Origin of the sequence: Hymenobacter sediminis (genome assembly GCF_003231285.1) — a bacterium.
Taxonomy (GTDB): Bacteria; Bacteroidota; Bacteroidia; order Cytophagales; family Hymenobacteraceae; genus Hymenobacter; species Hymenobacter sediminis.
Genome location: NZ_QKNS01000003.1, coordinates 1 through 113634 on the forward strand (window position 1 = coordinate 1; position 113634 = coordinate 113634).

Consider the following 113634-nt stretch of genomic DNA (forward strand, 5'->3'; position numbering starts at 1 on the left):
TATGGTACTGCCTTCACCGGCGGGAGAGTCGGTCGCCGCCAACCTTATCATTTCCTGACGCCCCCCTGCGACTTCGTGCTGCAGGGGGGCGTTCTGCATTTATACCCCCCCCTGCTCCCCCCGGCCCTCCCTTAGAGCTTAGCTCGGAGACGTACATATGACATCTGGCACAGTAAGCACCAGTATTAACTGCAGGTTTAAGACGCTTACCTAGGCTGGACTTGACTACAGAGCCCAATACGTGGCTATGTGCACTTACTTTTAAAGGAGGTAAGAATAGCTTGTGTCTGTTAATATATGACACAAAGCGACCCTCAGATGAGTTATGTGATTAAAGTGGGCTAGTTGTTAGCAAAGGACACTTTGTGTTTATCTTCACGGATACACCTTTCTCATGGCATTTACCTATCCCTGGTTCTTAGCGGCTCTCTTAGCCATTAGTATTCCTATTGCTGTACACTTGTTTGAATTACGACGACCACAGAGGCTGTTGTTTTCCAATGTGGAGTTTATCAAGGAAGTCAAGCTAGTTACGGCTCGCCAGCGGCGCTTAAAGCACTGGCTGATTCTTGCTGTAAGAATAGGGTTGATTAGTTTCTTGGTCTTGCTATTTGCCCAGCCTTTTATTCCGGCACCTGAGGGCGCAGATAAGGCTGATAGCGTAGTTAGTGTGCTCGTAGATTCGTCTCCGAGTATGCAGCAGCTAGGAGGTGAGGATGCAGCTCTATTGGAACAGGCAATTCAGGAAGCGCAAGAGCTCCCGTTGGCCTTTCCGGCTGCAACCCGTTACGCCCTATTGCCTCATAGTCGTAATAAAGCGCTTAACGCTGCTGAGTACCGCGCTGAAATAGAGCAGATCCAGGTAAGTGGACAAAGCAGCAAGCTAATTCAGGAGCCAGCGAGTAATAATCAGCAGAGTGAAGGCCCATTGTTTGTCTTTTCAGATTATCAGCGCAATGTCTTCTCAAAGAAGACACTGGCTGAGCTTGATACATCTCGGCAAACCTTTCTGGTGCCTTTGGAAGCTCAGAGAAAACCAAATGTATTTATAGATAGCATATGGTTAGATGATGCTTTTATTCGTCAGGGAGTAGATGTGCAGGCTCACATTCGGCTGCGGAATGGTGGGCAAGAAGCGGCTGAAAATTGCCAGGCTAAACTATTCGTGGGCGAACGTCAGGTAGCATCATTCCAAACAGCTGTACCTGCGCAACAAGCTGTAACTACGCAGGTAAGAGTCCGGTTGACAGTCCCAGGGGTGCAACAGTGCCGTATTGTAGTAGAAGATTTTCCGGTGGGTTTTGATAATACCTATTATTTCACATTGCGTCCCGCTACCCAAATTTCAATTGTAGAAGTAGCAGATAGTAAGCAACTGGACCAACTCTATAGTAATGAGCCTCTGTTCACATATCATTATGCCACTCCACGATCAGTAGATTATAAAGTAATAACTAAAGCCAACTTAGTAATAGTACGAGAGGCAACGGCTTTATCAGCAGGATTGCAGGACGCATTGCGAGAGGCCACAGAGCACGGGGCTACGGTAGTAATAATACCATCTGGTACCGCGAGTAGCCGGGAAACATACGCTAGGCTTTTTCGAGGATTGGGTCTAGGACCTATTCAATGGAATGCACAACAGAGTGTTGCCCCGCCCTTGCAGGAAGTGGCTATGCCTAGTACGCAAAATCCTTTCTTTAAAGAAGTTTTTGCTGGAGTCAACCAACGGGTAGCTATGCCAAAAGCAGCGCCAGTGCTTCGGTGGTCTCGTTCAGGTGCGGAAATACTTCAATTGCGCGATGGAGAGGGGTACTTAGGTGGTTTCCCAAGTGGGAAGGGCATGGTGTATGTTTTTGCGGCACCACTAAGTCTTCCTTACTCTGATTTTGGTCAGCATGCTTTGTTCGTGCCAGTAATGTACCGGCTAGCTATGTTAAGCTATCAGCAAGAACAACAACCTGCATATCGGCTGAACCAACAGTCGGTTACTTTGCAGCTACCTGATGAGGTAGGCCCAGCCAAAGGAAAGGAAGCAATTTATCGCTTAGTGCAGGATAGCTTGGCTTATATACCCACTCAACGCCAGCAGGGGAGCATACTACACTTGGATCTGCCATCTGGCATGCAGAAGCCGGGGTTTTATTCACTGCAGCGCGATGGTCAAACCGTTGCTACGCTTGCCTTTAATTTCGATAAGCGTGAGTCGGATCTGCGGAGCTATTCAACCGCAGAACTGAGAGAACTCATAGGTCCTGACAGGCCCAACGTACATGTATATGATTTAGAGCAGGGGCAAACCGTTGCGGCTCGCTATAAGGCTACGCGCGTAGGTGTACCCTTGTGGCGCTATTGCCTGTTAGGAGCCTTGCTATGTTTGTTTCTAGAAGGGCTTCTCATACGGCTGAATCGGGGAACAGCGGCTGCTCCGTTGGCTGAGGCTGCCTAGATTGCAACGGTACCTAGTATCTTGCGGCCCGTATCAGATTTTTACTTTTAAAATTGGCTGCTTCTCCCCATCCGGTGCTGCGCACTGCCGTGCTACATGGTGCTATCACCGGTGCCCTTTGCATAGCTTGGGTACTATTTCTGTACCTCACCGACAATAATCCCTACGGGCCTAAACGCACGTTGTCGGATTTCTTTCCGCCTATTGCAGCTGTGGTCAGCCAAATACTACTGCGGCGCTATTATGCGAACGGACCGGGATTATGGAAATCTGTAGGGGTAGGGTTGCTGACTACCTTGATAGGGGCTGGTGTGGCTGCTGTGGGGTTGTATACGTTTGCGCGCTTAGCTGATCCGGGACTGATAGAGCAGCATCTGGTAGAAGCTCGTCAGTTATTGGCAAATGCGAAGGCTCTGTACCTCAAGCAGCCCAATGGAGCTCAACAATATGCGGCTACTCTGAAAGGGCTAGCGCATACGCCGGCTGCTTTTGCCCAAGATGAATTTGCTAAAAAGATCATATTCGGGTTGTTAATCAGTATTCCTGGGGGCGTGTTTTTGCGGAAATAATATACCTTTCCAGCCAAACTTTACATCCTTTCTGCTATGGAAAACACGATTACACCTACCGCATCACCAACCGTCGTTGGCATTCGTTACGGAATCCTCTTTGGGTTTATCGGTATAGTAGTTGATCTTGTTCTGAAGGTAACGGGTTTATCCTTTAGCTACCTAGCAACATTCCTGATATCCACTACAGTGTGGGTTGTCGGCATCACATTGGCTCATAAGTATTACAAAAAGCAGAACGCCGGTTTTATGACGTATGGGCAGGGATTGGTTATTGCCATGGTTATGGGCGTCATAAGCGGCTTGTTCACGGGAATTTTTAATTACATCTACGTCAATTTTATTGATATAAACTATGTAGATGCGATGCGTGCTGACATGGAAGCCTGGCTAGTCAGCAAAAATGTTCCCGAAGAGCAACTAGAAAAATCCTTAGCAGATATCAGCATGGAAAAGCTAGGTTCGCCGCTAAATATTGCTAAAACAGCCTTTGGAGGCATTCTTTTCGGGCTAGTATTCGCCCTTATTATTTCCGCCTTCACTAAAAACACCCGTCCAGAGTTTGAGTAAGCGTCTTTCGCAGCATTTTCCCGTTGAGCTATCTATTGTCATTCCGCTGCTCAACGAAGCTGAATCCTTGCCAGAGCTTACGCGCTGGATTAATCGGGTACTGAGCCAGCACGGGCTTACCTACGAGGTTATTTTGATCGACGATGGCTCGACGGATAACTCGTGGGAAGTAATAGAGGAGCTGGCGGCTGATGACCTGCACCTGCGTGGCATCCGCTTTAACCGGAACTATGGCAAATCGGCGGCCCTGAATGTGGGCTTCCGGGAAACCACGGGCCGGGTGGTGTGCACGATGGATGCCGATTTACAGGACTCGCCGGAAGAGCTGCCTGATCTGTACCGCATGATTACCCAGGAGGGGTTTGATCTGGTAAGCGGCTGGAAGAAGAAGCGCTTCGACCCGTTAAGCAAAACCATCCCGACTAAGCTCTTTAATGGTGTCACCCGCTGGATTTCCGGCATTAAGCTGCACGACTTTAACTGCGGTTTGAAAGCCTACGACAGCCGGGTGGTAAAGAGCGTAGAAGTGTACGGAGAAATGCACCGCTACATTCCGGTAATTGCCAAATGGGCGGGTTTCCGCAAGATTGGCGAGAAGGTGGTGCAGCACCAGGAGCGTAAGTACGGCACGACCAAATTCGGCCTGGAGCGCTTCGTGTACGGCTTCCTGGATTTGATGAGTATCACGTTCGTGAGCCGGTTTCGGCGCCGACCCATGCACTTCTTCGGAACACTAGGTACGCTGTCGTTTCTGGTGGGTATGCTGATTACGCTGTGGCTGGTAGCGGAAAAGGTGTGGCTGGCGGCGCACAATCTGCGCGCCCGCGACGTTACCGCGCAGCCTCTGTTCTTTCTGGCTTTGGTGGCCGTAATAGTGGGGGTGCAGTTGTTTTTGGCGGGTTTCCTGGCCGAAATGGTGCAGCTAAGCGGAGCCCACCGGAACGATTACCTGGTGCGGGAAAAGCTAAACCTGAAGTAGCAGTTAAGACAGCCGCCGAGCTAGAAATTAGCCCGGCGGTTTTATTTTCTACCGAATGAAAGTCGTCATTATTGGGCCGGCCTACCCCCTGCGGGGAGGGCTAGCCACCTACAATGAGCGGTTGGCCCGGGCGTTCCGTGAAGTCGGCGACGAGGTACGCTTGGTTACTTTTTCCCTGCAGTACCCCAATTTTTTGTTTCCTGGTCAGACGCAGTTCAGCACTGAGGCGGGCCCCGACGACCTGGAGATAGAAGTTAGCCTGAACTCAGTAAACCCGCTGAGCTGGTACCGGGTAGGGAACAAGCTGCGCCGGGAGCGGCCGGACCTAGTGATTTTTCGGTTCTGGCTGCCATTTATGGGGCCAGCCCTCGGGACGGTAGCGCGTTTGGTGCGCCGCAACCGTCACACCCGTGTAGTAGCCATAACCGACAATGTAATTCCGCACGAAAAGCGCCCCGGCGACCGGCCACTGACGCGCTATTTCCTGGCTTCCTGCCACGGGTTTGTGACCATGAGTAGGGCGGTGCTGGCGGATCTGCGACGTTTGCATTTCAAGCAGCCCGCCCTATACCGGCCTCATCCGCTTTACGATAATTTTGGGCCATTAAAGCCGAAAGCGCAGGCATTAGAAGCACTGCAACTCGACCCCCAATTTGGCTACCTACTGTTCTTTGGGTTTATCCGGGCATATAAAGGGCTGGATATCCTGCTGGAGGCCTTTGCGGATGAGCGCCTGGCCCGGCTGCCGGTGAAGCTGATTATTGCCGGTGAATTCTATGAAGATGCCGCGCCCTATGAAGAGCTGATTCGGCAACATAAGCTAGAAGACCGCCTGGTACGCGCCACCGACTTCATTCCCAACGAGAGGGTAGTAGATTACTTCTGCGCAGCCGATATGGTGGTGCAGCCTTACAAAAACGCTACCCAAAGCGGCGTTTCTCAGATTGCCTACCACTTCAGCCGGCCCATGCTGGTAACGGACGTAGGCGGACTGGCTGAGCTGATTCCGAATGGGGAGGTAGGCTACGTGGTGCCGCCTACCCCCAAGGCCATTGCCGATGCGCTGGTAGACTTTTATGAGCAGCAGCGGGAGCAGGAATTCACGGCGGGCGTGTGGGCCAAAAAGAAGGAATTCTCTTGGACCGAGATGATCAAGGCTTTAAAGGAGGTAGCGGGGTAGGGACTGGAATAAGCTAAAAGGAAAGGCTCCTGATAACAGACCAGTTATCAGGAGCCTTTCCTTTTATACTGTATGACTACAGCGGAACGCTACTCTGGACGGCCGCGAAAACCTTCTCGGCCGGCAGCTCCTCCATGCAACTGGTACCTAGCTTGCAGGAGCCCCGGTAGAAGCAGACGCATTCCCGGTCGGGCTGCACGAGCTGGCCGCGGCCGTAGAGGTCAAATTCGTAGGGGTTGAAGATGTTGTTCATCAGGATGGTGGGCTTACGCAGGGCAATGCTGATGTGCATGGCCATGGTCACCTGCGTCACGATGCCGTCCATCTGGTGCATCAGGTTGATGAACTGCTGCAGCGGAAACGTGCCTAGATAAGCTGCGCCGGTAGTGGCGTGCAGGCGGCGGTTGCGTTCATCTTCTGCCTCGCCGCCCAGCAGTACGGGGGCGTAGCCAGCAGCTTGTAATTGATTAATCAGGGCTGTCCATTTATCATCGGACCACAGGCGCGTTGTCCACCGGTCGCCGCAGCCGGTGTTCAGGCCGATTCGGGGGCGACCCTGGGGTAGGGCGCTCCAATCGTAGCCTTTGTCCTCGTGGGTGTCGAAAACATATTCTTCACCCTGAAACTCAAAACCGCTCAGCTCAAATATTTCCTGCACATAAGGCTTCTGGTTCTGCAGGCTGAGCTCATCAAATACACCCGTAAGGTACTTGTGTTCGGCCAGGGCGTTGCCGGGCCATGCTACCCCATACTGCTGGTGCAACGTGTAGCCGAACTTGTGGGTGGCCCGGATAGAGTCGTGGAGGGCACAGGCTTCTTTGTCTTTATCGAGGTTGAAAAGCAGATCAAATTCCCGTTGCTGCAGGTGGAGCACGGCAGGTAAATCTAGTTTTAGAACCTCGTCTATTTCACCCTGGGGTAGAATAGCGGGCGTGAGGGTTAGCCAGGTGATTTTGCTGGCCGGGTACTCCTGCCGCAACCGCCGCAGCAAGGGAGTAGTGCGGATAACGTCGCCGATGGCCCCGAGCTTGATGATAAGAATACGCTGTTGCACGGGGGCATACACGGGGCAGCCAGCGCACTGATAGCCGTGTTCTTTATTGGGACGGCAGGGAATATCACCGCGGAAATGGCGGCAGTCGGGATGAACGGTGATGCCGTGGAGAGAGGCCATGCAGGGAAATAGTAAGCGGCAAAAATAGGAAGTAGCACCCACAAAAAGGCCTTCGCACCAAGTGCGAAGGCCTCCTAGTATCCTGTATTGGGGGTAGGGCTTAGTGGTAAGTGTGGGTAGCCGCTGCGTTAAGCCAGATAAACAGAAGCTGCAGCTGCTTACAGCGGTACACCACCGAGCTTTATGCCAGCTTTGCTTTGTTCCTTCAGCTGCATGGCCCGCAGCTTCTTGCTGGAAATAAAAATAGTTGCGTCGTTGCTACCCGCGTTTTCATCGTAGCTCATGGTTACTTCCTTGCCGTTCCAGGCGAAGCGCTGCTGATAGGGGTTGTTCTGAGCACCAGGACCATATTGAGCAACCAACGCGGCCAGCACAGCCCGACTGTTGGTGAGCCCCTTGGTTTCCAGAATCACCATAGCCAGTTTGCCTTTATAGAACCCGTAGCGAATAGATGACAACTCGCCTTCACCCATGGTTTTCACATCGGTAGGGCGCCGGTAGAAACGCGTGTCGCCTCCCTTTTCTGCGAGGGCCAGGCCTTTGTAAGAATTCACAGAAGATTCAAAGCGGGCCCCGTGGAAGCCATACTGTTCATCGAGAGCCTGAATGCTGCTGGTTTGCTGCTCTTGGGCCGAAGCTGATACTGCTGACAGGCTGAGAAAGCAGAATAAAGTAAGAAGTTTCTTCATACTCAAAAGAGGGAAAGCTGAGCCGTAAAGTTGCGGCGAAATGCCTGAAAAATGCTTTTTCATTCAAGCGCCTGTTCCAACAATGAGGCCAGCTATAAGTAAACAAAGAGAGGTAGTGACCAGCACTACCTCTCCTTGCTCGGCTATATCCATCAAAATCAAATCACTATATCCTTTCCGCTGAATTTGATATAGCCTGAAAATTTACATGCCGGTATAGTTCGCCGGTGAAATAGCACGTAATTCTCCCTTCACTTGGTCATTTACTTCCAAGGCATCGATGAACTCACTGATGGTTTGCGCCGTGATGGGACCGTGCGTGCGGGTCAGGGCCTTGAGAGCATTGTACGGATCTGGGTAGTTTTCGCGACGCAGAATGGTTTGGAGAGCCTCAGCTACAACCGGCCAGTTATCGTCTAGGTCGCGGCGGAGGGCTGCTTCATCAAGCGCTAGTTTATCGAGGCCACGCTGTAGAGCCGTAAGGGCAATGAGGGTGTGGCCCAGCGGCACGCCTAGGTTGCGCAGCACGGTGGAGTCGGTAAGGTCGCGCTGGAGGCGGGAAATGGGCAGCTTAGCCGATAAGTGCTCCAGCACAGCATTGGCAATACCCAGGTTGCCCTCGGCATTTTCAAAGTCGATGGGATTTACCTTGTGCGGCATGGCGGATGAGCCCACTTCGCCTTCCTTAATGGTCTGGCGGAAATAGCCCAGGGAGATATACTGCCAAACGTCGCGGGCCAGGTCCGTGAGAATGGTATTGAGGCGCTTCAGTCCGTCGCAGAGAGCTGCTAAGTGGTCGTAGTGCTCAATTTGGGTGGTAGGGTAGCTACGCTTCAGGCCCAACCGGCCTTCCACAAACTGCTTGGCAAAGCTATGCCAGTTGACTTCGGGGTAGGCGACGTGGTGGGCGTTGAAGTTGCCGGTAGCGCCACCAAACTTCGCCCCAAAGGGCACCTGCCCCAGCAATTCCACCTGGGCATCGAGGCGGGCCACAAACACTTGTATTTCCTTGCCCAGGCGGGTAGGAGAGGCCGGCTGCCCGTGGGTGCGGGCCAGCATGGGTACCGTTGCCCACTCGGTGGCGCGCGTGGCCAGCTTGTTGCGTACTTTCGCGTAGGCGGGCAGCAGCGTATGAATCAGGGCGTGCTGGAGGCTAAGCGGAATAGCGGTATTGTTGATGTCCTGCGAAGTCAGGCCGAAGTGAATAAACTCCAGGTACTGACCAAGGCCTCGCGCCGTGAACTGGTCGCGCAGGAAATATTCCACTGCTTTCACGTCGTGGTTAGTTACCTTCTCATGGGCTTTTACCGCCTCCGCATCTTGGTCAGAGAACTGGGTGTAGATGCTGCGCAGGCCCTCCAAAGTGCTGGGCTCAATGGTTTGCAGCTGCGGAAGGGGTAGCTCACAGAGAGCAATAAAATACTCCACTTCCACCAGCACGCGGTAACGAATAAGAGCCAGCTCCGAAAAATACGGGGAAAGCGGCGCCACCTGACGGCGGTAGCGCCCATCGAGAGGCGAAACGGCGGTGAGGGGCGTAAGCGAGGCGTAGTCGACAGTAGCGGACATGCGTAGAAGAGAAAATTGGCCAGAACAGGCCAAAGGTAGCGGAAGCCAAGGCGTAGGCCAATCGGGGCGCGGGCCTTTTTCGCTACCTTTGTTGTTCGAGCGGCGGTGGGTTCGGCACGAATCTGGCAGGCCCGACCGCGACTTCCTTTCTCCCGATCTGTTCGCGTGACTCCAGCAACCAAGAAAAAAATCGGCATCGGCCTGGGCATCCTGGCGGCGCTTCTGCTCCTGGGCCTCAGTATCTTCCTGTTCAAGCGCCAGCAGCTTCTGGATTTCGCGTTGCAAAAGGTGAAGGCCAAAGTAGAAGCCAAATACCCTGTGGTACTCACCCTGGGGCCGGCCCGCTTCACTGACCTCAACACCGTGCAGCTCGACGGGGTGAGCATGGTACCCACCGCTACCCCCGATACGCTGTTGAAAGCCCAGGTAGTGCGGGCCTCCCTGAGCGTGCGCAGCCTGTTTGCGGGCCGTCCGGTGTTTAGTAACATGGAAATCAGCAATGCTCGCCTCACGGCGCGGCAAACGCGCTCCGGCAAAGACAACTATTCTTTTCTCTACCGGAAAAAGAAAAACCAGCCAGCCGTACCGCGCGACACAGCCAACGGCATTAACTACGGTCTGCTAGCCAACCAGCTGCTGGAGGCTACCTTCGACAACATCCCCGAGGAGGCAGACTTCCAAAACTTCCTAGTTACTTACCGCAGCCCACGTCATGAGGCTACCCTGACCATGCCCCGCTTGGCCATTGAGGATGGCGACATCACCGGGCAGCTCACGGCCATTATCGACTCGGTAGAAAACCGGGTGGGCGTGCAGGGACGCATTGATGCCAGTGACTATGAAGTAGATGCGCACATCTTTGGGCTCGACCGCCGTCCGGTGGTGTTGCCTTACGTGCAGAGCCGCTACGGGGCCCGGGTGCAGTTTGACTCCGTGCGCGTGAGCCTGAGTGAGAAAGACCTGAATGGCGAGGACGAACTCACGCTGAAAGGCACCGCCTCGGCCGCCAACTTCATTGTTAACCACCCCAAGCTTTCCGACACGGACGTGCGTTTCCCACGCGGTGGCATTGATTTCGTGATGAAACTGGGGCAGGCCTCGTTTGCGCTGGAGAAGGGCACGCGGGTGCTGCTGAACAAGATGGAGCTGTTTCCGGAGCTGAGCATGCGCCGCTTGCCGGTGCCCCAGCGCGTTATCGGGAAGGAAATCAACGGCCTCACCAGTCGTGGCCAGCTGCTGGCCGGTATACAGGTGAAGCTGAACGTAGAATCAGCAGAAACCAAGGCCAACGACTTCTTCGCCTCCCTACCCGAAGGAATGTTCGAAACTCTGGAAGGAACTCAGGCCGAAGGCACGCTGAAGTATCACCTGATGGCCGATCTGGACATGAATAAGCTGGACAGCCTCAAGTTCGACTCGGGCTTGCAGGCTACCAAATTCCGCGTAACGCGCTTTGGCCGCGAAAACCTGAACAAGCTGAATCAGGAGTTTCCCTACACCGCTTACAACGACAAAGGCGACTCGGTGAAAACCTTTATGGTAGGCGCCTCCAATCCGGAGTTTACGCCCTACAATGAGGTGCCTGACTACTTGAAATATGCCATCATGACGGCTGAAGATCCGCGGTTTATGACCCACCGCGGCTTCATGGAAAAAGCCTTGGTAAAGTCGGCCATTCACGACATCAAAGAGCGGCGCTTCGCCCGGGGTGGTAGCACCATCAGCATGCAGCTGGTGAAAAACGTGTTTCTAACCCGTAAGAAAACTCTGGTGCGCAAGGCAGAGGAGGCCCTGATAGTGTGGATTATTGAAAACACACGCCTGACCAGCAAGGAACGGATGCTGGAAGTATACCTGAATATCATTGAGTGGGGCCCGAAGATTTACGGCGTCCACGAAGCCGCAGAGTTCTACTTCGACAAGCACCCCTCCAATCTCAACTTGTCGGAAAGCCTGTTTCTGGCCAGTATTATTCCGCGGCCTAAGTCCTACCGAGCAGGCTTCAACCAGTATGGCGAGATGCGCGGTTCGGCCCGCTACTTCCACCGCCTGATTGCGCAGTTGATGGCCCGCAAAGGCTACATCTCGCAAAATGAGTACGAGAGCTTAGGTAACTCCGTGAATTTCCAAGGTCCGGCCCGCCAGTTCATTGTGCGTGCTACCCGCGACACCGTCCGTACGGTAGTAGCCGCCGATTCTTCGCAGTACGAGCCCCTCAACCTGATAGATTTGCTTGGCGGCGACACAGCGCCCGATGCAGGCGTGAATACTGGTCAGCAAGCTCCGCCCACCAACCAACCGGCTACCCCACCTACCAAGCCGTAGCCCCTGGCGCAGATAAACAAGTAGACAAACAAAAAGCCCGCAGCTACTACAGTTGCGGGCTTTTTCGCATCCATTCAGGTACACATTTCACCTCGGCTGGAGGGGGTTACGGCAGTTTCTCCGGAGGAATAGGGTCTTGCTTCGGAAACAGCAGCGACAACCCAACGGAGCCGGCCAAAATAAACCCGACTATCCCTAGAGAAATCCCCATAGGAATGTGAACCAGATTGGCCAGGAGCAGCTTGCCACCGATAAAGATCAGGATCAGTGAGAGGCCGTAGTGCAAGTAGTGAAACAGGCGCATCAAGCCTTCGAGGGCAAAGTATAGCGCCCGCAGTCCCAGCAAGGCAAACACGTTGCTAGTGTATACAATGAACGTATCGCGCGAAATAGCCAGGATGGCTGGAATTGAGTCGGCGGCAAATACTACGTCGGTCGTTTCCACCATCACCAGCACTACCAGCAGGGGGGTAGCGAAGAGCGTTCCGTTCTGGCGCACAAAGAATTTGCCCTCGTGCAGGCGGTTGGTAATTGGGAAGTGGCGGCTCAGAAACTTTACCAGCGGGTTGTTGTCGGGGTCGATTTCCGGCTCGCTGCCGCTAGTGGCCATCTTCACGCCTGTGTACACGAGGAAAGCACCCAGCACATACATCAGGAAGTGAAACTTAGCCAGCAACGCCGCACCGGCCAATATAAATATGGCACGTAGCACTAAGGCTCCGATAATTCCCCAGAACAGGATTTTGTGCTGATACTGCTGCGGTACTTTGAAATAGCTGAAAATGAGCAGGAAGACAAACAGGTTGTCAACACTCAGCGACTTTTCAATGAGGTAGCCCGTCAGAAACTCCATGGCCGCCTGTTTGCCCATCCAGTGGTACACCAGGTAGTTGAAGCTGAGGGATAGCAGAATCCAGAAGGCGCTCCAGCCCAAGGCTTCCCGCATGCGCACTACGTGGGCTTTGCGGTTGAACACAAGCAGATCGAGCAGCAGCAGAACCAGCACGAAGGCATTGAAGCCAACCCAGAAGAGCGGGGTGTTTTCCATAGGCGGTAAGATACACGACCTGCGTCATTTGCCGCCGTCGGGCACGCTGGCCGTGCCCGGTTTTCTTACCGGCTTTCCGAGGCCGAGGTTGCGGGTACGCCCGCCAGGGTAGTTTCCTCGCGTTGGGACGCTACCTGCTCAAAACGCCGAAACCAGCTACTGATCTTCATCTGCACCACGCCAAACAGAGCTTCCTTGAAGATGCCCTTGCTCATTTTGGAAGCGCCACGGGTGCGGTCCGTGAAAATAATAGGCACCTCCTTGATGCGGAATCCATATTTGTAAGCCAGCCACTTCATCTCAATCTGGAAGGCATAGCCCACAAACTTGATTTGATTGAGCGGAATGGTGCGCAACACCCGTGCTGTATAGCATTTAAAGCCAGCCGTAGCATCCATAATGGGCATGCGGGTAATCAGGCGTACGTAGGCGGAGGCAAAGTACGACATCAGCACCCGGTCCATGGGCCAGTTCACCACATTCACGCCCTGAATGTAGCGTGAGCCGATAGCCAGGTCGTAGCCCTGGTAGGCGCAGGCGTCGTAGAGGCGGATAAGGTCCTCCGGGTTGTGTGAGAAGTCGGCATCCATCTCAAACACAAACTCATAGCCGCGGGCCAGGGCCCAGCGGAAGCCGTGAATATAAGCCGTGCCGAGGCCCAGCTTGCCCTTCCGCTCCTCCAGAAACAGCCGGCCCTCAAACTCGGGCATGAGGCCGCGCACAATGTCGGCTGTGCCATCCGGCGAGCCGTCGTCGATGATAAGCACATCGAAAGCCTGAGGCAATGAAAAGACCTTACGGATAATCAAATCCGCATTTTCACGCTCATTATAGGTCGGTATCAGGACAAGCCCGTTATTCATTGCCGTAAAGGTAGAAGTTTGTTTTGGGTGCCGTAGCAGATGAACAGGCCGCGGCGCGCAAACTTCGGGTGGTAGCTACAGATGCAAAATAATAGCCTCAGGTTGCCTGCCAGCTACTATCCTTCAGCTAACAGACAAGATGAAAGCATAAGTTCTTGCCCTGGTAAAGAGTATGGGTAACTGCTAAAAGCGTGTGCGGAAGTCGTGGATTTTAGCTGGCGGCAAGGGTAGCAGCCAAGGTGCGCGCGTGACGCACACAATCGGGTACGCCAACTCCTGCCCGCCAGTTGGCGGTAACGTGCATGCCCTGCAAAGCCAGAGTATCGGCGGCGGCGTGGGCCGGCACAATACGGGCATCGAACTGCGGAATAGCCCGCTCCCAATAGTAGCGGTATTGCCACAGCGGCTGCGCGCCGGGGGCTACCCCATACAACCGGCTTAACTCCTGGTGTACGGCGGCTTTCTGCTCTGCTTCGGGCTGGCGGGCCTGGGCTTCGTACTGGCTACCCCCCACGAAGGTGGTAAACAGCACCTGCCCAGCCGGTGCCCGCTCCGGAAAAATAGAGCTGGTCCAGATGCTGCCAGCGGCGTAAGGTTGCTCTACTTGGGGGTGCAGGGCTCCAAAGCCATCTAAGGGATGCTGTACATCGGCGCGCTGGTAGGCGGTATACACGGCCGTCATGGGTGGGTAGTGCACCTGGGCGAGGGCTGCGGCCGCTTCGGGAAACTGTGTTTCCAGCAACGAGGCTGCCGTGTAAGCCGGCAGCGCCAGCACTACCTGCTGGTAGAGGCGTGGTGCGGGGCCGGCGGTAGTTTCCAGCTCCCACAAGCCATCATCTTCGCGGCGGTGGAGCAGGGTAGCCGCCTGCCCGAAATGAGCCCGCCGCAGCTTACGCGCCAGCGTGTCAGTGAGCGTTTGCAGGCCTTCGCGTAGGGTAAAGATGCGCCGCCGGCCCCCAGGAGCCCCCTTACTTTTCATGAGACCCCGCACCACCGAGCCGTGCTGCTGCTCTAGGGCCGCCAGCTGCGGGAAGGTTTTGTGCAGCAGCAGTTGCTCCGGGTCGCCGGCGTAAATGCCTGAGATGAACGGATTCAAAGCATAGTCCACCACTTCAGGCCCGAAGCGACGGCGGAAGAAGTGGGCCAGGGTTTCCTGGCTATCGGGGGGTAGGGCCGGGCGGGTTAGCTCACGCAGAAAATTAAACCGGGCTTTCAGGCTGAAGAAGGAGCTGGTAAGCAAGGCTGGGGGCGAGGCAGGCAGCTTCTGGTAGCGGCCCTCCCGGAGCACGTAGCGGTTCTGGCTCACGGCCGCCGCATCCTGAATCTGGGAAGTTAGGCCCAGGCCATCGAGCAGCTCCCGCAGCTCGTCGGAGAGCTGCAGCGAGTTAGGGCCGGTTTCAAGCAGGTAGGGGCCGTGCTGCTCTGAGCGAATGGTACCACCGGGGCGCGGCGCGGCTTCAAACAAATCATAGTCGAGGCCGGCGCGCTGCAGGTACCAGGCCAAAGTAAGGCCCGAAATGCCGCCGCCCAGAATTGCAATGGCCATGTGGTGTTTTAGGTGAGGAGTTGGTGGAGCAGTAAAGTGAATAGTAAATCGTGACGGGTAATGATGAGAATAGCAGTAAGGAAACGCAAAGATAACAGGTTGGGGTAGGGCGTTACCTTTGCCGGGTTGAGGTTATTTCAGGTAATCATTCATCATATCACCGCTTGCTCCATTCCCATTCACCTGTCACGATTCACCGCCTCACCCAAAACATCAATGAACAAAGCTGTATTCCTGGACCGCGACGGGGTATTGAATGAAGAAATCGGGCACTACGTTTGGAAGCTGGAGGAATTCGTAGTGCTGCCGGACGTGGCCGATAGTCTGGCTCGGCTAAAACAAGCCGGTTACTACCTTATTGTCGTCACCAACCAGGCGGGCATTGCCAAGGGACTGTATTCGGCTGCCGAGGTGCAGGCCTGCCACCAGAAGCTGCAGCAGGCAACGGGAAACCTTCTGGATGCTCTTTACTTCGCTCCGGCTCACCCGAGCGTATCGGAATCGTTGGCGCGCAAGCCCGGTTCGCTTATGCTGGAAAAGGCTATAGCCCGCTTCCGCCTCGACCCGGCCCAGTGCTGGATGGTAGGCGACCGGCTGCGCGATATGCAGGCGGGGCAGGGGGTAGGAATACGGGGCATTCTGATTGGTGCGGCTGAACCGGCCGACTACCAGCCCCGAGTGGTAAACCTGCAAGCCGCCACGGATATTATTCTGGCAAATTCCAGAACGCTTATTTAACGCTTAAAGCCTCAGGAGCCGCCTTCTACCTAAGAAAACGGCTCCTGAAGCTTTAAGCCAAGATGCCAGCGTTGCTACTGACGCTCAGTAGCTTCGGCGGCCGATGCCATAGCTGGAGCAGCTACCCGGGTATCGGGCTTGGTAGCTGAATAAGCAGGACACTTTGTGCGGCATGAGGCAGTGCCCAGTAGTGCAGCTACACTGAATAGGAGTAGTTTCTTCATGAGAAAATGCAAAATTTTGATTCCTGAAAGCCCAACTAATCAGCTCAACAGCAGTGCTTTCCGGTAGTTAACGATTCGCTAACAGCAAAATTGTCTAGTTCGTTCTAAATAATAAGTTGGTTGATAAGTACAAAAAAAAGCCTTCCCCTAATGGAGAAGGCTTTGCGCAAAAACAGAGGTAGTGAGCGTAACTCAGGTAACCTACTGACGCTCAACGGCCGGCCCATGTTGAGCCGTTATAGTAGAAGAAATGCGGGAGGCATCTTTCGTGCTGCTATACGCCGGGCACTGAGATTTTTTGTTGCAGGAACCCAGGCCAAGGCCAGCCAGGCAAACAAGGAGTAATGCTTTTTTCATAGGAAGATGATGTAATGGGCTGCGCCCGCGTGTGCATGTCAGACGGTAAAGGTAGGAGAACCCGCCGCCGTGTGCAACCAACTAGCTGCCTGGTTCGGCCGGTGGTACCCCAACGTCGATAAAAAAAGCGGGAGCCCCGGTGAGGAGGCTCCCGCTGTCGGTTACTGCTGGTAACCCAGGATGCGCATCATCGAATCGGCCGTCTGCTCTTCAGCAAACACCCGGTCGGTAAGGTTGCCAGCCTCGTCGCGGTCCAGAATCACCATTTTCGGGGCCGGGATCAGGCAGTGCTTCACGCCGCCGTAGCCCGAGAGGCTTTCCTGATAGGCGCCGGTGTGGAAGAAGCCCACGTACAGCGGCTCCGTGTCAGTGGCGGGCTTGCGCTCCGGCAGGAACACCTGGTAAATATGCTTCTCGGCGTTGTAGTAATCCTGCGAGTCGCAGGTGAGGCCGCCTAGCTGAATTTTTTTGTACGAGCGGTTCCAGCCGTTGAGCGCCAGCATGATAAAGCGCTGGTTCAAGGCCCAGGTATCGGGCAGGTTCGTGATAAACGAGCCGTCAATCATGTACCACAGCTCCTTGTCGTTCTGCAGCTTTTCGTCCAGAATGCTATAGATGGTAGCGCCCGACTCGCCCACGGTGAAGATGCCGAACTCAGTGAAGATGTCCGGCTCCGGCACGTTTTCCTCTTCGCAGATGCGCTTGATGGTACGCAGCACTTCGGCAATCATGTAGGGGTAGTCGTACTCCTTCTGAATGCTGGTCTGGATGGGCAGGCCGCCCCCGATGTCGATGGTGGTGAGGGTAGGGCACACCTTACGCAGCTCGCAGTACTTGTGCACGAAGCGGCTTAGCTCCGACCAGTAGTAGGAGGTATCCTTAATGCCCGTGTTAATGAAGTAGTGCAGCATGGTCAACTCAAAGCGTGGGTCGTCCTTGATCTTCTGCTGATAGAGGGGTAGGGCGTCGGCGTAGCGGATGCCCAGGCGCGAGGTGTAGAACTGGAAGCGAGGCTCTTCGTCGGAGGCCAAGCGCATGCCCACGTTGCACTTCTCGCGCACGTTGTTGTGGTAGTAATCTACCTCGTTCGGCGAGTCGAGAATGGGCATGCAGTTCACGAAGCCGTCGTTGATGAGGCGCGTGATTTCGTACTTGTACTCTTCGGTTTTAAAGCCGTTGCAGATGATGAACGTATCCTTCGTGACCTTGCCTTTGGCGTGCATGGCCCGAATGATGTTGGTGTCAAACCAGCTGGAGGTTTCAATGTGGACCCCATTTTTGAGCGCCTCTTCTACCACAAAGCTGAAGTGCGAGGCCTTGGTGCAGTAGGCATAAGAGTACTTGCCCTGGTAGCCCGTTTGCTCAATGCCCAGGCGGAACCACTCTTTGGCTCGCTGAATCTGGGAAGAAATTTTGGGGAGGTAAGCGATGCGCAGCGGAGTGCCGTGCTTTTCTACCAGCGCCATCAGGTCAATATCATGAAAGCGCAGCTCGTTGTCTTCAACGTGAAATTCGTCGGTAGGGAAGTCGAACGTCTGGGAAATCAGGGAGTGGTAGGTATCCATTAAAGGAGTTTCTGGGAATGAACAGTGAAGGGGAGGCCTAGCAGGCAGGGGAGCACAAAGGGCTTTCTACAAGTGGATTTTTTAGCGCCGGTAGGCGTTGTAACCAGAGAATGTCCTGCGGGCTACGCAGAATGATAGACGGGAGCAGTTCAGCTTCACTATTTCTTAACGCGAAGCTTTTTCCGAACTTAGGACCCGCAAAGATACCCCCTCGCGGGGGTTTTGGTTGTGCCTTGTTCGTTGGTTGCGCCGGAAGGTCCGCGCGCGTCAAGCCTGAGTGAATGTGAATTCGCTCAATCGGCAAGCATTAAAACCACCTAACCCATTTTCTGCCAATGTAATATGCGACGAATTAAGCTTCTGGAAGTTCGCTCCGAACTAGGGGCCGGAACCCGCGGTGCCAGCCTGGGCGTAGACGCCCTACGGGTGGCCTGCCTCAACAAAGGGTCCGACTACTTCCGCCGGTTCAACTCGGTCAGCGTTCCTGACCAGAACCAAGTGCTCTTCGACCGGAATCACTTTCCGAAGGCCAAGCACATCGATTCCGTTTATACGGTGCTGAAAGGCATTGCCGGCGCCGTAGAACAAACCTTGCGCTTTGGGGAGTTCCCGCTGGTACTGGCCGGCGACCATAGCAACGCCGCCGGAACTATTGCGGGCATTAAAGCGGCCTACCCCTACAAAACGCTGGGAGTGGTTTGGGTAGATGCCCACGCCGATATTCACTCGCCCTACACTACCCCCTCGGGCAACATGCACGGCATGCCGCTGGCCATCAGCCTGGGCGATGACAACCGCGAATGCCAACGCAACCACGTAGAGCCCGAAACCGAATTCTTCTGGCAGAAGCTGAAGAACCTGGGCGAGCCCGGCCCTAAAGTAACCGGCGACCACTTGGTGTATGTGGTAGTGCGCGACACGGAGCACGAGGAAGATGCCATCATTGACCGCCTGGGCATCAAAAACTATAAGCTGGACGAGGTGAAGGCCAAGGGCACCCGCCAAGTGGCCCGCGAGATTTACGAGCGGCTGCGCTTCTGCGACATAGTGTACATTTCGTTTGACGTAGACTCGCTGGATTCGCGCTTTAGCAAGGGCACCGGCACACCCGTAGAGCAAGGCCTGAACGTGGAGGAAGCCATCAGCCTGTGCCGCGCCCTGCTGGACAATGAACGGGTCGTGTGCTTCGAGATGGTAGAAATCAACCCGACTCTCGACAACATGAACACCATGGCCACCAACGCCTTCGATATTCTGGAAGCCGCCACCGATGCCATCCAGAACCGCCTGCGCATGGAGGAGGTAGTAAGCCGGTAAGGCACGATCCGCCTACCCCCTCGCACGGCCCCAAACCTCAGCGCACACCCAAAAACAAAAGCCCTACCTCGCTTCGGCGGGGTAGGGCTTTGAGCTTGCTAAGGGGCAAGGGCTACCCCCTGCCTTGGCGGTAAGGCACCCCAAACAGCCAGGACGTGAGCAGCGGCACGGCAAACACGGCCACCGTGAGAATGGTCAGGCCTACGTCGGCGGTTTCGCTGGCGAGGAAATGGCTAAAGGGGTGCTGGGGCAGAAAATGCTCGAACAAAGACAGCAAGAGCTTCAGGCCCAAAATACCGATGACCACGAAGGCCGCCGTTTCCAGGAAAGGGTACTTGCCCATGAGCAGCACAAAAGCCTGCGCCACCAGCCGCATGGCCAGAATTCCGATAAATACGCCGGCGCAAACCAGAATGAGGTTGTCGGTAAAGGCCACCACGGCAAACACATTGTCGATAGAAAAAGCCAGGTCCATGAGCTCAATCAGGGCCACCGTTGCCCAAAAGGGACCAATCAGGCCCAGGGTATGGCGGTAAAACCAGCTTTTCTCCTTGTCCACGTCTTCTTCCTCCGAGCGGTTCTTGCTCGCAAATTGGCTATACGCCAGATACAAAAGGTAAAGGCCTCCTAGGGGCTTCAGGTACCAGAATTGAATCAGGTAGGACGCGAACAGCAGGCAGAGCCCCCGAAACACGTAGGCCCCGATGATGCCGTAGCGCAGGGCCTTGTGGCGCTGCTCCTTTGGCAGGTCGGAAACCATAGTGGCCAGTACCGCCGCGTTATCTACGGAGAGCAGGCTTTCAATAATGATGAGGTTGCCCACAATGGCCAGAGCGGCAAGCGGGTTGTCGAGGATTTGCTGGAGATGAACGTTCATGCGTAGGGCGCAAGATACTGGGTGCAGCACATACACGCAGGCTTGAGGGGTTTGGTTGGGTAGGAAAGAAAAGCAGGGGTAGGGAGCAATGCCGTCAGGAGTGAAAGGGCCCTGATCTGGTGTGCTGGGGCCTTAACCAGCAGGCGCTGCATTTTTTTCAGATGGCATCCGACCTGGCTTTCTACCTTTGCACCAGCAGCGGCCCCGAGCGGCCGCTCCGTCAACTCCTTATGAAGCCGATTCTTTGGGTACGAATTCCGCGACGACTCTAGCGTAAGCTGGGGCTGGGTCAGGGGCCAGATGCCGGGTACACCCGGATGCAGGTTCCGGGGCCGGGCCCGCGGTTTACGCAACATTCGTGGTTTCGCCTCCCATTATTCATCTTCCGGAAGCTTCGGCTGAGGCTTCCATTCAAGCGTTTCGCTTTCTGTGTTACTACTCGAACAAACCCTCAAAGCGGCCCTCGGGGCTGCCATCAAGAACGTATTCGACGCCGAGGTAGCGTCGCCCCAGCTCACGTTGCAGCCCACGCGCAAAGAGTTTGCCGGCTCGTTTACCCTAGTCACGTTTCCCTTCACCAAGCAGCTGGGCAAAGGCCCCGAGCAAATCGGGCAGGGCATCGGCGACTGGCTGGTGCAGAATGAGCCCCTGGTAACCGGCTACAACGTGGTAAAAGGCTTCCTGAACCTGGAAATTGCCGATGCTGCCTGGCTAGACGTGTTCCAGCAGCTGCGTCAGCAGCCGGCCGGCACGCCCGTGGAAACCGGCGGCCCCCAGCGCGTAGTAGTCGAGTATTCCTCGCCCAACACCAACAAGCCCCTGCACCTGGGCCACCTGCGCAACAACTTTCTGGGCTACTCAGTGGCCGAGATTCTGAAAGCTACCGGCGCCACGGTAAACAAGGTGAACCTCGTCAACGACCGGGGCATTCACATCTGTAAGTCGATGCTGGCCTACCAGCAATACGGCAACGACGAAACCCCGCAGAGCGCTGGCATCAAAGGCGACCATCTGGCGGGCAAATATTACGTGCTGTTCGAGAAGCACTACCGCGAGCAGGTAAAGCAGCTGGAGGCAGAGGGGGTAGCCCCGGATGTAGCCAAGCGCCAGGCTCCCATGATGCTGCAGGCCCAGGACATGCTGCGCGCCTGGGAAGCTGGCGACGAACAAGTAGTAAGCCTCTGGAAGCAGATGAACGGCTGGGTGTACGAGGGCTTCAATGAAACCTACCAGACCATCGGCGTCGATTTCGACAAGTATTACTACGAGTCGGGCACCTACTTGCTGGGCAAGGAGCGGGTAGAGGAAGGCCTGCAGAAAGGTGTGTTTTTCCGCAAGGATGATGGCTCGGTGTGGGTAGACCTGCAAGCCGAGGGCCTCGATGAGAAGCTCCTGCTCCGTTCCGATGGTACCTCCGTGTACATCACCCAGGACCTGGGCACGGCCGAGCTGAAGTACCAGGATTACGAGTACGACCTTTCGGTGTATGTTATTGCCGACGAGCAGAACTACCACATGCAGGTGCTACGCGCCGTGCTGCAAAAGCTGGGCAAGCCCTACGCCGAGGCCATTTACCACCTCAGCTACGGCATGGTGGACCTCCCCTCCGGCAAAATGAAAAGCCGCGAAGGCACCGTAGTGGACGCCGATGAGCTGGTGCGCGAAGTAGTGGAAGCCGCTAAAGCCGCTACCCTCGAAAAAGGCAAAACCGAAGGCCTGACCGAGGAGCAAGCCGCCGAGCTTTACCACATGCTTGGCCTGGGCGCCCTCAAGTACTACCTGCTGAAAGTGGACCCCAAGAAGCGGATGCTCTTCAACCCCGAAGAATCCGTAAGCCTGGAAGGTCACACGGGTCCTTTCATCCAATACTCGCACGCCCGTATCAGCAGCATCCTGCGCAAAGCCGCCGAGCAAGGCGTATCTGCCGATACCAGCCTGACTGGCCTCACCGAAATTCATGCTACCGAGCGGGAGATGATTCAGGAACTGGGCCGCTACCCCGCCGTAGTGTCCGAAGCCGCCCGCACTCAGTCGCCGGCGGTGGTAGCGCAGTATGCTTATGATATTGCCAAAGCCTACAACCGCTTCTACACCGAAGTGCCTATCTTCATTGAACCCGATGCCGCCAAGAAGGCCTTCCGCGTGGCGTTGTCGGCCCAAACGGCGCAGGCCATCAAAACCAGCATGAACCTGCTCGGCATTCAGGTGCCCGAGCGGATGTAAGTTTTTTCAAAACCCGTTTGGCCAATCATCCTGCCAGACGCGAGTACTTCCTTTTTCCAGCAGCACCGCCCGCACTAGGCGGTGCTGCTGTTTTTCTTTCTTCATTAAATAGGCGCGAAGCCGGAGTGTCGCGCCGCCCTAGCTTATGAAAAGCGTAGCAGTGTATTGCGGTTCCAGTGCCGGGACCAACGAATTGTATACCCAACAAGCCCAGGAAATGGGCCGGGTGATGGCCGAGCGTGGCATGACGCTGGTATACGGCGGGGGCCGCGTGGGGCTCATGGGCGCCGTAGCCGACAGCGTACTGGCTCATGGTGGTCAGGTTATCGGGGTAATTCCTGATTTTCTGGTGGCCAAGGAGGTAGAGCACCGCGGCGTGACGGAGCTGCACATTGTGAAAAGCATGCACGAGCGGAAGCTCATGATGGCCGACTTGGCCGAAGGCTTCGTGGCCATGCCCGGCGGCTTCGGAACCCTGGAAGAGCTGTTTGAGGTGCTGACGTGGGGGCAGCTGGGCCTGCACAAAAAGCCGGTTGCCCTGCTCAACGTAGCTGGCTTCTACGACCACCTGCTCCGCGCCCTCGACCACATGTCGGATGAAGGCTTACTGCGCCGCGAAAACCGCAACCAACTCCTCAGCAACCCCGACCCCAACGGCCTGATCGAAGAAATGCTGACCTACCAGCCCGTAGCCCTGGAAAAGTGGCTAACGCCCCGCACTACCTAGGTTAAAAACACCGCTTGGTGCTACCCCCAGGAACACAGAAAAGCCCGTTCGGTATGTAGGTCGAACGGGCTTTTCTGTGTTCTTCGAAGGCTTATTCCGGCATTCGGTAGATGACAGCGTTGCAGTTCATGCCGGCTCCTACGGAAGCAAACACGATTGTCTGGTTCGGCTCGATACCCTTGCCTTCTAGCTTATTTTTCAGCAGCAGGTCGAAGAGGGTAGGGAGGGTAGCCACCGAGGAGTTGCCTAGCCAGGAAATGGTCATAGGCATAACGTGCTCCGGAATTTCCGACTGCCCATAGAGGCTGTAAAGGCGCTTCAGGATGGCGTCATCCATCTTGCCATTGGCTTGGTGTAGCAGCAGCCGGTGCATGTCCGAGAGTGGAACGCCGGCTTTATCCAGGCAATCTTTGATGGCCTGGGGCACAGTTTTCAGGGCGTACTCGTAGAGCTTGCGGCCTTCCATTTTCAGGAAGAGTTCCTCGCCTACATAGGCTGGGTTATAGGACGCGCCCATGCGCAGCAAATGTGCCGCCTGAATGGTATCGGAGCGGGTAGCGTGGGCCAGAATGCCTACCGGCACGTCGCTTTCACGGGCTTCCAGCAGCACGGCCCCGGCCCCGTCGGCGTAGAGCATGCTGTCTCGGTCGTGAGGGTCACAGACGCGCGAAAGCACCTCAGCCCCAATCACCAGCACGCGCTTGGCATCACCGGAGCGCAGGTAGTAATCGGCCTGAATGAGGACCTGCAGCCAGCCAGGGCAACCGAAAGGCAAATCGTAGGCAATGGTGTGGGGGTTTTCAATGCCAAGCTTGTGCTTGACCCGGGCTGCCAGGCTAGGTACAAACTCCGAGCGCTTGTTGTCGGCTTGCACATCGCCGAAGTTGTGAGCTACCAGAATATAATCGAGCTGCTCTGGGTCGGCACCGCAGGAGCTGAGAGCATCCTGAGCGGCCAGAAAAGCAAGGTCGGAGGTTACCTGATCATCGGCGGCATAGCGCCGCTCCTGAATGTCCGTAATCTGGGCAAACCGCTCTACAATCTCGGCGCCCGACTTGGTAAGCAGCGTGCCAGCAGCATCGTAGAAAGCTGCGGTGGTGAATTCTTCGTTTTTAACAACGCGAGAAGGCAGGTAGCTGCCGGTTCCGGTAATAACCGAATAGAGCGTCTTGCGCATAAGCTTAAGAGCCGCGGAATGATGACGCGCCAATAGTCAAATGTACAGATTTTTGGCATTGCCCTATTTCCCCGCGCCGTAAACCTGCCCAGTAGCTGTACCTTTCCTACCCAACCCGGCTGGCCCGAACATTGCGTATATCCGCCGGTTTCACTGACGATTCCCCTCAATCTATTCTCCATGAAAACCCTGCTGCTGTTGGGTGCGCTGGCCGCCACTGGCTTTGCTACCCTCTCTTCTAACTCAAACCCCGCGGTACCCATGACCACCGAACCTGCTGCCACTGGCACCGTGTACGACTTCACCGTGAAAAGCATTGATGGCAAAGACGTGAAGCTGAGCCAGTACAAAGGCAAGAAGCTGCTCATTGTGAATACGGCCTCGGAGTGCGGCTACACCCCGCAGTACAAGGAGTTGGAAGAGCTCTACAAGAAGCACGGCGACAAAGTGACGGTGCTGGGCTTCCCGGCCAACAATTTCGGGGGGCAGGAGCCCGGCACGGAGGCTCAGATTGCTGCCTTCTGCGAGAAAAACTACGGTGTGACTTTCCCGCTGTTCAGCAAGGTTTCGGTGAAAGGTGCCGATACGGCCCCGCTGTATAAATTCCTGGCTGATAAGTCGAAGAACGGGGCTGTAGCTGACGCGCCCACCTGGAATTTCTGCAAGTACCTAGTAGATGAAACCGGCCACGTGGTGGCGTTCTACCCCTCTAAGGTGAAGCCCATGAGCGACGAGCTGGTAGCGGCTATTCTGAAGTAAAGCCCTGCCTAGCGGCTAGCCCGGCCTGGGCTTTGCGTGCCATAGCCGGCCCGCGAAGCCCAGGCTTCTTTTTGCGCCCAGGAGCAGCGGGTTCTCTACCTTCGCGCCCGAAACCTTGATTTGCCTGTATGATACGCACCGTAATTTTTGACATGGATGGGGTAATTGTGGACACTGAGCCTGTGCATCGGTATGCCTTTTACCGGCACTTCGAGGAACTGGGCATCCACGTTTCCGATGAGGAATACGCCACATTCACGGGGTGTTCTACCAAAAACGTATATCAGCAGCTCAAGGACAAGCACGGCCTGGCGCCCGATGTGGATGCTTTGATGGCCAGCAAGCGCGAGTTCTTCAACCGGGCCTTCGATGAAAAAGCCGACCTCGACCTATTAGACGGCGTGCGCACGCTCATTGAGGATCTGCACCAGCACGGCATTCAGCTTATTCTGGCTTCCTCGGCGTCAAAAGCCACCATTGACCGGGTGATGCGCCGCTTTGCCCTGGGGCCTTACTTTACCCATCTGATCAGCGGCGAGGATTTCCCGCGTTCCAAGCCTGATCCGGCCATTTTCGAGCATGCCGCTTCCCTTTCCGCTGCGCCCAAGCAGGAGTGCATTGTGATTGAAGACTCGGCCAATGGAGTAGCGGCTGCCAAAGCGGCGGGCATCTACTGCATCGGCTATAACAGTGAGCATTCCAAGCTGCAGGACCTAAGCCTGGCCGATCAGGTCATCAATCATTTTTCGGAGCTGACGGCCGAGAAAATTGTGGCCATCAACCCTGCTGCTGCGAAGTAAAATTGTTTTTGCCGAAGGCTTGGCGTGTAAGGAGGGGGTAGGGATTTTCTGCTTCCTGAGTACCCAGCAAGGCCAAGCCGGAAAAGTTACCCTCAGATTCATCAGTTTACCGCGTTATGGCTTCTTCTGCCACTCCTGCTACCCCCATCAGCCCGGCCAAAGCCTGGGTTTCGGCTTTTCGGCCCCGTACGCTGCCGCTGGCCCTGGCCAGCATCATGGCCGGAGGCTTTCTGGCTGCCAGTCACGGACAGTTCCGGGGGAGCGTGGTGGGGCTAGCAGCCCTGACCACCATTCTGCTGCAGATCCTGAGCAACCTAGCCAATGACTACGGCGATTCCCAGAACGGCGCCGACAGCGTGCACCGCGAAGGGCCGCAGCGGGCCGTGCAGAGCGGAGCCATTAGTCCGCAGCAGATGAAAAAAGGCATGGGCGTATTCGGGTTGCTGTCCTTGCTGAGCGGCTTGCTGCTGCTGTGGGTAGCTCTGGGCACGGCCGGCGCCTGGATTTTCATGGCCTTTTTCGTGTTGGGCCTCTCGGCTATCTGGGCCGCCGTAAACTACACGGCCGGTTCCAAACCCTACGGCTACGCCGGCCTTGGCGACTTATCGGTATTCATCTTCTTCGGGCTGGTAGGCGTGTGCGGCACGTACTTCCTGCAGGCCTATAGCCAGGTAGAGGCCTGGACGCAGGCCCTGCCGTTGCCGGTGCTGCTGCCCGCCGCCGCGCTGGGCTGCTTTGCTACCGCCGTGCTCAACGTAAACAACATCCGCGACATCCGCTCCGACGAGCTGGCTGGCAAAATTACAATTCCGGTACGGCTGGGGCCGGTGCGCGCCCGCCGCTACCATTGGCTGCTGTTGGTGCTGGGCTTTGGTTGCGCCGTGGTGTACGTGGCTCTCACCTACCACTCGCCCTGGCAGTGGCTGTTTCTGCTGGCCGCCCCGCTGCTGCTGCGCAATGCTACCCAGGTGTGGCAGCGCCAGGAAAGCATGCAACTCGACCCATTGCTGAAGCAAATGGCCCTCACCACGCTGGTGTTTACGCTACTGTTCGGGGTAGGGCAGGTGTTGTAGCATGAATGCCGATGAACTAACCGTGCTTCGGCAGGAGGCTTTATCCACCGATTGGGAAAAAGCAAAAACGGCATGTGCTCGTTTGTGTGAGATGCCCAACGACGAGGCGCTGAATGTACTAATAGATCTGCTGGAACAGCCGACACCCCGCACCCGCAACCTAGCTGCGTTGGCCTTGCGCGAACGAGCCGATAGTCGAGCTGTAGCTCCATTGCTGATGGCTATCCGAAACCCCGGCAACCACAGCTACAACGGCACTATGGTGTATGCGCTGCAAACGCTGGACTGTCGGCATCATCTGAAAGATCTATTTGAAATCCTGTTCTATGAAAGCTATGAAGCCAAGCTAATGGCTATGACGGTGCTGGAAGAGCAGGAATTTGAGTTTACAGTAGATGATCTAACTAGCATTAAACACCAGTGGGACAATTGCAAAGCCCACCCAACGCTGTGTCATGGCTTTGATGAGAATCATGAGAACATCGAATATTTTGTGGACGGCTTTATGAGCTACCTTGAAGAGTGAGCTCTGACAAGTACTAGGATATCAAAGACTGTTATGCTCTCCGAAAAAGAAACTACCCGCCTCAGCAAGCTCCTGAGCCTAGTGCTGCGCCACGAGCCAGCCCGGCTGGGCCTGACACTGGATGCCCAGGGCTGGGTGGAGGTCGATACGCTGCTAACTCAGGCCAAGGCACACCAAGTACCGCTTACCCGCGAGAACCTGCTGTATATCGTGGAAACCAACGCTAAGCAACGCTTCCGCCTCTCTGATGATCAACAGCGCATCCGGGCAAGTCAGGGGCATTCGGTGGAGGTGGAGCTGGGTTACGCGCCCGTTGCGCCGCCCACGGTGCTGTACCACGGCACCGCCACCCGACACCAAGCCACCATTCTGCAGAACGGTCTCCAGAAAATGAGCCGCCAGCAAGTGCACCTAAGCGCCGATGTAGCTACCGCCCAGCAGGTAGGCGGCCGCCACGGCAAGCCCGTCGTGCTGGTGGTTGCCGCAGCGCGCATGCATGCCGATGGCTACGCATTTTACCAAGCTGACAATGGCGTGTGGCTGACCGACGAGGTGCCAGCCCAGTATCTGCAGTTGCTGGAAGGGTAGGCGCCTGCGTTACATAGCAAGTATCTATTCTTGAGTAAAAATGATACCATCGTCATGTCGAGCTTGCCGAGACATCTCGCTCGAATTGTTGGGTTAGTATCACAACGTCAGCACGCGATATGTCTCGGCAAGCTCGACATGACGTTCTTTTGCTTACTGTCTACCTGTCTACATCTTCAGGAGAGGACAGTATTCTACCTCGTAGAAAATGCAAAAAGCCTCCGCTGCAACTGCAGCGGAGGCTTTTCTTATCAAGCTTAAAACTACTCGGCGCTAGGAGTAGCTGGGGCCGCAGCGGTAGCCTCAGTGGCTCCGCCTTCTGGGCGTGGGCCGCGGCCACTGCGGTTGCGGCCGCCTCGCTTGCGGCGGCGCTGGCCTTCCGGCTTCTCACCTTCGGCCCGTGGTGCCGCTCCTGCCTCACCTTCCGGGCGGGGCGGCCGAGGAGCGCGTGGCTCGCGGGTTTGGCTGGCGCCTTCTTTCGATTCGCCTTCCGGACGAGGAGCACGGGGCTCACGGCGCGGACGGCTTTCGCTGCCTTCGGGCCGGTCTTCGCGGGCGGGGCGTTGGTAGGGCTGGGCGGGGGCTTGGCCGGCGTCCAGGGCGGCTAGGGCAGCTTGGGCTTTGGCAATGCGGGCCTGCTGGTCAGCATCAGGCTTACCGTCGCCGCGGTTGGGGCGGGAGCCGTTGCGGCCACCGCCACCGCGCGGGGCACCGCCCTCGGGGCGCGGGCCACGGTCGCGGCCGGAGCCACCACCACTACGGCCGCCGCGCTCGGGTCGGCCACCGATTTTGCCGCGCAGGCCACTAAAGCGCTTGGGGTCGAACTCAGGCGCCTCGCCTAGGCCCAGCCCCTCGGTGATGTTCTGCTTCTCAATTTCGCGCTCAATCAGCTTCTCAATCTTCACCACGCGGTCCTGGTCCTGGTCCGAAATGAAGGTGATGGCCGTGCCTTTAGTAGCAGCGCGGGCCGTGCGGCCAATGCGGTGCACGTAATCTTCGGCGGCACGCGGAATATCATAGTTCACTACGTGGCTCAGCGAGTCGATATCAATGCCGCGGCTCAGCACGTCAGTAGCTACCAAGATAGGAAACTGCTTGTTCTTGAAGGCGCGCATGATTTCCTCGCGCTCCTCCTGGGTGCGGTCCGAAGAAATACCACGGGCTTCGATGCCGAGCTTGTTGATGGCCCGCACAATGCCGCCCACGGCCGCTTTCTGCGAGGTAAACAACACCATGCTCTGCACATCCTGGGTTTTGATAATGTGCTCCAGCAAGTAAATCTTCTGGCGGTCGAAGGCCATGTAGAACTGCTGGTCGATGCCGGCAGCGGGCTTAGACACGGCCAGCCGGATTTCCTCGGGCTGGTTCAGAATCTGCTGCGAGAACTCCCGGATTTTATTGGGCATGGTGGCCGAGAACAGCAGCGTCTGGCGCTCCTTGGGCAACTGGCGCACAATGCTGAGGATGTCATCGGAGAAACCCATGTCCATCATCTTGTCGGCTTCGTCGAGCACCAGGTATTTCAGGTGCTCAAACTTCACGTAGCCCATCTGCATGTGGGCAATGAGGCGGCCGGGGGTAGCAATGATGATGTCGGCACCGGAGGTGAGGGCGCGCTTCTGCTGCTCCCAGCCCTCAGATTTGCCCCCGCCGTAAATGGCAATGGAGCTAGCTTCTACAAAGTAGCCGAAGCCGGTTACCTGCTCGTCAATCTGGGTGGCCAGCTCGCGGGTGGGCACCAGAATGAGGGTAGAGGTATTGCCGTGCTTGGCGTGAGAAATCTTGTCGAGGAGGGGTAGCAGGTAGGCGGCCGTTTTGCCGGTGCCGGTCTGGGCGCAGGCAATCAGGTCTTTGCCTTCAATAATTTTCGGAATGGCCTGCTCCTGAATGGGCGTGGCATTCTGATAATTCATGGCATCGATGCCCGCCAGGAGGTCATCGTGCAAGTTAAATTCGTGAAACGTCAAGGCGCAGCTTGTTTAGGATGATTGATGGCTGACCTTGCTTTCCGGTCAGCGAACCGCTGGTTGTAATGGGAACAAAGATAGAGGGATTTAGGTGCGACACGACGCCACTACCTCTACCATGCTTCCGCACAGCCAAGCTCGACGTTTTTGCGTACCCTTGCGCCCAAATTCAGCCTTTTTTCCTACCCCCTATGCCCGCCGGAACCCTGCTGCTCATCGACGACGAAACCAGTCTGCGCCACGTGGTGGCCCGCGTGCTGGAGCTGGAAGGCTACACCGTGCTGCAAGCTCCCGATGCCCGCCGCGGCCTGGAAGTGCTGCGCCAACACGCTGAGGAAGTGCTGGTGGTTCTCTCCGACGTAAAGCTGCCCGACGGCCATGGTCTCGATTTGCTACCCCGCTACAAGCAGGCAGCCCCCTTGGCCGAGGTGGTGTTGATGACGGCCTACGGCACTATTCCGGACGGGGTGCGGGCCATGAAGGAAGGCGCCTTTGACTACCTCACCAAAGGCGACTCCGACGACCAGCTGCTGGTGGTGCTGGAGCGCGCCACCGAAAAAGCCCGCCTGCAGCGTCGCGTGGCTGATCTGGAAAAGAAAGTGGGCGCTCAGTATAGCTTCGAGAGCATGATTGGGCATTCTGACGCACTGACTCAGGCCAAAAAGCTGGCCCAACGCGTAGCTCCTACCGACAGCACCGTGCTGCTGGAAGGCCCCACGGGCGCGGGCAAGGAGCTGTTTGCCCAGGCCATTCACCAGGCTAGTCAGCGCCGGAGCAAGCCGTTTGTGGCCGTGAACTGCTCGGCTTTTCCGAAAGATTTGTTGGAATCGGAGCTGTTTGGCTACAAGAAAGGCGCGTTTACGGGGGCGCTGTCTGATAAAAAAGGACTGCTGGAAGAAGCCAACGGCGGTACCTTGTTTCTGGATGAAATCGGTGAGCTGGAGCTAAACGTGCAGGCCAAGTTCCTGCGGGTGCTGGAAACCCAGCAGTTCACCAAGCTCGGTGACACCAAGCCTACCAGCGTGAACGTGCGCATTGTGGCCGCCACCAACCGCAACCTCAAGCAGGAAGCCGCCGAAGGTCACTTTCGCCCCGACCTGTACTACCGCCTTTCGGTGTTCACGGTGCTGGTGCCGGGCCTGAACGAGCGGCGCGAAGACATTTCTCCGCTAGCCGACTACTTTCTACAGTACTTCGCCGCCCGCCTCCGCAAACGCCTGCGTGGCCTGGAGCCCGAGGTGCTGGAGCAGCTACAGCGCTACGACTGGCGGGGTAATGTGCGGGAGCTGAAGAATGTGCTGGAGCGCGCCGCCATCCTGGCCGACGGCGACCTGCTCACCCTGGACGACCTACCCGCCGAATTCCACTATCTGCCTACCCCCCTTACTACCGACGAAGCCTCTGACCGCACCCTGCGCACCCTGGAGAAGCGCCAGATCCGGCAGGTGCTCCAGGAAACCGGCGGCAACAAAATGGAAGCCGCCCGCCAGCTCGGCATCGGCACCAAAACCCTCTACCGCAAGATTCAGGAATACGGGTTGTAGGGCACTAAGAGAAAAGCCACGGATGACCTTGCTGTATAGAATGATATATATACTTTAAAAAGTAAATTTTTCGTTACTTGAGTAGGTCGGCTTCTGGGAAAAGCAAGCCGCGGAATAACAGTGTTTTATCTACTTCCCCACCTCTATGAAAAAGCACCTACTAAGCCTGCTGCTGGTGGCCCCTTGGTTGGCCAGCGCGCAAACGGCAATTCCATTCACCGTTAAAGGCAAACTGGGCACGCTCAATGCTCCGGCCAAGGTGTATTTGCTGCGCGGAATGACTGTTACCGATTCTACTACAATTAAAAACGGCGCTTTCGAGCTAAAGGGCACCACTGAAAGCCCAGTGATGGTCGAGCTTATTATGCGTCGCAACGGTCGGTTGGGAAGTTTGTACGGCCCTCCCGGCGACCGGGCCCGTCTCTATCTGGAGCCCGGCACAACGCAGGTGAGCAGCCCCGACTCGCTGGCCCATGCTACTGTTAAGGGCGGACCTCTGAATACGGATTTCGCGCGGCTGAATGCATCGATAGCGCCCATTATGGCCAATATTCAGGCCTTTGGGGCCGAAATGCAGCGGGCTACGGACCAACAGCGGCAAGATCCGGCCTTCACTGAGAAGCTGAAATCCCGTTTCGAAGAATTCAACAAGCAAATTGCTACAGCCAACTACGCCTTCATCAAAGCAAATCCTAACTCGCTGGTTAGCCTGGATGCGCTGGTATTGATGCGAATGATGGATTTGCCGCAATATGCTACCGTGGCTCCGCTGTACGAAGCGTTAAGCCCGGCGCTCAAAAACACGCCCCGCGGCCGGGAATATGGAGAGTTGGTGAAGGGACTGAAAGCCGTGGCTATTGGAGCGCCGGCCCCTGATTTCACCCAGCAAACACCCGATGGCAAAACCGTATCGTTGCGCGACTACCGGGGCAAGTACGTGCTGGTTGACTTCTGGGCTTCGTGGTGTGGCCCCTGCCGCGAGGAAAACCCAACGGTTGCCAAGGTGTACAGTGAGTACAAAGGCCGCAATTTTGAGGTGCTGGGCGTGTCGCTAGACCGCGAGAAGGACCGCGCCAAGTGGGTAAAAGCCATTCAGGACGACAAGCTGACCTGGACGCAGGTATCGGACCTGAAAGGTTGGGAAAACGCAGCCGCGCGCAGCTACAGCGTGAGTGGCATCCCGCAGAACTACCTGATTGACCCCACGGGCAAAATTGTGGCCGCTAACCTTAAGGGCGACGACTTGAAAGCAACGCTGGCGAAATACATCAAGTAAGCCAACGCTGGCGCAGGAGCCAGCATTCTGGCTACCAAATCTTAAAAACCGAGTTATTCTGACCGACACACCGGGTCAGAATGACTCGGTTTTTTTGTGCGTGCTTGCGCCAAGGCTGAGTTGGTTGAAAATATTTTATCTGATAATCAAGGTGATATAAGATGAAAAGGAGGGGAGTAGCAGAACTGGGCCCGGGTTGGTAATGAGCTGCCCGAGCCACTCGTCGATTCAGCAAACGGGCTGAACCGAGGCCGGCCCTGGGCAGACTGACACCCTGCCCAGGGCCACACCCCGGCGCCGCGGGCTCCTTCACGGACCAGTTCCACTTCTTTTCATCTCGTCAGATGACTTCTTCCACTGAAACCGCCTCGCTGCTGCTGGAAAGCTTCCCGGAGTTAGGCGCTGAGCTGCAGGTTCCTGCTACTCGCCAAAGTATTTACCGGCAACTGAGCTGCTTTGCCACCTTCACCCGCGAAGCCGCCGAGGGTGGGCATCTGGCCCTGCTTAAGCGCTGCTTTGAAGTAGCCGACCGCCTGCTGCGCCAGGGCGACGCCTACCTGGTTCGGGCCATCGAGAATGTGTACCTGTACTGCCTGCACCTGGATGGCAGCACCTACGGCAACCAGCTGGCCCGCCAGCTAATGCCCGCCCGTCTGTACCAAATCTACCAGTATCCGCACACCAACATGCTGCCCTAAGCGCGGCTGGCGGCTTCACGCTTACCCCCTTCGCCATGATTTTTCTGCTCACTGCCGCGGGCCTCGCCGGGTTCGGACTCTTCTACAAGTCGGTCGATTTTTTTGACCACATCTAACGCTGCCTCCTGCCATGATGGTCGCCCTTTTTTTCCTCTCCCTCGCCACGTTCTGCTACCTCTGCTACGTGCTGCTGCGCCCAGAGAAATTCTAATTCAGTTACCGGTTGCGAGTTGCCAGTTGCCAGACAAGGCACGGACTGAAACTCGCAACCGGCAACTCGCAACTCAACTAAGATGATCAACGAACTACTCGGCATCGGCGCCATTTACTTCCTGACGCTGGTGCTAGCCCTGCCGCTGGGCCACTACCTGGCCCGGGTGTTTAAGGGCGAGAAGAACCTGCTGGACTTCCTACGGCCCGTAGAAAACGGCATCTTCCGCCTCTCGGGCATTGATGCCCGCCGCGAAATGAGCTGGCAGCAGCACTTGGTGGCCTTGCTTACTATTAACCTTGTGTGGTTTCTGCTGGCTATGCTGGTGTTGTCTACCCAAGGCAGCCTACCCCTCAACCCCGACCAGAACCCCAGTATGGCCCCGGACTTGGCGTTTAACACGGCCATTTCCTTTCTGGTAAACTGCAACCTGCAGCACTACAGCGGCGAGTCGGGACTGAGCTACCTCTCGCAGATTGTGGTAATTACTTTCCTGCAGTTTGTGAGTGCGGCTACCGGCATTGCCGCGGCCGTGGTGGTGTTCAACGCTCTGCAAACCCGCGCCACCGATAAGCTGGGCAACTTTTATAACTACTTCGTCAAGAGCCTCACGCGCCTGCTGCTGCCGGGTTCCTTGGTGGTAGCCTTGCTGCTGGCCTTCAACGGCACCCCCATGACCTTGCAAGGCAAGCAGGAGCTAGTGACCCTGCAGGGCGACTCCGTGGCCGTGTCGCGCGGGCCGGTGGCGGCTATGGTGGCTATTAAGGAGCTGGGTACCAACGGGGGCGGTTTCTACGGAGCCAACTCGGCTCACCCCCTCGAAAACCCCAACTACCTCACCAACTCTATTGAGAACATCGCCTTGGTTATCATTCCCATGGCCATGGTGTTTGCTCTGGGCTTCTACCTGAACCGCCGCAAGCTGGCCCTGATGATTTTTGGGGTCATGACGGTGGGCTTCGTGGTGCTGCTGGCTCCCACGGTGTACTATGAGCTGCAGGGCAACCCTGCTATTAGTCACTTGGGCGTGAACCAGGAGCTGGGCGCGCTGGAGGGCAAGGAAATCCGGTTTGGCGCGGCGGCTTCGGCCTACTGGAGCATCACGAACACGGTTATCAGCTGTGGCTCGGTGAACTCCATGCACGATTCATTTATGCCGCTTTCCGGGCTGACCCAGATGCTGGGCATGATGACCAACGCCTTTTACGGGGGCTGCGGGGTAGGGCTGCTCAACTTCTTTGCTTACCTGATTATTGCCGTGTTCATTGCCGGCCTGATGGTAGGCCGCACACCCGAGCTGCTGGGCAAGAAGATTGAGGCCCGCGAGATGAAGATTGCCATCCTCGTGACGCTGCTGCACCCGCTGCTGATTCTGGCGGGCACGGCCCTCACCGCCCACCTCTACGCCGGCAACCCTACGGAATACGCCGGCTGGCTGGCCAACCCCGGCTACCACGGTTTCTCCGAGATGCTGTATGAGTTTACCTCCGCCTCGGCCAACAACGGCTCTGGGTTCGAAGGACTCGGCGACAACACACCCTGGTGGAACATCAGCACGGGGGTAGTGCTGCTGCTGTCCCGCTTCCTACCCATCATCGGTCCGGTGGCTATAGCCGGCTTGCTAGCCCGCAAGAAGTACGTGCCCGAAAGCGCCGGCACCCTGCCTGCCGACACGGCCACCTTCGGCGTGATGGTTATGGCTGTCATCGTCATCATTGCCGCGCTGGCCTTCTTCCCCGCTCTGGCACTCGGGCCCATCGCCGAGCATTTCTCCTTGTATTAATCAACCCCAACTGTCATCCTGAGCCCTAGCGAAGGACCTCTACCTCTGGCTAATCAACAAGGGTAGCAACGAAGCGGTAGAGGTCCTTCGCTGGGGCTCAGGATGACAAAATAGACAATGGCACAATCTCAATCCTTGTTTCAACCCGCGCTGGTGCAGGAGGCTATCAAGCAGGCCTTCGTCAAGCTCGACCCGCGCGTGATGTTCCGCAACCCGGTGATGTTCACCGTGGAAATCGGGACGGTGGTGATGCTGCTCGTGACGCTGGGGCTGCTCGTGAAGCCCGATGCGGCCCAGGGCTCCTTTGCCTACAACTTCACCGTGTTTGTGGTCCTGTTTCTGACCTTGCTGTTCGCCAACTTCGCCGAGGCCATTGCCGAGGCCCGCGGCAAGGCCCAGGCCGAAAGTCTGCGCAAAACCCGCGAAGAAACCCCGGCCCGCGTTATCGACGAAAAAGGGAACATCTCTTCAGTGTCTTCTTCTCAACTCCAGAAAGGCCAGGTATTTCTGGTGGAGGCCGGCGAAATCATTCCTACCGACGGGGAGATTATTGAAGGCCTGGCTACCATCGACGAATCGGCCATTACGGGCGAATCGGCCCCAGTAATTCGGGAGGCCGGCGGCGACAAGTCGTCGGTGACGGGCGGTACCAAGGTGCTGTCGGACCGCATCAAGGTAGTGGTGACCACGGCGCCCGGCGAGTCGTTTCTGGATAAGATGATTGCCCTGGTAGAAGGCGCGTCGCGGCAGAAAACGCCCAACGAAATTGCCCTTACTATTCTGCTGGCAGGCTTTACGCTGGTGTTCATCATTGTGTGCGTGACCTTGCAGCCCTTCGCCGCCTACGCCAACACGCCCATTGCCATTGCCTCCTTTATTGCCCTGTTCGTGTGCCTGATTCCGACCACCATTGGCGGGCTGCTTTCGGCCATTGGCATTGCGGGCATGGACCGCGCCCTGCGCGCCAACGTCATCACCAAAAGTGGTAAGGCCGTAGAAACGGCCGGCGACATCGACGTGCTGCTCCTAGATAAAACCGGCACCATTACCATCGGCAACCGCAAAGCCACCCACTTCTGGCCCGCGCCTGGTATTACCGAGGCCCATTTGGTGGAGGCGGCTACCCTAGCTTCGCTCACCGATGAAACTCCCGAGGGAAAAAGCATTGTGGAGCTGGCTGCTGAAACCCGCCGCTCTGATTCTGCCGCGCTTCAGCGCCGGTTGCAGGGCGCTGAGCTAATCAAGTTCACGGCCGAAACCCGCAGCTCCGGCGTGACGCTGCCGGATGGAACACGCCTGCGCAAAGGAGCTTCCGATGCTATCCGCCAGCTCGCCAACCGTGCCAACCAACCCTTCCCCCAGGAAACCACCCAGCGCGTGGAGGCCATTGCCAGCAATGGCGGCACCCCGCTGGTAGTCAGTGAAAACGACCAGGTGCTGGGCGTAGTAGAGTTGCAGGACATCATCAAGCCCGGCATTCAGGAGCGGTTTGAGCGCCTGCGCAAAATGGGCATCAAAACCGTGATGGTAACCGGCGACAACCCGCTCACGGCCCGCTTTATTGCCGAAAAAGCCGGCGTCGATGACTTTATTGCCGAAGCCAAGCCCGAGGACAAGATGACCTACATCCGCCGCGAGCAGCAGGAGGGCAAGCTGGTGGCCATGATGGGCGACGGCACCAACGACGCGCCCGCCCTGGCCCAGGCCGACGTGGGAGTAGCCATGAACTCGGGTACCCAAGCCGCCAAGGAAGCCGGCAACATGGTGGACCTCGACAACGACCCCACCAAGCTCATTGAGGTAGTCGAAATCGGAAAGCAGCTGCTCATGACCCGCGGCACGCTCACCACGTTCAGCATCGCCAACGACGTAGCCAAGTACTTTGCCATCGTGCCGGCCCTATTCATGGTCGCCATTCCGAGCCTGGGCGCACTGAATATCATGGGCCTGAAGTCGCCGCAGTCGGCCATTCTCTCGGCCGTGATTTTCAACGCCATTATCATTCCGCTGCTGGTACCGCTGGCCCTGCGCGGGGTAGCCTACAAACCCATCGGTGCTTCGGCTTTGCTACGCCGCAACCTGCTGGTGTATGGCCTGGGCGGCGTCATCGTCCCCTTCATCGGCATCAAAGTTATTGACCTGCTGGTAGGGCTGTTTTTATAACAGTCAGAACAAAACTGCCCTGCTCAGCTGATTCCGCGCATCAAGCGGCGTGGGGACGCGGCGGCGCAGCCGACGCTGGGGTGGTTGACTGACATTAGAACGACTCGCGTCTGTGTCGCCCGGGGTATTGTTCAACGATTATCAACCACCCCTAACCCCTCCTCATCTGAGGAGGGGAACTAACTCTAGCCTTAGCTTTCTCGCTTCTAATTCAATGAAACAACACCTGCTTCCCGCTTTCCGCCTGACCCTTGTACTCCTGGTTGTCTGCTGCCTGATTTATCCGGCGCTGGTATGGGCCGGCGCGCAGTTGGCCCCAAATAGCGGCCAGGGCGAAACCATTAGCCACCGGGGCCGCGTGGTAGGCTACGATAATGTGGGCCAGAAATTTACCCGGCCGGAGTACTTCTGGGCGCGTCCCTCGGCGGTAGACTACAACTCGACCGGCTCGGCGGGCTCCAACAAAGGCCCTAGCAACCCCGAGTACCAGGCCACGGTGCAAGCCCGCCTCGATACGTTTCTGCTCCAGAACCCCGGCGTAGCCAAAGCCCAAGTGCCTGCCGAGCTGATTACCGCCTCCGGCTCCGGCCTCGATCCGCACCTCTCACCGGCGGGTGCCGCCGTGCAGGTAGCCCGCGTGGCCCGTGCCCGCCAACTCGATGCGGCCAAAGTGCAGGCCCTGGTAGCCCAGCACACCCAGCATAGCCTGCTGGGCCCCGACCGGGTAAATGTGTTGCGCCTGAATGTGGCGCTGGATGAGCTGAGCAGCCGCTAAGCGTTGGGCCCCTCCAGGGTTTATGCCTTTGTTTGGGGGTAGCAACGTATCCCAGACACCTATTTCTCTACGTCTCTTTTTGAGCAATATTCTGCTAACAGGCAGTGCTCTCCTCCCCATGAAATCTATTTCCCTGCTTACCCTCGGCCTGCTGTGCAGCGCGGCCGCTACCGCCCAAACCACCCCCGTTGCGGCCGATACGGTGGTGACGCCCACCGAGGCACCGGCCACGCCCGTTACCAATCCCTTCACGACGTACGGGTTTGTGGATGGCTACTACGGCTACGACCTCAAGCACGCCGCTACCAACGACCGGCCCGGTTTCCTGTATTCCCATGACCGCCAGAACGAGTTTACGGTGAACAACGCCATCCTGGGCCTGCGCTACGACAACGGACAGGTGCGCGGGGCCCTGGGCCTGCACGCCGGTACCTACGTTTCGGCCAACTACGCCGCCGAGGACCCGGTGCTGCGCCACATCTACGAGGCGTACGCAGGTTTCCGGCCGTTCCGGAAGGCCTGGCTCGACGTGGGTATTTTCGGCTCCCATATCGGCTTCGAGTCGGCCATCAGCAAAGACAACTGGACGCTGACTAGGTCCCTGATGGCCGAAAACTCGCCCTACTACGAGGCCGGGGCCCGGTTCACCTACGAAGTGGACCCCAAGCTAACCCTGACGGCCCTGGTGCTCAACGGCTGGCAGAACATCCGGGAAACCAATCAGAAAAAGGCCGTGGGCACCCAAATTCAGTGGAAGCCTACTGAGAAGCTGCTCATCAACAGCAGTACCTTCTATGGCAACGAGCAACCCCAGGACCTGCAGAAGCGCCGCCGCTACTTCCACGATTTCTATGTGAGCTACGCCGCTACCGAGCGCCTGAGCGTGGCCGGCGTATTCGACGTAGGCAATCAGGAGCAGGCCGCCCGCGGCAGCAAAGCGGATACTTGGCACACCGGTGCCGCCTTCGTTCGCTACAAGCTAGCCGATAAGTGGTCGGCCACGGCCCGCGCTGAGTACTACAACGCCGACCATGGCGTCATCATTTCCTCCATTTCACCGGCCGCCACGGATGTCGACTTCAAGGTAAAAGCTGCCTCCCTCAACCTCGACTACCTGCCCAACAGCAACGTGGCGTTTCGGGTGGAAGGACGCGTGTTCCACTCCGGCCACGATTTCCTTATCGACCGCAACGGCCAGCCCACCAACTCCTACGGCAACCTGACCAGCAGCATCGCCCTGTCTTTTTAGAGTTGGGCGAGAAAATGATAGAGGACGTGTCATGCTTGATCTGGCGTCCGCGGAGCGGAAGCATCTTTACCTCTGGCTAATTCCCGACGTGAGGACGAAGCGGTAGAGATGCTTCGGCTGCGCGGACGCCAGATCAAGCATGACAGACGGTTTGCCGCAAGAACACTATCGAGCACAAATACCCCCGCAACGCTACCCTATATGATGCCTTCCAACGATGACTCTCAGCTACGCGACCAATCGGCGGAGCGGTTTCTGCGGCTGGTGCAGGAGCCGCGGCGCGGGCGGCTGAAGGTGTACATTGGGCTGGCCGCGGGGGTAGGAAAAACCTACCGCATGCTGCAGGAGGCCCAGGAGTTGCGCCAGCACGGGGTGGATGTGGTGCTGGGCTACGTGGAAACGCACGGGCGGGCCGGTACCGTGGCCCAGTTGCAGGACTTGCCCCTGATCAAGCGCAAAAACATCTTCTATAAAGGCCGCATGCTGGAAGAAATGGACGTGGCAGCCATTCTGCAGCGCCGGCCGTCGGTGGTGGTGGTCGATGAGCTAGCCCACACCAACGTGCCCGGCTCCGAGAACGAAAAGCGCTGGCAGGACGTGGAGCAGCTGGTGCGGGCGGGCATTTCCGTGATTACCGCCGTCAATATTCAGCACCTGGAAAGCCTCCACGACCAGGTGCTGCGTATTACGGGCCAGGACGTGGCCGAGCGAGTGCCCGACCAGCTGTTAAAGCTGGCCGACGAGGTAGTAAACGTGGACCTGACCGTGCCCGAGCTGCGGGCCCGCCTGGAGGAAGGCAAAATCTACGACCCGCAGAAGGTGCCCACGGCGTTGCGCAACTTCTTTCAGCCCGAAAACTTGCTGCAACTGCGCGAGTTGGCGTTGCGGGAAGTAGCCGGGCAGCTCAGCCGGCAGATTGATACGGGCGCGGCAGCCGTGCCGGCCCTGCGCCGCAACCACGACCGGCTGCTGGCCTGCATCAACTCCAATGCCCCGGCCGCCCGCGAAATTATCCGCAAAACCTCCCGCCTCGCCGACCGTCTGGGTACAGCCACCTGGTACGTGCTCTACGTGCAAACCGCCCCCGAATCGGCCGACCGGGTGGGGCTGGCCACCCAGCGGCACTTGCTGCGCAATTTGCAACTGGCTACCGAGTTGGGCGGCCAGATTCTGCGGGTGAAGTCGGATGAGGTGGTGGCAGAGATATTGCGCGTGGCCCAGGAAAAGCGCGCCAGCTTGCTCATTTGCGGCGTGACGCGGGAAAAAAGCTGGTGGCAGCGCCTGACTCACCGCGGTATTACTACCTCCCTGATCCGAGCCGTAGCCCAGACCGATACTGACCTCGACCTGTTTCTGGTGACTTACTGACCGGACCTTGCCAACTGTCTTTTACTACCCCGCTACCCGCTCATGAACCTCAAAACCAAAATCACGCTGGCTTTTCTGACCATGCTGCTGCTGCTGCTGGGCGTTAGTGCGTTTACGTTGTACTCGCTCAACCGCCTGGACCGCAGCGCCCGCAACGTGTTGCAGGACAACCTGTACTCCGTAGAATTGGGCCAGCAACTGTTGCGGGCTCTCGACCGGGTAGAGCGGCTGCCACCGACGGATACGGTGGGGATGGGGCAGTTCAACCGAGCTTTTTTGCGGGAGGCTGGCAACGTGACGGAGCCCGGCGAACAAGAACTGGTTGACAAGCTGCAGCAGCGCCTGATTCAACTGCAGGAGTACCAGGGAGCCGCCCGCCGCGGCACCGATGCGCCCGCGCCGGTAACGGCCATAACCGGACCCATGCGGCAGCTGACCTACGATATCATCGACCTGAACACCCAGGCCCTGACGCGCAAAAACGAAGCCGCCAACCAATTGGCTTCCAGGCAGTCGACCTATGTGCTGGCTCTGCTCACGTTTGCAGTCCTGACCTGCCTGTTGTTTGTGCTGAGCGTGCCCGAGGCAGCCGTGAGTGGGCTGCGCAAGCTGTCAGCCAGCATCGAAAACGCTACCCACCAGGATTACTCCAACTCCATTCCGGTGGAAAGTCACGACGAGTTTGGGGGCGTGGCGCGGGCCTTTAACCGCCTGCTGGTGCAGCTGCAGGACTACCGCACCTCCACGCTGGCCCAGCTGCTGGCCGAGCGCAACCGCATGGTCAGCCTCGTTAATAACCTCGATGAAGGCCTGCTACTGGTGGATGAAAACCGCCGCCTGATTTTGGCAAACCCCGTGGCTCAGCAGCTCCTGGCCCTACCTCCCGAGCAACTCGTAAACCGCCCCGCCGAGGAAATAGCCCAGCAAAACGACCTGTTCCGGGAGCTGCTGCGCCACCTGGATACCCCCGCCGCCCAGCGCCCCACCGAAGCGGCCCCCGTGCTCACCCTGGCCCAGCACGACGAGGAAGCCTACTACCGCGTCAGCGTGAATGATGTGGTGAGTTTCAACGAGGCCCTGGACAAGATGGAGTTCGTGGGTTCTATCCTGACGCTGCGCAACGTGTCGGAGTATAAGAAGCTGGACCAGGCTAAGTCGAACTTCCTGGCTACGGTGTCGCACGAGCTAAAAACGCCCTTGTCCAGCATCAACTTCAGTTTGAAGCTGCTGCAAAACGGCAAGGTAGGCCCCGTGAATGAGGAGCAGCAGAACATTCTGGCCACCATCAAGCAGGAAAACCAGCGCCTGCTGCGGCTGGTAGGAGAGCTTATTGACGTGTCGAGGCTGGAATCGGGCAACATCCAGCTCAACTTCCAGGCGGCCCGCGTGATGGAAGTCGTGCAGTTTGCCGCCGATACTATTCAGCTGCAGCTTCAGCCCAAGCAACTCACCCTCGACATCCAGATTGCCGACACCCTACCCCCCGTGCGCGCCGATATCGAGAAAACGACCTGGGTGCTGCTTAACCTGCTGGCCAACGCCATTCGTTACTCCCCGGAGCAGGCGCAAATCCGTATTCGGGCGGCTCTTACCACTGAGGCTCAGCCCCAGGTCCGCATCAGCGTGCAGGACAACGGCCCCGGCATTGCCCCGCAGTATCAGGAAAAAATCTTCCAGCGCTTTGTGCAAATTCCCGACAAAAACGGCTACAAAGGCGGCTCGGGTCTGGGGTTGAGTATAGCCCGCGAGTTTATTGGCAGCCAAGGCGGGCAGTTGTGGGTAGAAAGTGAGTTGGGCAGCGGCAGCACCTTCAGCTTCACGCTGCCGGTGGCAGGTTGAGTTGCTGTGACCCTCTTTTATGACTGTCATTCCGAGCTGGTCGAGGAATCTCGCGTGCTGACGTTGAGGTTACCATTGCAACGTTAGCACGCGAGATTCCTCGACCAGCTCGGAATGACAGTTACTTTGGCTAACGGCTGATGTACTACTCCACGCTACCCAGCCAGAATTTCCAACTGCCAGCGTAATTCCTCAATCCGGATGGGGTAGGGGGCGTCGTTAATCAGCGTTTGGTACACTGCTTCAAACAAACCGGGGTAGTTACCACGCAGAGCGGCAAGAGTGGTCACGGATTTCTCGCCGGTTTCGGCTACTACGGTCAGCTCACCTTCGCTGCTATCCAGGCCGTAGGCGGCATCGGTAGGCAATAGGCCTTGGTCGAGTTGGGTTTCCTGCACATCGGTGCGCTGTTTCTGGAAGGAGCCTTGGGTGCCGTGCAGCACGTAGGCAGGCACCGGGGCGGCCGTCAGCAGGCTACCCGTCACGAACACGTTCAGACCACCAGGATAGGCGAGGTGGAAGTGGAAATAATCGTTTACCCGCGACTTGGGCCGGTTGCAGCTCAGGGTTTTGTGTACGCGCTCGGGCCGCCCAAACAAGCTCAGGGCCTGGTCCAGCACATGGGGGCCCAGGTCGTAGCTGAGGCCGCTGCCGGGGGTAGCGGGGTCTTCCTTGAACACCTTGGCGTTGAGCGCCGTCTTGTACCGATCAAAGCGGAAATGCACTTCGGTAATTCGGCCCAGCTGCCGGCTCTCCACTACCTCCCGCACCAGCTGAAAGTCACTGTCCCAGCGGCGGTTCTGGTAGGCCAATACGTGCAGGTTGCGCTCCTGAGCCAGTTGCACCAACTCATCCAGCTCGGCCACCGTGGTAGCTACGGGCTTTTCGATGAGCACATGCTTGCCTGCGCGTAGGGCTTGGCAGGCCAGTTGAAAATGGGTATTGTTGGGCGTGTTGATGATGACCAGCTCCAGTTCCGGATCGGCCAGCAGCTCATCTACGCTGTCGTAGCTGATAACGTCGGGGTAGAAGTCGGCCACTTGCTTACGGCTTCGTTCTACCACGGCTCGCAGTTGAAAGCCCGGGTGGGTAGCAATAAAAGGCGCGTGAAAAATGCGGCCTGACATGCCGAACGCCAAGAGGCCGGTTTGGATAGGATTGCGCATAAGAAAAGGGGTAGGACGGTGAATAGCAGTACGGCAACGCCCGCCGAAAAGCCGTAAGCAGGACCATAAGCCTGTCACTTCACAAACAAACGCACAAACTTCCAGATCCCGATGCCCACCCTCGACCGTTTCTCGTCCCAAGCTGAACTCTACGCCCGCTACCGCATCGACTACCCCGCGGAGTTGTACCAATGGCTGCTACCGCAGGTGCCCCAGCACGAACGTGCCTGGGACTGCGCTACCGGCAACGGCCAAGTGGCGCTGGTGCTGGCCGAGCACTTCCAGCAGGTAGAAGCCACCGACCTGAGCACGTCTCAACTGGCTCAGGCCCCGTCCCGGTCGAATGTCACCTACCAACCGTCGGCCGCCGAGCACACACCTTTTCCGGAGAGCTATTTCGACCTGATAACCGTGGCCCAGGCCCTGCACTGGTTTGATATGGAGGCTTTCAATGAGGAAGTCCGGCGTTTGCTGCGGCCCGGTGGGGTAGTGGCCGAGTGGGGTTATGGGCTGGTGCAGGTAGGTCCGGAGCTGAACCCGCTGATCCGGGAGTTTTACGCCGGCACCATGCGGCCCTACTGGGATGAAAACCGCTGGCACATCGACGACGAGTACGCCCGCCTACCCTTCCCGTTTGTCGGAGTGCAGCAGGCCCGGTTCGCGGTGCGGCGGCAGTGGTCGGCAGAGTGGTTTCTGAACTACCTGCGCACCTGGTCGAGCGTGGTAAAGTATGAGAAGCAACATGGCCACGACCCGGTTTCGCTCATTGCCGAGGAACTGACCCGACTGTGGGGCCCCGGCGAGCGGCCCATAGAGTTTCCAGTTTTTGCGCGGCTGGGGCGGAAGGAATAATCCGGTTCGGATGGCCTTGCGCTTGCGTATCCGTTCTCGCCTATTGATAGTCTTGTATCTGAAGGCTCTGGCGTTATTCTACCGCTCTGTGCTGCACGCCCACACCTACTTTTCCTTGTTTGATGAGCCTTTTACCGGGGTGATGCCCGTCCATATTGAACAGCTGGCCGACCTTATCCGGCAGACAAAAGCGCGCAAGGGCATCCTGCTCACCGACCACCGCTACGTCAAAGTACTACCCCTCTGCGACGTGGTATACCTGCTGCACGGCGGCCGGCTGGATCAACTCCCGCCAAACCCTCTGCCCGCCTTGCGCGACCGGGGTTATCTTGCGAACTGATTCTGCGCTCTATGTCTACTGCTGTTTCGCCCCAATTACTACCCCTCAGCGGCTTACAGGTGCTGGAACTGGCCTCGGTGCTGGCTGGTCCGCAGGTAGGGCAGTTTCTGGCGGAATTAGGTGCCGAGGTGCTGAAAATTGAAGCTCCGGCCGGCGACGTAACCCGTACCTGGCGCACCCCTGCCGAAGCTGCTGACGGACCTGTTTCAGCGTATTTCAGCTGCGCCAACTGGGGCAAAACCAGTAAGGTGCTTGATTTGACTACCCCTGCCGGCCGCGCCGAAGTGCACCGCCTTGCGGCCACCGCCGACATCGTGCTGGCTAGCTATAAGCCCGGCGACGCCGAGAAGCTGCAAGTAGATTATGCCGCTTTATCGGCCCTGAATCCGCGCCTGCTGTACGGCCACATCACCGGCTACGGGCCCGATGCCAGTCGGGCTGGCTACGATGCGGTGCTGCAGGCTGAAACGGGCTTTATGCACCTCAATGCTCCCAGCAGGGGTCATGAGCCTCAGAAAATGCCGGTGGCGCTGGTTGATCTGCTTACGGCGCACCAACTGAAAGAAGGCTTGCTGACAGCCCTCTACCAGCGCGAAAAAACCGGCCGTGGTGCCTTGGTGCAGGTTTCGCTCTGGAGCAGCGCGCTGGCTTCCTTGGCCAATCAGGCAGCTACCTACCTCGTCACGGGCCACGACCCTCAGCCCCTGGGCTCCGGCCACCCGAGCATCGTGCCCTATGGCACCGTGTACACTGCCGCCGACGGAGTGCGCTTGTTGCTGGCAGTAGGTGCCGACCGGCAGTTTCAGCAGCTGTGCGCAGTGTTAGAGCGCCCTGAGTGGGCCACCGACGCGCGCTTTCACACTAACACCGACCGGGTAGCGCACCGCGTTGCATTGGAGGAACTGTTGCACCAGCGCATTGCGGAGGTAGCTGGCACCGAGTTGCTCGCGGAGCTAGAGCGGCGGCTAGTGCCTGCTGGCGCCGTCCGGACGGTAGGGGAGGCCCTACAGCAGGAAACAGCTGCCCCGATGCTGCTACCGCCTACCCCGGAGTTTCCACATGCGGGTTTGCGCACGGTGGCGTTCCGCAGCAACGCCTGGCCGGTTGCCGACCAGTTGCTACCCCCGCCTGCGCTGGGTAGTGCACCCTAATAAGCAGTAAGGTACGCCGGAGGTTCATGGTAGAACGCCAGGTAGGGCCGCAGGCGGAGCATCTTGCGCGCTTCCCCCAAGCCGTCACGCCAAACTTGTCAAGACGTCTCGCCTGCTGACGTGGCAATGGAAATCTGGCATCATCATGCAACGCGAAATGCTTCAGTTGTGCTTCTGCATGATAACTCACTTATTTGACCACCCATCATATCCTTAGCGAGAGATACTGCGGATTGATATGCTGGGTGAAATTCATCTGGGCAATAGGAGTACGCACGAAATCGAATCGGCCGCTGAGTAAACTCCTACCCCTGAAATTTGCGTAGATACCAGCCGAAAGGTTGCCGATTCGTGCAGCTGTTTTTCCACCTCCGTGCTGGGTAATACCGCCGCTGATTTGCTTTTTCATGGAAGATACGCCTCATACTACGTCCGCCCCCATTGCGCCCGTGCAGCTAAACGATGCCGCCCTTGGCGCACCAGCTACCACCACGGGCAGCCCCAACACCGATGGTCAGCCGACCCACGCGCCCGGCGAGCCTGGCCCTACCCCCGAAGACCGCCTCGACCAGATTTTCGAAGGCCTGAAACAGAAGTCATCCACTAAGCAGGCCATTTACCGCAACACGCTGGCTACCTTCGACATGCTGCGGAAAGTGTCGCAGGAGTTGGTCGTAGAGTTGAGCCGCAAGATTACGCCCGTCGATTCGACGGTGGTGATTGAGTACCGGCCGGTAAATGAAATGGAGTTTCACATCCGCTTCTCCGGCGACCTGCTGGTGTTCGTGCTGCACTCCAACATCGTTACCTTCCCCGAAGATTATGGCCCCATGGCCACCCAGTACGTGCAAGATGATTTCCGGCGCCGGTTCTTCGGGCACATGATGGCCTACAACTTCATGGCCGACAGCATCAAATACCAGCGCATGAACGACCCTGGCTACCTGGTAGGCCGCTTGCTCGTCAACATTGATAATCACTATTTCCTGGAAGGCGTGCAGCAGCTGGAGTTGCCTGATAACGATATGTCAGACAATAAGATAACTGAAGAGGCGCTTAAGCTCTTTGTGGAAAGCGCTATGATTGCCGCCGTCAATAACGACCTGATTGCACCCCCGCTCGATGACATTCAGAAAATCAACGTGAAGCAGAAGCTGGAAAACCAACAGGTCAGTCGGGCCCGCAAAGTTGGCTTTAGCTTCTCCCACGAACAGTCTCCCATCAGCATCGACGGCCTACCGTACTAGGGGCGCTACGAGTTTGCTGCTCTAGTGGCATAAGCTTCCTGCTAAAATCATGTAAGAGCGAAATATTAATAAATAAGCTTAGGGCAAATACTAATAATGCCCCGCGGGGCGACACCTATTGTTCAACGATAGGTGCGCCCCGCGGGGGATTTGTTTGATTACTGGGGGTAGGAAGGCTGCCGATTAGTAGGCTTGGTTGAGTGTCAGACTCACCAGTTTACGGCTTACCGCACTGAGTACCCCACTTTCTCGCGTACTTTATTGAGGACGGTGGTGCCGTATTCCTGGGCTTTGTGGGCACCTTCGGCCAGCTTGCGGTCAATTTCAGGCAGGTTGCTCATATAGTAGGCAAACTGCTCCCGCTCCTGAGCAAAACGGGTGCGAACCAGCTCGTACAAGGCAGTTTTGGCGTGGCCGTAGCCGTAGCCGCCGCGCAGGTAGTTCTGGCGCATTTCTTCCACCTCGGCGGGTGAGGCCAGCAGAGAGTAGAGCTTAAAAGTGGTATCGGTATCGGGGTTTTTGGGGTCCTCCAGCGGAGTGCTGTCCGATACGATGCTGCGGATGGTTTTGAGCAGGGTCTTGTCATCCACGAAGATGTCGATGATGTTGCCGTAGCTCTTGCTCATCTTCTGCCCATCGAGGCCGGGCACTATCATCACCCGCTCGTCGGTGCGGGCCTGGGGCAGCACGAAGGTTTCACCATAGCGGTTGTTGAAGGCCGAGGCAATGTCGCGGGTAATTTCCAGGTGCTGAACCTGATCCTTGCCCACGGGCACAAAATCCACGTCGTAGAGCAGAATGTCGGCCGCCATGAGCACGGGATACGTGAACAGGCCCGCATTCACGTCGGAGAGGCGGTTGCTTTTGTCCTTGAACGAGTGTGCATTCGCCAGCATGGGGTAGGGCGTGAAGCACGAGAGGTACCAGGCCAGCTCCGTTACCTGCGGTACATCCGACTGGCGGTAGAACAGGTTCTTCTCCGTATCGAAGCCGCAGGCCAGCCAAGCTGCTGCTACCGCGTAGGTGTTCTGGCGCAGCGTTTCGGCGTCGCGCACGGTGGTCAGCGAGTGCAAATCAGCAATAAACAGCAGCGACTCGTTGGCACTTTGCTGCGACAGTTCAATGGCCGGAAGAATGGCGCCGAGCAGGTTGCCCAAGTGCGGGCGGCCAGTGCTTTGGATGCCGGTAAGAATGCGGGACATTGAGGTAGGTTATTTAATTTGACCTGAATTGTATTCCTGAACGATAGCACGGATCTTATCCTCATCTAGAGCCTCTTGATTGATAAAGCTTACTATGTCAGGACGATCTTTGACAAAAGAGGAAAGTATAGGGCGAGCTTTTTTATCAACTAGAGGGATACTGACTAGCTGTTCTCCACGCCGACGAATAAGTAAAAGGCCGACATATTGACCTCGGCTATACTTATCCTTCATGTTGCCCACCAAAAGTGTGTACTTCAAAAGCTCTACTTTACCAGTGTCCAACACCTCGGCAAAGTCTTGTTTAATATGATATTTTGGCGTCAAAGGCATGCCATTGTTCAATTCGAAATCATAAACAGGAACAAAAAGCCTATTGGAGACTTTGAATGATTTCACCTGTTTGGGAGAAAAAGACGATTTGCCTTTTTTCTCATTCGTTTTTAAGATTAACTCAGCACCCATTCCTGATGAGTATTTAAGTTCGCCCTCGCCTTTAGTGCCGTCAAGTAACTCGTAGGAACCGGGGGTAAATTCGCGTTGTGCCAAACATGCTGAAGGCAATAGAACAGCAAGGCATACGTAGAGAAGACGCATGGAAAAAGAATAGTAGTTTATTCGAGTATGATGAAAACTTAAAACCGTAAGGTAATTAAGAGTAGCTACACGCTTACATCAGCGGCGGCTTCCTGCTGTAGCTCCACGGTTTCCTCTTTCCCTAGGTAGCGGTCGATGAGAAAGTGGGCTAGATATAGCACCGGTGTGAGCAGAATGGCCGCCGCGAATTTATACCAGTAATTGGTGTTTGCCACGCTCAGCACTTGGTCAAATGTCCAGTTGCCGAACACGTAGAATGCCACGAACAAAACCACGAAGGAATCGACGAGCTGGGAAATGAGTGTAGAACCGGTGGCCCGTAGCCACACATAGCGCCCGCCTGCTACCCTTCTGAACCACTGAAACACCGAGGCATCCAGCACCTGCCCAATAATAAAGGCCGCGATGGAGCCGATGATAATGCCCAAGCCCTGGCGGAAAATACTCTGATAAGCAAACTCAATGTTGAATGGCCGCCCCTGAGCGTCTTTGCTGTTGACATCGAGCCAGAACTGAGCCGGGGGCAGCTTGGTAGTAGCCAGAATGACAAGGAAGGCATACAGAATCAGGCCTACCGTGAGAAAGCTCACGCGCAGCACGCCTTGCCGCCCGAAATACTCATTGATAATATCGGTGGTAATGAACACCACGGGCCAAATAATGACGCCTGCCGTCAGGTTGCCGGGCAGGCCCAGCAGCGCATCCACCGAGAAAATCTTGACCCCGATAATTTCTGCCAGCAGCGCATTCACAATGAAAATACCGCTGAGGACAAGATAAAGCTGCTGTTTCTTTTGGGTAAACGTGGAGGCCATAGGAGGGGAGAAGACGGGTGCGGAGCGGAAAAATGCTACCCCCAGCCGGGGGCGCAACCTCAAACCAGTAAGCAGGCGCTAGGGTTATTCAGCCACGCTTACGCTGAGGCCTTCCACGGCCAGCTCCGTCCACTCGAACATGGTTTTGGCTTCGGCCAGCAGCGGGAGCAGGTCGCGGTAGCGGCTGGAAAAGTGCCCGATTAGTAGGCGGTGCACCTCGGCGCGGCGGGCCAGTAGCCCCGCCTGGCGGGCCGTAGAATGGTGCGTCACCAGGGCCCGGTCGCGCAAATCATCCAAGAAAGTAGCCTCGTGGTAGAGTAGATCCACGCCGTGCACCAGGTCGGCCAGGCTTTCGGTATAAAGAGTATCGGAGCAGTAGGCGTAGCTACGGGCGTGCTTGGGCTCCAGGGTTACGCTGTGGTTCTGAATCAGCAGCTGGCCCTGCTCATCGCGCACATCGTCGCCGAGGGTGAGGGCGTTCAGCTGTTGGGGGGTGAGGCCCGCGGGCAGCAGTTCCGGCAGCAGCCGACGGCGCTTGGGCTTCTCCCGGAACAGATAGCCGCAGCACGGAATGCGGTGGCGCATGGGCAGCGTATGCACCGTCAGGTTTTTATCCTCGAACACCTGCACGTACTGGGTGGTATCAACGGGCGTGAATTCCAGCTCGAAGCTCAGGTGAGTGTAGGAGTGCCGGAACTGCGTGGTGAGCACCTCATCGAGGCCGGGCGGGCCGAACAGGCGCAGGGGCTCGGTACGACCATTGAGGTGCATGGTGCCGAGCAGTCCGAAAAGCCCGAAAAAATGGTCGCCGTGGAGGTGGCTGATGAAAATGGTTTGGATGCGCTGGTGCCGGATTTTGTGCTCCATCAGCCGGCGCTGGGTGTCTTCGCCACAATCAATGAGGTAGGGCGTGTTGCCCACCGTCAGGACCTGCGCCGTATGGTGGCGGTCCATGAACGGGGTAGCGGAGGCACTGCCCAGAATTTTCAGCTCGAACTCCAAAATCAGCTACTGGCTGCCAGCGGGTGGCTGGCAGCCCGGTTAGTGAAAGAAAGCGGCAGGCGGCCCAAAATGTCTGCTGCCGGAAAAGAAAAAGCTGCTGGCCGATAGCCATTAGCTCGAAAACTAACAGCTAACAGCCAACAGCCAACAGCTCAAAAAAGCTTACTCTTTGCTGGTCAGGTCGCGCTCAATGGCGTGCAGAAAAATGCGGTCAATGCCTTCCTCTACCGTAGGCAGAATGTGCAGAACCGACTCCAGCTTGCTGATGGTGATGAGCTTCATCACGTGGTCTTGCAGGCCGGTTAGCACGAGCAGGCCACCGGTAGAATTGCACAAACGGTTGGCAATGAGGATAGAGCTCAGTCCCGACGAATCGGTGTATTTTACGTTGCTCAGGTCCAGAATTAGGTTGTTGATGCCTTCTGCATTCAGCTTCACGAACTCCGATTTCAGATCCGGCGCAACTGTAGTGTCGAGCTTTTTCTCGTCAATCGTGATAATCGTGTAGGTCTCCTTTTTATCTATTGAGTACTTCATACCGCAGGTCGTTCGGTGGTTATGGGAGTTGCGAAGGTAACAAAAAAACTATTTGGGCAGACTTTGCTAACAAAGTGCTGAAAAACTGCGGTAGAGCTTCATTTAGGCCACTTTTGCGAACCTACTGCGAAGGTCAGGGTGGTCCAGGTGCTGCGCCAGTCGGCGGCCTGCCCGGGTGGGGCGGCCACCATCTGCACGGCGCCGACAAGGTACTCACCAGGAGCTATTATACGAAACAGCACCCGGCCATTTTGGTTACTGCGAAGTTTGCTGACGAGGGGCTGAGGGGTAGCCCCGCGCCGCCACAACGTTACCAGTTGGCCTGCCAGAGGGCGGCCATCAGCAAGCAGCCGGAGGGTTAGGGCGCCGTTGAGGGGTAGGGTATAGGGATTTTGTTCCGGAACGAGCTCCAGGGGTAGCCCCACGGGCCGCGCCCAGGTTCGTGTACTATCGGAACTGCCGGTACGGCCAACCTGCAATAAGGTTTTGGCGCACCGCCGATATGCCTCACGCCCAGGCAACATATTTTCTTTGCGCTGCTCCCGCAAGGCCAGAGCCTGTTCCATTCCTTGCTCCCGCAGGTAGGTTTGGAACTCGGCAGGGGGTAGGGTTAGCAAGGCTTCATTGGTCAGAAGCGAAACCAAGTGGGTGCCGGGCTGCCGGAAAATAAGGGTAGTAGCCAGGGTATCAGCGGCGGTTACAAGGGGGAGCAAATCGGCGGGAGGCTGGCCGGGAGCGTTGTGCTGAAAGCGCACCAGCCGCTTGCTGGTGCCCGACCAGGGCCGGCCCACAAATGCCTCGCCCGAAAGCCGCCGCAGATGCACAGCCGCGCCGGGCTCCAGAAAAAAGCGGGCAGGCTCCAACCAAAATTCGCGGGCTACGGCCGTGCCCGCAAGCAGACTAATAGCAGCATAAATCGTCAGTTGACGGAGGGTAGCTAACGCGCACATAAAGCACAATTAATAAAAACACAATCTATAGAACGAACAGAAAAAGCCTGGTACTCTCGTGAGAGTACCAGGCTTTACAAATAAGTAACAGTCGATTTCTACTGCCGCTCCAGGGCTAATTGGTAGGCGCGGTCATAGTGCACCCGCAGGTTTTTCCAGTCGAAGAGTTCGGCGGAGCTTTCTACGTTGTTGCGCTGCATGATTCGCTCGCGGCGGTTGAGCTGCACAAACTGCCAAAGCATATCGGTCAGCTCCTCGGCGGCCTCATCGAAGCTCTTTTCCTGGCGCTGTACCACAAAAATGCCTTTGTCTTCGTGCTGGGGCACGGTTTGCATTACATAGTCGCCGAAGCCGGAGAGGTCGGAGGTAATGGCCGGCACGCCGCGGGCCACGCACTCCAGCGGGGTGTAGCCCCAGGGCTCGTAGTAGCTCGGGAAGATGCCCAAGTGGCAGCCCCGTACAAACTGCCCGTACTCCATGCCAAACAGCGGAGAAGTAGGCGACACGAAATCAGGGTGATACACGATTTTTACCCGGTCGTGTTTGTTGTTGACCAAGTTGGCGCGGCGCAGGAAGTTCAGGATATCGTCGCCGGCATCATCCACCAGGTTGTGGGTGATGACGGGGGGTAGGGTGCTGGTTTTCCAGCTCTGCAGGGTACGGCGGTAGCGCAGTTTCCAATAGTCATCTACCAGGGCATCGAGGTCGGGCAGGCGGTAGTCGGTGCTGGCGGAAGCGGCGTAGAATAGACGCTCGCCTACTTGGCGCTCAATAGCCTCGCAGGTAGCGTGTACCTCGTCCAGAATGGCGCGGCTCTGCAGAACCTGGGGGTTGATGCTGTGGAAGGGGCGCTTCGTGATAAAGAACATGACCACCTGTCCTTCGAGGCCACTCTGCTGCAGGCGGTAATTGAGGCGGGCCAGGGCCTCCAGTGTCAGGTCGAAACCCTTGTTGTGGTACTCGTAGCGCCCGCTTGTGAACAGGTACAGCGTGTTATCCAGATCAAACGAGTAGCTCTGGAAAAAGTGCGCCATCACGAACTCGTGAATCTTGGTCTTGTATTGCTGGTGCAGGTTCTGGAACTCGTGTAGGGCCACAAACCGCTCAATGTTGAGGCCGTTGGGCAGTACCGCATCCGGAATCCGGTCGAGCAGATAAATACACTCCCGCACCGTCAGCTCGCTCACGGTGGTGAATACATGAGCCCCGTGGGCGGCGGCCCGCTCCATGGTTACGGCTGGCTCAATGTTGAAATGTCGGGCCTCCGCGTTCCAGTCAACCTGCATGAGGTGGTCATAGAAGTTGGGGTCGTTCATGGCCAAGTAACGGCCTAGCAGGGTGGCGTGGGTGGTAAACACCAGGTGCACCGGCACTTGGTCGCGGCGCAGGCCCGGAATGGCTACCCCTGTCATCCACTCATGGAAGTGGGCTATTAGCCGTTGGGGCGGCACCACCTCGGCGGTCAGGATTTCCAGAAACGTTTTCGCCAGCTCGCCAAAGGCCACTACCTGGTGGAGCAGGTCGTCGTTGTCGGGGGTAGGGATGTGGTGATAATTCCAGAGGTCAGCCTTTATCTGCCCCAGGCGGGGGTAGGCCTGGAAGGGGTTGATGAGCACCACGCGGGGCCGACCGGTTACCAGCCAAATGCCCATGCATACATCATAGCCCTGCTGGCGCATCTGGCGCACAGCTCCGGCAAACGGGTCATTGAGAGCCGCCAGTTGCTGGTCGTCAAAGGGCTCAAACTCGCCCTGGGCCTGGTTGGCGAAGTAGGGGCCCAGCAGGCAATATCGGTCGTCCCAGCCTTGCACGGTGGCAGGTACTTTGCTGCGAATAACGGTGTAGATGCCTCCTACCTGATTGCAAACCTCCCAGGCTACTTCTACAAGCAGCGCATCAGGGGCAATAGGGACGGGGGTAGGAACGGGAACTTGCATAGAGTGGGAATTGGGCGAGAGGGGGCAAGATAGGTTTCCGGGCGTGTTTGGCTAGCCTATTCCTACGCGAGAAGCAAAAAAATGTGGGGTTTGGCCGTGCAATCTGCCTTGTACGGGCACATCGCGCGGCCAAACCCCACAGGGCAGCAAGCCAAAGCGGGTTTATTCGGGCTCCTGCGAGATAATCAGTACGGAATAGGGGGCCAGCCCAAAGGTGCCGTGGAAGGGCTGGTCGTCGTACACACCGTCTTCGGCCTGGGTATCCATGCTTTCAAAGTTGCCAAACTCCTGGTCGTAGCCTTCCCAATCGGAGTTGAAGCGCACGCGCCAGTGGCCGCCGCGGGGCAGACCAATGGTGTAGGCCGGGTGGGCACGGTCGGCGAAGTTGCAGAGCACCACAGTGGTGTCGCCGGGGCCGCCCTGGTCGCGGCGGATAAAGGCCAGAATCTTGTCTTCGTTGTTGAGGTGCGAAATATCCACGCTCTGGCCCAGTAGGCCGCGGGTGTGGCCGCTTAAGTTGCGCCGCAGTCCAATCAGGTCTTTGTACAGGCGCACCAGGCCGGCATGAGTTTCGGCCCGACTCCAATCCAGGGGCTGGTCGTCGGAGAAAGAGCCGTCGGCCAGCATGGTTTGGCCCTGAAAAATCATCGGGATGCCAGGAGCAGTGAACACCAGGGCCGCGCCCAACGTCGAGCGTTTCTTCGGGAACCAGGAGGCCGCGTTGCCAGGCATGATTTCCTCCGTCACGCGGGCCTTGCCGTTGGCTACCTCATCATGCGACTCGGTGTAGATGACGCGCTGGAAGGCGTCGCCGTTGTACACGTTGCGGATGGCATTGGCCACGGATTCCATGTTGCGGCCGGCGTCTTCGGGGGTAACTAGCGCGTCCCGGATGGGGTACACGAAGCCAGCATCCCACTGGGCCGAGAAGCCCTGCCCATCGTGTTCCGGGGCGCGGGTAATGTATTCGTTGCCCAGCAGGTCTTCGGCAATGGTGATTTTCCAGGGCATAGCGGCCCGAATTTCCTCATTGATCCAGCGCATCAGGCTCCAGCCCTCGGGCAGGTCGCGGGAGGCATCGGAGGTGCCATCCACGTTGCGAATGTGGGCAATAGCGTCGCAGCGCAGGCCATCCACGCGGTATTCTTCTAGCCACATCAGGGCGTTGTCGCGGATGTAGCGGCGCACGGCGTCGCGGCCATAGTCAGGGCGGTTGTGGCCCCAGGGCGTTTCAGCGCGCCAGTCGTTGTAGAAATAGATGCCGCCGCCGTCGTTTTCGCTCCAGCCGTCAAACTGCCACAGGTCCAGGTCGCCGGGGCCGAAGTGGTTGTACACTACGTCCAGAATAACAGCAATGCCGCGGCGGTGGGCTGCTTTGATAAATTCTTTGAACGCAACAGCCCCGCCGTAATCGGTTTCGATGGCGAAGGGGTGGGCGGGGTTGTAGCCCCACGAAAGGCTGCCCGGAAACTCCGTGGCCGGCATAATCTCCACGGCATTTATGCCCAGGTTTTCCAGGTAATCGAGCTTTTCTATAGCGTCGTAGAAGTTGCCGGGGCGGGTAGGGTCAGGGGCATGGAAGGTGCCTACGTGCAGCTCATAAATTACCAGCTCATTCCAGGCCGGCATCTGAAATGCGTCGTCTTCCCAATCAAACATGGGGTCGGGCACCACCGAGTTGCCCGCCGAGTGCGTGACTTCGCGGGCGTAGGGATCATTGCGCTCCAGCTCGCCGGTGGGGGTAGTGAGGTGAAATTTGTACTCGGTACCAGGACCCAAGTCAGGGAAGTCGGCGGACCAGTAGCCGTCGGCTTCGAGGGTGAGAGGGTGGGTAGTAGAATCCCAGTCGTTGAAAGGACCTACCAAGGCTACAGCGGTGGCGGCCGGAGCCCATACGCGGAACGTGGTACCGTTTTCGTGCGGAAGCGCGCCCATGCCGGCTTGCAGCACAGGAGCAGAAGGGGAGTCAGTTTCAGGCATTGGTTGTCAGTAGAAAAGAGCAAGAAGCTCGACAACCGCTAATACTGCTAGCACGGCAGTTAGGTTATAACCACCCGTCCTACAGCGTGCCCTCCGGTATTTGCTACCCCCTTGAAACGGGCTATTCCTGCGCGGCCGCTTCCGTTACGGCCGTAGTCCAGCGCTGGTGCTGGCAGCGGGGGCAGGCGTGCGCCGGCTCCTTGGGGCTGCGCTCCAGTTGGCCGCAGCGCAGGCAGGCGAAGGTATCAGAACTTCTTTTCTGCTGCTGGATGTACTCCTCGTCCCAGTCCGGAATAAGCGTGAGGCCGGGTTGGGGCGGGTCTTGCAGCAGCAGCGTGAAATTGCCGTTGGCTTCCATGTAGAGGCGCTTCACCTGGCCCAGATGCTCAATGCTTTCGGAGCGGAGCTTGGCAAACAGGCGCTCCTGGGGTAGCACTACTTCCTCCATTTTGTCCAGGTTCAGGCGGCCGTCTTCCACCATAATGGCAATGTCATCCTGGGTTACTTCCTCAAACTTTTTGCTTTTGAGAGTACGGGCGGCAATAAAGCGCTGGCCCACAATAATGACTAAGGCAATAACCAAGGGCGGCACCAAGCCCCGGTCGGGCGCCTGAATGGGTACCCCGATGGCCGCTGCCAACGACGTGAGGGCGGCCATTTCGTTGCGGCTGAGCTGAGCGCCCATTCGCTTGCCCATCAGGCGCATCGACACCAGCAGCAGGATGTAGAAAAAGATGCCCCGCAGGAAGGTTTCCAGCAGAAAGCTCCACGGCACGTCGCCCAGAAAAAAGCGAAGCGGCTCAAATAAGTGAAAGTCCTCGGGTTTCATAAGACAGGGTTAGGGCACCAGCGAGGGTAGCAACCGGGCCGGGGTTGGGCAACAGGTTAATTAGTAAGAGGGGGGTATGGCAAGCTTACTGCACGGCGGCCACCCACTCGGCGTGGCCACATTTGGGGCATTGGTTGCCGGCGTGGTCAGTAGCAGTAGCCAGGTAGCCGCAGTAGTTGCATACCTTCTGGTCTGGTACTTTTTGCTGGGCCTCGCGGAGATTTTCGTCCTGCTCTGGCAGCACCGAGAGGCCGGGGCCCGGCTTCTTGCGCTTATAAATGCTGAACAGCCCATCGGCCTCCATGTACACCCGTTTCACCTCGCCGAGGTGGGTAATTTTCTTGCCGCGCAGCTGGGCGTAGAGCTGTTCATGCGATACCCGCTCGGCCTTGAGCTTATCCATCAGCAGCACCCCGTCTTTGGCCAGAATGGTTACATCGCCCTGCAGGGTGAGCTCAACCTTGCGGCGCCGCAGGGCCCACCAGTTGAGGCCGCGCTGCATAAACAGCACCACCAGCAGCAGCACCACGGCCGGCAGCAAACCCCGGTTCGGAATCTGCATGGGCACGGCTACAATGGCACCCAAGGTCACCATTACGGCCAGCTCCGTGATGGTCAGCTGGGAGTTCATGCGCTTGCCCATCAGGCGCAATACCAGCAGAAAAATGAAGTAGATGAGTAGGGTGCGAACCAGTACTTCCAAGGCAAACTCGGCGGGGGCATCGCCAAACAAAATGCGTTTCCAGTCGTCGAGGTGGATGTCTTCTTTCTTCATAAATCTGCCGGAGCCTTATCTGCGTTCTAAAAAAGAAGCTAATGCCAAGAGCCCCAGATAACTGAAGCTGCTAAGCCCTGCTGAACGAAGAGGAAAGACTGGTAGTTATACTGAAAAGCCAGAAATTGCTACCGTATAAATTCGGTACAATACGTAGTCAGTGCTTTTGCGAGCTACTGACTAACTGATGGTTACTGCGTATTGGCCTGCTGTTTTGCCGCTCCCGGCGTGGGGTTGCTTACCGGCCTTCGTTTGTTTTTAGTACCCTACGTTTCCTACCTCGTGCCCCGACCCAAACCTGTTATTTACGGCTTGTATCCCTGGACTACGGAATACGGCTTCAGCTATGTGCACCCGGCCAACCGCCGCTCGTTTGAGTGGTTGGAGCCGCTGGGCAAAGTCTTCGAGAAGATTGATGAAACCGAAGACTGGATTTCGCTGCGCTACGATGAGCAGCAGTTTAAAGTAAGCCGGGAGCTGTTCCGGGAGCTGTACGTGAAGCCGCCCTTCAGCTTCGGCGATGTGGTAGGCGAGGTGCAGCCCGAGCCGGGCCGTGCCCCCCACCAAGGTCTCATTTCCGACGTGTTCTATCAGGAATCCACCGATACCTTCCGCTTTCAGCTGGTAGAGAAAAAGCGCAAAATCAAGCGCATTTTTGAGGCCGAGGAACTGCGGCTGGTGTAAGTGCCATGGTAAGCTGATGAGCTGGAAAGCCCAGCTGTGCAGACTTTTCAGTTAACCAATACCAAAAGGCCCCGACAGATTTCTGTCGGGGCCTTTTGGTATCAGCGGATAGCATAGAGAAGCTTAACTCATTACCTCAGTCCTCGTCACTTAAATTCCTACCGCTATACCTACTACCACGGCTACCACCGCCAAGGCCAGCAGGAGCAGGTACAAGGGAAAAACGAATTTCCACCACTCATCGAAACGCACGCCGCAGGCAGCTACAATGGCCATGAGGGCGCCGTTGGTGGGCGTTATTAGTTCGCAGAGGCCGGCTCCGTACTGATAAGCCAGCACGGTTACCTGGCGGGAAAGGCCAATCAGGTCGGAGAGCGGGACCAGCAGGGGCATAGTGAGCACGGCCTGTCCGCTCACGCTGGGCACGGGCAGGTGCAGGGCCGTGTGTACACCCATCATGCCCAGGGCCGCCGTCCAGGCGGGTAGCCCGGCCAGCGGCGCCGACATGCTGTTGACGATGGTATCCACAATCTGGCCCTGCTCCAGCACCACGAAAATGGCGCGTGCAAACCCGATGAGCAGGGCTGAAAAGGCAATGTCGCGGAAGCCGGCAATGAAGCCCTCGGCCGTGCCCGTGAGGCCCAGCCCGCCGACCAGCCCGGCTACTACCCCCAGGGTGAAGAACAAGGCCGCCATCTGCTCAAATTCCCATCCCAGCTCCAGCACCCCGTAGGCAAAGAAGGCAAAGCCTCCGAACAGCAAGGCCAATACCACCCCGTGGTTGCGGCCCGGGGCCAGCGCGCCAGCGTCGGCAGTTTCGGCAGTGGCGGGGGGTAGGCGGTGACGGAGGGCGTAGCGCACGGTGCCGGCAATCCAGATGGCCAGGGCCAGCAGCAGAAACACCAGCCGGAACCCGCCGCCCGAGAGCAGGGGCAGCTGAGCCAGTTTCTGAGCAATGCCCACCTGAAACGGATTGAGGGGGCTAAAGGACGCGCCCACCGCCGCCGAGCCAATGCTGACCGCTGCAGCCGTAACGGTGGGGTAGCCGATGCGACGCATCAGAATCAGGAGGACCGGCACTAGGGGTACAATTTCTTCCTGCATATTTTCCAGGGCGCCCATGGTAGCAAACAGCACCGAAATAATGGGAATCACGACGGCCTCGCGTCCCTGAAACTTCTCCAGCAGCCAGTCGACGCCCCTACGCAGGGCCCCGGTCAGGTCTACTACCGTAAAGGCGCCACCCGCCAGAAACACCAGAAAAATCACGGAAGCCGCATCTACCAAGCCTTTAGGAATATCTACCAGGGCTTGCAGGGGGCTAACGGGGGTGGGGTCTACGCGGTGGTAGGAGCCAGCTACCACTACCTCGCGGCCGGTGGCGGCATCGGTGTGGCGGTCGAATACCCCGGCCGGCAGCACATAGCTCAGCAGGCAGGCCAGCAAAATAAACCCCACTAGCAACACCAGCGGATGCGGAAAGCGAATCGTTTTCATCCCGCGAAGATGGGGAATAGCGAGGAGGTGAGGAGGTGAAGAGTGACAAGTAAAGCGTGAAGGGTGATGGGTAAAGGGTGACGGGTAAAGGGTGACAGGTAAAGGGGGAAGAGGTAAACAAGTGATGGGGGAGAATACATATACCGTCATGTCGAGCTTGTCGAGACATCTTGCCCGAATCGTTGAGGTAGCGTAGCAACGTCAGCACGCGAGATTCCTCGGTCCCTGGCTTGATGCGCCACATGCTCGGAATGACGTTTCTTTTACCTGCCACCTATTACCTGTTACCTATCACCCTTTACCTGTCACCTCCTCACCTAATAAAATCGGAACCCGGCGGTTGTATATTAGGGTTTGGAGGCTGATTATGAAGTTTACTGAGTTCAAGCAATTACACATGTACCGCCAGGCCGAGCATCTGCGTCGGCACGGACACCTGCTGGCCGAGCGGCGGCAGGACAGCTTCCGGCTGCGCTTGTTTGCGGCCGGTGATTTTTACGCCGAAGAGTGGTGCGAATGGGGCGAGGAGCGCATCCTGTTTATTCACCTGTTTCAGCACCCCGCTGGTCTGCACGATTATCTGGAAGGCATTCGGCTGCCGGAGGAGCTTTGAGCAAGCGGAAAAGGGTAGCAAATCAAAGAAGAAGCTCAACCGAAAGCATCTACTTTTGCTGGTAGTGCGGCCTGCGCCCAAGGTGCAGGCCGTTTTGTTGGCTACCCCCTGATTACTACTTACCCAATGCGTCAATTGCTACGCAGCCTTATTCTGCTACTACTCGTGTGCGGCTCCGGCCAGCAAGCAATAGCCCAAACCACCCTTCCCGATTCATTGCAGGCCGTTGCGCGCGAGGTGAAGACCCGGCTGCAGCAGCGCCCCAGCGACCTAGTGCGGGTAGTGCAGGTGCGGGAAATACTGAGCGAGCAGGTGCGCGGCGGCAGCGTGCGGGCCATTCCGCGCCTGCTGGCCTACCTGCGCTACAGCACCCAGGATACCACCGTGGCCCTGCGCCCCTACGAAGAGTGGGCCCTGCTGACTGCCGCCGGCGACGTGTACACCCTCTCGGAGAAGCTGCGTCGCTTTGGCATAACGTCCACCTCGCCCCAGCAGGAGCGGCGCTACCAGGCCCTACCCCAGGATCAGCTCTTCGACCTGGCTGCCCAGCGGGTAGCCCAGCGCCAGGATACCATTCGGGGCATCATCAGCAAGGCTCATTTTCTGCCCGAGGACTCGACTTTTCTGCACTTGTTCCTCGATTTGCTGGTGCCCCTCAACAGCCCGGATCCTGCCTTGTCTAAAACCCGGCAAGCCTCCGTACAGGCTTTCCTCAGGCAATACCCCAATTCGGAGTATGCGTATTTCGTGCGCCAGTTTGCGCAGCCGGAGTATACCACCGGCCGCTTTTCCTACGGCCTCGATTTTCACTCGGGCAGTGGCATTCTGCTCGGCGACTTACCCACCTACTTCCGGCACGGCGCCAACTTCGGGGTAGGGTTTGAGTTTGGCTGGGACCGGTACCAGCTCTACCTGCGCGACTACATCGGCATGGGCCAGGTGCGGCAGCCCCTGGACTACCGGGGCAACTGGCGCCAGGGGCTAAAAGTAAACTATGTGGTACCCGAGGCCTCAGTGGGCTACCGCCTCCTGGATAAACCGCGGCTGCGGGTTACGCCCTTCGTGGGAATTTCCGCGCTGCTGATCGGGCCGGCCAGCGCCAAAAAAGACGACCCCGACGCCGACCTGGATCTTACGTTCCGCAACCCCTTCACCGTGGGCCTCAACCTGGACGTGCCCCTCTGGAAAACCCAGGGCCCAGGAGAAGCAGGCAGCTGGCTGCTGAAGCTGCGCGCCGGCGTGCGCCAGGGGCCAGCCCGCCACGATGCCAACCTGAAAGGCGGCATTATTTACCTCGACCTGGGCATCGGCGGCTTCGGGCGGCGCGTGCGGCAGCGCACCCCTTGATTGCGGCACGAAGGGTAGGAGTGGTGCGTATAGATGAATATCTATATTCAGGCCATGAAACCTTCCCGGCAGCTGCCTCTGCTACTCTTCCTGCTGAAAGCCGTCAGCAGCTACCTCCTGGCCAGCCGTGCCTACGAACTTCACCGCGACGAGTACCTCTACCTCAACTACGGGCAGCACCTGGCCTGGGGCTACCTGGAAGTACCCCCACTGACGGCCCTGCAAAGCTGGGTTACGCTGGCCCTGGGTGGCGGCTGGTTTTGGGTGAAGTTCTGGCCTGTTCTGTGGGGTAGCCTGACGGTGTACTTAGTGGCGCGGGCGGTGCAGCGGCTCGGGGGCGGGGCATGGGCAGTGCTGGTGGCTGGCCTCTGCTATCTGGTCAGTGCCTATGCCCGGCTTAACTTTTTGTTTCAGCCCAACTCGTTCGAAGTTTTTGCCTTTACCCTGGCCTGCTACCTGCTGATTTGCTACCAACAGGAGGCCCGGCCGCGCTACCTGTACGCCTTGGGGGTGGGGTTGGGGCTGGCCCTGCTGAACAAGTACTCGGCCCTGTTTTTTATTGCGGCACTGGGAGTAGGGCTGCTGCTGACGCCCGCGCGGCGGGTGTTGGCTACCCGCGCCTTCTGGCTGAGTGCCGCCCTGGGGCTGGCCTTGTGGCTGCCCAACCTGCTCTGGCAGCTGCGCCACGGCATCCCGTTCCGGCACCACATGCAGCTCCTGCACGATACCCAGCTAGTCAACGTATCGGTGGCCGATTTCTGGCAGGACCAACTGGTGACGTGTCTGCCGGCCCTGTGGCTGTGGGTGCCGGGCCTGCTGGCGTTGCTGCTCAGCCAGGCCTTGCGGCCTTACCGGGCGGTAGGCCTGATCTACTGCGGCGGGCTGCTGATTCTGACGGTGCTGCACGGCAAAAGCTACTACGCCCTGGGTTACTACCCCATTCTGTTTGCGGCTGGGGCCGTGTGGTGGGAAATGCAGCTAAGCCGCTGGCCTCGCACGGGCCGGGTACTACGGCCTTTATTGCTGCTGTTGCCGCTGGCGGTGAGCGTGCCGGTGTACCCGCTTTTGTTCACGCTCAACCCGCCGGCCCGCATGATAGAGGTGGGGAAACGCTACCGCAGCATGGGCGTGCTGCGCTGGGAAGATGGCCAGGACCACCCGCTCCCCCAAGACTACGCCGACATGCTGGGCTGGCAGGAAATGGCTGATAAAACCTGGCAGGCTTACCAGGCCCTGCCCGCCGCTACCCGCGCCCGAACCCTCATCCTGACGGCCAACTACGGGCAGGCTGGGGCCATCAACTACTTTAACCGCCACCGAGACCTACCCGCCGCCCATAGTTTCAATGGCAGCTACCTGTTCTGGTTTCCGGATTCTACGGCGCGAAGCTGGCAGCACATTATGATAGTAGATGATGAGCCCGATGAGAGTTTGAATGCCCGCTTCCAGCAGGTGCACCGGGCCGGCGAAGTGCAAAACCCCTACGCCCGCGAAAAAGGTACGCTCATCACCGTCGGCTCCGGCCCCGACCAAGCCATTCTGCAACAGATCAACCAGGAGCACCGCCAGGCCCTGGCGCAGTGGGGCAAGTTCTGATGTCTGTAAAAACGGTACCAGAAGGCACGCTAGGTAATGTCTAGTTGAGAGAGACATCATTCAGCGTGCCTGCCTTGAACGTCATTCCGAGCTTGTCGGGGAATCTCGCGTGCTGACGCCCGGAGTAGCATTACAACATCAGCACGCGAGATTCTTCGACAAGCTCAGAATGACACGTTCTTTTGGCTGGACAATGACAAGCGCACCTGTTCCATCAAACCCTCTGAAAACCAAAACCGGCCCCATCAGCAAAATATCTGCTGACGGAGCCGGTCTTAAGGCTGAACAAACTATCTAAGGTTACTGAGGCTGCGCGAACCGCTGCCCAAAAAAGTCGCCGGGGTTCCAGGTGGGGCGCTGGGGGTTCTGAGCTACCAGGTAGCCAATGAGGAAATTCAGCTGCACGTACTTCTTGCCGGCTTCAAAGTCGAAGGTGCCGTTGATGTCGTCCTGGGGTTTGTGGTAGGTGAGGGCCCGCCACTTCTGCACCTGCTCGCTGAGGTTGTTTTTGCCGTCGGGGGTGCGGTTGCCGTACTTGATGTGCAAGGCTGGAATGCCCTGAGCCACGAAGCTGTACTGGTCAGAGCGAATAAAGCGGTTCTGGTCGGGCTCGGGGTCTTCTTCCACCGTTAGGCCCAGGTAGCGGGCCGCTTCATCTACTGGCTGGGCCAGTGTGGAGTGGCGGGCTCCCAGCGGTACTACGGACAGCAGCGGCGCAATAATAGTGGGCATATCGGTATTCACATCGGCCACCAACGCGGTTTTAGGCACCGTGGGCCGGGCCGCAAAATAAGCCGAGCCCAGCAGGCCCAACTCTTCGCCGGTCTGAAGCACCAGCAGTACGCTGCGCTTGGGCTTTTGCTTGATGTTGGAGTACAGGCGGGCAATTTCCAGCACCGAGGCCACCCCAGAGGCATTGTCGTGGGCGCCGTTGTAAATAGAGTCGCCCTTCACCGGTGCGCCTACCCCCAGGTGGTCGAGGTGGGCCGAGTGCACCACGTACTCTTGGCGCAGGGCAGCATCGGAGCCGGTAATTTTTCCTACCACATTGTAGCTCTCAAAGTCCTGGTAGCCCGATTCCCAGCTGGCAGCCAGCGTACCGCGCAGCGCCACCGGCGCGGGTTGGCCCTGGCGGAGGCTGCTCATGACCTTGGCCGTATCGGAAGCTGAATTTAGCAGCAGTGTCTGCAGCCCGGCCGCCGACAAAGTACCCGTCATGCCTACCCCCGAGCCGCTGATAAACCCGCGGGCGGCGGCTACCTTTCCATCGGCCCCCAGCACGCTGGTGGTGGTAATGGGTCGGGCCGCGGCGGCAGCAGTTACTGCCGCCGGAACTGGGCGGGCTGAAGCGAACAGCACCCCAACCGCGCCGTGGCGGGCCGCCGTTTGCACCAGCAAGGTCTGGTCCTGGCTGGCCGAGGCGACTGTGCTCGGGAAGCTGCGGGGAGCACCGCGTACAATCACCACTACCTTGCCCTTCACGTCGAGGCCCTGGTAGTCGTCATAGCCTTGGTCAGGGGCCGAGATACCGTAGCCGGCGAAAGCTAGCCCCGTGGGCGCGAGGCGGGAGCTGGGCTGCTCGGGGTGAGGGTAAAGGTGTACCTCGGCTGGGGCCAGAGGTAGGCTACCCCCCGCAGGCTGATACGTGATGGTAGCACCGGGCTTGGTGGTAGCGCGCCGCAGCCGCACCCGCTGGGTAAAGCCACCATCCTCGCCGGCCGGCTCCACGCCGAAGCGCTTGAGCTGGCCGGTTACATAATCAACGGCCATTTGGTAGCCGGGCGTGCCGGGCTTGCGGCCCAGTAACCGGTCATCGGCCAGGTACTGAATATGGGCCTTAATATCCTCGGGCTTTACTTTGGTCAGGGCTTTGGCTACCGGTTTGGGCACCGGGGCAGAGGTTTGAGCAGAAGCCGGGGCGGTAAGCAAGATACCAGCGGCCAGCAGCAGGGGCAGTTGTTTCATCGGTCCAAAATACGCAATAGCCCCACCAGTGGCTGCTTGCTACCTGGTGGGGCTAAGAAAAAGAGTGGCTATGATTTCCCGCGATAAACAGTAGCGGGCTAAAGATGAATGGTTTCGGCTACGCGGCAGCCTGGGTCTGTTCCAGGTCCTTGAGTAAGGCTTCAATGCGGGCGGCGTGGGCATCGAGGCGCTCCAGGCCGGCCCGGGCTTCTTCCAGTTGTCCGCGCTGGTACTGTTGCACGAGGCTGCGGCCGGTATCAATCATGCGGACGAGCTCCTGCTCCAGGCGCTGCACGGGCAGCACGGCGCCGTAGCGGGGCTTTACCACGGTGTTCAGCCACTCGCCTAAAGGGTTCAGGGGTAGGGAAAACAGGTCGGGGTCGGGTTCCCGCACGCCGTAGAGCACGGAGCGCAGCCGCGACTTAAACAGCACCTGCTTGATGCGGGCCTGCTGAAAATCGAGGTTAGTTAACTCCATAACGGACGGGATGTACTAAGAAAAGAGAGGGGAGGGAGAGTGTGCATTAGTGGCCCGCGTTTTCCAGTGCCTGCCGGGCCGCTACCAGGGCCGTGACGTCGTAAGCAAACACGGTAATGCCGGCTTTCTGGCCCTGCTCTTCGAAGAGCTGATACGTGAAGTTGAGGTAGCTGCGCTTGAGCTGCCCGTTGCCATCGTGGTCAAGGTCGATCTGCACTTCATTGCCTACGAAGGTCTGACCAGTGGTATATACGCCGTTCAGCAAATCCAGAAAGCCCTGTTCGATAACCTCCGGAAGAGCTTGGGCTACAGTTTGGCCCACTAGCTGGCGGTTGGGGAACAGGCGCTGGTAGGGCGGGTTCACAAACTCGAAGCGGTGCTCGGGGCCACGCAGGATGCAGATCAGCGCCGGCGTCTGCATAAACAGACTGTAGAACGTTTCGCGCTGACGATGAACTTCCTGATAAGCCTGGTACGCCTGATCCGAGAGCAGAGCCTGCTGCTCATTTTGCTCCAGCAGCTCCTGCACCATCAGTTTCTGGTCGTGAATATCGGTGCCGCAACCTACCCACATAGTTACTTCGCCGGCCTCATTGCGGCGCGGCACGGCCCGGACGAGCACCCACCGGTACTGTCCATCGTGGCGGCGCAAGCGGTATTCCATCTGCAACTCAGTGCTTTGCTCGCGGGCCTGGTTCCAGAGGCGAGTGGCAGTGGCTACATCGTCGGGATGAACGCTACGTACCCAGCCCTGGCCAATGCACTCGGCCAGCGAGTTGCCGGTAAAGTCCAGCCAGCGCGGGTTGAAATAATCGGCCTCGCCGCTGGGCACGTTAGTCCACACCATCACGGGTAGGGACTCCAGAATAAAGCGGGTGCGCTCTTGCTGCTCGGCCAGCTCGCGCTGGGCCTGCTGGTGACGCAGCTCGGCGTGGTAGCGCTCCGTTACGTCCTGGGTGCGCTGCAGAATAAACTCCAGCGCGCCGTTTTCATCCAGAATGGGGTAGTGAGTGGCTTCCCAATAGCGCTCCTCCAGGCCGCCACCTTGTTCCAGGGGCCGCTCCAGATCGTAGCGAATCAGGGGCATGGTGTGGGGCTGGTGGTGGCGGCGCACATGCTCGTGCGATTCGCGAATGGTAGCCGCCGATTCCTCATCAGAGGAGGGGTAGGCCTCAAAGAATGGTTTGCCGACGGCTTCTTCCCGGCTTTTCATGGATACCCCAACGTGGCTGTTGGTGTTGTCCACAATGGTAGCCGCCTCATCTGGGGCAATTAGCAGGAAGCTGTCGGGTAGGGAGTGGAAAAGCTTTTGGTAATCAACCGGAAAGGCGGGAACAGGCATGGTCGGGATGGGCAGATAAAAGTGGCGCGCACGCTGGCCAGAGCAACAACAAAGCTACAAGCCAATATTTCGGTAAAAAAGCGCTACGGTACTTAAACAAGGTAAACTATCCAAAATGTTATACTGCTACCTCGGCAGTAAGTTCGCCCGTTAATGGAAATTACTGTTCAGCTTAACTGCCAGGCAGCAAGCAGGCCGTTAGACGTTCATTTTGGTGGAAGCCACAAGCCAATCAGGCCCGAATCATGTGAATGTGTGGGATGCCGTCTTCGAGGTAGCCTTCGCCTACTTGCCGGAAGCCGAAGCTTTCATAGAACTTCTGGAGGTAGAGCTGGGCTCCGATCTGAATGGGCTGCTCGCCAAACAGGGTAGCTACTGCTGCTATAGACTCCTGCAGCAGCACGCGCCCCAGGCCGTAGCGCCGGTATTTGGGTGATACTACCACCCGCCCAATGCTGGCCTCGGGGTAGCTGATGCCTACCCCGAAAAGACGGGTGTAGGCGGCCAGCTCGCCGGTTTCAGTGTAGCCCAAAAGGTGATAAGCGACCTGGTCCTGCCCGTCAATGTCCTGAAAAGCGCAGGTTTGCTCCACTACAAATACTTCGGAGCGCAGCTGCAGCAGGGCGTACAGTTCGGCAAGAGTGAGGGCCTCGAAAGGCTTGGTAGTCCAGGTTAAGGTCATGAGTCGGCGGCAAAATTAGGGCACAAAAATAGCAGGCCACCCCAGCAAAAAGACTCTGCTTTATTCTCTTAGGCGAGAAAAGCAGAGTCTTTCCACGGGTTAGCAGGGGTAGGGCACGGCCAGCACTACTCTTGCCAGGGCCAACGCCAGCGGTAGGTGCGGGGCCTGGCTTGGGGCTTCTGGGTGGCTGGGCCAGCTACCTGCACATCCCACACCAAGCCCAGCCGCCGCAGCACGGTAATCAGATGCCAGCCCAAATCCAGCTCATACCACTCGGTGCCCATTTTAGCAGAGCTGGGGTGAGCGTGATGGTTGTTGTGAAACCCTTCGCCAAAAGACAGCGCACCCAGCACGAAGTTGTTGTAGCCGTGTTCCGTAGCGCGTTCAATGTCGTAGCGGGCGTAGCCGTACTTGTGAGATACGAAGCCCACAAACCAGTGCCCCAGAATAGTGACGCTGATGCGTAGGCAAACGCACACAATCATAGCTTCGAAGCTGAAAAAAGCCCAAATCAGGCCGGCGGCAGCTAGCACATGCCAGTACCAGGTCCGTTCCAGAAAGCGCAGCCACGGGTCGTGGAGGTCTTCGGGCGGAATAGCGTAGCGGGCTTCATCGGCGGGGCGCAGAGCCAAGTGTAGGTTCCAGCCATAGTCGCGTAGCAGGGAGTGGTCGTAGCGGAAGTAGGCTGGGCAGTCGGAACGGTTTTGCCAGTAGTCGCGGTAGTAGTGCACCCGCACCCAGGAGAGCGGGCCGCCGAGCCCTGAGTGCACAAAGCAATAAGCCAGCGCGCCGCGGGTAAAGCGGGAGCAACGGTAGGCCCGGTGAATAATGCCCCGGTGCAAGCCAATGGAGTGTCCGAGCCCTACCGTGATGATAGTGAGCAGAACGGACGCTAAACTGCGCGACAAGGATAAGGAAGACCAGCCCCACCAGGCGGCGGGCACCAGCATCAGGTAGAGCCACCCAGACTTGAGCCAGCCCGGCACTAGCCGGTCGCCGGCTGCAACGCTGGCGGTAGAATTAAACAACGGCATACACGATGTAGGATATAGTAAAACAGAATTTCTGTATCGAAGATAACTAGCCAGCGGAGCTCAGCAATGGAGGGCGCAGAAACTCTTGGGCACATCGTGGCTGGGCGTGGCTGCTCTCATTTGTTCCGGCATTTTCCGGGCCGCGCCCGTATAGCCTACGTTGATTTTGCCGCCGCTACCCGCGGCCTTACTACTTCATGCTATGGACTATATCCGCTTGGGGGCCACTGGCCTCAAGGTTTCCCGCATCTGCCTAGGCACCATGACCTACGGCACGCCCACCGAGCGTTGGCCCTGGGCCCTAAATGAGGAGCAAAGCCGCCCCTTTATTCAGCAGGCCCTGGAGCTGGGCATCAACTTCTTCGACACCGCCGACGTGTACTCCAACGGAGCCAGCGAGGAGGTAGTAGGCCGGGCCCTGCGCGACTTTGCCAAGCGCGACGAGGTAGTACTTGCCACCAAAGTGTATAACCCCATGGGCCCTGGCCCCAACCAGCGGGGCCTCTCGCGCAAACACATCATGAGTGCCATCGATGCCAGCTTAAAACGCCTCGGCACCGATTACGTGGACCTTTACCAGATTCACCGCTGGGATTATGACACGCCCATTGAGGAAACCCTGGAGGCCCTGCACGACGTGGTGAAGGCCGGCAAGGCCCGCTACATCGGGGCCAGCAGCATGTACGCCTGGCAGTTTGCGCAATCCTTGTACTTGGCCGACAAGCACAACTGGACGCGCTTCGTGAGCATGCAGCCCCACTACAACTTGGTGTACCGGGAAGAGGAGCGCGAAATGCTACCCCTGTGCCAGGACCAAAACATCGGCGTGATTCCCTGGTCGCCGCTGGCGCGGGGGCTGCTCACGGGTGGGCGCACCAAGGAGCGCAATGAAACGGAGCGGGCCAAAACCGATGCCTTCGGCAAAAGCCTCTACGGCCGCGATGATGACTTTGCCGTGGCTGACCGCGTGACGGAAATAGCCCAGGAGCGGGGCCTGCCCAACGCCCAAATTGCCCTGGCCTGGATGCTGAGCAAGTCCGTCATTACTGCGCCCATTGTGGGTGCCAGCAAACCCGGCCACCTGCAGGATGCGGTGGCGGCCGTTTCCGTAAAGCTCTCTGAGGAAGAAATCAACCGCTTGGAAGAGCTCTACCAGCCGCACCCCGTGCTGGGCTTCTCATAAAAGCTCAGGTTCCTACCCCATGCTAGCCGCCAAACCCTGGGGCTTCCGGTTTTCTCCTCTCGCTGATTTCATTTCCTGCCTATGAAAACGCTTCTTGTTGCTTTGCTGCTACTAACGGCGGCCGCCTGTTCGCCCGTCCGGGTGGAATCCACTACTCAGGCGCCGGGCGTCGATTTTTCGGCTTATAAAACCTACAACTTTATGGATGTCACGGCCCGTAATGAAGCCGCTTTTGCTGGCGGAGCTGTGGGCATTGAGGAGCTAAAGCAGGCCGTGGGGCGGGAGCTGGAGCGCCGTGGCTACCAGCGCGCCGACTCGCCGGATGTGTGGGTAAATATTGGGGTAGTAACTGAGGAAAAGGTGCAGACCCGCGAAACCAACATTCAGTTTGATGGCCCCCGCTACATTGGGCAGCGCCGCTACCGCTGGGAAAAGCAGAATATACCCGTTGGAACCTACCAGGAAGGCACGGCCACAGTGGATATTGTGGATGCGGCCCGCAACACTCAGGTATGGCAGGGCGTGGCCGCCAGCACGCTTTCCAAAGACCCCGAAAAGCTGGCTGCCCGCATTGATGAGGGCATTGCTACCATGTTCGAAAAGTATCCCGTGCCTCCCCGCCAGTAGCGGTAAATGCACACGGTTGAGCCACCAAATCCGGAAGCGGCTCGTATGACCTGATTAAACTGCTGCCTGGCCTACCTGCAGGTAACCAGCCGGTACATCTAACCTCCCTACTTTCATGTCTAAGAAATCCAACCTCACGGCCCTGATCGGGGCCTCGCTCGTCGGCTTGGCCGCGGCCGTTTACATTAGCCATTCGCAGGGCAGTTGGCCCTTTGCCAGCAAGCAAAGCGAAGGCGAAGAAACTGACTCGGATAGCTCAGCTGCCGATTCTTCCTCGCAACAAGACCAGCAGAGCGCTACGGCGGCCAATGACAAGGGCGCCGCTGCTGATGTAGATGTGGCCCTCACCAATGAGGTAGCCAGCTACACCGAGCACAACCCCAACAACGCCGGCGACTTTACCGACGACGGCGCCACTGGCAACGCCGACTAGCCCTAACTCCCTAGCATAACTTTGCGCCTACTCCTAAGCCGTGGGCGAAAGTCATGACACTTACTTAAACGGCCCCGACTCGCGTAGTCGAGGCCGTTTTTGTTGGGTTGCAGGTTAGTAAAGCTGAGTTTGCTACCGCAAACGATTGGATAGTTTTTCTTCGCTAAAGAGGCTTTCAGAACAAGACAGCAGGTAGGGGAGAGGTCTATATTTGGAAGTAATAGAAGCCTTGAGCGGCTACCCCACGGCGGCATCCGGAGCACAAGATTCCTCCGGCAGCTTCAAGCGGAGGGCCTTCGGCAAAGCTTCAATTTTCGAACTGTCATCTTCCTTTTACCTTAAATTCCCCACAGTGTCCTTGAAAAAACTGCCCCGCTATTTCAAGCCTTCTCTGGCTCTGCTCGTGCCCCTGGTCCTGGGTAGCGCCTGCCAAAGCAACTCCAACACGGCGGCCTCCGGCGAAAACGGTGCCGCAGCTGATAGCACCGCCCAGGCTTCTGCTGCCAACAACTCGGCGGGCAACGGCAAAAAGTACCTCGCGCAGCCGCTGGTGAAAGACATCTACACCGCCGACCCCTCGGCCCACGTCTTCAACGGCCGCATCTATATCTACCCCTCGCACGACATTGAGACGGGGATGCCGGAAAACGACAACGGCGACCATTTCGCCATGCGCGACTACCACATTCTGTCCATGGACAGCGTGGGCGGCAAGGTAACGGACCACGGCGTGGCCCTCGATGTGAAAGATGTGCCCTGGGCTGGCCGCCAGATGTGGGCCCCCGACGCGGCCTTCAAAAACGGCAAGTACTACTTCTACTTCCCCGTAAAAGACAAGCAGGATGTGTTCCGGATTGGGGTAGCTACCAGCACCTCGCCTACGGGACCCTTCAAGGCTGAGCCCAAGCCCATTGAAGGCAGCTTCAGCATCGACCCCGTCGTGTTCGAGGACACCGATGGCACCTCCTACATGTACGTGGGCGGCATCTGGGGCGGACAGCTGCAGCGCTGGAAAACCGGCAAGTACGATGCCAGCGTGAAGCCCGAACCAGCCCCCAACGAGCCGGCCCTGGGGCCAAAAGTGGCCAAAATGAGCAATGATATGCTCAGCTTCGCCGAGCCAGTGAAAGAGGTGAAGATCCTGGATGAAAACGGCAAGCCCCTGCTGTCCGGCGACAACAAGCGCCGCTTCTTCGAGGGAGCCTGGATGCACAAGTACCAGGGCAAGTACTACCTCACGTACTCTACCGGCGATACTCACCTGCTGGTGTACGCTACTTCCGCTTCGCCCTACGGTCCCTTCACCTACAAAGGCGTTATCATGAACCCCGTGGAAGGCTGGACCACCCACCACTCCATCATCGAGAAGGACGGCAAGTGGTACATTTTCTACCACGACACGCAGCTCTCGGGCAAAACCTGGCTGCGCAACGTGAAAGTAACCGAGCTAAAGCGCACCCCGGACGGCGGCTTCGAAACCATCAATCCGTAAGCGTTTCCCTACCCACGAAAAAGGCCCGAACCTGCTACAGGTTCGGGCCTTTTCTTTGGAGGCAATGGGTACTACCTACTTAAGAAGCGCGAAATAGAGCTAACAACTAGCTCCCCTCCTCAGATGAGGAGGGGTAGGGGGTGGTTGACCACTCATTGAACGACTTACTAGCTCTAGTTTTCTATTTCTAATCTTTCAACCACCCTCAACCCCACGCCGCTTGATGCGCGGAATCATCTGAGGAGGGGAGCTAGTTGTTAGTTTGCGCTACTTACTATTCGTTTTATCAAGCACGGCTACCACATCTTTGGTGGAAACCTTCTGGCCGGTGGCGGCGGCGCGGTAAATGGCTTGCAGCAGCTGAATGTCGCGGAGGCCCATTTCACCGGGCACGCGGGTGGGCTTGTTGTTCAGCACGCAGTCGGCGAAGTCGTCCATTTGGCGTGCCTGCTGGGGCACGTTCTCGATGTTCATGGGGCCCTGGCTGGTGCGGCCCTGCAAGCCACCGTAGCCAAAAGCTGGTTGCAGCTCCATGAAGCCCTTGGCGGTTTCGGCCCGCAGGCGGCTGTTGAGGTTTTCGGCGTAGCTGGTGCGGCAATCGGCTACCGAGCCATCGGCAAACTGCATCTGCCAGTTCACGCCGGCCTCCACTTCCTTGAACAGCCCTTTGGGGTCGGGGTTGGGCGCCAGCTTGGCCGTGACCGAAACCGGAAGCTGGCCTTTGGTATAGATGACGCCCTGCACGCAGTAAATGCCCATGTCCATGAGGGGCCCGCCGCCGGCTAGCTCCTTATCCACGCGCCAGGGGGTGTCGTTGTTGAAGCGGAAGCCGTTGTCGGCCACTAGGTGCTTGATGGGGCCCAGGGTCTGCTGCTGGCCCAGGCGCATCATTTCCTGGTGGTGGGGCTCGAAGTGCAGGCGGTAACCGATACTGAACTTCTTACCCGCCTTCTGCATGGCCGAAATCATGCGGCGACACTCCTCGGCGGTGGGTGCCATGGGCTTCTCGCAGATAACGTGCTTGCCGGCCCGGGCGGCCCGCTCCACGTACTCGGCGTGCATGCCTACCGGCAGCACCACATACACAATGTCAATGTCGGGGTTGTCGACGATGCGGTCAAAGGATTTGTAATCGTAGATGTTTTTGTCGGGCAGGCTGTACTGCTGTTTCCACTTGGCCGCCTTGTCCGGGGAGCCCGTCACGATGCCCGCCAGCTTGCAGAGCTTGGTTTGCTGCAGGGCCGGGGCCAACTGCCCCGTGCTGTATTTGCCCAGGCCTACCAGGGCCACCCCCAACTGCTTGCCACTCTGCAGCGCTTCCAAGCTAGCGGGCCCGTAGCTGATTTCCTCCAGCCACGAAAGCGGTCCGCCCACCGCCGATGCACCCACCAGGGTAGCCCCCAGCCCCAGCGAAAACGTGCGCATAAATTCCCGGCGCCCGGCCGGATTCCCATCCCATGATTTCATAGCTCAAGCAGGTTAGTTTCAGGAAGTAGGTACCGGCTTTACTGCCTATGGGTTGCGAGGCTGCAAGGCTTTATAGAAAGCTGATTTAAAGAAGCGGCAGTGCAAACCAGGTACAATATCCCACCGCTCGCCTCTCCTTCTGAAATATTTAATCGGTGTCATGTTTTATTCCGGGGCAGTCAAGCTGCTCCAGCGCACCTATACAGCATACACAACAGGCAGTACCTAGCAGCGCAGACTAGTTATTTCCAGTCACAGTCAGGGGTTGTTGCAATGTTATTGCAAATGAATCTTTGTTGCATTTATTAATTTCTTATAGTTTTGCCTAGCATGGATAGTAGGCCTAGGATGGGCACTTGAAGCCATTGCTACCCCATACTCAGCATGCAACATAGAATGGCTTATACCTGGCTCCGGCTGATGCAACTGGTAGTAATTCTGCTATTGAGTTGTGCTGTTACCCCTGCCAAGAGCCAAACAAGCCTGCTGCGGGGAAAAATAACCGACGAGCACGAGCGGCCACTGTCGGGCGTCAGTCTGCACCTGAGCCCGGCTCAGTTAGCCACGCAAAGCGACGAAAATGGCAGCTTCCTTTTTACAGATCTGCCTCAGGGGACCTATACTCTCACGGCTTCTTCGGTGGGCTATGTCTCGCAGTACCTTGCCTTGGTGGTGCATAACACTTCCAAGCCCCTGCGCATCCGGCTAAAGCCGGCAGTGCAGGCACTTGGAAATGTGGTGGTGCAAGCCGATCAGGCTGGCTTTCGGCAGCGGGAAGAGTCGTTAAACCTGGAGGTGGTGGACCGCGCCTTTCTGCAGCGCCACCGAGGTGGCAGCCTGATGCAGACCCTTGAGCGCCTGCCGGGCGTCAAAACCATCGGTATTGGCTCGGGGCAGTCGAAACCCCTGATTCGGGGATTAGGCTTCAACCGGGTGGTAGTGGTGGAGAATGGCGTGAAGCACGAAGGCCAGCAGTGGGGCGCCGACCACGGCCTAGAAATCGACCAGTTTGCCGCCGAGCAGGTAGATATTCTCAAAGGAGCTGCCTCCTTCGTGTACGGCTCTGATGCCATAGGCGGCGCCATTGCCGTGCAGCCGGCACCGGTACCGGCCCCGCACATGGCAGGCGGCTCCGTGGACCTCATTGGCAAAAGCAACAGCGCCCTCTACGGGACGTCCGCCAACTTATTTGGGCGCGGGCAGCGCTGGTTTGCCGCGGCGCGCGCTACCTACCAAAGCTACGGCGACTACCGCGTGCCCACCGACCGAATTTTTGTGTACGATTACGCCGTGCCACTACGTAAAGGCCAACTGCGCAACACGGCGGGCCGCGAAACGGGGCTACACCTGCACACGGGCTACGTGGGGGAGCAGTTTCGCTCGGTGTTCTACCTAAGTCAGGTGGCCAGCCGCAGCGGATTCTTTGCCAACGCCCATGGGCTGGAGCCGCGCCGCGTGGATACCGACCTGCACGATGCTTCCCCCCGGGATATACTACTGCCACGCCAGCAGGTAACCCACCGGAAACTCATCAACCGCAGCCAGTACCAACTACCCGGCACGGGGCATCGGCTGGAAGCTGAACTGGGCTACCAGCACAACTTCCGGCAGGAGTTCAGCCCATACGTCAACCACGGCTACATGCCTCCGCTCTACCCCAGGGACCTAGCTATTCCGGCTGAGCTGGAGCGGGAGTTTGACAAGCATGTGTACTCAGGTAATCTGCGGGCCGCCTTGGCCCTAGGGCGCCACGCCTTGGTAGTGGGCCTGAACGGCGAGCGGCAAAACAACACCATCAACGGCTGGAGCTTTCTGGTGCCAGCCTTCCGCCAGCAAACGGCGGGGGGCTTTGCCTACGACAAATTTCAACTCAACGAGCACACCCTGTTGCACGGGGCCATCCGCTACGACTATACCCACCTGCGCACCAACTCCTACACCGACTGGTTTCCTTCTGCTACCCCTACCAGCGCCGGGGACCTTAGCGAGAAGCTAGTGCGGGCTCAGGGTCTGGACCGCTCGTTCAATAGCTTAGTCTGGTCAGTAGGCATTAACTACAACCCGGGGCGATTTAGCCTAAAGGGCAACGTAGGCAAAAGCTTTCGGGTGCCTATTGCCAAGGAGCTGGCCGCCAACGGCGTAAACTATCACTACTTCAGTTATGAACGTGGCAACCCCACCCTGAACCCCGAGCAGTCCTATCAGCTGGATGTAAGCCTGGGGTGGAAGCAGGAAAAGTGGTCGGTGCAGCTTAGTCCGTTCTTCAACTACTTTCCCAACTACATCTACCTGAACCCTACCGCCGAGCACGACTATTACTACGGGGCCGGCAACCAGGTATTTGAGTACGCCCAGAGCCGGGTGCGGCGCTACGGCGGCGAGGTGCAGCTCCGGTACCAGCTGCTGCCCAGCCTTAGCACCGAGCTACTAGGCGAGTACTTGCGCGCTACCCAGCTCTCGGGGGCTAAGCGCGGTTTCACCCTGCCTTTTTCGCCCCCTGCCTCAGCCGTGCTGAACCTTACCTGGGCACCGCGCACAGGGGTAGGTAGGCCATCCGAGAGCTATGTGGGGGTGGACTACCGCCTCACTTCCCAGCAGCAGAGCATTGTGCCGCCCGAAAGAAAAACGCCGGGCTACCAGGTCCTTACTCTACAAGCGGGTACCAACCTGCGCTTCGGGCAGCAGCCGCTACTGCTGAGCCTGCAGGTACAGAACGCGCTGAATACGCGCTACCTGAACCACACCAGCTTCTACCGGCTGATTGGGCTGCCTGAGGCCGGGCGCAATGTCATTCTCAGTCTTAAAATACCCTTCACCATGACCCCAACCATTCATGAAAAAAACTAATCACTTCTCGTACCATCTGGCGTCGGCGCTTCACGCCACGCGTACGCTGCTGTCGTTGTTGCTGTTTGCTACTTTGTTTACGGCCTGTAACGATGACGACGAGCCCGAACCGGCTGCCCAACCTACTATCAGCAACGTTGAAATTGGCTTGGGCAACAACGGTATCGGTGAGATTGGTGATGACTTCCACTTGAACGTCGACATTGTAGCTGGCGACAAAATTGACCTGGTGCAGGTCAAAATACAGCAGCGTGCGGGCGAAACCTACACCAAGCCGTGGCAGCATGAGATTACCTGGGAGCAGTTCAAAGGAGCCAAAAACACGACCGTGCATAAGCACTTTACTATCCCAGCCGACGCTCCCGAAGGCAAATACGACTTCTGGATCATCGTCACGGACGAGAACGGGGCTAAGCTGGAAGAGAAACGGGAGATCAGCCTGTGGCAGGAAGCGAACTTGCCCGTGAACCCGCAACTGGCCTTCTTTACCATTTACACCAACGACGAAAATTTGGCTTTCTATGATCAGGGCGCCTTCAAACCCGGTGCTAAACTGAAGAGAAACGACAAGTTTACTTCGCATGCAGCCCTCTCGGGCGTGAAAGGCGACGGCAAGATGTACCTGCTGCTGATCAACAAAAAGCTGAACCACCGCCCCGAATCCATCGAACAGATCGACTTTAGCAAGGCTATTGTGTATGACGTGTATGAACACAAGAATATGGCTACGTCAGGCACCTTTTCCAACAATGTCTTCGATATAGAAACCTATACTATAGTACGCGGCTGGCCTAACTTCACCATCGGCGCTGCTACCGATAACAACGCGCCGACGCCAAACCCAATCAATGGCACAAAGGCGTGGGAATCGGGTACCTACTACTATGGAGTAGTCTACAAGAATACCACCTATAACATGAGCTTCTTCCACTACATCGAAGTGCCGGTTGAACTCTAATGGAGCAGGCGGCCACAGTACCGCCGCCTGCTTCACTACTATCCTGCAACAACAGGTATTGGTAAGCCGGCTACCCCGCTAGGGACGGCCAATGGCAAAGCCCTGTTGTTGCAGGGCAGTAGCGAAACTTCTAGATCATCATGAAAATACATTTGCTCTACGCCGCCGTAGCGGCCCTGACGTGCGTCGCCGGCTGCTCGGAAGATGAAAAGGAAGTAATCGATACAGAGTACCCCGTTATTGCCGTTGACGCGGCAGATGCATTTCCCAAACAGTGCAGCACGCTCAAGCGCGGACAGTCCTTTACTTTCCGCGCCTCCCTCAGCGACAATGTGCGGCTTGGCTCAGTCAGCGTGGATGTTCACCACAACTTCGACCATCACACCCATAGTACGGAGGTAATCGAGTGCAACATGGAGCCCGTGAAGCGGCCTGTAAATCCGTTTCTGCTGATCAAGAGCTTTCCTATTCCGGAAGGCTTGCAGCAGTATCAGACTGCCTTCGAGCTAGCCGTGCCTGCTGATGTTGACCCCGGCGACTATCATTTCTTAATCCGACTGACCGACCAGGAAGGCTGGCAAACGGTGAAAGGCCTTAGTATTAAGATTGAGTAAGGGGTAGGAGCACGTTGTGGTCGCAACGACCACGGCCGAAACCTACTACCATCAGCCCAACGATAATCCCTACCTCGATTACACTACGCCGCCGTTTCGGAGGTAGCATTGCTTAACCCATTAACGACCAGCGGTACTACCCCCAGCCCCAGCACCACCCGGCGGTATCGCCCCAGAATACCCGGCACTAGGCTGCTGATAGCCAGAAACAGGGGCGCTCCAATAAGGCCAATTCGGATGTGGGTGCGGAAGCTGATGCGCGGGAAAGGGCCAGGCGGCGGAAAGTTGGTGATAGCAGCCGTGGTGCCTTCCAGCAGGCCATTGCTGGCAATCAGCAAGGCGGCTGGGCGGTTGCGGGGCCACATCCAGGCCGCCAGCCCCAGAATAGCCGGAAAAGCCAGGGCATCGAAATAGGCGTGGGCGCGGGGCAAAATAGGCCGCGGCCACCGGCTAGCCCGCGAAGTAGCCGGTACCGGCTCATTGCGTTTGGGGTTGGTTGGTGCGGGCATAGCCAACGGACTAAACTAGCTTTGAGTACTTACAGCGGGTTCCACGGGGGTAGGGGCAGCCTCCGCTGCGGTAGCTTGGCTGGTGCCGTGGCCGTTGCGGCGCTTGGTGAGCATCCAGGCGGCGGTGCCCAGGCCAGCTACGGCAGCAGCGGCCAGCAATGGGTGCTTTTCGGCCTGCACGTACAGGCTGCCCGAGCGGAACCAGCCCTCGTGGGAGCCGCGCTCCTGCAGGCCGTAGCCGGCCTGGTGCAGGGCGCTGGTTTCGGAGTTGCGGGAGGGGCGCTTGGGGTCAATCTGGGTAGGGTAGATGAGGGCTTCCATCACCTTATCCATGATGCGCGGGGCCAGGTGGCCGGCCAGCGTGAGAGCTTTAGCCTGGAAACCCACGTACATGTCACGGCGGGGGTGGGCGGCGGCAAACAGAATGGCATCGGCTACGGCCTCGGGCGGGTACACCATGCCACGGTGTGCCACCTGGTGCTCAAAGTAGCTCTGGGCGTGTTCGTTGTAGGGCGTGTCGATGCGGCCGGGGTGAATGAGCGTGACGGAAACGGGGGCTTTTTCTACCTCCAATTCCATGCGCAAGGCATTGGTCCAGCCGTGCAGGGCATGCTTGCTGGCGCAGTACGTGGACTGCACCGGCGTGGCCCGGTCGCCGAAAAAGCTGCCTATGTTGATGAGGGCGCCCGGCTCGTGGCGGCGCTTGTAGTGCTGCACGGCCAGCCGCGAGCCGTACACCACGCCCCAATAGTTCGTATCGAACATGCGCTTCATGTCCGGAATGCTTACCTCGTCGCAGTGGCCGAAGATGGAAACGCCCGCGTTGTTCACCCAGGTATCAAAGCCCCCGAACTCGGCGGTGGCCGCTGCGGCCAGCCGGGCCATGTCTTCCTCGTTGCCTACATCGGTAGGCACGGCCAAGGCATGTCCGCCCTGGCTGTTGATCTCTTCAGCCAACTGGCGAATGGCGTCGGCGTTGCGGGCGGCCAGCACCACACGGGCCCCCTTGCGGGCCGCCATACGTGCCGTTACGAGCCCAATGCCGCTGGAAGCGCCGGTAATGACAATGGTTTGCTGATGAAGCGGTTTGAGCTTAAGGTTCAGGCTGTTCATGGGGGTAGCAGGTAAGAGGGCGGAAGAAAAGCGGCGCGGCATTCAGGAGAAAGCCCGAATGCCGCGCCCTAATTGCCCTTAGCCTACGCGCTGAAAAGCAAGGTGTTATAGTCGAGTATTGAATAAAAAGCCGCTAAGCTGAACCCTACATGACTCATTCTCTACCCCTTGCACTGTTCCGCAACCCTGCTTCAGCGAGCCACTTCCTACTCCCTTTCTACCCTTACAAACCACGTACGTACGCAGCCATTTTCTCACGGGTAGCTTCGTCCGGTAGTGGTCCTTCGGCGGCCCGGAGGTTGTCCTGAAGGTGGGCGGGATTGCTGGTTCCGGGTATCACGCACGTCACGGCAGGATGGGAGAGAATAAACTTCAGCAGAAACTGCGGCCAACTACCAATGCCTAGCTCCGTAGCCCAGGGCGGCAGCGCCTTGCCGCGCAGACGGGCCAGCAGGCTGCCTTCCGTAAACGGTCGGTTGATGAGCGTGGCTACCCCCAACTCCGCCGCGGCGGGGAGCAGACGCTGCTCAGCGTGGCGGTCGAGGATGGAGTAGTTGAACTGCACAAAATCCAGCTTTTCCTGGCGCAGCACTCGCTCCAGCTCTGGGTGCATGGCATCGGTATAGTGCGTGATGCCGAGGTAGCGCACCCGGCCCGCAGCCTGCCAGTCGCGCAGGGTAGCCAAGTGGGTTTTCCAGTCGACGAGGTTATGGATTTGCAGCAGGTCGAGGGTAGGGCGGCGCAGCTTGCGCAGAGAGTCTTCCATCTGCCGGATACCCGCCTCCCGCCCCTGGGTCCAGACTTTGGTGGCGTAGAAAAACTCATGTTGCGCGGGCAGCGCACTGGTCAGCTCGCCTACTACCTCCTCCGCCCGCCCGTACATCGGCGACGAATCAATAACGCTACCCCCGGCAGCGCGCAGGGTCTCCAGTGTCTGGCGCAGCGGCGGATGGCCGGCCGCCCCGCGCACGTCAAACGTCTGCCAGGTTCCCAGCCCCACCACGGGTAGGGGCTCCTGGCTGGAAGGAATAAGGCGGGTGAGCATTAGGAGGTGACTGGTGATGAGGTGAATAGTGACAGTATATTCTAGTAGTCGGCTTGCACAACTACCAGACTGGTTAGTACGCACCTCCCTGCGGAATCGTGGCAGCCTCCGTGTATCTTGTCAAGGCAATAAGCAGCACGGAATGCGTGCCGGCGTGATAAATAGCTTTAATAGAATGAAATACACCAAACTATCCGAGCACATATTCACCGTTGAAGATTTTCTATCGAGAAAGGAGTGCCTGGATTATATCGTGCTTAGTGAGGGCATCGGCTACGAATTAGCCAAAGTCAATACCGCCGGCGGAGCCCGGGTAAAAACGGGAGTTCGGAATAACAACCGCGCTTTTCACCGCAGCGAAGAACTGGCCCAAACTATCTGGGAAAAAGGCCAGCCTTTTATTCCTGCGCACCTAGGCAACAGCACGGCTATCGGCCTCAACGAGCTATTCCGTTTCTACCGCTACCAGCGGGGGCATCAGTTCAAGGGTCACTTCGACGAGAGCTATGTTCGCAACGAGGAAGAGGCTAGCTACTTCACGTTCATGGTGTACCTGAACGACAATTTCCAGGGCGGCGACACCACCTTTCGGGGGTTGCGCATTCAGCCTAAGCAAGGCATGGCCCTCATCTTTCTGCACAGTCTGTTTCACGAAGGCAGCGAGGTAACGCAGGGCGTGAAATACGTGCTTCGGACCGATGTCATGTACCGTACGCCCAAGGCGTAATCGTTTTACCCAACATGAGGTGCTATGGGCTGCGCGTCAGCTACCTCGGTTACTGCTGCCGCAGCCCGGCCAGCAGGGCGGGGGCGTTGCGCTGGGCGCGGGCTTTTTCCTGGGGCGTGAGGGTAGGCTTCAGCAACAGGTCGAAGATGGACTGTTGGGCGGGAGGTAGGCCGGCTCGCTTGGCCCGCTGGTCTTTCGGCTTCAGGGCTTTCACGAGGGTAGTAGCTTGCTGCAGGGCCTGCTCTGGAGTGGGGGCAGGATTGCTGCCGCGGGGTGGGGTAGTGGTGTAGCCGCCGCTCACGTACGTAAACTCAATCAGGCAGCCTTGGCAAGCGGTACCCTTAGGGGCTTCTTCCGAAGGGCCCGAGGTGATGGAGGCGCTATCGGTGGCCAGGTAGAGCTTGGTGCCATCGGGCGACATGGCCAGGTCGCGGTAGCGGATGGGGCCGCGGAAGTACATCAGCGTGTCGGAGGCTACGGCGGTGCCGTCGTCGGTGAGCTTCAGCCGGATCAGCTTGCCTTTTTTCAGGGTCGGAATCAGCAGGGAGTTTTGCCAGCCCGGAATAGCCGTAGCCGAGTACACCGCCAAGCTGCTGGGGGCCTCGGAGTTCCAGGTGGGTTCGTCGGAGCTATGGTTGCGGGTGCGGGTGAGGACGGTGGTCAGGAACTGGTTGCTTAGCGGATACAAAGAGGCAATGGGGTTGCGGTAGTCAGCGCCCAGCCGGGCAGCGTTGGCCTGCTCACTCCCGATGGTGGGGTAGGTGGTATGCCAGGGCCCGGGAAGGGTAGCGTGCTCGGAGGCCGCTGCGGCTAAGCCGTTGTAGTTGCCATCAGCCAGGCCAATCACCAGCGGGTGACCGTAGTTTTTGCCCCGCTCCACCAGGTTTACTTCGTCGTCGGAAAACGGGCCGTGCTCGGAGGCGTAGAGCCGGCCGGTGCCGCCTACCACGGCGTAGGCCAGGCCCTGGGCGTTGCGGTGGCCCAGGCTCCAGACGGCGCTCTGCCGCCCCTGGCTGAACGGGTTATCGTTCGGAATCCACCGGTCGTACTGGCCCAGGTCGGTGTCGGGCTCCGGGTTGAAGCGCAGCACTTTGCCCTCGTAGGAAGCCGGGTTTTGCGCGTGGTTCGGACGGCCGCCGTTCTCAAACTGCCCTGCTCCCAGGTCGCCGACGGAATAAAACAGATAGTCGCGGCCGGCTACGGGGGCTATCAGCAAGCGGCCCGCGTTGTGGTCGTTGCTGGCCGGAATAGAGTCGCACAACACCAAGGGGCGCGCGAGCTGCTGCCGGGTGGCATCGTACTCGTAGCGCACCAGGCGAGCCGTGAAATAGTTGCCGCCGTGGTTGGGGCGGCTGCCGTTACCGGGTTGGTTGGCTCCTTCAAACCTATAGATATAGGTCAGGTACACGTAGGGCTTGCCGGTGAGCAATTGCGGGTGCAGGGCCAGGCCCATCAGGCCGCCCTGGAGCCAGGGCTTGCCCCCGTCCACGGAGTCCGGAACCTTGTCGTAGCGCGGAAACTCCCGGATTTTGCTCAGGTCGAGCAGCACTTGCCGCGCCCCGGTGGCTGGGTTTACGCGGCTGACGCGGTAGCCGCGGGCTTCGGTAATCCAGAGGAAATTATCGGGGCCGTAGGCCACTTCCCACGGGTCACTGAGCTTCTCGGTAATCACGCGCCGCGTGAACTGCTCGCCCAAGGGCCCGGTCACGGTTTGAGCCAATGCCGGACCTGATACGGCTACTGCTACCAGCCCGCCAAGGAAATAGGAAAACCGCACGATAAGTAAGGTTCAGGTTGAAAAAACGCGCCTCATGGCGGTTTATCCTTACTTACCGGCGCGGCGGCGGGTTATGCTTGACCTTGGATTGTTGTAGTAACTTCTGAATGAAAAAAGAATATAATCTGTAAGCGGAATACTTTATTCATAATGCATTTTAAAAATTAGATTGAGGTTCAATTGACGACTTAGTTATCAGAATTGTGGATTCGAGTTGGAATAATTCTAATAGGTTTTCTGGAGTTGAATTCGACTGGTTTGCTGTCGATAGAGCAGGTGCCATTGGGTTATTTTCAACAGGAGGATATGGTGACATACCCATCGAGGTTGTACGCTATTATCGGTTTTATGACTTGATTACTTCTCGACTACAATTGCCGAATCTAGGGACAATGGCAGTATGGAAGGACTTTGCTCAATACGGTTTTTATGTTTTCGATTGGCAGCTTTATGAAGGACCTTACTTGAAAATAGAGCCGCCACTAGCAACTCTTCAAGAGGAGCTTCGAAATCAAATTATGGCAATTCCCAATCTGCCATTTTTGAGCGTTTCATTTGAGATGATCGGCAAAGTGGAAATTGAACAGCACAAGTCACCCAGCTAAATATGTATTTATGCTAGGGTTGAGCAGCGAAATAAAATCAGTTCACAGAATAGCTACCTACTCATCCTCCGGAAACTTCCCCATGCCGCCGCTTTCAAAGTCAGCAATGGCCTGCACCAGCTCGCGGTTGGTGTTCATCACGAAGGGGCCGTAGGTAGCCAGCGGCTCCTCAATGGGCTCCCCGGCCAGTACCGTCAGCACGGTATCTTCGGTGGCGGTGAGGTGCACATCCGTAGAATCCCAGCCGAATACCACTAGCTGTTTCGTGACGGCCGGGCGGTTGCCGTGCATAGTAATAGCGCCTTTCACCACGTAGATGCCCACGTTGTAGTCGGCCGGCAGACTGATGGTAGCTTCGGTGCCGGCAGGCAGGTGTACGTCGAGCAGGGTGATGGGGGAGAAGGTTTCGGCCGGGCCGGCTACCCCTTCGTATGTGCCCGATACGACCCGAATGCGGCCGCGTCCATCGGCGGTAGCCACTTCCGGAATGTCCTGGGCCCGAATGTTCTGGTAGCGGGGCGGGGCCATCTTGTCGCGGGCGGGCACGTTTACCCACAGCTGCAGCAGCTCCAGGGTGCCGCCACGGCGGGCAAACTCCCGCTCGTGGCGCTCCTCGTGCAAGAGGCCTGCGCCGGCTGTCATCCACTGCACGTCGCCGGGGCCCAGGGCGCCCGTGTGGCCGGCCGTGTCGCGGTGGGCCAGGTAGCCCTCGTACATCACCGTTACCGTTTCGAAGCCGCGGTGAGGGTGAGGGGGCGTACCCAGGGGCGCTTCGGTGGGGGCTACCGGCATGGGGCCGGTGTGGTCGATGAGCAGGAAGGGGCTGAGCTGACGGATGCGCGGCCCGGGCATGGGGCTGGTCACGTCGAAGCCGTCACCCACGAATTTCTTATTGCCGTCAATTACCTGAAAAATGCGGCGGCCGGAGGTTGCAGTCATGGTAGGGGGTAGTAGGCAGGAGGCTCCTATACGCGCAGCTACCCAACGGCGGCTACGTCCTACCCTCAACCACCGGCCCAGCCCCCAGGTTTAGGCGCTGGGCTGTTGGCTCCGACAGGGGCGGGCGTTCGTGCCGCTCAGGCGGTGGCGTGGCCCGCTTCTATTAAGCCTTACAGCAGGCTCTGCATAAATGGGTCCTGGAAATCAGGAGCGAAGTGCAGCACGTTGGGCAGGTGGCTGAACTCTTCGGGCTGGTGGGTGGTGGTCAGGATGACGGTTTGCATGCCCGCATTCAGAGCCGCCTCGGCGCCCTTGGGCACGTCCTCGAATACTAGGCAATCCGAGGGAGCTACGCCAAGCAGCTGCGCGGCTTTCAGGAAGGTTTCGGGGTGGGGCTTGCTCAGCTGCACATCATCGGCGCTGACGATGGCCGAGAAGTAGCGGCGGATATCGAGGCCATCGAGCACGAAATCGATATTGAAAGGAATAGCCGCCGAGCCGATGGCCAGCTGAATGCCGCGCTGGTGGGCTGCGGTCAGAAAATCGAGCAAACCGGGCAGCAGCTGCAGGTGGGGCCGGAACTCCTCCTGGTAGCGCTGCTCCTTGCGCACGGCCAGCTCATCCATTTCCGCCGCTGTAAACCGGTCGGGCCCGAACATTCGCACCAGCACCTCCTGGTTTTTGCCGTACATCTGCGGCTTTACCTCTTCCCAGCTGAAATTACCGCCCAACTCGTGGTTCAGAATGTGCTGCCAGGCGCTGGTGTGGTACTCCATGTCGTGAATCATGGTGCCGTTGAGGTCGAAGAGGAAGGCTTTCATAGGAGAGAAGGGGGTAGGGAAATAAGCCTGAGCAGGACGTAGGACTTGCAAAGCTGAGGCAAATATGGCGGTCTGAGCCTTTTTTAAGCAGACTTTGCTGCAGGCAACAAGGTAGTACAACCCAAGCCCTGGCTAATCGTTTTGCGGCGGAGCTAAAAAAAAACGTTATATGTCGTAAACATACGTCAAATCTATGTCGTATGTTTACGACATAGTTACTGCCTCATGACCTACGCCAAAACCGCCGCTTTCACCGAGGAGCAGCAACAGCTAGCCCGGGTAGCCAAAGCCCTGGCCCACCCAGCCCGAATAGCCATTATTCAGCTGCTGGCCAGCAAGCAAACCTGCATTTCCGGCGACATAGCCGCCGAACTGCCCTTGTCGCGCACCACTGTGTCGCAGCACCTGCAGGAACTGAAAGCCCTGGACCTGATTCGGGGTGAAATTGACGGCCTGACGGTGTGCTACTGCCTAAACACCGAGCTGCTGCAGCAGGTGCAGGCGCAGTTTGCAGCCTTTTTTGCCTTCGCCGCTGCTGGTGCCGTCTGCGGCCCCGCCGACGCTTGTGCCTGCTAATTTTTCTTCCACCTCATGTATCTTTCTGCTGTATGGAAACTCCTGTTTTCCCGCGCATGCACGTATCCTTGTACGTGTCGGACCTGACTGCTACGGTCAACTTCTACACGGCCTTTTTCGGGCAGCCAGCCGTTAAAATCCGGCGCGGCTACGCCAAGTACGTGCTCAACTCGCCGGCCCTGATTATCTCCTTCGTGGAAAACCCGGCCCGCGTAGCCAGCAACTTTGGCCACCTGGGCTTTCAGGTAGAAACCGTGGCGGAAATGGAGCAGCGCCTAGACTTGGCCCGCCGGGCCGGCCTGGTAGCCCGCGAGGAAATGGGTACAGCCTGCTGCTACGCCAAGCAAGACAAGTTTTGGGTGAACGACCCCGATGGGGTGGAATGGGAAGTCTACTACTTCCACGAAGATGCCGAGTTTAACGACCCGCGCTACCAGCAGGAGTATGACCAAGCAGCCGGCACTAGCCAGTGCTGCATTGCTCCGGCTTCTACGGAGGCATCCGCCCCTACGGAAGTGCTGACGACTGCGCCGATGGCTTTTACCCTGGCTGAGGGACCCGCCTGCACGCCTGGCGGCGGGTGCTGCTAAGAAGCCGGGCGGCATAAATCTCCGGGAGCAGGGCCGCCCGCTTCTTTCCTTTCCTCTGATCAGCTTATCCGCTGCCCATGACGATTGCCTTTTTCTCCGACGTGCACGCCAACCTGCCCGCCCTGCAGGCCGTGCTGGCCGACATCGACCAGCGCCGGCCCGACATGGTGTTCTGCCTCGGCGACTTAGTAGGCTACGCGCCCTGGCCCAATGAAGTAATACATGAAGTGCGCCGCCGCGGCATTCCTACCCTGGCCGGTAACTACGACCAGGGTATTGGGCTGGCCAGCAGTAACTGCGGCTGCGCCTACAAAACCGACACCGAGAAGAGCCTGGGTGCCCAGAGCATTGCCTTCACCAACCAAGTGGTTGGCGACGAAGAGCGCCGCTACCTGCGCCTGCTACCCAAACACATGCGCCTCGATTTTCAAGAGGAGCCCTGCACGCTGAGCTTGCTGATGGTGCACGGCTCGCCGCGCAAAATCAATGAGTACCTGTTCGAGGACCGCCCCGAGGCCAGCTTCCTGCGCGTGCTCCAGGAGGCCCAGGCCGATGTGCTACTGTTTGGGCACACCCACAAGCCGTTCCACCGCACTTTCGCCTACGAGCACGAGGGCCAGACGCGCTACCGCCACGCCCTGAACATTGGCTCGGTGGGCAAACCCAAGGATGGCGACCCGCGCGCGGCCTACCTGCTGCTCCACCTCGATGAGCATACTACCCCCGCGGACCCCCAAAGTGTGCGCTCAGAACTGGTGCGCGTGCCCTACGACGTAGAGCGGGCTGCCCAAGCCGTAGAAGCCTCGCCCTTGCCTAACGAGTACGCCGATATGCTGCGCCAGGCGAAGTAAGAAAGGCGCAGTGTAGATTGGTCCGCCGGCTATACCTCCGTCCTTTCTCAATGCTTACTACCAATTGTACATTCCTTACTGCTCATGACAACTTCTATTCAGCCGCTGCTGCCGGGGCAATGGCCCGCCGTAAAAGCCATTTATGAAGCTGGTATTGCCACCGGACACGCCACCTTCGCCACCGAGGCAACCACCTGGGAAGCCTGGGACCAGAGCCACATAGCGCACAGCCGATTAGTAGCGGTGAACGAGGCGGAACAGGTGCTCGGGTGGGCGGCCCTGTCGCCGGTGTCGAGCCGGTGCGTGTACGGGGGTGTTGCCGAGGTGAGCGTGTACGTAGCCCCTGAGGCGCGTGGGCAAGGCGTGGGCCGGCAGCTGCTGGCGGCGCTGGTACATGAATCAGAGCAACACGGTATGTGGATGTTGCAGGCCGGTATCTTCCCTGAGAATGAGGCGAGCGTGCGCCTGCACGAGGCCGCCGGATTCCGGGTGGTGGGCCGGCGGGAGCGAATCGGCCAGCTGGCCGGCCGCTGGCGCGACACTCTGCTGCTGGAGCGGCGTAGCAGCTGCGTTGGGGTAGCGTAAAAAAAGCCCGGAGCAGCACTGCTCCGGGCTTTGTGAGTAGGCAGGGGGTAGGGCCTACTGCCCGATGCCCTGGTACTTGTTGTCCGTGTAGGTGAGGCTGAAGCTGCCCAGGTTTTTGAAGTAGCTGTTCACCAGTTTGGCGGGGTCGGTGGCCAGCTCGCCGCGGCCGGGCACGTCGTTGCCGTCGTCCCAGGCCCAGGGGGCGTTGGCGCCACCGTTGCCGTAGCTTTTCACAAAGCCCCCGGCTGCTGAGGTAAACAGGGCCGCGTTGGTGCGCTGGTCCCAGAGGCCACCCGAAGCGAAGATGTCCACGAGCTTGTACTTCACGTCCCGGTCGTCGGCGTTGGCGGGCGCTTCGGCCACGGTAGCCGAGGGGAAGTACTTGATGCCGTCGCCATTAAGCTTGTAGTAGGGGTAGGCTTTCAGACCGTGGCCCTTGGCTTCCTGAGCCGTGACGGGGTGCAGCTCCCCATTCACCGATTCCAGAGTCAGCGTACCGTCGATGTCTTCCTGGTTAGCGTGCAGGGGGCTGCCTGCCGGCACGAAAGAGTAGAAATCGGAGTGCGCTACCGTGACGATGGCCTGCAGGTTGCCGTAGGTCGAGCCGTCCTTTTTCACTACCGCTAACAAGCCTTCCAGGTCGTTTTCGTGCTCGTCGAGGTTGTAGGCCACCGCAACGTCGGTCCAGTCGCGGGGGTGGAAGAAGGCGTAGGTCACAAACCAGTGGGTGCTCGTTTCCACCACCGAGTAGTAGCCGTGGCCCGTGGCGGCGTAGTTGGGCAGGTTGTTCCAGTTGTTCGTGCCCGACCAGTCGCCGTCGTAGTTGATGGCCGTGAGGTAGTCGCCCTTCCCGCTGAAGCCGTGGGAGCCGGTTACGTCGGTGTCCTGGTAGTGCACCGGGGCCCAGCGCAAGGCCAAGCTGGCTTTGAAGGCTGCGGTAGCGTTGGCCGTTTGGGTGGTTTTAGGAGCCACCACTTCTTCCGGCGTAATGGTTTCGTGGCAGCTTGATAGCGCCGAGAGGGCCAAGCCGGTGACGAGTAGCCCTACTTTGGGGGTAAGGTTTTTCATGAGGTGTTTTGGTTATGGATGAAGGAAAGGAAGGTTAGTAGCCGGGGTTCTGCTTGAGCTGGGCGTTCAGCGTCAGCTCAGTAGCGGGAACAGGGAAAATGCGGCGGTAGGTGTCGGCGTTGGTTTTCATGCCCTGGCCCCACACCGATTCCCACTTACCGAAGCGGATGAGGTCGTGGCGGCGCCAGCCTTCCCAGGCCATTTCGCGGCTTCGCTCCTCAAAGAGGGTAGGCAGGTCCACGGCCGTGAAGGCGGGCACCTGAGCGCGGGTGCGCACCTGGTTCACGAGGCTCAGGGGGGTAGTACCGTCGGGGTCCTGGCCCCCGCGCAGAATGGCTTCGGCCTTCATCAGCAGCACGTCGGCGTAGCGCAGCAGCACTAGGTCGTTGCCCTGGTCGCGGGAGGTCGAGGACTTGTCGGGGTAGTACTTGATGTTGCGCGTGCCCTGGGCCTTGCCCAACTCGTCGTTGCCCACATCGAACTTGGCCGGGTCGCGGAACGTGAGCTTGTCGCTCAGCTCCAAGTGGTAGTTGATTTTGTCGTTGCCGTCGGCGCCGGTGTAGCGCGAGTCGAGGCCTTTTTTAGTCGTGGCAATCAGGATGGGCGTGCGGCCGTCGTTGAGGTACTGCTTGCCCGCGAGCCACTGCTGGTTGCGCGTGTCGGTGGGCTCCTTGTAGAGGGCGTAGAACTCGGGCCAGGTCAGGCTGGCGTTGCTGGGCGTGAAGAGCAGGCTGAACTTGTCCTTCATCTGCTGGTGCAGGGCAAAGCGCGACATCATGTTGCCCTGGGCCAGGTTGGCATCAAAAGGCACCGCGAAGATGATTTCGTTTACCTGGGGGCCGTTTTCCACCGCAAACACGTCCATGTAGTTCGTGGCTAGGCTGTACTTCTTGCCCTTGATGATGGTGTTGCAGGCTGCAATGGCCTCCGTGTATTTCGCCTGCCCGATGTACACTTCGGCGTTCAGGTAGAGCTTGGCCAGCAGGGCCTGAGCCGTGCCCTGGGTGGGGCGCCCGTAGGTCTGGGCCGATACGTCGGCGGACAGGTTGGGCAGGGCCTGCTTCAGCTCGCTCTCGATGTAGGTAAACACCTGCTGGCGGGTAGCGTTGGTGGGCTGCTGGGTCGAGCCAAATTCTGGCACCAGCGGAATGTTGCCGTACAAATCCATCATCAGGAAGTAGTACAGCGCGCGCATAGTGCGCAGCTCGGCCGTGAACTGGGTTTTGAAGGCCCCGTCGGCGGTGTTCTGGAACAAGGCCAGGGTGCGGTTGCAGGTGCTGATGCCGCTGAAGCCCCATTCCCAGGCCACGCGCACAAACTCGTTCTGGGGGTTCCAGGTGTGCAGGCTCAGCTGCTGGTAGCGGGCCCCGTCGTAGTAGTTGCCGTTGCGGGCCACAATCACGACCTCGTCGGTGCTCAGCTCCTGCAGGTTCCAGTAGGCCTTGGCTACTTCGCCGCGCATCTGGCTGTACACCGGGCCCGAGGCGGCAATAAACTGCTCGGGCGTGGTCAGGAAGTTGCTGGGCGTGTACTCCGATTCGATGGGCGCATCCAGGTCGGTGCAGCCGGCCGTGAGCAGCAGGGCCGTGAGAGCACCGGCTAGGGTCAGGGAGCGGGCGGGGCGTATCGTTGAGAAAGAAAAGGACATGGAGGCAGAGGCTTAAAATTCCAGGTTCACGCCCAGCACGTAGGAGCGGGTCTTGGGGTAGAAGTTATTGTTGTCGAGGCCGGGGGTGAGGCCGCCCAGGTTCATCTCCGGGTCAATGCCGCGGTAGTTGGTGATGGTGAACAGGTTCTGGCTGGTCACGTACACGCGGGCCCGCTTCACGTACTCGTTTTTCAGGGGCAGATTATAGCCCAGCGTCACGTTGTCGAGGCGCAGGTAGGCGCCGTCTTCGAGGTAGCGGTTGGAGTAGTAGTTGGCGCGGTTGTCGGCGTAGGGCTCTCCGAGCGAGAAGGCCGGCAGGTTGGTGGCCGTAGACTGGGCCGGAATATTGAGGTTGGCCAGGGTAGCGTTCAGGATTTTATTGCCCGATACACCCCGCAGAAAGAAGTTCAGGTCGAGGTTTTTCCAGCTCAGCGTGTTGCTCAGGCCGTAGAGCAGGGTAGGCTGGGCGTTGCCCTGGTACTTGTAGTCGTTGAGGGTCGGCGAGCCGGTGGTAGTGCCGTCGGCCTTGTAGAACAGGGAGAGGCCCTGCTCGTCGCGCCCGGCGTACTCCGGCAGAAAGAACTGCCCAATGGGGTAGCCCGTCTTCACTACCTGGGTAGAAATGCCGCTTTGGCCCGAGCCGCCGGGGTAGGCGGTGTACACCTGGTCGAGGCGGAACTGGTCGTTGGCCAGCTTCTCCACCTTGTTTCGGTTGTGGGCCAGCGTGCCCGTCAGGCTCCACTGGAAGTTGCCGCTCTGCACGGGGGTAGCGTTCAGGGTCAGCTCCAGGCCCTTGTTGCTGATTTCGCCCACGTTGGCGTAGAGCGTGTTTACGAAGTACTGAGTCGTCGAAACCGGGTAGTTCCAGATCAGGTCGGAGGTGCGCTTGTCGTAGTACTCCACGGTGCCGCCCAGGCGGTTGCCGAACAAGCCGAAGTCCAGGCCCACGTTCAGCATGGCCGTCGATTCCCACTTCAAATCGGGGTTGGGGTTCTGGGTGGGGCCGATGGCCTTGATGAAGGAGCCGTTGTAGTAGAAGGTGCCCACGCTGCTGTAGCGCTGGGTGGCAATCAGCGGGTCGAAGCCCAGGGAGTTACCCGTGATGCCGTAGCCCACGCGCAGCTTCAGCTCGTTCAGCTTTTCCTGGCCCGAGAGGAAGTCTTCGCCGGCCAGATTCCAGGCCAGGGAGGCTGCCGGGAAGGTGCCCCAGCGGTTGTTCTGCCCGAAGGCCGAGGAGCCGTCGCGCCGCACCGACACTTGCAGGAAATACCGATCCTTGAGGCTGTAGTTCAGGCGGGAGTAGAAGGAAATGAGGCGCAGGGTGGAAATGCCCAGGCTGTAGCCGGCAATGGCCGCGTCGTAGTTCGGCGAAACGCCGCCGGGGTTGCCCAGGCCCAGGTTGTTGTAGCCCAGCTGGTCCGACACGAAGCCGCGGGTATCGGTCTGGAAACCGTCGCCGTTTTTGTCTTCCTGCCAGGAGTAGCCCACCAGCACTTTCAGGTCGTTGGTGGCGTTGTTCAGCGGGTTATAAGTCAGGTAGTTTTCCAGGATTTTGCGGGTGTTGTCCACGCTGTAGCGGCGGGCCAGGCCTCGGGCCGCCAGACCGGTCACGTTGGCCGCGTTGGGCACCGGCGACTCGCGCCCCTGGTAGGAGCCACCCTTCACCGATTCGTTCTGCATGCTCAGGCTGAGCGTGTTGGTAAGGTTGGGCAGAATGGTGAGCTGGGCGCTGGCGTTACCCAGCAGGGTGTTGATTTTGCGCTCCTCCTTGTTCTGCTCCAGCAAGGCCACCGGGTTGTAGTACTGGGTGCGGGTCAGGTTTTCCTTGTAGGTACCGTCGGGGTTGCGGATGGCCGTAGTGGGCAAGTGCGTGAGCATGTTCTTGTACACCAAATCCGGAATCAGATTCTGCTTGAGCAGGGAGTTGGTGAGGGTAAAGCGCAGCTGCAGCTTGTCCTTGAGGGTTTTCTGATCGAGGTTGATTTTGCCGATAACCCGCTCACTATCGGAGGTTTTGATGACCCCGCCCCGCTTGAAGTAGTTCACGCTGGCATTGAAAGCCGATTTCTCGGAGCCGCCCCCGTAGCTGATGGTGTGGTTGTGGCTCAGGCCGGTGCGCATCACCTCTTTCTGCCAGTCAGTATTCACGCCCGCGTCGTTGTCGGCGGGGCTGAGGCTTTTGCTGTTGGCGTCGAGGTAGCCGCGCAGCTGGTCGCCGCTGAGCATTTCAATGGTGTTCGACACCTGCTCCACACCCACATAGCCGCTGTACGTCACGGCCGCGTTGGGCTTCTGCCGGCGGGTAGTAATGATGATAACCCCGTTGGCGGCCCGGGCCCCGTAAATGGCCGTGGCCGAGGCATCCTTCAGCACGTCAATGCTCACAATGTCGTCGGGGGCTACCAGGTTGATGCTGGCTGCGGGCACGCCGTCAATCACGTAAAAAGGCTCCTGGGCCTGGCCCGTGCGCAGGGACGAAGCGCCACGCAGCACCACGGAGGCCGTGGCGTTGGGGTCGCCGCTGCGGGTGATGTTCAGGCCGGCTACCTTGCCTTGCAGCACCTGGTCGGGGGTAGCCACTACGCCGCGGTTAAACTCGCGCGGATCTACGTTGGTGATGGAGCTGGTTACCTCGCCCTTCTTCACGGCCCCGTAGCCAATCACCACCACGTCGTTGAGCAGCTTGGTGTCCTGGGCTAGCGCCACGTCCACGCTGGCCTGGTCGCCGATAGTTATTTCCTGCCCCAGGTAGCCCACAAAGGAGAAGACCAGGGTCGTCGCATCGTCGGGTACCTGCAGATTGTAGAAGCCCTCGGAGTTGGTAACCGCCCCGATGGTCGTGCCTTTCACCAGCACCGTCACGCCGGGCATGGCCGAGCCGGTGGCAGCATCGGTAATCTTGCCCTTGATTTCGCGGGCGGCTTTGCGGCTGGGGTTGGGGGTTTCCGTGGGGGTAGGCCCGCCCGGCTTCAGGATGATGACGCCTTGCTTTTCCTCGAATTGCAGCGGCGTTTTGCGCGTCATCTGCCGCAGGATGTCGCCCACCTTGGCGTCGCGGAACTCGGCGGCTTCCACGCGGGCCTGCTGCACGTCGCGGGCTTCATAGAGAATATTGACGCCGGTTTCGCGCTGGAGGCGCTGCAGGGCCGAAGCCAGCGAGCCGCTCTGCATAGCGAAATAGGGCACGGCGGCGCTGGTTTTCTGAGCCTGGCTAGCGGTTGGCAGCGCCGTGGCGGCGGCCAGCAGGGCCGTGGTTAGCAAGAGGGTGCGGCCGTGCGGTCGGCCAGGAAAAAAGTGGTCCAGGTGCATCATACAAGGGGTAGAGTGTGGGCAAGGCGGTGCCCGGCAGGCCGTGGGGCCTGTTATGAGAAGAAGAAAGGAGAGGGGCCAGCAGGCGGCGTTATTCTACCTGATAGGCGGTGGCAGAAAGCTTGGTAATGCGCAAATGGTGGCGTTGCAGGAGCACATTGAGCACGTCAGTAATCTGGTCGGCAGAAAGGGAGGGGTCCAGGGTTCCGGTAAGGGCTACCGTGGGGGCGGGGCGCCGCAGCGTGAAGTGCACGGGGTAATAATTCTCGAGCTGGAACAGAATGTCGGGCAAGGAGGCCTGCTCAAAGGTTAGCAGCTGGCGGGTAGGTAGGGCGGCGGTATAATTATTAGAGGTAAGCGTAAGCTGCCCGGTGCGGGCGTGGTACTGGAGTTGGTCGTGAGGGTGCAATACGCCCAGCACGCGCTGCTGGTGAGCTACCTGCACCCGGCCCGTGTGCACCAACACGGTGGTGGCCGGTAGCTGGGGGTAGGCTTGCACCAGAAAGGAGGTGCCCAGCACTTTTACCGCTACTTCCCCAGCCTGCACCACAAATGGGTGGGCTGGGTCTTTGGTAACGCTGAAGAAGGCCTCGCCCCGCAGCTGCACGCGGCGCACCGCCCCGAAGGAAGCCACGCAGGTCAGCTCCGAGCGGGGTCGAAGCCAGACGTGACTGCTGTCGGGCAGCACTACCTCGCGCTGCTCGCCTACGCCGGTTGCGTAGTGCAGCAGCTCCGGTTGCCGCCCCCGGTGCCAGAGTACCACTCCAGCCACCAGCAGCGGTACTACCACGGCCGCCACCCGTAGGGCAGGCCAGAGCGGCAGCACCCGCCCGGAAGGCCGGGTGCGGGCCCGAACCCCCTCCAGAATCCGGGCCCGCCGCCGGGCTTCCTGTTCCGGGTCGAGGAGCTCGTCATCGTCCGGGGTAGCGGCTACCAGCTCATCCAGCCAGTGCTCCACCTGCGGTTGTGGCCGGGCAGCCGAGTGGCCCCGCAGGTAGCGCAGCAGGTGGGCAGGTAGGTGGTTGAACCGGGAAAGAGGCGACTTCATACAAGAGTTGCACAAGCCCCGGCAAGTAACTACTGGCAGGGCCTGATTTAACGAAAGCGTAATCTGGTAGGAGAGAGGCGGCTAGCGCGAGAAACGCTTGAGGCGCATTACCGTGGGGAAAGGGAGAGCCTGACGATTCAGAAGCGGATGAGCCAAGAGGCAGCCAACCCAAGGAATAACGAATCAGAGGCGGATACATCCGTTTGCCAGGGCTAGCGGCGCTTTTTGGGGCCAGCAGTGGAAAGCACTTCCGGTATGGCCTGGCCGGTGCAGGCGCTGGGCAGCTTGCTTTCCACTAGCATGGCGGCCGTGGGGGCAATATCGGTGATGGTGTGGTACTGGTAGCTGATGCCCGGCGTGATGCCGGCCCCAAACCAGAGCAGGGGTACGTGGCTGTCGTAGGCGTAGCCCGAGCCGTGGGTAGCGCCTACCCCCATTTCCCAGGTCCAGCCGGGTTCCAGCTCAAAGCGCACATCGCCGAAGCGCTTGTAGTACAGTCCATTCTGAAGTTTAGATTCCAGGTAGGCCGTCTGGCTGCTCGCCAGTAGCTGGGCCGTGGTGCTCACCTGGGCAATGCCGTCTTGGTTACGCAGGTACTCGGCCAGCATCTCCTGTACCCGGGCCAGCTCCAGTTTGCGGCTGGCAATGAGCGGGCGGTTGAGGTAGTACATGTTGTTGCGCTCCGTCTCAATCCAGGCGCCGGGCCCCAGCTGTTGGTTCAGGTAGTCGGCCACGCCTTTGTTCAGGGTGGAGTGCGACTGGGCCCCGCTGGGAGCGTGGTGCCGAGCCAGGTAGCGGGGCACTTCGCTGGCGCCGTGGTCGGCGGTCAAGAAGATGGTGTAGTTGCCTTTGCCCACAGTTTTGTCCAGGGCCTGCAGCAGGCGGGCAATTTCCAGATCCAGGCGCAGGTAGAGGTCGTTTTCTTCCTTGGACAGGGGGCCGAAGGTGTGGCCGACGGGGTCGGGGCTGGAGTAGCTCAGGGCCAGCAAATCGGGCACGTCGTCGCGGCCCAGATCCGTGTGTGCCAGCGCTTCCAGGGCCAGGTCCGTCAGCAGGTTATTGCCGAAGGGCGAGATGTTGACCATCTCGTAGGGGGGCGGATTGAGTGGGGCCAGCTTGCTGAGCTCGTAGGGAAAGGTAGCAACCGTTTTGCCCTTGAAAATGCGCTCAAACGAGTTGGAATCGGCGACGCTGTTGAGGTAGGCCTCGGGACCGCGCAAGGGCGTCCAGGTTTGCTGGCGATAGTAGTCGGCCTTTTTCTGGGCGTTGAAATCGGCTACCCACTTGGGCAGCGCGGGCATGTAGTACGTGCTGGAGATAAAGTCGCCAGTGTTCATGTCGAACCAGAAGGCTCCATCGGCCATGTGGCCCGCCGGCAGGGCCGAGGCGCGGTCCTTGAGCGACAAAGCAATGACTTTGCTGCGCCCGTTCGAGACCATCTTCATCTCGTCGCCCAGGGTAGTGCTAACCTGGTTACGCGCCGAAACGCCCATGCCTTTTGGGGTGCCTACTAGTTGTACTGTCGAGTCATCGGTGCAGTACACGTCGCGGCGCAAGCGGCGGTCGTACCAGGAGTTGCCCACAATGCCGTGGTAGCGGGGGGTAGTACCGGTGTACACCGAGGAGTGGCCGGGCCCGGTTACGGTGGGCACGTAGTTGTAGTGGGTGTTGCGGCACTGAAACCCTTCGCGCAGCAGGCGCTTAAAGCCGTCGTTGCCCATCTGGTCGGCGAAGCGCGGGAGGTAGTCGGCGCGCATCTGGTCCACCATAATGCCTACCAGCAGCTTAGGTTTTTTAGGGCTTTGGGCAAGCAGGGCCGGTGCACTCCCCAACAGGAGTGCGGAAAGCAGAAGTTTTCGAATCATACTAAAGGAAGGCACTACCTCGGGGCGACATACGCCGGGGTGCCAAAGCGGAAAAGGAAGATGAAGAAGCCTACCCCCGCCGCGGGCGCAAACCCAGCGCGGAGGCGCGTTCTGGTAAGAGCTGAAGGCCGCAACTCGGCCACCTGATGACGAGCAACTTGCTATTCCCGGCCGGGGCGCCATCTACTCTACCAGTTGCACTGCCTCGGTTTTGTAACTACTGCCTTTCGCTGAATTAACGAAGACGTAATATGAGGCGCAGACATACTGAAAGTGGACTTGGGCTAACAGCTAGCTCCCCTCCTCAGATGAGGAGGGGGTGGGGGTGGTTGACCACTCGTTGAACGACTTACTAGACTTAGTTTCTAATTCTAATCTTTCAACCACCCCCAACCCCTCCTCATCTGAGGAGGGGAGCTAGCTTTCTAGTTATAGTCTTAGCAATAGCGCCCGTGCTATAGCAGGTCTCTACCCTAGCTTAGGATTTTGGTTAGGAAGGGGGAGAGTTTGTGCAGGGCGCTGTTGAGCTGGTTGCGCACAGTTTGCTCGGAGGTGGCGAAGCGCTCGGCCATTTCCTTTACTGAAAAGTCTTCCAGCATGCCGAGCAGGAAGATTTCTTTTTCCTTGGGGGGTAGGACCTGGGCCTGCACCTGAATGGCTGCCAGGGTGTCGTGGCTGACTAGGCGCTTGAGGCCCAGTTCCGTGCTGGGCTCTTGGGTAGCGCCGAACTGCTGGAGGTGGCGGGCCCGGATGTCGGCGTCGCGGAAGCGGGTGAGGATTTTCTTGCGCAGAGCCCCTAGCAGGTAGGCTTGGGCGCTGGTGTGCACGTTAAGCCCGGCGCGGTTAGCCCACAGGTCGCAGAACAGCTCCTGGGTGAGGTCTTCCGCCTCCGGGGCGTCGCGCAGCACCTTATAGGCGTAGCGAAACAGGTCCTGCCAGTGCAGCTCAAACAGCTGTTCAAAGGCCTGGTAGTCGTCGTTGCGGATCCTCTCGAGTAACCCGAGTAAGTTGTCAGTAGCCACGGCGCGTTGTTTGCGCCAAATGTAGAGGGGTTAGTCGACCATAAAAGAAGCTGAAAGCAGATATTACACAAGCTTTACGATCAGGTAATGAATTGATAATTTGGAATATAATGCGGTAGGTAGACGCAGCAAAGCCGGACTGGCGGCCCTTATCGAGGAACACCAACCCGGCTCTGGAAAAGATCAGAATGTATCGTTCTATGGTTGAGCTAGATAAAGGGGGTAGGGAAAGCGCTGCCTTAGTCTAGTGGGCAGTAGCAAGAAGGCCCCACCAGCGTTTCTTACGACTCAGTTACCGTATGCCCAATGGTAGTGGCCGTGTTTTCGCGGTCCAGGCCGGCCACGTAGAGCCACTGCGCTGTGGCAGCGGTGGCGGTAAACTCAGCCATTACGTAGCCGCGCTGAGACGCATCGAGGTAGTTAAGGTCGTCGATGAGGAGCTGGTTGGATTGGGCAAAGGCCTGCACGGCTGCCGCGTTACCCCCAAAAAAGGCTTCGAAGCCAGGAGAAGAAACCGAGGAGCAGGCAAACTCGGCGCCTACCTTTTTGCCGCTGGCATCGGTCAGGTCGTTGTGCCAGGCATTGTGGGTGTCGCCGGCCAGGGAAATCAGCTTTTTGCCATTGGCCGCGGCATACACTTTCTCCCGCTCGGCGGGGTAGCCGTCCCAGGCATCGAGGTTATACGGAAGCACCGTCGTGACGCGGGCGCGCTCAGCGGCCGTCAGGGTAGGGTCGGCCTGCCGGATGCGCTGTTTAATGGTGAGCAGCTGAGTAGCTACCGTAGTGTACTGGGCCAGTAAAGTTGCCGAGGCACCACCTGAGGCTAGCTGCCCTACCAGGGGTAGCAACTCTGCCGGAATGTACATTTTGCCCATAAGTACCTGCGAGCCGAGTACCTGCCACCGGGCACTGCTGCCCGCCAGCGCCGAGGCCAGCCAGGTGCGTTGCTCCGAGCCCAGTATCGTGCGGTTCGGGTTCAGCCAAGCGGCCCCAAAGCTGGTAGCATCAAACGCACCACCGGCCCCAAAGTAATCCGTGATGCTAAGCTGCTTTTCCCGCCCAACCATGCGCGTATCGAGCATGTGCAGGTGGGCAAGACCACCGAAGTCGAAGCTGCGGTAAATCTTGTCGGTGCTGATGGTGCGCGAGGGCAGGTACTCGTGCCACACCTGCTGGGCAATCTGGCGGCGCTGGGTGAAGCTGCCTTCCGACGCCTGGTGGTTCTGAGCCCCATCGAGGTAGGCGTCGTTGGTCAGTTCGTGGTCGTCCCAAACGCAGATAAAGGGCTTCAGCTGATGGGCCTTCTGCAGCTGCTTGTCGCCGCGGTATTGCTTATAGCGGGTGCGGTAGTCAGATAGGCTTAGCACCTCGGTGGCCGGTAGGTGAGCCCGGTTCAAGGACGCGGTAGTATCGTTGGTGCCATATTGGCCCTGCCCATACTCGTAGATGTAGTCGCCCAGGTGCACTACCACGTCGGCATCCGATTCGGCTACTGCTCCATACACGTTGAACAAGCCGGACTGGTAGTTAGCGCACGACACTACGGCCATTTTTACGCGGTTGGCTTGTCCAGCCGTGGGGAGGGTACGGGTTTCGCCTACCACCGATTCGGCCTTGGTTTGCTCGTTGCGGAAGCGGTAGTAGTATTTCTTGTTGGCGGCTAAGCCGGTGGCATCTACCCGCACGCAATGGTCGGTGGCGGCAGCAGCCGTAATGGTACCACTGGCAGCCAAGGAAGCGAAGCTGTTGGTTTCGGCTACTTCCCAGCGCAGAGAGGCATCAGTGGGCTCATTATCGGCAGGAGTGTAGCGCGTCCAGAGCAGCACGCTGCTAGCGGTAGGATCGAAGCTGGCTACCCCCTCGCGGAAGCCAAAGCTTCCGGTATAGTTCACCACGTCGCTATCATCGTCGCAACTAGTCAGAATGGATGGCAACAGCGCTACCCCACCCGAAAGCAAGGCGGTATTTTTCAGGAATTCGCGCCGGTTGAGGCCTTTTGGATTCTTCGCTGCCATAGCTAAAGGATGATATGTTCCGGCGGCGAAAGTAGAGGCGGAGTGTTACGGAAAAATTACGGGTAGCTTATGTTTAGAAGTAGTGAGAAGATGGGGCAATAACACTTCATCCACCTAATCCGACGCTTCGGTAACGGCAAGTTTCATCGGCTGCAGTAGCGGGCCACTTTTGGTTTATCACTACGCCGCTACCCCATGAAACGTCCGTTACTCCTCGTCCTGCTGCTGGTTTTCGCTTTCCGCGTGCTGGCCCAATCTACTACCACCCTCAGCGGCACCGTCCGCGACGGGGCCGGCCAGGCACTGCCAGGGGTGAACGTGTTTCTCAAAGCCACCTTCGACGGAGCCAGCACTGATTCCCTCGGCCGCTTCCGCTTCGAAACGCAGCAGCCCGCCGGAAGCTACGTGCTGCAAGCTAGCCTGCTCGGCTTCCTGACGGTAGAGCGGCCGGTAACGCTGAGCGGCCAGCCCCAGCGGCTCAACCTTGTCCTAAAAAGCACCCCCCACGCTCTGGGCTCGGTGGTAATTACGGCCGGCGCCTTTGAGGCCAGCGACGAGCAACGCAGCGCCGCCCTCAACACCCGCGACGTGCAAACCACTGCCGGGGCCCTGGCCGATGTGGCCGCTGCCTTTAACACCTTGCCCGGCACCACGCGGGTAGGGGAGGATGGCATGCTGTTCGTGCGGGGTGGGGCGGCTTCGGAAACCAAGGTGTACATGGATGGCCTACCCGTGCAAAACCCCTACAACGCCACCGTGGCGGCTGTGCCGGCCCGCGGGCGGTTCTCGCCCAGCCTGTTTAAAGGCACCGTGTTTAGTACCGGCGGCTACTCGGCTCAGTACGGGCAGGCCTTGTCCGGGGTGTTGCTGCTGAACTCCACGGATCTGGCCCCGGAAACGGAAACCGGCATTTCGGCTACCTCCTTGTTTCTGGGCGCAGCCCGCACGCAGCGCTGGGAGCGCACTTCCGTAGCAGCCACCCTCGACTACACTAATCTGCAGCCCTACCAGCGCCTGCTACCCCAAAACGTGACCTGGCCCCAGTCGCCGCGCGGCTTGGCGGCTTCCGTGAACCTGCGCCACCGCACCGGCCAAGCCGGCATGCTGAAAGTGTACGGAGTCTGGAATCAGCAGCAAATGACCATCGGTCAGCCCTCGCCCGAGCCGGCCGGCACCCAAACGGTGGCCCTGCGCGCGGGCAACGGCTACCTCAACACTACCTTCCGCAGCCCCCTGCGCCGGGGTTGGAGCCTGCAGTCGGGGGTAGGGTTGAGCCGTGACCACCAGCGCGTAGCCCCCGATACGGTGCGCATTGGCACCCTGGAGCAGGCCCTCACGGCCCGGCTGGTGCTCATAAACGACTCAGCTGCCGCCCGCTGGAACGTGAAAATTGGGGCCGAAGTGCTGGCCCAGAACGTGCAGCAGCAAGTGCAGCCCAACGCGGCGCTGGCCACCGTGTACCGGCCGGAGTTTACCGAAAAACGGGCCGCTGGCTTCGTGGAATCCGACTTTCAACTCTCTGACCGGTTAGCGGGCCGGGTAGGAGGCCGCACGGAATACTCGGCGCTGCTACAGCAGTGGAACGCGGCGCCGCGCCTGGCTCTGGCCTACCAAACCTCCGAAAATAGCTCCCTCTCGGCTGCCTACGGCCGCTTCTACCAAACCCCCGATAACGCCCTGCTGCTGGTGCAGCCCCGCCTGCGCTTCGAGCAAGCCACCCACTCGGTGCTTACCTACCAGTACACCCACGACCGGCAGCTACTGCAGGTGGAGGCCTACTACAAAACCTATAACCACCTCACCCGCTACGACGGCCAGAACCCCCGCAACCCCTACACTTACAACAACGATGGCTCCGGCTACGCTCGCGGCCTAGATGTGCTCTGGCGCGACCGGAAATCCGTTAAAAACCTGGAATACTATGTTAGCTATGGCTTCCTGGATACCAAGCGCCAGTACCGCCAGGACCCCGTGCTGGCTGTGCCTACCTTTGCCGCCCGGCATAATGTGTCGGTAGTTGGCAAGTACTGGGTAGGTAGTCTACACACGCTGCTGGGCGCTACCTACAGCTACGGCAGCCCCCGCCGCTACCACGACCTCAACGACCCCGAGCACGGCTACAACCAAGGCGTGCTGCCCACTTACCAGGACCTGAGCCTGAACGCCAGCTACGTCACCCGCCTCTTCGGGCAGTACACGGTGCTGCACGTCTCGGCTACCAACGTGCTGGGCCGCCAGAACGTGTTTGGCTACCGCTACGCCACCCAGCCCGACGCCGCTGGCACCTTCAACCGGGTGGCCGTAACGCCCACCGCGCCCCGCATGCTGTTCGTGGGCCTGTTCATCTCCATCAATAAGAACCGCGCCGCCGACGTGAACGAGCGGCCGGAGTAGAGTTCAGTTGCCAGGAGTGAGTTGCCGGTTGCCAGGGGAAGTAGGGGCGTACGCTGACCCTGCTTTACTTGCGCCATGAGTTGGGAATTATTCCGGAATAGCCAGGGCCCCCAGCCCGGTCGCCTACTGCTGTGGGTGGCCGGGCTGGGGCTTTTGAGCGGTACGCAGTGCAAGCCCGACCACGCGCCGGCTGCCTCTGACCCCGACCACTACGTCAGTTACCAGGTCAACCCGCGCCGACAGGCGCTGCGCCTGTACTGGCAGGATGAGCGGGGCGAGAAGCTGCGTAGTATCCGGCGGCTGCGCGAGTGGCTGGCTTCCCGGGGCCAGCACCTGTTGTTTGCTACCAACGGCGGCATGTACAAAGCCGGTAACGTGCCGCTGGGGTTGCTGCTGGAACAGGGGGTAGTGCGCACGCCGCTGGATACCACCCAGGGGGTAGGAAACTTCTACCTGAAGCCAAACGGGGTGTTTTATCTGACGGCTGGCGGGCAGCCCGGTATTGTACTTACCGCAGCCTTTTCCAGGGTGCCGGATGTGCGCTACGCCACGCAGTCGGGGCCGCTACTGATACTGAATGGGCGGGTGCACCCGGCCTTCAGGCCGCACTCCACCAACCTGCATATCCGCAACGGGGTAGGCATACTGCCCAATGGCAATGCGCTATTTGCCATGTCGAAGGAGAAAGTCAGCTTCCATGATTTTGCCACGTACTTCCAGCGGCAGGGCTGCCAGACGGCTCTGTACCTCGATGGGTTTGTGTCGCGCACGTATTTGCCAGAACAGCACTGGGTTCAGACGGACGGGGACTTCGGCGTCATTATCGGCGTGACCGAGCCGGCTCGGTAGGGCCTGCTTGTCTCAGCCGCGTTGGGGCCGGATAGAGGGGTAGGGATGCGCCGCCCGCGCAACTGCTATAGCGGTAGCGCGGGCGGTTTTTAGTTGGCCGGAAGGAGTAAAGGGCGGGAAATGGACCGCGTTGATTTTCGCTTGGGAGCTGCCGGCTACGCTTCATCCGGTAAATCCGACGGTTCGGTAACGGCAAATTTCTTTGGCGCCGGGGCTGGGCCACCTTTGAATCATCAACCACCACAAACCCTTCCTCGCCATGAAAAAAGCCCTGTTCACCCTCGCCCTGGTAGCCGCCTCTTTCTCGTCCTTCGCCGCCGTAACGCAGCAGCCCACCGCTACCCCCGCCGCCACTAGCAACCCCGATGCCTACACCAGCATGATGGCCGCCATCATTCAGGACCTGATGAGCACCGGCGACCCCGCCAAACTTAAGCAAGCCGATGCCAAGCTGGAGCGCGCCGGCCAGGTAGCCCCCAAAGACTGGCTGCCCCGCTACTACCAGGCCTACGCCCGCGTAATTACCGCCTTCGTGAGCAAGGAGGAAGACGAAATCAAGGACAAGTACCTCGACCAAGCCGAAGCTGCCCTGGCCCAGGCCCGCAAGCTGGGCGGCGAGGAATCGGAGTTGCTGGTGGTGCAGGCGTACATCTACCAGGCCCGCCTGAGCATCTCGCCCATGCTGCGCTCCATGAAGTATTCCAAAATGGTGACCGAAACGCTGGCCCAAGCCAAGAAAATCAACCCCGCTAACCCACGCATTTACTTGGTGCAGGCCAACAACGTGTACTATACGCCTTCCATGTTCGGGGGCGGGGCCGAGGTAGCCAAGCCCCTCTTCCAGGAAGCCCAGACGCGCTTTACAGCTTTCAAACCTGCCTCCGTGCTGTCCCCGAACTGGGGTGAGCGGCAGGTAAAAGGCCGCTTGAAAAGCTACGAAACGGCCTCAGTGAAGTAAGCCACTTGCTTCCGGCGTCACGGCAGGACCATAAGTGATAGGCTAAGGGCTACGCTCTGCCCTGTCGGTTCTGCTATGACGACGTTGGCCGGAATTATCTATCGGCTCGGCTGCGCCAGGAAGCAGTTGGCGGCTGACTTTTAGTATCTTTTTCCTTGCTTTATTGGCCCGCTGGGTTTCCCACTATGCTTGATTCTGCCCTCCCCGTGAACCGCCCGCCCCTGACTACCGAAGAAGCCCTGGACGTGCGCAAAGCCTCTCTCTCCAACCTGGGCCGGCACTACCCGCACCGCAAGTGGGTGCTCATGCTGGGTATGATGGTGGCCTTGTCGTTTGGATTGACCCTATTGTTCTGCGGTGGTTGCTCGGTATGGAGTGAGGATTTTCTGGTGACGTTTGGGTATAACTTTTTCTATACCAATGGCCTGTGGCTGGCCAACGGCTTTCCCAATGAGTGGCTGAACCGCCGCGTCGATTGGACGATTCAGCCCATCCGGCGCTTTCTGATTACGCTGTCGATGTCGCTGGTGCTGTCCCTGATTGTGATATTCCTGGTCACTACGGGATTCAACGTGCTCTACCACCACCGGCCCCTGAGCTCTATTACCTGGCGGCCCTTCGTGATGCCCCTGCTGATTACGGTGGTAGTATCCTTGTTTATGCACAGCCGCTCATTTCTGCTGAGCTGGCGCGATGCCACCACCCAGGCCGAGCGCCTGCAGAAGGAAAATGCCCAGGCCCAGGCCGACTCCCTGCGCCGCCAGCTCGACCCGCACTTCTTGTTCAATTCCCTCAACGCCCTGACCTCCCTGGTCGAGGAAAACGACCCGGCACGGGCCACGCGCTTTATCCGCCAGCTCAGCCAGGTGTACCGCTACGTGCTCGATAGTCAGGACCAGGAAGTGGTGCCGCTCTCGGAAGAAATACGCTTTGTAGAGGCCTATCTGTTTCTGCAGCGCACCCGCTTGGGCGAAGGCGTGCAGGTAGAAATGCGCCTACCCCCCGCCGCCCTCGAAACCCTGGTAGTGCCTCCGCTGGCCGTGCAGCTGCTGCTGGAAAACGCCCTCAAGCACAACGCCACCTCCCAGCGCGACCCGCTCCGCATCCGCATCGAGCTCGATGAAACCGCCCGCACCCTGGCCGTGCGCAACATCCGCCGCCCCCGCCGCCTCCCTGATGGCGAATCGACGGGCCTGGGCCTGAAAAACCTGCGCGCCCGCTACGCCTTCCTCACCAGCCAACCCGTGCTAGTAGAGGAGTCGGACACGGAGTTCGGTGTAGTCCTGCCCGTGCTGGAATTGCAGTAGAATTAGACGCTAAAGCTAGCTCCCCTCCTCAACTGACGAGGGGTTGGGGGTGGTTGACCAACCGTTGAACAGTATAAAAGAACGTCATGCTGAGCGAAGCCGAAGCATCTCTACCTCTGGTTAATTCCCGACGTGAGGACGAAGCGGTAGAGATGCTTCGACTATGGCTGCGCCTCCGCTCAGCATGACGTTCCTTAATATTCGCTTTTAATACACTCTAGCTTCTAGCTCTAAATACCGTTCTTCCCGTCATCAACCACCCCTAGCCCCTCCTTTCCAAGGAGGGGAGCTAGCTCCTAGCTCTAGCCTTACTTACAGGAAACCCCACTTGTAGAAACCTCGCCTCTATGCCTGCAACCGCTACCCCACTCCGTGCCCTGATTATTGAAGATGAACCTCTGGCTGCCCGCCGCCTGACGGAGCTGCTGCGCAAGCAACCGCAGCCGGTGGAGGTAGTGGGCAAAGCCGAATCGGTGGCGGAAGCGGAAGCCCTGCTGTACACCCTGCGCCCAGCGCCCGACGTGCTGTTTCTGGATATTCATTTGGCCGACGGACTAAGCTTCGAGCTGTTCGAACGCCTCGACATCCAGAGCCCGGTCATCTTCACTACGGCCTACGATAAATACGCCCTGCGCGCCTTCAAGGTGAATAGCGTTGACTACCTGCTCAAGCCCATCGACCCCGAAGAACTTACCGGGGCCCTGCAGAAGCTGGAGCGGCAGCGCCAGGCCGCTACCCCCGCCTTCGACGCCAACCTACTGGCCCAGGTGCTGCGCCAGGCCCAGCCGGCCAAGGAATATAAATCCAGGTTCGTGGTGCGGGTAGGAGAGCATCTGAAGGCCATTCCGGTGGAGCAGATTGCCTACTTCGCCAGCCTGGAAAAAGTAACCCTGCTGCATACCCGCGAGGGCCGCAAATTCGTGGTCGACTACACCCTGGAACAGCTCGAAGGCATGCTCGACCCCACTGAGTTCTTTCGTCTTAACCGTGCCTACCTGGCCCACGCCGAAGCTATTCACGACATTATCCACTACACCAACTCCCGCCTCCAAACCATCCTCAAGCCCACCGCCCCCGACAACGACACCGTGCTGGTCAGCCGCGAGAAAGTATCGGCGTTCAAGGCCTGGCTGGATCGGTAGGGCTACTATGGTTGCTCAGGCTTTACGCGTATTAGGGCGCCCTGCAAGCCCATCTTATCAATTTCTTGTAGGGTATCACCCCTTAAGGCATAGTCAAAACGAAAGCGTTGTGTCTCAATGAACACATTAGGCTCTTGCTTGAGAGCTACATATTTCACCCGAATAGGTGATTCATAAAGCCAGTGCCTAGATATTCGGACGTCTTTCCCAGTCTTCTTTTCCCGATCTGTGTAGCCGGTATATGTGCCAGTCGAGTTAGAATCAATCTTGAGAAGCGTAAAGCCACTTTCTGTGTGCCCAACCCAAGTGCCTTCTAATTCTTTAAGGCCTCCCGATTTAGCAACATGTATTGAGGTAGCTGGAGAAGTAGAGTTTGATTGACAAGCGCTTAGCGAGCACAAGACAGCAACAGAAAATGCAATCTGAAAAGATTTCATAGCGGTAATATACTACCCTTCCAACCAGCTTTTCACGGCCCCGGCCTTCTCCCGGCTGACTAGCACTTCCTCGCTCGGGGCGGGCTGCAGCTCCAGCAGCAGCTTGCCGTTGAAGTGCGGGTGTAGGCGCTGCACAGCAGGCAACTGAGCAATGAACTGGCGATTTATCCGGAAGAATAGGGCGGGGTCCAGCAGGCTTTCAAGCTGCTCTAAAGTATAGTCCACCACGAAGCGGCGGTTGTCGGTGGTGGCGAGGGTAGTGGTTTCGTGGCGGCTCTGGAACCAGGCCACCTGGCTCACGGCCAGGGGTAGGAGCTGCTCGCCGCTGCGCACCAGGAAGCGGGTTTTGTACTGGCGGTCGGGGCGGGGCAGGGCGTCGAGCAGGCGCTCCAAACGGCGGGCCGTGTCATCCTCGGCGGCCACAGGCGGGGTAGGAGCGGCGGTGGGTTCCGAAGGAGCAGTGCGCCACTCGCGCAGCTTGGTGAGAGCGGCCTGCAGCTCTGCGAGTTTCACCGGTTTCAGGAGGTAGTCGACGCTGTTGGCTTTGAAGGCCCGGATGGCATAGGCGTCATAAGCGGTGGTGAAGATGACGGGGCTGCGCACCACCAGTTGGTCGAACACGTCCAGGCTCAGGCCGTCGGCCAGCTGTATATCGGAGAGGATCAGGTCGGGGGCCGGGTTGGTGCTGAGCCATTGTACGGCGCTGCTTACGCTGTCGAGCACGGCCAGCACGCAGGCTCCGGGGGCCGCTTGCAGGAGCAGGCGTTGGAGCCGCTCGGCGGCGGGGTATTCATCTTCGAGCAGCAGAACATTCATGCTAGGGGTGAAATGGTGAAGGGGTGATGTTTGATTGTGCTACTGGGGCGACTGACAATATTGGTTGATGCGTTGAGCAAACTGGCGAGCCGCCTCCGTAGGGAAAGGCTGCTCTGAGGAGTGGTAAAAGCTGCCTTCGTAGTGCATATCAAAATACTCAGCCGTGCGCCGAAACGGCACCTCAAAGCCCTCGGCCCACTCTTCGTCGTAGCCCGTAGCTAGCATGAAGACGTGCTTGCCGGCCATCCGGCGACCTAGCTTCTTGTGGGGCTCTTCCACTAGGTCGGTAAGCCGGTCGAAAAAGTTCTTCATTCTCCCGCTCATGCTGTACCAGTAAACAGGCGTCGCAAACACAATGACCGGATGACTGAGCATGAGGTCGGTGAGGTGCAGGAACTGGTCCTCGGCAGGATACTCGTGCAGGTAGTCGTAGGTGGCTACGGAGTAGTCCCGCAGGTCTACTACCGTGTGCGGAATCTCAGCAAGCACCTTCGTTAGGCATTGCTGCGTGTTGCCATCGGAGCGGGCACTACCTAAAATAACGAGTGGGGTATGAGCAGCAGATTCAGTCATATGCGTAATCAATAGGTAGGAAACATTATTCTCCCGGACTCCGGAAAACTACACTGTGGGCAAGTACCACCCAAAATACCACGTCCAGGCCATGAAGAATAGCTGCAGAGGCACCCGAAACCAGAGGTAGCGCGGGCCGGGGCCATCGAGGGTGCCGGTTTGGTAGTTGAGGTGACGTTGGGCGGCCAGAATATTGGCGGGCAGGATCAGCAGGAAAAACGCTATAAGGAGCCTCCCTTGCTCATTCGCACACCCGGAATCAGTAGTCCGACCGCCGCGGCCAGCTCTAGCACACCGGTAGCGTACACCCAGGCTTTTTTAGCAGGTAGCCAGTCCGGTAGCATTCGCATCATGCCCTGAGTAAAGGCAAAATGGGCCGCGCCAGTGAACAGCAGCATGGCCGCCATGGCCCCGTTGCCGGCCAACAGATAGTTGGGAGTGCCCTGAACGAAATACGTACCAGCGGCCAGCAGCCCAAACACGGCGAGCAATACAATCAGTGGTTTCATAATGTGTGAACTAAGCCGGCTACTTACCGCGCCGCGAGCAGCGGCAGGCACACCCGAAACCAGCCATCCGTGGCGCTGACTTTCACGGGCTGTGGGGCCCGCAGCAGTTCGTAGCGGTACTGTACATTGCGCAGGCCAGTTCCAGTACCGGGTGCGAGGCCGGCGGCGCGGGGGCGCAGGGTGTTTTCTACCAGGAAGCAGCCGGCGGACAGGTCGGCGGTAAGGTGTAATTCCAGCGGGTGTTCCCGCGAGGCCACGTTGTGCTTCAGGGCATTTTCTACCAGTAGCTGAATGCTGAGTGGGGCTACCAACTGGCCCAGGGCCTCGGTCGGGACGTGCTGGGTCACGCGCAGGTTATCACGGAAACGGACTTTATGCAGGGCCAGGTAGGTGTCCACAAAGGCAAGTTCCTCGCTGAGCGGCACGGTGGTTCGCTCGCGCGCCAGCAGTACGTAGCGGTACACATCCGAGAGCTGCTCCACGAACTGCTGGGCGGGCTCGTTGTTGGGCTCAATGATGGCTGAAAGCGTATTGAGCGAGTTAAACAGAAAGTGGGGGTCGAGCTGACTTTGCAGAGCTTCGAGCTGACTTTGCACCCCGGCATTTTGGAGCTGCTCGGCACGGCGCACATTCTCGGCCCACTGCCGGAAGAAATTCCAGCTTTCGTAAATAAGCTGGACCACCACTGTGGGCACCATATTCAGCCCGAACTCATACCAGAATGTGGACCAACTAAGGTGCCCGCCTTGCAGCAAGCCGGTAATGCTACCCAGTATCAGCGTCACGGCGGCCGTAATCAGGGTGTTGATGCTGGCCAGCAGCCACAGGCGGCGGGAGGTTTGCTCAACCCGTGGAAAGCGGCGAAACAAGCCAATCCACAATGCCCGGCCCGTGAGCCAGAAGGCGCAGGTAAACCCAATTGAAATAACCCAATTGAGCAGGAAGATAGGCACCGTGCGCACATGCATAATTCCCCGGGGCAGCAGCACCAGCAGCGCCAGCACCGGAATGCCGATGAGCAGAAACCAGCGGTCGTTTACGCGGATGGGATTGGGGCGCTCGGCGGTAGGTAGGGGCATAGGTTACGGTTTGCGGGGCAGCAGCTGCACGAAGCTAACCACGGCCTGCTGAAACCGTGCGGGCTGCTCCAGAAAGGAATAGTGCTTGCCCGGCAGCGTGATAACCTGCTGCTTCCGGGACCGGAACGACTGTGGCGTGGTGCCCGTGGTGCGGTCGTCCTGGCCTACAATCACCAGCACGGGCATGGTGAGTTGGGCGGTAGCGGGCGCGTAGTCTTGACCATAATCGGACAGGCGGCCGCTGAATACTTGGGAGGCAAAATCCTGGTTGGCAGGTACGGCGCGAGTCACGCGGCTGGCGCGGGCGGCCAGTGAATCGGCGGAGTATTGGAGCTGGTAGGCCAGTTTCTTTTGCTGGAGCGCGCCCATCACCATACCAAAGCGCTGCATCACGGGCGCATTGGGGTTTGGCTGCTCAGTAGGGGGTAGCAGAGAAGTACCGTACTGCAGCATAGCTTCCAGGGAAGCAGGTGGGTTCAGCACGCTATTCACCAGCACCAAACCCTGCACGCGCTCGGGGTATTTGGCGGCGTAGGCGGTAGCAATAGTACCGCCAAACGAGTGCGCCATCACCACCCACTTCTGCAGCCCTAGGTGCTGACGCAATTCCTCCATATCCTGCACCATGCGGTTCATAGAGTAGTCTTTGCGCGGAGAGCTGCTTGAGCGGCCGCTACCCCGTTGGTCGAGGTAAATCATCTGCAGCCCATCTTCCAGCCGGTTGCCGCCCAGCTTCTCAAAGGAGTAGCTGCCCGCGCCCGGCCCGCCATGCACAAACACACAAGGCGTGCCCTTACCCGCCACCTGCACAAACAGCTGCACCGAGTCAGAAGTTAGTAGGGTAGTAGCCCCGTTGCGCAAAGCCGGTGCTTGGGTCTGGGCCCACGACTGGCCTAGGCCAGTCAGCAGTAGAAAGCAGGTGAGAAATAGGAAGTGCAGACGGAGGCGGGGGCTGGTCATGGCGGTAGGGAGGTTTGTAGTAGCGGATAACTGGTTCAAACATCCGAAAACGCTCCCACCTGTAGTAGTGAAATCAGGGCGAAACGCCGCAGGAGCGGGGTGAAGCCGAAGAAAGAATGGGGTAGATAGAGTGCCATAAAAACTGTCATTCTGAGCGGGAGCGAGGAATCTGGGCCAAACTCCTGATGGGTAACCCAGATTCCTCGCTCCTGCTCAGAATGACAGTTCTGCTAAATAAAAAAGCCCGAGCGCCAGACACCCCTGCCTGACACCCGGACTTTACAAACCCACCCCTGGGTCGTTCTATATAATCGTGCTCATGCCGAGCTTGATGTTGTTGCGGTGTACCTCACAATCAGCAATGTCGAGCACGCTGTAGGCAATGAAGTTGCCCACCTGCTCGGTGGTGTAGAGGGTACTGGGATTCAGCTCCGGCGTTACTACCCCTTGGTCGAGGGCGTGCTGCACGGCGTCGCGCACACAGTCGGCTTCCTCTTGCAGGTCGAAGTGGTCGAGGAGCATAGCGGCCGAGAGGATGGTAGCAATGGGGTTGGCAATGCCTTTGCCCTTAGCCTGCGGGTAGGAGCCGTGAATGGGCTCAAACAGCGCAGCGCCATCACCTACCGATGCCGATGGCAACAGGCCTAGGGAGCCCGCAATGACCGAGGCCTCGTCGGAAATAATGTCCCCGAACATATTCTCCGTCAGGATGACGTCGAACTGCTTCGGATTCAGAATGATCTGCATGGCCGCGTTATCCACGAACAGGTAGTCGAGGGCTACGCTGGGGTACTCGGGGGCAATGCTCTGCACCGTTTCGCGCCACAGGCGGGAGGTTTCCAGCACGTTGGCCTTGTCTACCAGTGTGAGCTGGTGGCGGCGCGTTTCGGCGGCTTTGAAGGCCCGATGCGCAATGCGCAGGATTTCGTCCCGCGAGTAGGTGCAGTGGTCGTAAGCCCAGGCGCGGTCCTCGCTACGGCCTTTCTCACCGAAGTAAATGCCACCGGTCAGCTCCCGGAAAATCAGAATATCTGTGCCCTGAATGCGCTCGGCTTTCAGTGGGGAATGCTCCAGCAACTGGTCGTAGGCCGTGATGGGGCGGATGTTGGCGTACAGGCCTAGGGCCTTGCGCAGGCCTAGCAACCCTTGCTCGGGACGCACTTTGGCGGTAGGGTCGTTGTCGTACTTGGGGTCGCCGATGGCGCCGAGTAGCACGGCATCGGCGCGGCGGCAGGCTTCGAGGGTAGCGTCGGGTAGGGGCGAGCCGGTGGCGTCAATGGCGCAGGCCCCCATGAGTTGGTAATCAAACTCGAACTCGTGCCCGAAGCGGCTGGACACAGCCCGCAGTACACGCACGGCCTCGCTACACACTTCCGGACCAATGCCGTCGCCCGGCAACACTACAATGCGTTTGCTTAAAATACCCATGACCGTTGCTGTTCAAAAGCCGTGATGGCCGCCTCCTGGCTAATG

General features: G+C 58.5%; 99 protein-coding genes and 2 pseudogenes (1 of these 101 only partly in view). 52 read left to right on the forward strand and 49 right to left on the reverse strand.

Going from position 1 to position 113634, the window contains the following annotated elements:
• The first annotated feature begins 394 nt into the window (after positions 1 to 394).
• Genes DNI29_RS09040 through DNI29_RS09060 form a run of 5 tightly spaced genes read left to right on the forward strand, consistent with a single transcriptional unit; the run spans position 395 to position 5747 of the window.
• Complete coding sequence (locus DNI29_RS09040) at positions 395 to 2449, forward strand: BatA domain-containing protein (protein WP_238388053.1); 2055 nt, start codon at positions 395 to 397, stop codon at positions 2447 to 2449.
• 53 nt (positions 2450 to 2502) lie between these two features.
• On the forward strand, positions 2503 to 3018 hold the full coding sequence (locus DNI29_RS09045; RefSeq protein WP_162303561.1) for a DUF4199 domain-containing protein: 516 nt from the start codon (positions 2503 to 2505) through the stop codon (positions 3016 to 3018).
• 36 nt (positions 3019 to 3054) lie between these two features.
• The gene (locus tag DNI29_RS09050) at positions 3055 to 3588 is read left to right on the forward strand and encodes a DUF4199 domain-containing protein (RefSeq protein WP_110977792.1); all 534 of its coding nucleotides are present in this window, start codon (positions 3055 to 3057) and stop codon (positions 3586 to 3588) included.
• The gene (locus DNI29_RS09055) at positions 3581 to 4567 is read left to right on the forward strand and encodes a glycosyltransferase family 2 protein (protein WP_110977793.1); all 987 of its coding nucleotides are present in this window, start codon (positions 3581 to 3583) and stop codon (positions 4565 to 4567) included. Before DNI29_RS09050 ends, DNI29_RS09055 begins: the two co-directional genes overlap by 8 nt.
• A 55-nt stretch (positions 4568 to 4622) precedes the next feature.
• Positions 4623 to 5747 (forward strand): glycosyltransferase, encoded by a 1125-nt coding sequence (locus tag DNI29_RS09060; protein ID WP_110977794.1) that lies wholly within the window; start codon positions 4623 to 4625, stop codon positions 5745 to 5747.
• Positions 5748 to 5823: 76 nt separating this feature from the next.
• Here the strand turns inward: DNI29_RS09060 and DNI29_RS09065 are convergent, their stop codons facing one another.
• The 3 genes from DNI29_RS09065 to purB all read right to left on the reverse strand — a co-directional run bounded on the left by DNI29_RS09065 (position 5824) and on the right by purB (position 9179).
• Entirely contained in the window at positions 5824 to 6921 is a 1098-nt protein-coding gene (locus tag DNI29_RS09065) for a glycosyltransferase family 9 protein (protein WP_110977795.1), read from the reverse strand.
• A gap of 158 nt (positions 6922 to 7079) precedes the next feature.
• Positions 7080 to 7610 carry a hypothetical protein gene (locus DNI29_RS09070; RefSeq protein ID WP_123823164.1) on the reverse strand — a complete coding sequence of 177 codons (531 nt, stop codon included), beginning with the start codon at positions 7608 to 7610 and terminating at the stop codon, positions 7080 to 7082.
• Positions 7611 to 7814: 204 nt separating this feature from the next.
• Entirely contained in the window at positions 7815 to 9179 is a 1365-nt protein-coding gene (gene purB / locus DNI29_RS09075) for an adenylosuccinate lyase (protein ID WP_110977797.1), read from the reverse strand.
• A 165-nt stretch (positions 9180 to 9344) separates the two neighbouring features.
• On the opposite strand from purB, the gene DNI29_RS09080 reads away from it, so the two are divergent.
• Complete coding sequence (locus DNI29_RS09080) at positions 9345 to 11504, forward strand: biosynthetic peptidoglycan transglycosylase (protein WP_110977798.1); 2160 nt, start codon at positions 9345 to 9347, stop codon at positions 11502 to 11504.
• Positions 11505 to 11610: 106 nt separating this feature from the next.
• Here DNI29_RS09080 and DNI29_RS09085 read toward each other — a convergent pair whose 3' ends face one another.
• From DNI29_RS09085 to hemG, 3 genes are all read right to left on the reverse strand, one after another.
• Positions 11611 to 12552 (reverse strand): TerC family protein, encoded by a 942-nt coding sequence (locus DNI29_RS09085; RefSeq protein ID WP_110977799.1) that lies wholly within the window; start codon positions 12550 to 12552, stop codon positions 11611 to 11613.
• A 65-nt stretch (positions 12553 to 12617) separates the two neighbouring features.
• Complete coding sequence (locus tag DNI29_RS09090; protein WP_110977800.1) at positions 12618 to 13415, reverse strand: polyprenol monophosphomannose synthase; 798 nt, start codon at positions 13413 to 13415, stop codon at positions 12618 to 12620.
• A gap of 211 nt (positions 13416 to 13626) precedes the next feature.
• Complete coding sequence (gene hemG / locus DNI29_RS09095; RefSeq protein ID WP_110977801.1) at positions 13627 to 14961, reverse strand: protoporphyrinogen oxidase; 1335 nt, start codon at positions 14959 to 14961, stop codon at positions 13627 to 13629.
• A 216-nt stretch (positions 14962 to 15177) separates the two neighbouring features.
• Between hemG and DNI29_RS09100 the strand changes: the two genes are divergently transcribed.
• Positions 15178 to 15699: a D-glycero-alpha-D-manno-heptose-1,7-bisphosphate 7-phosphatase gene (locus DNI29_RS09100; protein WP_110977802.1), complete on the forward strand. Its 522-nt coding sequence runs from the start codon at positions 15178 to 15180 to the stop codon at positions 15697 to 15699.
• A 742-nt stretch (positions 15700 to 16441) separates the two neighbouring features.
• Here the strand turns inward: DNI29_RS09100 and DNI29_RS09105 are convergent.
• Positions 16442 to 17845: a type III PLP-dependent enzyme domain-containing protein gene (locus DNI29_RS09105; protein WP_110977803.1), complete on the reverse strand. Its 1404-nt coding sequence runs from the start codon at positions 17843 to 17845 to the stop codon at positions 16442 to 16444.
• 342 nt (positions 17846 to 18187) lie between these two features.
• Here DNI29_RS09105 and DNI29_RS09110 point away from each other — a divergent pair, with 342 nt between their 5' ends.
• Entirely contained in the window at positions 18188 to 19162 is a 975-nt protein-coding gene (locus DNI29_RS09110) for an arginase (RefSeq protein WP_110977804.1), read from the forward strand.
• A gap of 112 nt (positions 19163 to 19274) precedes the next feature.
• On the opposite strand, the gene DNI29_RS09115 is transcribed toward DNI29_RS09110, so the two are convergent.
• Positions 19275 to 20039: a TerC family protein gene (locus tag DNI29_RS09115; RefSeq protein ID WP_110977805.1), complete on the reverse strand. Its 765-nt coding sequence runs from the start codon at positions 20037 to 20039 to the stop codon at positions 19275 to 19277.
• Positions 20040 to 20468: 429 nt separating this feature from the next.
• On the opposite strand from DNI29_RS09115, the gene argS reads away from it, so the two are divergent.
• A complete protein-coding gene (argS, locus tag DNI29_RS09125; protein WP_110977807.1) occupies positions 20469 to 22262 on the forward strand; it encodes an arginine--tRNA ligase in 1794 nt (597 codons plus the stop codon).
• Between the two features lie 145 nt (positions 22263 to 22407).
• Positions 22408 to 22989 (forward strand): LOG family protein, encoded by a 582-nt coding sequence (locus DNI29_RS09130; RefSeq protein ID WP_110977808.1) that lies wholly within the window; start codon positions 22408 to 22410, stop codon positions 22987 to 22989.
• Positions 22990 to 23080: 91 nt separating this feature from the next.
• Here the strand turns inward: DNI29_RS09130 and DNI29_RS09135 are convergent, their stop codons facing one another.
• Positions 23081 to 24166: a 3-oxoacyl-ACP synthase III family protein gene (locus DNI29_RS09135; RefSeq protein ID WP_110977809.1), complete on the reverse strand. Its 1086-nt coding sequence runs from the start codon at positions 24164 to 24166 to the stop codon at positions 23081 to 23083.
• 180 nt (positions 24167 to 24346) lie between these two features.
• Here DNI29_RS09135 and DNI29_RS09140 point away from each other — a divergent pair, with 180 nt between their 5' ends.
• The 5 genes from DNI29_RS09140 to DNI29_RS09160 all read left to right on the forward strand — a co-directional run bounded on the left by DNI29_RS09140 (position 24347) and on the right by DNI29_RS09160 (position 27912).
• Positions 24347 to 24925, forward strand: a complete 579-nt coding sequence (locus tag DNI29_RS09140) for a glutathione peroxidase (protein WP_110977810.1) — start codon at positions 24347 to 24349, stop codon at positions 24923 to 24925.
• A 128-nt stretch (positions 24926 to 25053) separates the two neighbouring features.
• Positions 25054 to 25725 (forward strand): HAD family hydrolase, encoded by a 672-nt coding sequence (locus DNI29_RS09145; protein WP_110977811.1) that lies wholly within the window; start codon positions 25054 to 25056, stop codon positions 25723 to 25725.
• Between the two features lie 116 nt (positions 25726 to 25841).
• A complete protein-coding gene (locus tag DNI29_RS09150; RefSeq protein ID WP_110977812.1) occupies positions 25842 to 26798 on the forward strand; it encodes a 1,4-dihydroxy-2-naphthoate polyprenyltransferase in 957 nt (318 codons plus the stop codon).
• Between the two features lies 1 nt (position 26799).
• On the forward strand, positions 26800 to 27324 hold the full coding sequence (locus DNI29_RS09155; protein WP_110977813.1) for a HEAT repeat domain-containing protein: 525 nt from the start codon (positions 26800 to 26802) through the stop codon (positions 27322 to 27324).
• 33 nt (positions 27325 to 27357) lie between these two features.
• Entirely contained in the window at positions 27358 to 27912 is a 555-nt protein-coding gene (locus DNI29_RS09160) for an RNA 2'-phosphotransferase (RefSeq protein WP_110977814.1), read from the forward strand.
• Between the two features lie 263 nt (positions 27913 to 28175).
• On the opposite strand, the gene DNI29_RS09165 is transcribed toward DNI29_RS09160, so the two are convergent.
• The gene (locus tag DNI29_RS09165; RefSeq protein WP_110978248.1) at positions 28176 to 29825 is read right to left on the reverse strand and encodes a DEAD/DEAH box helicase; all 1650 of its coding nucleotides are present in this window, start codon (positions 29823 to 29825) and stop codon (positions 28176 to 28178) included.
• 245 nt (positions 29826 to 30070) lie between these two features.
• Here DNI29_RS09165 and DNI29_RS09170 point away from each other — a divergent pair, with 245 nt between their 5' ends.
• The 10 genes from DNI29_RS09170 to DNI29_RS09215 all read left to right on the forward strand — a co-directional run bounded on the left by DNI29_RS09170 (position 30071) and on the right by DNI29_RS09215 (position 42785).
• A complete protein-coding gene (locus DNI29_RS09170; RefSeq protein WP_110977815.1) occupies positions 30071 to 31423 on the forward strand; it encodes a sigma-54-dependent transcriptional regulator in 1353 nt (450 codons plus the stop codon).
• A gap of 145 nt (positions 31424 to 31568) precedes the next feature.
• On the forward strand, positions 31569 to 32699 hold the full coding sequence (locus DNI29_RS09175) for a TlpA disulfide reductase family protein (protein WP_110977816.1): 1131 nt from the start codon (positions 31569 to 31571) through the stop codon (positions 32697 to 32699).
• 344 nt (positions 32700 to 33043) lie between these two features.
• Entirely contained in the window at positions 33044 to 33397 is a 354-nt protein-coding gene (locus DNI29_RS09180; RefSeq protein WP_110977817.1) for a DUF7674 family protein, read from the forward strand.
• Between the two features lie 133 nt (positions 33398 to 33530).
• Entirely contained in the window at positions 33531 to 33608 is a 78-nt protein-coding gene (kdpF, locus tag DNI29_RS25325) for a K(+)-transporting ATPase subunit F (protein ID WP_110978249.1), read from the forward strand.
• 82 nt (positions 33609 to 33690) lie between these two features.
• Positions 33691 to 35391, forward strand: a complete 1701-nt coding sequence (kdpA, locus tag DNI29_RS09190) for a potassium-transporting ATPase subunit KdpA (RefSeq protein ID WP_110977818.1) — start codon at positions 33691 to 33693, stop codon at positions 35389 to 35391.
• 117 nt (positions 35392 to 35508) lie between these two features.
• Entirely contained in the window at positions 35509 to 37554 is a 2046-nt protein-coding gene (kdpB, locus tag DNI29_RS09195) for a potassium-transporting ATPase subunit KdpB (protein WP_110977819.1), read from the forward strand.
• A 214-nt stretch (positions 37555 to 37768) separates the two neighbouring features.
• Complete coding sequence (gene kdpC, locus DNI29_RS09200; protein WP_110977820.1) at positions 37769 to 38329, forward strand: potassium-transporting ATPase subunit KdpC; 561 nt, start codon at positions 37769 to 37771, stop codon at positions 38327 to 38329.
• 118 nt (positions 38330 to 38447) lie between these two features.
• Entirely contained in the window at positions 38448 to 39578 is a 1131-nt protein-coding gene (locus tag DNI29_RS09205) for a porin (RefSeq protein WP_162303562.1), read from the forward strand.
• Positions 39579 to 39779: 201 nt separating this feature from the next.
• Entirely contained in the window at positions 39780 to 40946 is a 1167-nt protein-coding gene (locus tag DNI29_RS09210) for a sensor protein KdpD (protein ID WP_317048748.1), read from the forward strand.
• Between the two features lie 42 nt (positions 40947 to 40988).
• Entirely contained in the window at positions 40989 to 42785 is a 1797-nt protein-coding gene (locus tag DNI29_RS09215; RefSeq protein WP_110977822.1) for a HAMP domain-containing sensor histidine kinase, read from the forward strand.
• 155 nt (positions 42786 to 42940) lie between these two features.
• On the opposite strand, the gene DNI29_RS09220 is transcribed toward DNI29_RS09215, so the two are convergent.
• Entirely contained in the window at positions 42941 to 43951 is a 1011-nt protein-coding gene (locus tag DNI29_RS09220; protein ID WP_110977823.1) for a Gfo/Idh/MocA family oxidoreductase, read from the reverse strand.
• 111 nt (positions 43952 to 44062) lie between these two features.
• Between DNI29_RS09220 and DNI29_RS09225 the strand changes: the two genes are divergently transcribed.
• The 4 genes from DNI29_RS09225 (at position 44063) to DNI29_RS09245 (ending at position 47541) form a co-directional block, all read left to right on the forward strand.
• Positions 44063 to 44803 carry a class I SAM-dependent methyltransferase gene (locus DNI29_RS09225; RefSeq protein ID WP_110977824.1) on the forward strand — a complete coding sequence of 247 codons (741 nt, stop codon included), beginning with the start codon at positions 44063 to 44065 and terminating at the stop codon, positions 44801 to 44803.
• Positions 44804 to 44846: 43 nt separating this feature from the next.
• Entirely contained in the window at positions 44847 to 45143 is a 297-nt protein-coding gene (locus DNI29_RS09230; RefSeq protein WP_123823166.1) for a P-loop NTPase family protein, read from the forward strand.
• 11 nt (positions 45144 to 45154) lie between these two features.
• Positions 45155 to 46294, forward strand: coding sequence for a CaiB/BaiF CoA transferase family protein (locus tag DNI29_RS09235; protein ID WP_110977826.1), 1140 nt, complete (start codon positions 45155 to 45157; stop codon positions 46292 to 46294).
• Positions 46295 to 46701: 407 nt separating this feature from the next.
• Positions 46702 to 47541 (forward strand): hypothetical protein, encoded by an 840-nt coding sequence (locus tag DNI29_RS09245; RefSeq protein ID WP_238388054.1) that lies wholly within the window; start codon positions 46702 to 46704, stop codon positions 47539 to 47541.
• Positions 47542 to 47765: 224 nt separating this feature from the next.
• Here the strand turns inward: DNI29_RS09245 and trpS are convergent, their stop codons facing one another.
• From trpS to DNI29_RS09295, 10 genes are all read right to left on the reverse strand, one after another.
• The gene (gene trpS, locus DNI29_RS09250) at positions 47766 to 48743 is read right to left on the reverse strand and encodes a tryptophan--tRNA ligase (RefSeq protein WP_110977828.1); all 978 of its coding nucleotides are present in this window, start codon (positions 48741 to 48743) and stop codon (positions 47766 to 47768) included.
• A gap of 9 nt (positions 48744 to 48752) precedes the next feature.
• The gene (locus DNI29_RS09255; protein WP_123823167.1) at positions 48753 to 49340 is read right to left on the reverse strand and encodes a hypothetical protein; all 588 of its coding nucleotides are present in this window, start codon (positions 49338 to 49340) and stop codon (positions 48753 to 48755) included.
• A 65-nt stretch (positions 49341 to 49405) separates the two neighbouring features.
• Positions 49406 to 50155, reverse strand: a complete 750-nt coding sequence (locus DNI29_RS09260; RefSeq protein ID WP_110977830.1) for a queuosine precursor transporter — start codon at positions 50153 to 50155, stop codon at positions 49406 to 49408.
• 84 nt (positions 50156 to 50239) lie between these two features.
• Positions 50240 to 51157, reverse strand: a complete 918-nt coding sequence (locus DNI29_RS09265) for a ribonuclease Z (RefSeq protein WP_110977831.1) — start codon at positions 51155 to 51157, stop codon at positions 50240 to 50242.
• Positions 51158 to 51319: 162 nt separating this feature from the next.
• Positions 51320 to 51694, reverse strand: coding sequence for an STAS domain-containing protein (locus DNI29_RS09270; protein ID WP_044002696.1), 375 nt, complete (start codon positions 51692 to 51694; stop codon positions 51320 to 51322).
• Positions 51695 to 51792: 98 nt separating this feature from the next.
• Positions 51793 to 52644, reverse strand: coding sequence for a DUF4198 domain-containing protein (locus DNI29_RS09275; protein ID WP_110977832.1), 852 nt, complete (start codon positions 52642 to 52644; stop codon positions 51793 to 51795).
• 98 nt (positions 52645 to 52742) lie between these two features.
• A complete protein-coding gene (locus tag DNI29_RS09280; protein ID WP_110977833.1) occupies positions 52743 to 54581 on the reverse strand; it encodes a glycosyltransferase in 1839 nt (612 codons plus the stop codon).
• Between the two features lie 162 nt (positions 54582 to 54743).
• Positions 54744 to 56561 (reverse strand): alpha-amylase family glycosyl hydrolase, encoded by a 1818-nt coding sequence (locus DNI29_RS09285; protein ID WP_238388055.1) that lies wholly within the window; start codon positions 56559 to 56561, stop codon positions 54744 to 54746.
• A gap of 121 nt (positions 56562 to 56682) precedes the next feature.
• Complete coding sequence (locus DNI29_RS09290) at positions 56683 to 57390, reverse strand: DUF421 domain-containing protein (protein ID WP_110977834.1); 708 nt, start codon at positions 57388 to 57390, stop codon at positions 56683 to 56685.
• Between the two features lie 85 nt (positions 57391 to 57475).
• Entirely contained in the window at positions 57476 to 58165 is a 690-nt protein-coding gene (locus tag DNI29_RS09295; protein WP_110977835.1) for a DUF421 domain-containing protein, read from the reverse strand.
• Positions 58166 to 58447: 282 nt separating this feature from the next.
• Between DNI29_RS09295 and DNI29_RS09300 the strand changes: the two genes are divergently transcribed.
• Positions 58448 to 58849 carry a DUF6960 family protein gene (locus DNI29_RS09300; protein ID WP_123823168.1) on the forward strand — a complete coding sequence of 134 codons (402 nt, stop codon included), beginning with the start codon at positions 58448 to 58450 and terminating at the stop codon, positions 58847 to 58849.
• 150 nt (positions 58850 to 58999) lie between these two features.
• Here DNI29_RS09300 and DNI29_RS09305 read toward each other — a convergent pair whose 3' ends face one another.
• Positions 59000 to 60346, reverse strand: coding sequence for a YfcC family protein (locus tag DNI29_RS09305; protein ID WP_162303563.1), 1347 nt, complete (start codon positions 60344 to 60346; stop codon positions 59000 to 59002).
• A gap of 367 nt (positions 60347 to 60713) precedes the next feature.
• On the opposite strand from DNI29_RS09305, the gene DNI29_RS09310 reads away from it, so the two are divergent.
• The 3 genes from DNI29_RS09310 (at position 60714) to DNI29_RS09320 (ending at position 63902) form a co-directional block, all read left to right on the forward strand.
• The gene (locus DNI29_RS09310; protein WP_123823170.1) at positions 60714 to 60959 is read left to right on the forward strand and encodes a hypothetical protein; all 246 of its coding nucleotides are present in this window, start codon (positions 60714 to 60716) and stop codon (positions 60957 to 60959) included.
• A 126-nt stretch (positions 60960 to 61085) separates the two neighbouring features.
• Complete coding sequence (locus DNI29_RS09315) at positions 61086 to 62306, forward strand: hypothetical protein (protein WP_110977839.1); 1221 nt, start codon at positions 61086 to 61088, stop codon at positions 62304 to 62306.
• Positions 62307 to 62360: 54 nt separating this feature from the next.
• Complete coding sequence (locus DNI29_RS09320; RefSeq protein WP_162303564.1) at positions 62361 to 63902, forward strand: glycosyltransferase family 39 protein; 1542 nt, start codon at positions 62361 to 62363, stop codon at positions 63900 to 63902.
• Between the two features lie 300 nt (positions 63903 to 64202).
• Here the strand turns inward: DNI29_RS09320 and DNI29_RS09325 are convergent, their stop codons facing one another.
• The 5 genes from DNI29_RS09325 to DNI29_RS09345 all read right to left on the reverse strand — a co-directional run bounded on the left by DNI29_RS09325 (position 64203) and on the right by DNI29_RS09345 (position 69403).
• Positions 64203 to 65867 carry a M28 family peptidase gene (locus DNI29_RS09325; protein ID WP_110977841.1) on the reverse strand — a complete coding sequence of 555 codons (1665 nt, stop codon included), beginning with the start codon at positions 65865 to 65867 and terminating at the stop codon, positions 64203 to 64205.
• 118 nt (positions 65868 to 65985) lie between these two features.
• Positions 65986 to 66345 (reverse strand): hypothetical protein, encoded by a 360-nt coding sequence (locus DNI29_RS09330; RefSeq protein ID WP_110977842.1) that lies wholly within the window; start codon positions 66343 to 66345, stop codon positions 65986 to 65988.
• A 46-nt stretch (positions 66346 to 66391) separates the two neighbouring features.
• Complete coding sequence (locus DNI29_RS09335; protein ID WP_110977843.1) at positions 66392 to 67687, reverse strand: PAS domain-containing protein; 1296 nt, start codon at positions 67685 to 67687, stop codon at positions 66392 to 66394.
• A 232-nt stretch (positions 67688 to 67919) separates the two neighbouring features.
• Positions 67920 to 68369 (reverse strand): GNAT family N-acetyltransferase, encoded by a 450-nt coding sequence (locus DNI29_RS09340; protein WP_110977844.1) that lies wholly within the window; start codon positions 68367 to 68369, stop codon positions 67920 to 67922.
• 125 nt (positions 68370 to 68494) lie between these two features.
• Complete coding sequence (locus tag DNI29_RS09345; protein ID WP_110977845.1) at positions 68495 to 69403, reverse strand: fatty acid desaturase; 909 nt, start codon at positions 69401 to 69403, stop codon at positions 68495 to 68497.
• Positions 69404 to 69605: 202 nt separating this feature from the next.
• On the opposite strand from DNI29_RS09345, the gene DNI29_RS09350 reads away from it, so the two are divergent.
• The 5 genes and pseudogenes from DNI29_RS09350 to DNI29_RS25330 form a co-directional block, all read left to right on the forward strand.
• Positions 69606 to 70586: an aldo/keto reductase gene (locus DNI29_RS09350; protein WP_110977846.1), complete on the forward strand. Its 981-nt coding sequence runs from the start codon at positions 69606 to 69608 to the stop codon at positions 70584 to 70586.
• A gap of 81 nt (positions 70587 to 70667) precedes the next feature.
• Positions 70668 to 71213, forward strand: a complete 546-nt coding sequence (locus tag DNI29_RS09355) for a DUF4136 domain-containing protein (protein ID WP_110977847.1) — start codon at positions 70668 to 70670, stop codon at positions 71211 to 71213.
• A 115-nt stretch (positions 71214 to 71328) separates the two neighbouring features.
• Positions 71329 to 71646: a hypothetical protein gene (locus DNI29_RS09360; protein ID WP_110977848.1), complete on the forward strand. Its 318-nt coding sequence runs from the start codon at positions 71329 to 71331 to the stop codon at positions 71644 to 71646.
• 358 nt (positions 71647 to 72004) lie between these two features.
• A complete protein-coding gene (locus DNI29_RS09365; RefSeq protein ID WP_110977849.1) occupies positions 72005 to 73138 on the forward strand; it encodes a glycoside hydrolase family 43 protein in 1134 nt (377 codons plus the stop codon).
• 27 nt (positions 73139 to 73165) lie between these two features.
• Positions 73166 to 73297 (forward strand): annotated as a pseudogene (locus DNI29_RS25330) (PEP-CTERM sorting domain-containing protein); the annotation flags it as partial.
• A 108-nt stretch (positions 73298 to 73405) separates the two neighbouring features.
• On the opposite strand, the gene DNI29_RS09375 reads toward DNI29_RS25330, so the two are convergent.
• Positions 73406 to 74605, reverse strand: a complete 1200-nt coding sequence (locus tag DNI29_RS09375) for a Gfo/Idh/MocA family protein (protein ID WP_110977850.1) — start codon at positions 74603 to 74605, stop codon at positions 73406 to 73408.
• A 384-nt stretch (positions 74606 to 74989) separates the two neighbouring features.
• Here DNI29_RS09375 and DNI29_RS09380 point away from each other — a divergent pair, with 384 nt between their 5' ends.
• The 3 genes from DNI29_RS09380 to DNI29_RS09390 all read left to right on the forward strand — a co-directional run bounded on the left by DNI29_RS09380 (position 74990) and on the right by DNI29_RS09390 (position 79024).
• Positions 74990 to 77452, forward strand: coding sequence for a TonB-dependent receptor (locus tag DNI29_RS09380; RefSeq protein WP_202910412.1), 2463 nt, complete (start codon positions 74990 to 74992; stop codon positions 77450 to 77452).
• A complete protein-coding gene (locus DNI29_RS09385; protein WP_110977851.1) occupies positions 77439 to 78410 on the forward strand; it encodes a DUF4625 domain-containing protein in 972 nt (323 codons plus the stop codon). Before DNI29_RS09380 ends, DNI29_RS09385 begins: the two co-directional genes overlap by 14 nt.
• 140 nt (positions 78411 to 78550) lie before the next feature.
• The gene (locus DNI29_RS09390) at positions 78551 to 79024 is read left to right on the forward strand and encodes a DUF4625 domain-containing protein (RefSeq protein ID WP_110977852.1); all 474 of its coding nucleotides are present in this window, start codon (positions 78551 to 78553) and stop codon (positions 79022 to 79024) included.
• An 83-nt stretch (positions 79025 to 79107) separates the two neighbouring features.
• Here DNI29_RS09390 and DNI29_RS09395 read toward each other — a convergent pair whose 3' ends face one another.
• From DNI29_RS09395 to DNI29_RS09405, 3 genes are all read right to left on the reverse strand, one after another.
• Positions 79108 to 79533 (reverse strand): hypothetical protein, encoded by a 426-nt coding sequence (locus DNI29_RS09395; protein WP_110977853.1) that lies wholly within the window; start codon positions 79531 to 79533, stop codon positions 79108 to 79110.
• A gap of 15 nt (positions 79534 to 79548) precedes the next feature.
• The gene (locus DNI29_RS09400; protein WP_202910414.1) at positions 79549 to 80646 is read right to left on the reverse strand and encodes an SDR family oxidoreductase; all 1098 of its coding nucleotides are present in this window, start codon (positions 80644 to 80646) and stop codon (positions 79549 to 79551) included.
• A 223-nt stretch (positions 80647 to 80869) separates the two neighbouring features.
• The gene (locus DNI29_RS09405; RefSeq protein ID WP_110977855.1) at positions 80870 to 81691 is read right to left on the reverse strand and encodes an aldo/keto reductase; all 822 of its coding nucleotides are present in this window, start codon (positions 81689 to 81691) and stop codon (positions 80870 to 80872) included.
• Between the two features lie 175 nt (positions 81692 to 81866).
• Between DNI29_RS09405 and DNI29_RS09410 the strand changes: the two genes are divergently transcribed.
• Positions 81867 to 82418, forward strand: a complete 552-nt coding sequence (locus DNI29_RS09410) for a prolyl hydroxylase family protein (RefSeq protein ID WP_110977856.1) — start codon at positions 81867 to 81869, stop codon at positions 82416 to 82418.
• Between the two features lie 49 nt (positions 82419 to 82467).
• Here DNI29_RS09410 and DNI29_RS09415 read toward each other — a convergent pair whose 3' ends face one another.
• Positions 82468 to 84195 carry a PQQ-dependent sugar dehydrogenase gene (locus DNI29_RS09415; RefSeq protein WP_110977857.1) on the reverse strand — a complete coding sequence of 576 codons (1728 nt, stop codon included), beginning with the start codon at positions 84193 to 84195 and terminating at the stop codon, positions 82468 to 82470.
• Between the two features lie 203 nt (positions 84196 to 84398).
• On the opposite strand from DNI29_RS09415, the gene DNI29_RS24105 reads away from it, so the two are divergent.
• Entirely contained in the window at positions 84399 to 84800 is a 402-nt protein-coding gene (locus tag DNI29_RS24105) for a hypothetical protein (protein WP_123823172.1), read from the forward strand.
• 57 nt (positions 84801 to 84857) lie between these two features.
• On the opposite strand, the gene DNI29_RS09425 is transcribed toward DNI29_RS24105, so the two are convergent.
• Both DNI29_RS09425 and DNI29_RS09430 read right to left on the reverse strand, forming a co-directional pair.
• Positions 84858 to 85739 (reverse strand): pirin family protein, encoded by an 882-nt coding sequence (locus DNI29_RS09425; RefSeq protein WP_110977859.1) that lies wholly within the window; start codon positions 85737 to 85739, stop codon positions 84858 to 84860.
• 170 nt (positions 85740 to 85909) lie between these two features.
• Positions 85910 to 86560 carry an HAD family hydrolase gene (locus tag DNI29_RS09430; RefSeq protein WP_110977860.1) on the reverse strand — a complete coding sequence of 217 codons (651 nt, stop codon included), beginning with the start codon at positions 86558 to 86560 and terminating at the stop codon, positions 85910 to 85912.
• A 225-nt stretch (positions 86561 to 86785) separates the two neighbouring features.
• Between DNI29_RS09430 and DNI29_RS09435 the strand changes: the two genes are divergently transcribed.
• The 4 genes from DNI29_RS09435 (at position 86786) to DNI29_RS09450 (ending at position 89162) form a co-directional block, all read left to right on the forward strand.
• Positions 86786 to 87136, forward strand: coding sequence for an ArsR/SmtB family transcription factor (locus DNI29_RS09435; RefSeq protein WP_110977861.1), 351 nt, complete (start codon positions 86786 to 86788; stop codon positions 87134 to 87136).
• Positions 87137 to 87168: 32 nt separating this feature from the next.
• A complete protein-coding gene (locus DNI29_RS09440) occupies positions 87169 to 87726 on the forward strand; it encodes an ArsI/CadI family heavy metal resistance metalloenzyme (protein WP_110977862.1) in 558 nt (185 codons plus the stop codon).
• A gap of 77 nt (positions 87727 to 87803) precedes the next feature.
• Positions 87804 to 88577, forward strand: a complete 774-nt coding sequence (locus DNI29_RS09445; protein WP_110977863.1) for a metallophosphoesterase family protein — start codon at positions 87804 to 87806, stop codon at positions 88575 to 88577.
• Positions 88578 to 88661: 84 nt separating this feature from the next.
• Positions 88662 to 89162 carry a GNAT family N-acetyltransferase gene (locus DNI29_RS09450; protein ID WP_110977864.1) on the forward strand — a complete coding sequence of 167 codons (501 nt, stop codon included), beginning with the start codon at positions 88662 to 88664 and terminating at the stop codon, positions 89160 to 89162.
• 54 nt (positions 89163 to 89216) lie between these two features.
• Here the strand turns inward: DNI29_RS09450 and DNI29_RS09455 are convergent, their stop codons facing one another.
• From DNI29_RS09455 to DNI29_RS09485, 7 genes are all read right to left on the reverse strand, one after another.
• Positions 89217 to 90230 (reverse strand): hypothetical protein, encoded by a 1014-nt coding sequence (locus DNI29_RS09455; protein ID WP_110977865.1) that lies wholly within the window; start codon positions 90228 to 90230, stop codon positions 89217 to 89219.
• Positions 90231 to 90264: 34 nt separating this feature from the next.
• Positions 90265 to 91878: a RagB/SusD family nutrient uptake outer membrane protein gene (locus tag DNI29_RS09460; protein ID WP_110977866.1), complete on the reverse strand. Its 1614-nt coding sequence runs from the start codon at positions 91876 to 91878 to the stop codon at positions 90265 to 90267.
• 12 nt (positions 91879 to 91890) lie between these two features.
• Positions 91891 to 95190, reverse strand: a complete 3300-nt coding sequence (locus DNI29_RS09465; RefSeq protein ID WP_110977867.1) for a SusC/RagA family TonB-linked outer membrane protein — start codon at positions 95188 to 95190, stop codon at positions 91891 to 91893.
• Positions 95191 to 95278: 88 nt separating this feature from the next.
• Positions 95279 to 96235 carry a FecR family protein gene (locus DNI29_RS09470; RefSeq protein WP_110977868.1) on the reverse strand — a complete coding sequence of 319 codons (957 nt, stop codon included), beginning with the start codon at positions 96233 to 96235 and terminating at the stop codon, positions 95279 to 95281.
• A gap of 212 nt (positions 96236 to 96447) precedes the next feature.
• A complete protein-coding gene (pafA, locus tag DNI29_RS09475) occupies positions 96448 to 98100 on the reverse strand; it encodes an alkaline phosphatase PafA (protein ID WP_162303565.1) in 1653 nt (550 codons plus the stop codon).
• A gap of 473 nt (positions 98101 to 98573) precedes the next feature.
• On the reverse strand, positions 98574 to 99122 hold the full coding sequence (locus tag DNI29_RS09480; RefSeq protein WP_162303566.1) for an RNA polymerase sigma factor: 549 nt from the start codon (positions 99120 to 99122) through the stop codon (positions 98574 to 98576).
• A 281-nt stretch (positions 99123 to 99403) separates the two neighbouring features.
• Positions 99404 to 101137 (reverse strand): alkaline phosphatase D family protein, encoded by a 1734-nt coding sequence (locus DNI29_RS09485; RefSeq protein WP_110977871.1) that lies wholly within the window; start codon positions 101135 to 101137, stop codon positions 99404 to 99406.
• A 195-nt stretch (positions 101138 to 101332) separates the two neighbouring features.
• Here DNI29_RS09485 and DNI29_RS09490 point away from each other — a divergent pair, with 195 nt between their 5' ends.
• The 5 genes from DNI29_RS09490 to DNI29_RS09510 all read left to right on the forward strand — a co-directional run bounded on the left by DNI29_RS09490 (position 101333) and on the right by DNI29_RS09510 (position 107787).
• Positions 101333 to 103531: a TonB-dependent receptor gene (locus tag DNI29_RS09490; RefSeq protein ID WP_110977872.1), complete on the forward strand. Its 2199-nt coding sequence runs from the start codon at positions 101333 to 101335 to the stop codon at positions 103529 to 103531.
• A gap of 75 nt (positions 103532 to 103606) precedes the next feature.
• On the forward strand, positions 103607 to 104380 hold the full coding sequence (locus tag DNI29_RS09495) for a phosphodiester glycosidase family protein (RefSeq protein ID WP_110977873.1): 774 nt from the start codon (positions 103607 to 103609) through the stop codon (positions 104378 to 104380).
• 259 nt (positions 104381 to 104639) lie between these two features.
• Complete coding sequence (locus DNI29_RS09500; protein ID WP_110977874.1) at positions 104640 to 105338, forward strand: hypothetical protein; 699 nt, start codon at positions 104640 to 104642, stop codon at positions 105336 to 105338.
• 185 nt (positions 105339 to 105523) lie between these two features.
• Positions 105524 to 106645, forward strand: coding sequence for a sensor histidine kinase (locus DNI29_RS09505; protein ID WP_110977875.1), 1122 nt, complete (start codon positions 105524 to 105526; stop codon positions 106643 to 106645).
• Between the two features lie 347 nt (positions 106646 to 106992).
• On the forward strand, positions 106993 to 107787 hold the full coding sequence (locus tag DNI29_RS09510) for a LytR/AlgR family response regulator transcription factor (RefSeq protein WP_110977876.1): 795 nt from the start codon (positions 106993 to 106995) through the stop codon (positions 107785 to 107787).
• 5 nt (positions 107788 to 107792) lie between these two features.
• Here DNI29_RS09510 and DNI29_RS24110 read toward each other — a convergent pair whose 3' ends face one another.
• From DNI29_RS24110 to leuD, 8 genes and pseudogenes are all read right to left on the reverse strand, one after another.
• Positions 107793 to 108224 (reverse strand): hypothetical protein, encoded by a 432-nt coding sequence (locus tag DNI29_RS24110; RefSeq protein WP_123823174.1) that lies wholly within the window; start codon positions 108222 to 108224, stop codon positions 107793 to 107795.
• 12 nt (positions 108225 to 108236) lie between these two features.
• On the reverse strand, positions 108237 to 109040 hold the full coding sequence (locus DNI29_RS09515) for a LytR/AlgR family response regulator transcription factor (RefSeq protein ID WP_110977877.1): 804 nt from the start codon (positions 109038 to 109040) through the stop codon (positions 108237 to 108239).
• Between the two features lie 39 nt (positions 109041 to 109079).
• Complete coding sequence (locus DNI29_RS09520) at positions 109080 to 109613, reverse strand: flavodoxin family protein (protein ID WP_110977878.1); 534 nt, start codon at positions 109611 to 109613, stop codon at positions 109080 to 109082.
• A gap of 48 nt (positions 109614 to 109661) precedes the next feature.
• Positions 109662 to 110122 (reverse strand): annotated as a pseudogene (locus DNI29_RS25475) (DoxX family protein).
• 23 nt (positions 110123 to 110145) lie between these two features.
• A complete protein-coding gene (locus tag DNI29_RS09530; RefSeq protein WP_110977879.1) occupies positions 110146 to 111201 on the reverse strand; it encodes a sensor histidine kinase in 1056 nt (351 codons plus the stop codon).
• 3 nt (positions 111202 to 111204) lie between these two features.
• On the reverse strand, positions 111205 to 112161 hold the full coding sequence (locus tag DNI29_RS09535) for an alpha/beta fold hydrolase (RefSeq protein WP_110977880.1): 957 nt from the start codon (positions 112159 to 112161) through the stop codon (positions 111205 to 111207).
• Between the two features lie 303 nt (positions 112162 to 112464).
• Entirely contained in the window at positions 112465 to 113589 is a 1125-nt protein-coding gene (leuB, locus tag DNI29_RS09540; RefSeq protein ID WP_110977881.1) for a 3-isopropylmalate dehydrogenase, read from the reverse strand.
• Positions 113577 to 113634 carry the 3' end of a 3-isopropylmalate dehydratase small subunit gene (leuD, locus tag DNI29_RS09545; protein WP_110977882.1) on the reverse strand. It continues 542 nt past the right edge of the window, so only the last 58 of its 600 coding nucleotides appear in the window; its start codon lies off the right edge, out of view; its stop codon occupies positions 113577 to 113579. The genes leuB and leuD overlap by 13 nt, the downstream gene beginning before the upstream one ends.

What these genes read in the sequence shown, in the direction of transcription:
- DNI29_RS09040 (WP_238388053.1), top strand. Translation starts at nt 395, where the DNA reads ATGGCATTTACCTATCCCTGGTTCTTAGCGGCTCTCTTAGCCATTAGT.
- DNI29_RS09050 (WP_110977792.1), top strand. Translation starts at nt 3,055, where the DNA reads ATGGAAAACACGATTACACCTACCGCATCACCAACCGTCGTTGGCATT.
- DNI29_RS09060 (WP_110977794.1), top strand. Translation starts at nt 4,623, where the DNA reads ATGAAAGTCGTCATTATTGGGCCGGCCTACCCCCTGCGGGGAGGGCTA.
- DNI29_RS09065 (WP_110977795.1), bottom strand. Translation starts at nt 6,921, where the DNA reads ATGGCCTCTCTCCACGGCATCACCGTTCATCCCGACTGCCGCCATTTC.
- DNI29_RS09070 (WP_123823164.1), bottom strand. Translation starts at nt 7,610, where the DNA reads ATGAAGAAACTTCTTACTTTATTCTGCTTTCTCAGCCTGTCAGCAGTA.
- purB (WP_110977797.1), bottom strand. Translation starts at nt 9,179, where the DNA reads ATGTCCGCTACTGTCGACTACGCCTCGCTTACGCCCCTCACCGCCGTT.
- DNI29_RS09085 (WP_110977799.1), bottom strand. Translation starts at nt 12,552, where the DNA reads ATGGAAAACACCCCGCTCTTCTGGGTTGGCTTCAATGCCTTCGTGCTG.
- DNI29_RS09090 (WP_110977800.1), bottom strand. Translation starts at nt 13,415, where the DNA reads ATGAATAACGGGCTTGTCCTGATACCGACCTATAATGAGCGTGAAAAT.
- hemG (WP_110977801.1), bottom strand. Translation starts at nt 14,961, where the DNA reads ATGGCCATTGCAATTCTGGGCGGCGGCATTTCGGGCCTTACTTTGGCC.
- DNI29_RS09100 (WP_110977802.1), top strand. Translation starts at nt 15,178, where the DNA reads ATGAACAAAGCTGTATTCCTGGACCGCGACGGGGTATTGAATGAAGAA.
- DNI29_RS09105 (WP_110977803.1), bottom strand. Translation starts at nt 17,845, where the DNA reads ATGGATACCTACCACTCCCTGATTTCCCAGACGTTCGACTTCCCTACC.
- DNI29_RS09110 (WP_110977804.1), top strand. Translation starts at nt 18,188, where the DNA reads ATGCGACGAATTAAGCTTCTGGAAGTTCGCTCCGAACTAGGGGCCGGA.
- DNI29_RS09115 (WP_110977805.1), bottom strand. Translation starts at nt 20,039, where the DNA reads ATGAACGTTCATCTCCAGCAAATCCTCGACAACCCGCTTGCCGCTCTG.
- DNI29_RS09130 (WP_110977808.1), top strand. Translation starts at nt 22,408, where the DNA reads ATGAAAAGCGTAGCAGTGTATTGCGGTTCCAGTGCCGGGACCAACGAA.
- DNI29_RS09135 (WP_110977809.1), bottom strand. Translation starts at nt 24,166, where the DNA reads ATGCGCAAGACGCTCTATTCGGTTATTACCGGAACCGGCAGCTACCTG.
- DNI29_RS09140 (WP_110977810.1), top strand. Translation starts at nt 24,347, where the DNA reads ATGAAAACCCTGCTGCTGTTGGGTGCGCTGGCCGCCACTGGCTTTGCT.
- DNI29_RS09145 (WP_110977811.1), top strand. Translation starts at nt 25,054, where the DNA reads ATGATACGCACCGTAATTTTTGACATGGATGGGGTAATTGTGGACACT.
- DNI29_RS09150 (WP_110977812.1), top strand. Translation starts at nt 25,842, where the DNA reads ATGGCTTCTTCTGCCACTCCTGCTACCCCCATCAGCCCGGCCAAAGCC.
- DNI29_RS09155 (WP_110977813.1), top strand. Translation starts at nt 26,800, where the DNA reads ATGAATGCCGATGAACTAACCGTGCTTCGGCAGGAGGCTTTATCCACC.
- DNI29_RS09160 (WP_110977814.1), top strand. Translation starts at nt 27,358, where the DNA reads ATGCTCTCCGAAAAAGAAACTACCCGCCTCAGCAAGCTCCTGAGCCTA.
- DNI29_RS09165 (WP_110978248.1), bottom strand. Translation starts at nt 29,825, where the DNA reads ATGAATTATCAGAATGCCACGCCCATTCAGGAGCAGGCCATTCCGAAA.
- DNI29_RS09170 (WP_110977815.1), top strand. Translation starts at nt 30,071, where the DNA reads ATGCCCGCCGGAACCCTGCTGCTCATCGACGACGAAACCAGTCTGCGC.
- DNI29_RS09175 (WP_110977816.1), top strand. Translation starts at nt 31,569, where the DNA reads ATGAAAAAGCACCTACTAAGCCTGCTGCTGGTGGCCCCTTGGTTGGCC.
- DNI29_RS09180 (WP_110977817.1), top strand. Translation starts at nt 33,044, where the DNA reads ATGACTTCTTCCACTGAAACCGCCTCGCTGCTGCTGGAAAGCTTCCCG.
- kdpF (WP_110978249.1), top strand. Translation starts at nt 33,531, where the DNA reads ATGGTCGCCCTTTTTTTCCTCTCCCTCGCCACGTTCTGCTACCTCTGC.
- kdpA (WP_110977818.1), top strand. Translation starts at nt 33,691, where the DNA reads ATGATCAACGAACTACTCGGCATCGGCGCCATTTACTTCCTGACGCTG.
- kdpB (WP_110977819.1), top strand. Translation starts at nt 35,509, where the DNA reads ATGGCACAATCTCAATCCTTGTTTCAACCCGCGCTGGTGCAGGAGGCT.
- kdpC (WP_110977820.1), top strand. Translation starts at nt 37,769, where the DNA reads ATGAAACAACACCTGCTTCCCGCTTTCCGCCTGACCCTTGTACTCCTG.
- DNI29_RS09205 (WP_162303562.1), top strand. Translation starts at nt 38,448, where the DNA reads ATGAAATCTATTTCCCTGCTTACCCTCGGCCTGCTGTGCAGCGCGGCC.
- DNI29_RS09210 (WP_317048748.1), top strand. Translation starts at nt 39,780, where the DNA reads ATGATGCCTTCCAACGATGACTCTCAGCTACGCGACCAATCGGCGGAG.
- DNI29_RS09215 (WP_110977822.1), top strand. Translation starts at nt 40,989, where the DNA reads ATGAACCTCAAAACCAAAATCACGCTGGCTTTTCTGACCATGCTGCTG.
- DNI29_RS09220 (WP_110977823.1), bottom strand. Translation starts at nt 43,951, where the DNA reads ATGCGCAATCCTATCCAAACCGGCCTCTTGGCGTTCGGCATGTCAGGC.
- DNI29_RS09225 (WP_110977824.1), top strand. Translation starts at nt 44,063, where the DNA reads ATGCCCACCCTCGACCGTTTCTCGTCCCAAGCTGAACTCTACGCCCGC.
- DNI29_RS09235 (WP_110977826.1), top strand. Translation starts at nt 45,155, where the DNA reads ATGTCTACTGCTGTTTCGCCCCAATTACTACCCCTCAGCGGCTTACAG.
- DNI29_RS09245 (WP_238388054.1), top strand. Translation starts at nt 46,702, where the DNA reads ATGGAAGATACGCCTCATACTACGTCCGCCCCCATTGCGCCCGTGCAG.
- trpS (WP_110977828.1), bottom strand. Translation starts at nt 48,743, where the DNA reads ATGTCCCGCATTCTTACCGGCATCCAAAGCACTGGCCGCCCGCACTTG.
- DNI29_RS09255 (WP_123823167.1), bottom strand. Translation starts at nt 49,340, where the DNA reads ATGCGTCTTCTCTACGTATGCCTTGCTGTTCTATTGCCTTCAGCATGT.
- DNI29_RS09260 (WP_110977830.1), bottom strand. Translation starts at nt 50,155, where the DNA reads ATGGCCTCCACGTTTACCCAAAAGAAACAGCAGCTTTATCTTGTCCTC.
- DNI29_RS09270 (WP_044002696.1), bottom strand. Translation starts at nt 51,694, where the DNA reads ATGAAGTACTCAATAGATAAAAAGGAGACCTACACGATTATCACGATT.
- DNI29_RS09275 (WP_110977832.1), bottom strand. Translation starts at nt 52,644, where the DNA reads ATGTGCGCGTTAGCTACCCTCCGTCAACTGACGATTTATGCTGCTATT.
- DNI29_RS09280 (WP_110977833.1), bottom strand. Translation starts at nt 54,581, where the DNA reads ATGCAAGTTCCCGTTCCTACCCCCGTCCCTATTGCCCCTGATGCGCTG.
- DNI29_RS09285 (WP_238388055.1), bottom strand. Translation starts at nt 56,561, where the DNA reads ATGCCTGAAACTGACTCCCCTTCTGCTCCTGTGCTGCAAGCCGGCATG.
- DNI29_RS09290 (WP_110977834.1), bottom strand. Translation starts at nt 57,390, where the DNA reads ATGAAACCCGAGGACTTTCACTTATTTGAGCCGCTTCGCTTTTTTCTG.
- DNI29_RS09295 (WP_110977835.1), bottom strand. Translation starts at nt 58,165, where the DNA reads ATGAAGAAAGAAGACATCCACCTCGACGACTGGAAACGCATTTTGTTT.
- DNI29_RS09305 (WP_162303563.1), bottom strand. Translation starts at nt 60,346, where the DNA reads ATGAAAACGATTCGCTTTCCGCATCCGCTGGTGTTGCTAGTGGGGTTT.
- DNI29_RS09310 (WP_123823170.1), top strand. Translation starts at nt 60,714, where the DNA reads ATGAAGTTTACTGAGTTCAAGCAATTACACATGTACCGCCAGGCCGAG.
- DNI29_RS09315 (WP_110977839.1), top strand. Translation starts at nt 61,086, where the DNA reads ATGCGTCAATTGCTACGCAGCCTTATTCTGCTACTACTCGTGTGCGGC.
- DNI29_RS09320 (WP_162303564.1), top strand. Translation starts at nt 62,361, where the DNA reads ATGAAACCTTCCCGGCAGCTGCCTCTGCTACTCTTCCTGCTGAAAGCC.
- DNI29_RS09325 (WP_110977841.1), bottom strand. Translation starts at nt 65,867, where the DNA reads ATGAAACAACTGCCCCTGCTGCTGGCCGCTGGTATCTTGCTTACCGCC.
- DNI29_RS09330 (WP_110977842.1), bottom strand. Translation starts at nt 66,345, where the DNA reads ATGGAGTTAACTAACCTCGATTTTCAGCAGGCCCGCATCAAGCAGGTG.
- DNI29_RS09335 (WP_110977843.1), bottom strand. Translation starts at nt 67,687, where the DNA reads ATGCCTGTTCCCGCCTTTCCGGTTGATTACCAAAAGCTTTTCCACTCC.
- DNI29_RS09340 (WP_110977844.1), bottom strand. Translation starts at nt 68,369, where the DNA reads ATGACCTTAACCTGGACTACCAAGCCTTTCGAGGCCCTCACTCTTGCC.
- DNI29_RS09345 (WP_110977845.1), bottom strand. Translation starts at nt 69,403, where the DNA reads ATGCCGTTGTTTAATTCTACCGCCAGCGTTGCAGCCGGCGACCGGCTA.
- DNI29_RS09350 (WP_110977846.1), top strand. Translation starts at nt 69,606, where the DNA reads ATGGACTATATCCGCTTGGGGGCCACTGGCCTCAAGGTTTCCCGCATC.
- DNI29_RS09355 (WP_110977847.1), top strand. Translation starts at nt 70,668, where the DNA reads ATGAAAACGCTTCTTGTTGCTTTGCTGCTACTAACGGCGGCCGCCTGT.
- DNI29_RS09360 (WP_110977848.1), top strand. Translation starts at nt 71,329, where the DNA reads ATGTCTAAGAAATCCAACCTCACGGCCCTGATCGGGGCCTCGCTCGTC.
- DNI29_RS09375 (WP_110977850.1), bottom strand. Translation starts at nt 74,605, where the DNA reads ATGAAATCATGGGATGGGAATCCGGCCGGGCGCCGGGAATTTATGCGC.
- DNI29_RS09380 (WP_202910412.1), top strand. Translation starts at nt 74,990, where the DNA reads ATGCAACATAGAATGGCTTATACCTGGCTCCGGCTGATGCAACTGGTA.
- DNI29_RS09385 (WP_110977851.1), top strand. Translation starts at nt 77,439, where the DNA reads ATGAAAAAAACTAATCACTTCTCGTACCATCTGGCGTCGGCGCTTCAC.
- DNI29_RS09390 (WP_110977852.1), top strand. Translation starts at nt 78,551, where the DNA reads ATGAAAATACATTTGCTCTACGCCGCCGTAGCGGCCCTGACGTGCGTC.
- DNI29_RS09395 (WP_110977853.1), bottom strand. Translation starts at nt 79,533, where the DNA reads ATGCCCGCACCAACCAACCCCAAACGCAATGAGCCGGTACCGGCTACT.
- DNI29_RS09400 (WP_202910414.1), bottom strand. Translation starts at nt 80,646, where the DNA reads ATGAACAGCCTGAACCTTAAGCTCAAACCGCTTCATCAGCAAACCATT.
- DNI29_RS09405 (WP_110977855.1), bottom strand. Translation starts at nt 81,691, where the DNA reads ATGCTCACCCGCCTTATTCCTTCCAGCCAGGAGCCCCTACCCGTGGTG.
- DNI29_RS09410 (WP_110977856.1), top strand. Translation starts at nt 81,867, where the DNA reads ATGAAATACACCAAACTATCCGAGCACATATTCACCGTTGAAGATTTT.
- DNI29_RS09425 (WP_110977859.1), bottom strand. Translation starts at nt 85,739, where the DNA reads ATGACTGCAACCTCCGGCCGCCGCATTTTTCAGGTAATTGACGGCAAT.
- DNI29_RS09430 (WP_110977860.1), bottom strand. Translation starts at nt 86,560, where the DNA reads ATGAAAGCCTTCCTCTTCGACCTCAACGGCACCATGATTCACGACATG.
- DNI29_RS09435 (WP_110977861.1), top strand. Translation starts at nt 86,786, where the DNA reads ATGACCTACGCCAAAACCGCCGCTTTCACCGAGGAGCAGCAACAGCTA.
- DNI29_RS09440 (WP_110977862.1), top strand. Translation starts at nt 87,169, where the DNA reads ATGGAAACTCCTGTTTTCCCGCGCATGCACGTATCCTTGTACGTGTCG.
- DNI29_RS09445 (WP_110977863.1), top strand. Translation starts at nt 87,804, where the DNA reads ATGACGATTGCCTTTTTCTCCGACGTGCACGCCAACCTGCCCGCCCTG.
- DNI29_RS09450 (WP_110977864.1), top strand. Translation starts at nt 88,662, where the DNA reads ATGACAACTTCTATTCAGCCGCTGCTGCCGGGGCAATGGCCCGCCGTA.
- DNI29_RS09455 (WP_110977865.1), bottom strand. Translation starts at nt 90,230, where the DNA reads ATGAAAAACCTTACCCCCAAAGTAGGGCTACTCGTCACCGGCTTGGCC.
- DNI29_RS09460 (WP_110977866.1), bottom strand. Translation starts at nt 91,878, where the DNA reads ATGTCCTTTTCTTTCTCAACGATACGCCCCGCCCGCTCCCTGACCCTA.
- DNI29_RS09465 (WP_110977867.1), bottom strand. Translation starts at nt 95,190, where the DNA reads ATGATGCACCTGGACCACTTTTTTCCTGGCCGACCGCACGGCCGCACC.
- DNI29_RS09470 (WP_110977868.1), bottom strand. Translation starts at nt 96,235, where the DNA reads ATGAAGTCGCCTCTTTCCCGGTTCAACCACCTACCTGCCCACCTGCTG.
- pafA (WP_162303565.1), bottom strand. Translation starts at nt 98,100, where the DNA reads ATGATTCGAAAACTTCTGCTTTCCGCACTCCTGTTGGGGAGTGCACCG.
- DNI29_RS09485 (WP_110977871.1), bottom strand. Translation starts at nt 101,137, where the DNA reads ATGGCAGCGAAGAATCCAAAAGGCCTCAACCGGCGCGAATTCCTGAAA.
- DNI29_RS09490 (WP_110977872.1), top strand. Translation starts at nt 101,333, where the DNA reads ATGAAACGTCCGTTACTCCTCGTCCTGCTGCTGGTTTTCGCTTTCCGC.
- DNI29_RS09495 (WP_110977873.1), top strand. Translation starts at nt 103,607, where the DNA reads ATGAGTTGGGAATTATTCCGGAATAGCCAGGGCCCCCAGCCCGGTCGC.
- DNI29_RS09500 (WP_110977874.1), top strand. Translation starts at nt 104,640, where the DNA reads ATGAAAAAAGCCCTGTTCACCCTCGCCCTGGTAGCCGCCTCTTTCTCG.
- DNI29_RS09505 (WP_110977875.1), top strand. Translation starts at nt 105,524, where the DNA reads ATGCTTGATTCTGCCCTCCCCGTGAACCGCCCGCCCCTGACTACCGAA.
- DNI29_RS09510 (WP_110977876.1), top strand. Translation starts at nt 106,993, where the DNA reads ATGCCTGCAACCGCTACCCCACTCCGTGCCCTGATTATTGAAGATGAA.
- DNI29_RS24110 (WP_123823174.1), bottom strand. Translation starts at nt 108,224, where the DNA reads ATGAAATCTTTTCAGATTGCATTTTCTGTTGCTGTCTTGTGCTCGCTA.
- DNI29_RS09515 (WP_110977877.1), bottom strand. Translation starts at nt 109,040, where the DNA reads ATGAATGTTCTGCTGCTCGAAGATGAATACCCCGCCGCCGAGCGGCTC.
- DNI29_RS09520 (WP_110977878.1), bottom strand. Translation starts at nt 109,613, where the DNA reads ATGACTGAATCTGCTGCTCATACCCCACTCGTTATTTTAGGTAGTGCC.
- DNI29_RS09530 (WP_110977879.1), bottom strand. Translation starts at nt 111,201, where the DNA reads ATGCCCCTACCTACCGCCGAGCGCCCCAATCCCATCCGCGTAAACGAC.
- DNI29_RS09535 (WP_110977880.1), bottom strand. Translation starts at nt 112,161, where the DNA reads ATGACCAGCCCCCGCCTCCGTCTGCACTTCCTATTTCTCACCTGCTTT.
- leuB (WP_110977881.1), bottom strand. Translation starts at nt 113,589, where the DNA reads ATGGGTATTTTAAGCAAACGCATTGTAGTGTTGCCGGGCGACGGCATT.